At 64.9% G+C, this 114,934-nt stretch carries 97 protein-coding genes (1 of these 97 running past the window's edge); 45 read left to right on the top strand and 52 right to left on the bottom strand.

Annotated elements, in window-relative coordinates; all coding sequences use genetic code 11:
- The 3 genes from C7401_RS15700 to C7401_RS15690 all read left to right on the top strand — a co-directional run.
- Positions 1-663 carry the 3' portion of an MFS transporter gene (locus C7401_RS15700; protein ID WP_112172304.1) on the top strand. The gene continues 660 nt to the left of window position 1, outside the view, so the window shows 663 of its 1,323 coding nt (coding positions 661-1,323); its start codon lies beyond the left edge, outside the window; it ends in the stop codon at positions 661-663.
- 181 nt (positions 664-844) lie between these two features.
- Positions 845-1,864, top strand: a complete 1,020-nt coding sequence (locus tag C7401_RS15695; protein WP_112172303.1) for a Gfo/Idh/MocA family oxidoreductase — start codon at positions 845-847, stop codon at positions 1,862-1,864.
- A 106-nt stretch (positions 1,865-1,970) separates the two neighbouring features.
- Positions 1,971-3,161: a sugar transporter gene (locus C7401_RS15690; protein ID WP_112172302.1), complete on the top strand. Its 1,191-nt coding sequence runs from the start codon at positions 1,971-1,973 to the stop codon at positions 3,159-3,161.
- On the opposite strand, the gene C7401_RS15685 is transcribed toward C7401_RS15690, so the two are convergent.
- On the bottom strand, positions 3,155-4,846 hold the full coding sequence (locus tag C7401_RS15685; protein WP_112172301.1) for an ABC transporter substrate-binding protein: 1,692 nt from the start codon (positions 4,844-4,846) through the stop codon (positions 3,155-3,157). The genes C7401_RS15690 and C7401_RS15685 overlap by 7 nt on opposite strands.
- A 225-nt stretch (positions 4,847-5,071) precedes the next feature.
- Between C7401_RS15685 and C7401_RS15680 the strand changes: the two genes are divergently transcribed.
- Entirely contained in the window at positions 5,072-5,848 is a 777-nt protein-coding gene (locus C7401_RS15680; protein WP_112172300.1) for a TIM barrel protein, read from the top strand.
- Here the strand turns inward: C7401_RS15680 and C7401_RS15675 are convergent.
- On the bottom strand, positions 5,835-7,268 hold the full coding sequence (locus tag C7401_RS15675; protein ID WP_112172299.1) for a sensor histidine kinase: 1,434 nt from the start codon (positions 7,266-7,268) through the stop codon (positions 5,835-5,837). The two genes, C7401_RS15680 and C7401_RS15675, sit on opposite strands and share 14 nt — an antisense overlap.
- Positions 7,255-7,920 carry a response regulator transcription factor gene (locus C7401_RS15670; protein ID WP_112172298.1) on the bottom strand — a complete coding sequence of 222 codons (666 nt, stop codon included), beginning with the start codon at positions 7,918-7,920 and terminating at the stop codon, positions 7,255-7,257. The genes C7401_RS15675 and C7401_RS15670 overlap by 14 nt, the downstream gene beginning before the upstream one ends.
- Before the next feature lie 165 nt (positions 7,921-8,085).
- On the opposite strand from C7401_RS15670, the gene C7401_RS15665 reads away from it, so the two are divergent.
- The 5 genes from C7401_RS15665 (at position 8,086) to C7401_RS45590 (ending at position 11,517) form a co-directional block, all read left to right on the top strand.
- On the top strand, positions 8,086-9,123 hold the full coding sequence (locus C7401_RS15665; protein ID WP_112172413.1) for an ABC transporter substrate-binding protein: 1,038 nt from the start codon (positions 8,086-8,088) through the stop codon (positions 9,121-9,123).
- A 31-nt stretch (positions 9,124-9,154) separates the two neighbouring features.
- Complete coding sequence (locus C7401_RS15660; RefSeq protein ID WP_112172297.1) at positions 9,155-10,465, top strand: MFS transporter; 1,311 nt, start codon at positions 9,155-9,157, stop codon at positions 10,463-10,465.
- A 212-nt stretch (positions 10,466-10,677) separates the two neighbouring features.
- The gene (locus C7401_RS15655) at positions 10,678-11,007 is read left to right on the top strand and encodes a superinfection immunity protein (protein WP_112172296.1); all 330 of its coding nucleotides are present in this window, start codon (positions 10,678-10,680) and stop codon (positions 11,005-11,007) included.
- Complete coding sequence (locus tag C7401_RS15650) at positions 11,004-11,321, top strand: hypothetical protein (RefSeq protein ID WP_112172295.1); 318 nt, start codon at positions 11,004-11,006, stop codon at positions 11,319-11,321. Before C7401_RS15655 ends, C7401_RS15650 begins: the two co-directional genes overlap by 4 nt.
- A 70-nt stretch (positions 11,322-11,391) precedes the next feature.
- Entirely contained in the window at positions 11,392-11,517 is a 126-nt protein-coding gene (locus C7401_RS45590; RefSeq protein WP_258397080.1) for a hypothetical protein, read from the top strand.
- Positions 11,518-11,777: 260 nt separating this feature from the next.
- Here C7401_RS45590 and C7401_RS15645 read toward each other — a convergent pair whose 3' ends face one another.
- Together C7401_RS15645 and C7401_RS15640 are read right to left on the bottom strand one after the other, a co-directional pair.
- Positions 11,778-12,575, bottom strand: coding sequence for an alpha/beta fold hydrolase (locus C7401_RS15645; RefSeq protein WP_112172294.1), 798 nt, complete (start codon positions 12,573-12,575; stop codon positions 11,778-11,780).
- Between the two features lie 271 nt (positions 12,576-12,846).
- Positions 12,847-13,821: an alpha/beta fold hydrolase gene (locus C7401_RS15640; protein WP_258397079.1), complete on the bottom strand. Its 975-nt coding sequence runs from the start codon at positions 13,819-13,821 to the stop codon at positions 12,847-12,849.
- Positions 13,822-13,896: 75 nt separating this feature from the next.
- Between C7401_RS15640 and C7401_RS15635 the strand changes: the two genes are divergently transcribed.
- On the top strand, positions 13,897-14,319 hold the full coding sequence (locus tag C7401_RS15635) for an Rrf2 family transcriptional regulator (protein ID WP_112172412.1): 423 nt from the start codon (positions 13,897-13,899) through the stop codon (positions 14,317-14,319).
- Between the two features lie 68 nt (positions 14,320-14,387).
- On the opposite strand, the gene C7401_RS15630 is transcribed toward C7401_RS15635, so the two are convergent.
- The gene (locus tag C7401_RS15630) at positions 14,388-15,236 is read right to left on the bottom strand and encodes a LysR family transcriptional regulator (protein WP_181565589.1); all 849 of its coding nucleotides are present in this window, start codon (positions 15,234-15,236) and stop codon (positions 14,388-14,390) included.
- 97 nt (positions 15,237-15,333) lie between these two features.
- Here C7401_RS15630 and C7401_RS15625 point away from each other — a divergent pair, with 97 nt between their 5' ends.
- Together C7401_RS15625 and C7401_RS15620 are read left to right on the top strand one after the other, a co-directional pair.
- Positions 15,334-15,780, top strand: coding sequence for a cupin domain-containing protein (locus C7401_RS15625; protein WP_112172411.1), 447 nt, complete (start codon positions 15,334-15,336; stop codon positions 15,778-15,780).
- A 295-nt stretch (positions 15,781-16,075) separates the two neighbouring features.
- Positions 16,076-16,489 carry a hypothetical protein gene (locus tag C7401_RS15620; protein ID WP_133254504.1) on the top strand — a complete coding sequence of 138 codons (414 nt, stop codon included), beginning with the start codon at positions 16,076-16,078 and terminating at the stop codon, positions 16,487-16,489.
- Between the two features lie 82 nt (positions 16,490-16,571).
- Here C7401_RS15620 and C7401_RS15615 read toward each other — a convergent pair whose 3' ends face one another.
- Positions 16,572-17,330 carry an SDR family NAD(P)-dependent oxidoreductase gene (locus C7401_RS15615; protein WP_112172290.1) on the bottom strand — a complete coding sequence of 253 codons (759 nt, stop codon included), beginning with the start codon at positions 17,328-17,330 and terminating at the stop codon, positions 16,572-16,574.
- A gap of 48 nt (positions 17,331-17,378) precedes the next feature.
- Positions 17,379-18,128, bottom strand: a complete 750-nt coding sequence (locus C7401_RS15610) for an SDR family oxidoreductase (RefSeq protein WP_112172289.1) — start codon at positions 18,126-18,128, stop codon at positions 17,379-17,381.
- 101 nt (positions 18,129-18,229) lie between these two features.
- Here C7401_RS15610 and C7401_RS15605 point away from each other — a divergent pair, with 101 nt between their 5' ends.
- Complete coding sequence (locus C7401_RS15605) at positions 18,230-19,153, top strand: AraC family transcriptional regulator (RefSeq protein ID WP_112172288.1); 924 nt, start codon at positions 18,230-18,232, stop codon at positions 19,151-19,153.
- Positions 19,154-19,222: 69 nt separating this feature from the next.
- Here C7401_RS15605 and C7401_RS15600 read toward each other — a convergent pair whose 3' ends face one another.
- Together C7401_RS15600 and C7401_RS15595 are read right to left on the bottom strand one after the other, a co-directional pair.
- Positions 19,223-20,398, bottom strand: coding sequence for a porin (locus tag C7401_RS15600; RefSeq protein WP_112172287.1), 1,176 nt, complete (start codon positions 20,396-20,398; stop codon positions 19,223-19,225).
- A gap of 163 nt (positions 20,399-20,561) precedes the next feature.
- On the bottom strand, positions 20,562-21,899 hold the full coding sequence (locus tag C7401_RS15595) for an MFS transporter (protein ID WP_112172286.1): 1,338 nt from the start codon (positions 21,897-21,899) through the stop codon (positions 20,562-20,564).
- A 231-nt stretch (positions 21,900-22,130) separates the two neighbouring features.
- Here C7401_RS15595 and C7401_RS15590 point away from each other — a divergent pair, with 231 nt between their 5' ends.
- The 9 genes from C7401_RS15590 to C7401_RS15550 all read left to right on the top strand — a co-directional run bounded on the left by C7401_RS15590 (position 22,131) and on the right by C7401_RS15550 (position 31,952).
- On the top strand, positions 22,131-24,434 hold the full coding sequence (locus C7401_RS15590) for an acyl-CoA dehydrogenase family protein (protein WP_112172285.1): 2,304 nt from the start codon (positions 22,131-22,133) through the stop codon (positions 24,432-24,434).
- A 10-nt stretch (positions 24,435-24,444) separates the two neighbouring features.
- The gene (locus C7401_RS15585) at positions 24,445-25,668 is read left to right on the top strand and encodes a CaiB/BaiF CoA transferase family protein (RefSeq protein ID WP_112172284.1); all 1,224 of its coding nucleotides are present in this window, start codon (positions 24,445-24,447) and stop codon (positions 25,666-25,668) included.
- Between the two features lie 51 nt (positions 25,669-25,719).
- On the top strand, positions 25,720-26,907 hold the full coding sequence (locus C7401_RS15580) for a CaiB/BaiF CoA transferase family protein (protein ID WP_112172283.1): 1,188 nt from the start codon (positions 25,720-25,722) through the stop codon (positions 26,905-26,907).
- A 60-nt stretch (positions 26,908-26,967) separates the two neighbouring features.
- Positions 26,968-27,621, top strand: coding sequence for a carboxymuconolactone decarboxylase family protein (locus C7401_RS15575; RefSeq protein WP_112172282.1), 654 nt, complete (start codon positions 26,968-26,970; stop codon positions 27,619-27,621).
- A gap of 88 nt (positions 27,622-27,709) precedes the next feature.
- The gene (locus tag C7401_RS15570; RefSeq protein WP_112172281.1) at positions 27,710-28,465 is read left to right on the top strand and encodes a GntR family transcriptional regulator; all 756 of its coding nucleotides are present in this window, start codon (positions 27,710-27,712) and stop codon (positions 28,463-28,465) included.
- A gap of 160 nt (positions 28,466-28,625) precedes the next feature.
- Positions 28,626-29,243, top strand: a complete 618-nt coding sequence (locus C7401_RS15565; RefSeq protein WP_112172280.1) for a glutathione S-transferase N-terminal domain-containing protein — start codon at positions 28,626-28,628, stop codon at positions 29,241-29,243.
- Positions 29,233-30,156 carry an amidohydrolase family protein gene (locus C7401_RS15560; protein ID WP_112172279.1) on the top strand — a complete coding sequence of 308 codons (924 nt, stop codon included), beginning with the start codon at positions 29,233-29,235 and terminating at the stop codon, positions 30,154-30,156. The genes C7401_RS15565 and C7401_RS15560 overlap by 11 nt, the downstream gene beginning before the upstream one ends.
- Positions 30,157-30,211: 55 nt before the next feature.
- On the top strand, positions 30,212-30,973 hold the full coding sequence (locus C7401_RS15555) for an enoyl-CoA hydratase-related protein (RefSeq protein WP_112172278.1): 762 nt from the start codon (positions 30,212-30,214) through the stop codon (positions 30,971-30,973).
- A 178-nt stretch (positions 30,974-31,151) separates the two neighbouring features.
- Positions 31,152-31,952 carry a PhzF family phenazine biosynthesis protein gene (locus tag C7401_RS15550; RefSeq protein ID WP_112172277.1) on the top strand — a complete coding sequence of 267 codons (801 nt, stop codon included), beginning with the start codon at positions 31,152-31,154 and terminating at the stop codon, positions 31,950-31,952.
- Between the two features lie 26 nt (positions 31,953-31,978).
- Here the strand turns inward: C7401_RS15550 and C7401_RS15545 are convergent, their stop codons facing one another.
- From C7401_RS15545 to C7401_RS15535, 3 genes are all read right to left on the bottom strand, one after another.
- Entirely contained in the window at positions 31,979-32,602 is a 624-nt protein-coding gene (locus C7401_RS15545; RefSeq protein ID WP_112172276.1) for a glutathione S-transferase family protein, read from the bottom strand.
- 257 nt (positions 32,603-32,859) lie between these two features.
- Entirely contained in the window at positions 32,860-33,864 is a 1,005-nt protein-coding gene (gene dmeF, locus C7401_RS15540) for a CDF family Co(II)/Ni(II) efflux transporter DmeF (protein WP_112172275.1), read from the bottom strand.
- A gap of 7 nt (positions 33,865-33,871) precedes the next feature.
- Positions 33,872-34,144, bottom strand: coding sequence for a metal/formaldehyde-sensitive transcriptional repressor (locus C7401_RS15535; protein ID WP_112172274.1), 273 nt, complete (start codon positions 34,142-34,144; stop codon positions 33,872-33,874).
- A gap of 288 nt (positions 34,145-34,432) precedes the next feature.
- On the opposite strand from C7401_RS15535, the gene C7401_RS15530 reads away from it, so the two are divergent.
- From C7401_RS15530 to arsH, 6 genes are all read left to right on the top strand, one after another.
- On the top strand, positions 34,433-34,900 hold the full coding sequence (locus C7401_RS15530) for a ribonuclease domain-containing protein (protein ID WP_112172273.1): 468 nt from the start codon (positions 34,433-34,435) through the stop codon (positions 34,898-34,900).
- Positions 34,901-35,567: 667 nt separating this feature from the next.
- Positions 35,568-35,891, top strand: a complete 324-nt coding sequence (locus C7401_RS15520; RefSeq protein WP_112172272.1) for an ArsR/SmtB family transcription factor — start codon at positions 35,568-35,570, stop codon at positions 35,889-35,891.
- A gap of 12 nt (positions 35,892-35,903) precedes the next feature.
- Complete coding sequence (locus tag C7401_RS15515; RefSeq protein ID WP_112172271.1) at positions 35,904-36,380, top strand: ArsI/CadI family heavy metal resistance metalloenzyme; 477 nt, start codon at positions 35,904-35,906, stop codon at positions 36,378-36,380.
- Positions 36,381-36,404: 24 nt separating this feature from the next.
- Positions 36,405-36,899 (top strand): arsenate reductase ArsC, encoded by a 495-nt coding sequence (locus C7401_RS15510; RefSeq protein WP_112172270.1) that lies wholly within the window; start codon positions 36,405-36,407, stop codon positions 36,897-36,899.
- A gap of 24 nt (positions 36,900-36,923) precedes the next feature.
- On the top strand, positions 36,924-37,994 hold the full coding sequence (gene arsB, locus C7401_RS15505; RefSeq protein ID WP_112172269.1) for an ACR3 family arsenite efflux transporter: 1,071 nt from the start codon (positions 36,924-36,926) through the stop codon (positions 37,992-37,994).
- A 110-nt stretch (positions 37,995-38,104) separates the two neighbouring features.
- Positions 38,105-38,851, top strand: coding sequence for an arsenical resistance protein ArsH (arsH, locus tag C7401_RS15500; protein WP_112172268.1), 747 nt, complete (start codon positions 38,105-38,107; stop codon positions 38,849-38,851).
- Positions 38,852-38,957: 106 nt separating this feature from the next.
- Here arsH and C7401_RS15495 read toward each other — a convergent pair whose 3' ends face one another.
- The 7 genes from C7401_RS15495 to C7401_RS15465 form a co-directional block, all read right to left on the bottom strand.
- A complete protein-coding gene (locus tag C7401_RS15495) occupies positions 38,958-40,403 on the bottom strand; it encodes a DEAD/DEAH box helicase (RefSeq protein WP_112172267.1) in 1,446 nt (481 codons plus the stop codon).
- A 77-nt stretch (positions 40,404-40,480) separates the two neighbouring features.
- Positions 40,481-42,196, bottom strand: coding sequence for a tetratricopeptide repeat protein (locus C7401_RS15490; protein ID WP_112172266.1), 1,716 nt, complete (start codon positions 42,194-42,196; stop codon positions 40,481-40,483).
- Positions 42,197-42,499: 303 nt separating this feature from the next.
- The gene (locus C7401_RS15485) at positions 42,500-43,246 is read right to left on the bottom strand and encodes a glucose 1-dehydrogenase (protein WP_112172265.1); all 747 of its coding nucleotides are present in this window, start codon (positions 43,244-43,246) and stop codon (positions 42,500-42,502) included.
- 147 nt (positions 43,247-43,393) lie between these two features.
- The gene (locus C7401_RS15480) at positions 43,394-44,035 is read right to left on the bottom strand and encodes an HD domain-containing protein (protein ID WP_112172264.1); all 642 of its coding nucleotides are present in this window, start codon (positions 44,033-44,035) and stop codon (positions 43,394-43,396) included.
- 51 nt (positions 44,036-44,086) lie between these two features.
- Positions 44,087-45,556 carry a catalase gene (locus tag C7401_RS15475; RefSeq protein ID WP_112172263.1) on the bottom strand — a complete coding sequence of 490 codons (1,470 nt, stop codon included), beginning with the start codon at positions 45,554-45,556 and terminating at the stop codon, positions 44,087-44,089.
- A 324-nt stretch (positions 45,557-45,880) separates the two neighbouring features.
- Complete coding sequence (locus tag C7401_RS15470; RefSeq protein ID WP_112172262.1) at positions 45,881-46,870, bottom strand: helix-turn-helix domain-containing protein; 990 nt, start codon at positions 46,868-46,870, stop codon at positions 45,881-45,883.
- Between the two features lie 78 nt (positions 46,871-46,948).
- Entirely contained in the window at positions 46,949-48,463 is a 1,515-nt protein-coding gene (locus tag C7401_RS15465; RefSeq protein WP_112172410.1) for an efflux transporter outer membrane subunit, read from the bottom strand.
- An 87-nt stretch (positions 48,464-48,550) separates the two neighbouring features.
- Between C7401_RS15465 and C7401_RS15460 the strand changes: the two genes are divergently transcribed.
- From C7401_RS15460 to C7401_RS15445, 4 genes are all read left to right on the top strand, one after another.
- Positions 48,551-49,168, top strand: a complete 618-nt coding sequence (locus tag C7401_RS15460) for a TetR/AcrR family transcriptional regulator (RefSeq protein WP_112172261.1) — start codon at positions 48,551-48,553, stop codon at positions 49,166-49,168.
- A gap of 76 nt (positions 49,169-49,244) precedes the next feature.
- Positions 49,245-50,366 carry an efflux RND transporter periplasmic adaptor subunit gene (locus tag C7401_RS15455; RefSeq protein WP_112172260.1) on the top strand — a complete coding sequence of 374 codons (1,122 nt, stop codon included), beginning with the start codon at positions 49,245-49,247 and terminating at the stop codon, positions 50,364-50,366.
- Positions 50,363-53,461 (top strand): efflux RND transporter permease subunit, encoded by a 3,099-nt coding sequence (locus C7401_RS15450; RefSeq protein ID WP_112172259.1) that lies wholly within the window; start codon positions 50,363-50,365, stop codon positions 53,459-53,461. Before C7401_RS15455 ends, C7401_RS15450 begins: the two co-directional genes overlap by 4 nt.
- 362 nt (positions 53,462-53,823) lie before the next feature.
- Entirely contained in the window at positions 53,824-55,542 is a 1,719-nt protein-coding gene (locus C7401_RS15445) for a caspase family protein (RefSeq protein WP_112172258.1), read from the top strand.
- 35 nt (positions 55,543-55,577) lie between these two features.
- Here the strand turns inward: C7401_RS15445 and C7401_RS15440 are convergent, their stop codons facing one another.
- On the bottom strand, positions 55,578-56,609 hold the full coding sequence (locus C7401_RS15440) for an AraC family transcriptional regulator (protein WP_112172257.1): 1,032 nt from the start codon (positions 56,607-56,609) through the stop codon (positions 55,578-55,580).
- 178 nt (positions 56,610-56,787) lie between these two features.
- Here C7401_RS15440 and fabF point away from each other — a divergent pair, with 178 nt between their 5' ends.
- Complete coding sequence (gene fabF / locus C7401_RS15435) at positions 56,788-58,056, top strand: beta-ketoacyl-ACP synthase II (RefSeq protein WP_112172256.1); 1,269 nt, start codon at positions 56,788-56,790, stop codon at positions 58,054-58,056.
- 67 nt (positions 58,057-58,123) lie between these two features.
- On the opposite strand, the gene C7401_RS15430 is transcribed toward fabF, so the two are convergent.
- Positions 58,124-58,981: an oxidoreductase gene (locus tag C7401_RS15430; RefSeq protein WP_112172255.1), complete on the bottom strand. Its 858-nt coding sequence runs from the start codon at positions 58,979-58,981 to the stop codon at positions 58,124-58,126.
- Between the two features lie 118 nt (positions 58,982-59,099).
- Here C7401_RS15430 and C7401_RS15425 point away from each other — a divergent pair, with 118 nt between their 5' ends.
- The gene (locus C7401_RS15425; RefSeq protein ID WP_112172254.1) at positions 59,100-60,071 is read left to right on the top strand and encodes a LysR family transcriptional regulator; all 972 of its coding nucleotides are present in this window, start codon (positions 59,100-59,102) and stop codon (positions 60,069-60,071) included.
- Between the two features lie 26 nt (positions 60,072-60,097).
- On the opposite strand, the gene C7401_RS15420 is transcribed toward C7401_RS15425, so the two are convergent.
- The 4 genes from C7401_RS15420 to C7401_RS15405 all read right to left on the bottom strand — a co-directional run bounded on the left by C7401_RS15420 (position 60,098) and on the right by C7401_RS15405 (position 64,937).
- Positions 60,098-60,562, bottom strand: coding sequence for an SRPBCC family protein (locus C7401_RS15420; protein ID WP_112172253.1), 465 nt, complete (start codon positions 60,560-60,562; stop codon positions 60,098-60,100).
- Between the two features lie 174 nt (positions 60,563-60,736).
- The gene (locus C7401_RS15415) at positions 60,737-62,080 is read right to left on the bottom strand and encodes a DUF2252 domain-containing protein (protein WP_258397078.1); all 1,344 of its coding nucleotides are present in this window, start codon (positions 62,078-62,080) and stop codon (positions 60,737-60,739) included.
- A 137-nt stretch (positions 62,081-62,217) separates the two neighbouring features.
- A complete protein-coding gene (locus C7401_RS15410) occupies positions 62,218-63,951 on the bottom strand; it encodes a SulP family inorganic anion transporter (RefSeq protein WP_112172252.1) in 1,734 nt (577 codons plus the stop codon).
- A gap of 305 nt (positions 63,952-64,256) precedes the next feature.
- A complete protein-coding gene (locus tag C7401_RS15405) occupies positions 64,257-64,937 on the bottom strand; it encodes a VIT1/CCC1 transporter family protein (RefSeq protein WP_112172251.1) in 681 nt (226 codons plus the stop codon).
- Between the two features lie 386 nt (positions 64,938-65,323).
- Between C7401_RS15405 and C7401_RS15400 the strand changes: the two genes are divergently transcribed.
- The gene (locus C7401_RS15400) at positions 65,324-66,103 is read left to right on the top strand and encodes an IclR family transcriptional regulator (protein ID WP_165841918.1); all 780 of its coding nucleotides are present in this window, start codon (positions 65,324-65,326) and stop codon (positions 66,101-66,103) included.
- 57 nt (positions 66,104-66,160) lie between these two features.
- On the opposite strand, the gene C7401_RS15395 is transcribed toward C7401_RS15400, so the two are convergent.
- From C7401_RS15395 to C7401_RS15385, 3 genes are all read right to left on the bottom strand, one after another.
- Positions 66,161-67,474, bottom strand: coding sequence for an MFS transporter (locus C7401_RS15395; RefSeq protein WP_112172249.1), 1,314 nt, complete (start codon positions 67,472-67,474; stop codon positions 66,161-66,163).
- A 24-nt stretch (positions 67,475-67,498) separates the two neighbouring features.
- Positions 67,499-68,926: an amidase gene (locus tag C7401_RS15390; protein WP_112172408.1), complete on the bottom strand. Its 1,428-nt coding sequence runs from the start codon at positions 68,924-68,926 to the stop codon at positions 67,499-67,501.
- 244 nt (positions 68,927-69,170) lie between these two features.
- Positions 69,171-70,079 carry a LysR family transcriptional regulator gene (locus tag C7401_RS15385; RefSeq protein ID WP_181565588.1) on the bottom strand — a complete coding sequence of 303 codons (909 nt, stop codon included), beginning with the start codon at positions 70,077-70,079 and terminating at the stop codon, positions 69,171-69,173.
- 78 nt (positions 70,080-70,157) lie between these two features.
- On the opposite strand from C7401_RS15385, the gene C7401_RS15380 reads away from it, so the two are divergent.
- The gene (locus C7401_RS15380) at positions 70,158-71,459 is read left to right on the top strand and encodes an aspartate aminotransferase family protein (protein WP_112172247.1); all 1,302 of its coding nucleotides are present in this window, start codon (positions 70,158-70,160) and stop codon (positions 71,457-71,459) included.
- 18 nt (positions 71,460-71,477) lie between these two features.
- On the opposite strand, the gene C7401_RS15375 is transcribed toward C7401_RS15380, so the two are convergent.
- Positions 71,478-71,945: an Lrp/AsnC family transcriptional regulator gene (locus C7401_RS15375; protein WP_112172407.1), complete on the bottom strand. Its 468-nt coding sequence runs from the start codon at positions 71,943-71,945 to the stop codon at positions 71,478-71,480.
- Positions 71,946-72,060: 115 nt separating this feature from the next.
- Between C7401_RS15375 and C7401_RS15370 the strand changes: the two genes are divergently transcribed.
- The gene (locus tag C7401_RS15370; protein WP_112172246.1) at positions 72,061-72,702 is read left to right on the top strand and encodes a LysE family translocator; all 642 of its coding nucleotides are present in this window, start codon (positions 72,061-72,063) and stop codon (positions 72,700-72,702) included.
- A gap of 30 nt (positions 72,703-72,732) precedes the next feature.
- On the opposite strand, the gene C7401_RS15365 is transcribed toward C7401_RS15370, so the two are convergent.
- The 3 genes from C7401_RS15365 to C7401_RS15355 all read right to left on the bottom strand — a co-directional run bounded on the left by C7401_RS15365 (position 72,733) and on the right by C7401_RS15355 (position 79,816).
- Positions 72,733-73,626: a transglutaminase family protein gene (locus C7401_RS15365; RefSeq protein WP_112172245.1), complete on the bottom strand. Its 894-nt coding sequence runs from the start codon at positions 73,624-73,626 to the stop codon at positions 72,733-72,735.
- Entirely contained in the window at positions 73,623-76,274 is a 2,652-nt protein-coding gene (locus C7401_RS15360) for a circularly permuted type 2 ATP-grasp protein (RefSeq protein WP_112172244.1), read from the bottom strand. The genes C7401_RS15365 and C7401_RS15360 overlap by 4 nt, the downstream gene beginning before the upstream one ends.
- 77 nt (positions 76,275-76,351) lie before the next feature.
- Positions 76,352-79,816, bottom strand: a complete 3,465-nt coding sequence (locus tag C7401_RS15355; protein WP_112172243.1) for a transglutaminase family protein — start codon at positions 79,814-79,816, stop codon at positions 76,352-76,354.
- A 173-nt stretch (positions 79,817-79,989) separates the two neighbouring features.
- Between C7401_RS15355 and C7401_RS15350 the strand changes: the two genes are divergently transcribed.
- On the top strand, positions 79,990-81,069 hold the full coding sequence (locus C7401_RS15350) for a zinc-binding metallopeptidase family protein (protein ID WP_112172242.1): 1,080 nt from the start codon (positions 79,990-79,992) through the stop codon (positions 81,067-81,069).
- A gap of 8 nt (positions 81,070-81,077) precedes the next feature.
- Here C7401_RS15350 and C7401_RS15345 read toward each other — a convergent pair whose 3' ends face one another.
- The 14 genes from C7401_RS15345 to C7401_RS15285 all read right to left on the bottom strand — a co-directional run bounded on the left by C7401_RS15345 (position 81,078) and on the right by C7401_RS15285 (position 99,291).
- Positions 81,078-82,550, bottom strand: coding sequence for a circularly permuted type 2 ATP-grasp protein (locus C7401_RS15345; RefSeq protein ID WP_112172241.1), 1,473 nt, complete (start codon positions 82,548-82,550; stop codon positions 81,078-81,080).
- 721 nt (positions 82,551-83,271) lie between these two features.
- A complete protein-coding gene (locus tag C7401_RS44375; protein WP_146757929.1) occupies positions 83,272-83,508 on the bottom strand; it encodes a PAAR domain-containing protein in 237 nt (78 codons plus the stop codon).
- A 55-nt stretch (positions 83,509-83,563) separates the two neighbouring features.
- On the bottom strand, positions 83,564-84,274 hold the full coding sequence (locus tag C7401_RS15340; RefSeq protein WP_112172240.1) for a hypothetical protein: 711 nt from the start codon (positions 84,272-84,274) through the stop codon (positions 83,564-83,566).
- 58 nt (positions 84,275-84,332) lie between these two features.
- Complete coding sequence (locus C7401_RS15335) at positions 84,333-87,095, bottom strand: type VI secretion system Vgr family protein (protein ID WP_112172239.1); 2,763 nt, start codon at positions 87,093-87,095, stop codon at positions 84,333-84,335.
- 333 nt (positions 87,096-87,428) lie between these two features.
- Positions 87,429-87,866 (bottom strand): cupin domain-containing protein, encoded by a 438-nt coding sequence (locus tag C7401_RS15330; RefSeq protein WP_112172238.1) that lies wholly within the window; start codon positions 87,864-87,866, stop codon positions 87,429-87,431.
- Positions 87,867-87,938: 72 nt separating this feature from the next.
- Complete coding sequence (locus tag C7401_RS15325; protein WP_309251995.1) at positions 87,939-88,538, bottom strand: gamma-glutamylcyclotransferase; 600 nt, start codon at positions 88,536-88,538, stop codon at positions 87,939-87,941.
- A 229-nt stretch (positions 88,539-88,767) separates the two neighbouring features.
- Positions 88,768-89,595, bottom strand: a complete 828-nt coding sequence (locus tag C7401_RS15320) for an aldo/keto reductase (RefSeq protein WP_112172236.1) — start codon at positions 89,593-89,595, stop codon at positions 88,768-88,770.
- Between the two features lie 17 nt (positions 89,596-89,612).
- Entirely contained in the window at positions 89,613-91,391 is a 1,779-nt protein-coding gene (locus C7401_RS15315; RefSeq protein ID WP_112172235.1) for an FAD-binding protein, read from the bottom strand.
- Between the two features lie 150 nt (positions 91,392-91,541).
- Positions 91,542-92,759: a porin gene (locus C7401_RS15310; protein ID WP_112172234.1), complete on the bottom strand. Its 1,218-nt coding sequence runs from the start codon at positions 92,757-92,759 to the stop codon at positions 91,542-91,544.
- 77 nt (positions 92,760-92,836) lie between these two features.
- Positions 92,837-93,601, bottom strand: a complete 765-nt coding sequence (locus C7401_RS15305) for an SDR family oxidoreductase (RefSeq protein ID WP_112172233.1) — start codon at positions 93,599-93,601, stop codon at positions 92,837-92,839.
- Positions 93,598-94,458, bottom strand: a complete 861-nt coding sequence (locus tag C7401_RS15300) for a shikimate dehydrogenase family protein (RefSeq protein WP_112172232.1) — start codon at positions 94,456-94,458, stop codon at positions 93,598-93,600. Before C7401_RS15300 ends, C7401_RS15305 begins: the two co-directional genes overlap by 4 nt.
- Complete coding sequence (locus C7401_RS15295; protein ID WP_112172231.1) at positions 94,455-97,010, bottom strand: branched-chain amino acid ABC transporter ATP-binding protein/permease; 2,556 nt, start codon at positions 97,008-97,010, stop codon at positions 94,455-94,457. The genes C7401_RS15300 and C7401_RS15295 overlap by 4 nt, the downstream gene beginning before the upstream one ends.
- On the bottom strand, positions 97,007-97,876 hold the full coding sequence (locus C7401_RS15290) for a branched-chain amino acid ABC transporter permease (RefSeq protein ID WP_112172230.1): 870 nt from the start codon (positions 97,874-97,876) through the stop codon (positions 97,007-97,009). Before C7401_RS15290 ends, C7401_RS15295 begins: the two co-directional genes overlap by 4 nt.
- A gap of 107 nt (positions 97,877-97,983) precedes the next feature.
- Entirely contained in the window at positions 97,984-99,291 is a 1,308-nt protein-coding gene (locus C7401_RS15285; protein ID WP_112172229.1) for an ABC transporter substrate-binding protein, read from the bottom strand.
- 208 nt (positions 99,292-99,499) lie between these two features.
- Here C7401_RS15285 and C7401_RS15280 point away from each other — a divergent pair, with 208 nt between their 5' ends.
- Positions 99,500-100,549 carry a Gfo/Idh/MocA family protein gene (locus C7401_RS15280; RefSeq protein WP_112172228.1) on the top strand — a complete coding sequence of 350 codons (1,050 nt, stop codon included), beginning with the start codon at positions 99,500-99,502 and terminating at the stop codon, positions 100,547-100,549.
- Between the two features lie 4 nt (positions 100,550-100,553).
- Here C7401_RS15280 and C7401_RS15275 read toward each other — a convergent pair whose 3' ends face one another.
- Complete coding sequence (locus tag C7401_RS15275) at positions 100,554-101,468, bottom strand: NAD-dependent epimerase/dehydratase family protein (protein WP_112172227.1); 915 nt, start codon at positions 101,466-101,468, stop codon at positions 100,554-100,556.
- Positions 101,469-101,611: 143 nt separating this feature from the next.
- Here C7401_RS15275 and C7401_RS15270 point away from each other — a divergent pair, with 143 nt between their 5' ends.
- The 5 genes from C7401_RS15270 to C7401_RS15250 all read left to right on the top strand — a co-directional run bounded on the left by C7401_RS15270 (position 101,612) and on the right by C7401_RS15250 (position 107,347).
- Positions 101,612-103,384 (top strand): FAD-dependent oxidoreductase, encoded by a 1,773-nt coding sequence (locus tag C7401_RS15270; protein ID WP_112172226.1) that lies wholly within the window; start codon positions 101,612-101,614, stop codon positions 103,382-103,384.
- On the top strand, positions 103,371-103,982 hold the full coding sequence (locus C7401_RS15265) for an NIPSNAP family protein (RefSeq protein ID WP_112172225.1): 612 nt from the start codon (positions 103,371-103,373) through the stop codon (positions 103,980-103,982). Before C7401_RS15270 ends, C7401_RS15265 begins: the two co-directional genes overlap by 14 nt.
- A 13-nt stretch (positions 103,983-103,995) precedes the next feature.
- Positions 103,996-104,847, top strand: a complete 852-nt coding sequence (locus C7401_RS15260) for a sugar phosphate isomerase/epimerase family protein (protein WP_112172224.1) — start codon at positions 103,996-103,998, stop codon at positions 104,845-104,847.
- 122 nt (positions 104,848-104,969) lie between these two features.
- The gene (locus C7401_RS15255) at positions 104,970-106,370 is read left to right on the top strand and encodes an MFS transporter (RefSeq protein WP_112172223.1); all 1,401 of its coding nucleotides are present in this window, start codon (positions 104,970-104,972) and stop codon (positions 106,368-106,370) included.
- 107 nt (positions 106,371-106,477) lie between these two features.
- A complete protein-coding gene (locus C7401_RS15250) occupies positions 106,478-107,347 on the top strand; it encodes an IclR family transcriptional regulator (RefSeq protein WP_112172222.1) in 870 nt (289 codons plus the stop codon).
- A 99-nt stretch (positions 107,348-107,446) separates the two neighbouring features.
- Here C7401_RS15250 and C7401_RS15245 read toward each other — a convergent pair whose 3' ends face one another.
- The 4 genes from C7401_RS15245 to C7401_RS15230 all read right to left on the bottom strand — a co-directional run bounded on the left by C7401_RS15245 (position 107,447) and on the right by C7401_RS15230 (position 112,690).
- Positions 107,447-108,481, bottom strand: coding sequence for an SGNH/GDSL hydrolase family protein (locus C7401_RS15245; protein ID WP_112172221.1), 1,035 nt, complete (start codon positions 108,479-108,481; stop codon positions 107,447-107,449).
- 89 nt (positions 108,482-108,570) lie between these two features.
- Complete coding sequence (locus tag C7401_RS15240; protein WP_112172220.1) at positions 108,571-109,725, bottom strand: GGDEF domain-containing protein; 1,155 nt, start codon at positions 109,723-109,725, stop codon at positions 108,571-108,573.
- Between the two features lie 163 nt (positions 109,726-109,888).
- Positions 109,889-111,205 (bottom strand): flavin-dependent monooxygenase QhpG, encoded by a 1,317-nt coding sequence (gene qhpG, locus C7401_RS15235; protein ID WP_112172219.1) that lies wholly within the window; start codon positions 111,203-111,205, stop codon positions 109,889-109,891.
- Positions 111,206-111,601: 396 nt separating this feature from the next.
- The gene (locus C7401_RS15230; protein WP_373864439.1) at positions 111,602-112,690 is read right to left on the bottom strand and encodes a purine-nucleoside phosphorylase; all 1,089 of its coding nucleotides are present in this window, start codon (positions 112,688-112,690) and stop codon (positions 111,602-111,604) included.
- A gap of 312 nt (positions 112,691-113,002) precedes the next feature.
- Here C7401_RS15230 and C7401_RS15225 point away from each other — a divergent pair, with 312 nt between their 5' ends.
- On the top strand, positions 113,003-114,928 hold the full coding sequence (locus C7401_RS15225) for a potassium transporter Kup (protein ID WP_112172218.1): 1,926 nt from the start codon (positions 113,003-113,005) through the stop codon (positions 114,926-114,928).
- The last annotated feature ends 6 nt before the right edge of the window (positions 114,929-114,934 follow it).

Genomic DNA, 114,934 nt, shown 5'->3' with positions numbered 1-114,934 from the left:
CGGCAGTGGCTGAGCGACGCAATGCGGCGCGAACGCGAGGCGAAGGCCACGCAGAGCCAGTCGAGCGTTTGGGCGGCGGTGAAGGACCCGCGCGTGCTGCTGCTGGCGCTCGTCTACGCGGGCACGTCGACCGGCCTGTACGCCATCGGCATCTGGGCGCCGATGATCATTCACCGCTTCGGCTTCAGCTATTTCGAGCTGGGCCTGGTGAACGCGATTCCCAATCTGTTCGCGGTCCTCACGATGGTGCTCTGGGCCCGGCACTCGGACCGCACGAACGAGCGCCGGCTGCACGTTGCGATTGCGTGTCTCGCGGCCGGCGTCGGCATGCTGCTGTCGGGGTACGCCGCCAACGCCATCGTGTTGATCGTCGGGCTTTCGATCGCGAATTTCGGCATCAACGCGGCGAAGCCGCCGCTCTGGAGCATGCCCACGCAGTTCCTGTCGGGCTCGGCTGCGGCCGCGGGCATTGCGCTCATCAACGCGATGGGCAGCCTGATAGGCGGCACGATCGGCCCGATGGTGATCGGCCGGCTGCGCGACGTGAGCGGCGACTACTCACTGGGGCTGTACTTCGTGAGCGCGATGCTGCTGGTTTCCGCCGTGCTTGCCTATGCGTTCGGGCTGCGCGCCCGGCGCGCGGCGCTCGACGTAAGCTGCTGATTTGTATCGGGATAGCCGATCTGGATGTTTCCGGTCGCGTCTGCGGTGTTGAACAGGTCCTAAGATCGACCTGACGCCTGCTCCCCGTGGGACAGGCGGGAAGAACACAACACTGGAGACGCGCACGATGCCCCACGGCTCATCGCATGGTGCGCGAGATAAAACGTAGAGGATTCCTGATATGTCGCGTAACAAATCCGTCAATATCGGCCTGATCGGCGCGGGCCGTATCGGCTCGTTTCATGGGGAAACCGTGGCACGCCGCCTCGTGGACGCCCATCTCGTCGCGATTGCCGATCCCGCGCCCGGCGCGGCCGAGAAACTCGCTGCTGCGCTCGACGTCGACCACGCCTATACGGATGTGGCGCAACTGCTCGCGCAACCCGGCCTCGACGCCGTCATCATCGCCACGCCCGCGCGCTTTCACACGAACATCGTGGTGCAGGCCGCCGAAGCCGGCAAGGCGATCTTTTGCGAAAAGCCGATGGCGCTGACACTCGAAGAGGCCGACCGCGCGATCGCCGCCGCGCGCAGCGCCGAAGTGCCGTTGCAGGTGGGCTTCAACCGCCGCTGGGATCAAGCCTTTGCCGAAGGCCACGCGGCAATCGCGGCGGGCCGGATCGGTGCGCCGCAACTGCTGCGCTCGCTCACGCGCGACCCCGGCCCATTTGGCGGTGATCCCGCGCGCATCCCGCACTGGACCATTTTCTACGAGACCCTGATCCACGACTTCGACACGCTGCTGTGGCTCAACGCCGGTGCGCGCGCCACGGAAGTCTACGCGGCGGGCGACGCGCTCGTGCGCCCCGACGCGAAGGAAAAGGGCTTTCTGGATACGGCGGTCGTGACGATCCGGTTCGACAATGGTTCGATCGCGGTGGCGGAGGCGAACTTCTCGGCGCTGTACGGCTACGACATTCGCGGCGAGGTGTTTGGTCCGGGCGGCATGGTCACCATGGGCGATGTGCGCCGCTCCAGCATGACGCTGTTCGACCGGCACGGCGTGTCGCAAGACACATGGCGTCGCGACACGGAGCATTTCGTGGCGGGCTACACGGTTCAGCTTGCGTCCTTCGTGCAGGCCGTTCGCAAGCGCGAGCCCGTTGGCGGGCCGACCGGCGAGGACGCGCGCCGCGCGCTCGCCATTGCGCTCGCGTGCATCGAATCGGTGCGCGAGCAGGGGCCTGTTGCCGTGAGGTGAGCGGGCGCGGCCCGACGGGCGACCAGCAGGCGTTGGGCCGTTTCAGGCATGGTCGGGCGAGCAATACGCGATAATTGCGCCTTGTCGATTTTCGCATCAATCTGGTATGTCAACGCCTGAACCGGTTTCGTCCCGACATTCGTGGTGGGGAGTGCTCGTATTAGCGCTCTCGGCTTTTATTTTCAACACCACCGAATTCGTGCCCGTTGCGCTGCTCAGCGCAATTGGCGACAGTCTGCACATGAAGTCGACCGATGTGGGCATCATGCTGACGATCTACGCGTGGACCGTGGCCGTCGCTTCGCTGCCGTTGATGCTGCTGACCCGCAACGTGGAGCGCCGCAAGTTGCTGACCATCGTGTTCGCGCTCTTTATCGTGAGCCATGTCGTGACGGGCGTTGCCTGGAATTTCACGGTGCTGATGGTCGGGAGAATGGGCATTGCATTCGCGCATGCGATTTTCTGGTCGATTTCCGTCTCGCTCGTGGTGAGGCTCGCGCCGCCCGGCAACAAGAGCCGGGCGCTCGCCATGCTGGGAATGGGCACCTCGATCGCCATGGTCGCGGGCATTCCGCTCGGGCGCGTCATCAGCGAACTGCTCGGCTGGCGTCAGGCCTTTCTCGTCATCGCGGGCGCGGCTGCCGCCGCGTTGCTCATGCTGCGCATGACGCTGCCGTTGTTGCCGAGCCAGCAAGCGGGCTCGTTCAGCAGCGTGCCCGTGCTGTTCAAAAAGCCGATGCTCGTGTCGCTCTATCTGATCACGATTCTCGTCGTCTCGGCGCATTTCACGTCATACACGTATATCGAGCCGTTCATTCAAACCGTTGGGCACCAGAGCAACCACCGGATCACGTATCTGCTCATCCTGTTCGGCAGCGCGGGCATTCCCGCCGCCATCTGCTTTAACCGCATCTACCCGAAGCAGCCTGGGCAATTCCTGCAAGGCGCCGTGTTCGCGGTGTTCGTGTGTCTGCTCGTGCTGTTTCCCAGCGCGCTCAGTATCGTCACGCTCTCCGTGCATACGGTGATATGGGGCGGCGCGATCGTCTGCTTCGGTCTCGCGATGCAGGCGTGGGTGTTGAAGCTCGCGCCGGAAGCGGCGGATCTCGCCGTGTCCATCTATTCGGGGCTCTATAACGTGGGCATCGGCGCGGGCGCGCTGCTTGGCAACCATATCGCGAACGACTTCGGCGTTTCGTGGGTGGGCACGTTCGGCGGCGTGGTGGGCGGGCTCGGCGCGGCGGTGTGCTGGCTGGCGCTGCGCATGTATGGCCGGGCGCACGCGTCCGCTCATTGAGCGGCGCTTGAAGGCGAGCTTGAGGCCGCGCGATGGCCTGCGCCTGACGCGCCCACGAGGTTCGCGACGCCTGCGTCGAGGTCGGCCTCTTCGTTGAAGAGCAAGGCTTCGAGGTGCGAGCTCAGCACGTCGACCAGTTCGTGATACTGCGAAACCGCGGGCGAGGGAAACGCCTGGACGTGGTGCGCCTCGCGCGGGTGTTGCGCCCGCATGAGCCGGTCGATCTCGCCGATCACCCGATTGCGTTGCAGCACGTAGCGGTCCTCCGCCACCGAGTAGCGCGCGTTGCCCGCCGCGCCGTGCAACACGAAATACTTCATCATCTCAGGGGAGCCCAGCGTTTCGACCGCTTGCCACGCGAGGCGTATCGCGCTTTCGTTGCTGGCGGAAGGGATGGCGAGCAGCGCGCCGCCCAACGGCGACACCGGCGTCATGTCCGCATGAATCGTGGGGTGTTCGAGCAGCCCGATGCTCGCGCCGATCTCCAGCAGCTTGTGGCCGTCCAGCGTGCCGTAGCGGTTCGACCAGTGGTAGCACATGGCCGCATTGCCGCCGCCGAAGATCTGCACGCTGCGCGCCCAGTGATTGGCGCGCAGATTGCCCGGGGAGTAGGGAATGAGCGCGCGCAGATAGTCGATCACGCTCCTGCATGCGGCCATATCCAGTTCGAGCCCGTCGTCTCTCGTCAGCACGCCGCCCTGAGCGCCGAGAATTTGCAGGAACATCTCCGCGAGCGGCAGGCCAGGCGCCGCCGTCCACGTGATGCCGAAGCGCCCCCGGCTCGGGCGATGCAGCAGGCGCGCGCAGTGAATCACGTCTTCGAAGGTGCGCGGCGGTTGCAGCCCTTCGGCGTCGAACAGATCCTTGCGATACCAGAGGAAGTCCACGGTGGGCTGAACCGGAATGCCAAACAGATGGCCCCGGCTCCATCCGGCCTGCCACACGGCGTCGTAGAAGTCGGCCCCGGAAACGGCGCCGCCCGCTTGTAACGCCTGGAGATCGAGCAACTGCTCGCGGCGGCTCAAGCCGCCGAGCCACGGGAACGGTATGGCCACGACGAGCGGTGCATGGGCGTCGCGCTGCGCAGCGCTCGCAAGCGCATCGTCCAGCACCGCGCGGTACGTGTCCTGCGGATAGGTCGCGATACTCACGCGCATGCCGAGGAAGCGCTCGATATCCGTGCGGTTGTGCTTGAGGATGTCGAAAACCGGATCGGCATAGGCGAGCAGCGTGAGGTCGACATTGCCGTTGAAGCCCGCCGCCGCAGGGCGCGGCCACGCGATCTCCACCGGAGCGGCGAGACTCCTGGCGTCGAAGTGATCGACCGCGCGCGCATCGACGGCGCTGATCAGCAGATTGATCGTTTGCCCGGTGAGACTGTCCAGATGTTCGAGCAGCCGCTCGGAGGGCATGACGTGCTCGCGGTTGTGGGCCGCCGAGATCGGCTTGAACTTGAGGAGGCCTTTCGCCTTGAGCGCGAAGATGATGCGGCGCGCCGTGGTGCGCGGCAAGCCGGAGCTGTCGGCCAGCGAGGTGATCGTGGTTTGGCGTTTGCCCAGATGATTTTGCAGCACCGTGCTCAGAATCGGCCAGCTTTCGTGCGCGGTGTCGCCGAATTCGGTCCGTAATAGCTGCGAAAGCCTGTCGATGACAGCGATCGCCGCGTAGCGGTCGCGCGCATGCATGTTTCGGCACTCCTGCTCGTGGATGGGCCCGAGTCGAGTCTAGCAGAGAGCCGCCGCCGCTCGTAAGAGGGCCGGGTGCGCTTTTCATCGTCGCAAGTGGATGCTTTTAAAGCATATAACCATAATGAACGTTTTGCCCGAATGGCGGCGCTGCGGATCGGCTCTAAGATTTCCGTGCATGGCGACCTGCCCTTTCAACCTCAGCGGAATTGCTAAGGAATACACATGTTCAATCTTGCCGTATGCGCGGAAATGATTTTTCGTGACCTGCCCGTTGTCGAGCGAATCCGGCGTATCAGCGCGCTGGGATTCGATGTCGAGATCTGGGACTGGACCCGGCACGATATCGGCGCGCTCGCTCGCACGGGCGCGCGTTTTTCGTCGATGACGGGCTATGTCGAAGGCGACCTCATCACCGCGCGCGGCGCCGACGCGCTGTTGCGCACGGCGGCACAGTCCATCGAAACCGCGAAGCGCCTCGCTTGCCCGCGCCTGAATCTGCACGGCACGGGGCTCGACGCGAAGGGCTTGCCGGTCACGCCGGTGCCGGTCGTGAGCGGCGAGATGTGGCTGGCCGCGCACGCGACGCTCGCGCGCATCGCCGTGCTGGGCGCACAGCACGACGTGGTGTTTTGTCTGGAGAATCTCAATACCGAGGTGGACCATCCGGGCGTGCCGTTCGCGCGCGCCGCCGACACGCTCGCGCTCGTGAAGGCGATCGACAGCCCGCATCTGCGCCTGAATCTCGATCTCTATCACGCCCAGATCGGCGAGGGCAACCTGATCGAACTCGTGCGCCGCGCGGCGCCCTATATCGGCGAGATTCAGGTGGCCGACGTGCCGGGCCGCAAGGAGCCGGGCACCGGAGAGATCAACTACCCCGCGATCGCGCGCGCGCTTGCCGCGCTGGACTATCGCGGCACGATAGGTCTGGAAGGCTGGGCAAGCGGCGACGACGAACTCGCGCTGCGGCGCTTTCGCGAGGCATTCACGGTGTCGTAGCCCGCGCGTCCTCGCCCGTAGCGGTCGCGCGGGGAAACGTCAGCACCACGGCAAACCCGCCGCGTGCGGGAAACGCAAAACCCACGCTGCCGCCGTGCGCCTTCATCACGGCCTGCACGATCGCGAGTCCGAGGCCGGAGCCCGTGGGCCGCTCCGCGCCTTCCTGCGCGAGGCGCTCGAACGGACGCAGCGCCGCTTCCCAATGTTCACGGGGCATGCCCTGGCCGTTGTCGGTCACGGTGAGGGTGACGGTGTCGCGCGCGGCGTCGGGGGTGACGACAGTGACGACGATCTCGTCGGCCTTGCCGTGCAGCAGCGCATTGTGCAGCACGTTCGAGAGCGCTTCCTGCAAGCTCACGGGGTCGCCCGCAATCCATACTTGCGGCGCGCTGCTCTCGAACGCCACATTCACGTCGCGTTCGTCGGCAAGCGGTATCGTGCGGCCGAGCACTTCCTTAGTCAGCTTCGCGAGATCGACCGGTTGCAGCGGCACGACCTCCGTGCGATGAATCACCATGGCGTGGTTGAGCAACTGGCCCGTGAGGCGCCCGACGTCGGAGCAGGTCGTGCGCAACGCTTCGAGGCGCGCCGCGTGGCGCGTGGGATCGGACTCCGTGCTGAGCAGTTCGATCTGCGCGTCGAGGCGTGCGATCGGCGTGCGCATCTGGTGCGCGGCGTCGGCGATAAAGCGCTGCATGGCCGTCATGCGCTCCGCGAGGCGGCTGATCAGGCCGTTGATGGCGCCAATCAGCGCGTTGATCTCGCTGGGCGTGTCATGCGCCACGGGCCGCAGGTCGGCGGGGTCGCGCGCGGCGATGATCTGCTCGATCTGCGCAAGCGGGCGCAGGCCGCGCCGGATCGCCAGGCCGCTCGCGCCGATGGCGAGCACGCTCATCAGCAGAATGAGCGTCCACACCTTGAAGCTCATGTCGTTGGTCAGTTGCTGGCGCGCGTGCGTGGTTTGCGCGACCGTCACCATGGCCCAGCCGGGCGGGTGGGCGTCGGACATGTAGCGGCCGATGGTCGCCGTGCGCACGCGCTCGCCCTGGTAGCGGCCGTTCGCGAACGCAGGCCCCTGACGCGCGGCGAGGGCGTTCGAGGGACCAGGAAGGTCGCCGTAGCCCGCCACCACGACGCCGCGCGCATCGACCACGCGGTAGTAGACGAGGTCGTAGCGCGAGAGTGACGACAAGGCGGCCACGGGTGGGTTCAGCGCGAGCACGCCGCCCTGCACGTAGAGGTTTTCGGCGACCTGGATGGTTGCGCCCGCAAGGAGCTGGTCATAGGCGCGCTCGGAGGCGACGCCCGCGTAATAGCGCGCGATGCCCGCGAGCGCCGCCGCGCCCGTTGCCACGACCAGCGCGACGAACAGCAGCGTGCGGCCGAGCAACGTTTTCGGGAACCAGTCAAAGCGCGGCAATTTGATATCCCATGCCGCGCGCCGTGCGAATCTCGACGGAACTGCCTTGCAGCTTCTTGCGCACGCGCGTGACATATTGTTCGACGGCGTTCGCGCTCGGCTCGTTGCCGTAGCTGAACAACTGGTTCAGCAACTCCTCTTTCGGGAAGATGCGCTGCGGGCGGCTGGCGAGGATTTCGAGCAGCGCGAACTCCTGGCGCGAGAGCGAGAGCGGTTTGCCGTCGAGTTCGGCGAGGCGGCTGCTGCGGTCGATCGTAAGGCCGCCCAGCTTCACCACATCGTTGGCGTGCCCGCTGTTGCGGCGCAGGAGCGCCTGCACGCGCGCTTCCAGCTCGCGGTAATCGAATGGCTTGACGAGGTAGTCGTCGGCGCCCAGACCAAAGCCGCTCACGCGGTCGTCGATCGCGGAGCGCGCCGTGAGGAGCAGCACCGGGGTCGTGCTGCCCGCCGCGCGCAGGTTGCGCAGGATCGCGAAGCCGTCCATGCCCGGCAGCATCACGTCCAGCACCACGAGGTCGAAGCGCTCGACGCCCAGCAGGCTGTTGGCGGTCGCACCGCTCGCTTCGAGGTCCACGGCGTGCCCGAGGCGCGTGAGCCGCCCGCGAACCGCCGCGCCGATTTCCGCGTCGTCTTCCACCACCAGAATGCGCATGTTGCCGTTCCTGCCGAGTTCTTCATGGGTTCGATTGCGGGTTTTCCCGAGGCCCGCCAAGGGGACTTTCTCAGCATTTTCTCAGACTCGCCCGGTAATCTCGCGAACCATGGAAGATGCAGCGACGTGATTACGACACGAACGAAAGGAGACGGCAAGATGCGCATGAAGTCGTCACCGCGGCCTTCGGCGCGGCGGCGCGCGCTCGTCGCGGCCGCGGGGCTTGGCGCGGCACTGGCGATCGCGCCCGCTTTCGTGCGGTCGAATCCGCGCACCGTGCGCATTTCGAAGGGCTACGGCCTGCTGTATCTGCCGCTGCTCGTGATGGAGAAGGCGCGCCTGTTCGAGCGGCACGCGGCCCGCCAGGGGCTGAGCGGCGTGAGCGTGGAGTGGGTGATGCTCGACGGCGGCAACTCGGTCGACGACGCCATGATGGCGGGCACGCTCGACTTCGCTGCCGTTGGCGCGCCCGGCTTTATCGAACTGTGGGCGCGGGCGCGCGGCATTCCGAACGTCGAGGTGATCGGCATCAGCGGCCTTTCCACCACCTCGCTCTCGCTCAATACGAACCGGCCGCAGATCGCGACGCTGCACGATTTCACGCCCGCCGACCGCATCGCGGTGCCCGGCATTCGCACCTCGCTTTCGGCCGTCGTGTTGCAGATGGTCGCGAGCCGCCTGCTCGGCCCGCAGCATTTCGCGCAGCTCGACTCGATCACGGTGGGCATGCCGCATCCGCAGGCCATGCAAGCGCTGATGCGGCGCGAGGGCGGCATCACCGCGCATTTCGCGTCGCCGCCGTTCTCGACACTCGAATTGCAACAACCCGGCATTCATCGCGTCGTCAATTCGAGCGACGTGCTCGGGCCGCTTACGCTCGACGTGGTGTTCGCGCCCAAGCGCGTTGTCGACGCCGAACCGGCGCTGGCCAGGGCCTTTCTCGGCGCGCTGGACGAGGCGAACCGCATGATCGCGCGCGACCGCGAGGCCGCGGCGGCGATTTACGTCGCCGCGTCGGATTTCGGCGTCTCGCGCGAACACGTGGTGCAGACACTGTCCGCGCCCGAGTCGCGCTTTTCGGTCTGGCCCGAGCAGTTGATGGAGTACGTCGACTTTCTGTACATGGTCGGCACGATCAAGGCGAAGCCGCGCGCATGGAGCGACATGTTCGTGCCCATGCTCGGCGACTTCCGGCCTTCGTAAAGAACACAACAAGTAAACGCAGGAGAACGTAGTGAACACGGATTCAACGCTTGACACGCAGTCCGCCGAAGAGCGGCACATCATGTCGAAGATCGCGCGACGCCTGATGCCGATCCTCGTCGTGATGTTTCTGATCTCCTTCATCGACCGGCAGAACGTCGGCTTCGCCAAGCTTCAGATGGTGCATAGCCTGCATATGACCGAAGCCGCGTTCGGCCTCGCGTCCTCGCTGTTCTTCATCAGCTATCTGCTGTTCGAAGTGCCGAGCACGCTCGCGCTGCACCGCTTCGGCGCGCGCGTGTGGCTCGCGCGCATCATGCTCACGTGGGGCGTGATCACGGTGCTGATGGGCTTCACGACCTCGATGCAGGTGTTCTGCGGCCTGCGCCTCGCACTGGGCGTGGCCGAAGCGGGCTTCTATCCCGGCGTGATCTACTACCTCACGCTGTGGTTTCCGCAAAGCTACCGCGCGCGCGTGCTCGGCATCTTCACGCTCGGCAGCGCGCTGGCGAACATGCTGGGCTCGCTGGTGGGCGGCTGGCTGTTGAGTCTCGACGGCACATTGGGCCTGGCGGGCTGGCAGTGGGTGTTCATCGCCACCGGCCTTCCTGCTGTGCTGGTCGGCCTGATCGTGTTCCGGCTGCTGCCGGCTTCGTACCAGGAAGCGCGCTTTCTCAACGAGCGCGAAAAGCAGGTCGTCGCCGCCGCGCTGGAACGCGAAAAGCCCGAGCACGCGGAACACTCGCAACCCTGGAAGGCGCTGCTCGACCCGCGCGTGATGCTGTTCGCCGCGACCTACATGCTGATGTCCACGTCGCTCTACGGCGTAACCTACTGGCTGCCTACGCTCGTGAAGTCGTTCGGCGTGTCGAGCAGCATGAACGGGCTGCTGAGCATGTTGCCGTGGGCGCTGGCCGTGCTGCTGCTGCTCTACCTGCCCTCGAAACTGCGCCGCGCCAAGAGCATTCTTCGCGCGATGGCGATCGTGGCCGCGCTCGGCACGCTCGCTTTCCTGCTGAGCCTCACGTTGCCTTCCACGCCGCTGCGCTTTCTCGCGCTCGTGTTTGGCGGCGCGTGCATTCCGCTGCTGTATCCGTGCTTCTGGTCGATGCCGCCGCGTTACTTCACGGGCGCGCGGGCGGCGGCGAGCGTCGCGGCGATCAACTCGATCGGCAATCTCGGCGGCTTCTTCGGCCAGAATCTCATGCCGTTCGCGGGCAAGGTCACCGGCAGCGCATTCGGGCCGATGATCGTGCCGATCGTCTGCCTCGCGGTGCTGGGCTTCGGCGCGCTCGTTGCGTGGGGACGCTCCGGACGCACGATTGAGGGCGTGCCCGCCTGAGCCACCTTTGAGGGCGGCGCGCAGCATGCCGCCGCCCCGTCATGCACGGCCTGGGGTCGGATGACTTTGGCCGTCCTTCTGCACCTGCGCGGATTGTCCATATTGCGGCAACAGAGAATTCGTTCTATTGGCATAGATTTTCGATAGAACGATCCTAAACTGTGTCCTTATGCCGCTGCGATGATCGCAGCGCCCGAGCATGAGGACCTGCAATGCTGCAAATTCTCGAAGGGGCCGCGGTCATCGCCGCCTTGACCCTGTATCTGATTCCGTCAATCGAAGCCGACGCGCGCAATCACCGCGACGCGTTCGCCATCACGCTGGTCAATGTCCTGCTGGGCTGGACCGTTGTGGGCTGGTTCGCCGCGCGGGCGTGGGCGCACAGCCGCCATAACGGGTTGCTGCCGCGCACGGCGATGCGCATTCGCGGCGCGGCCGGACATGCCACCAGCGAGAAGCTCGTGCAGCACGCAACGCTGCGCACGGCGCTCAGGCGCCGCGAGAAGGCCGCACGGGGCGGCGCGGCGGAGCAGTGTTCATGAGTGCGTTGCGCTTCGTGCGGTCGCGCCCCAAGGTGCTGTTGTCGCTCGCCGCGGCGTGCGCCTTGCTGGCGGGCTGCGCGTCATCGAGCGACGTGAGCGCGACGGACAAGCAGGGCGTGTTCGTCGCCTCGGCGTCCGCTTCGGGCGGCCGTCTTGCGTGGGCGCGCGCCCACCGCCGCGCCATGACCGAGGCGACCGATTACTGCGAAAGCCGTGGCATGCAGCCGAGCATGAACTACGAGCACACGGCCGGCATCGAGGCGATGAGCGCGCACGATTCGGTGATTCGCTTTGAGTGCCATCCGAAGCTTTGACGCGATCAACGCGGCTTCAATTCGACCGGCGACTCCGCGCGCCTTCGTGGGCGCAATGCGGGCCCTCTGCATGAGCTCCGGCGATCGCCGCGTGGTGCCCCTCGTGACGAAGTATTGCGCGCAGTACCCGGCGGTGACCGGCGAATACAGTGCTTCGCAGTACGTATGGAATCTGCTGGCCGAGGCAGGGGCGTGAGCGTGTATCTCGCGCGCTGCCTGCCGGGTTCCAGCCTCGTTGCCCGAGTGGCGCGCGCCTGACGTGGGGGTTTATATGCTGATGCCGTCGAGGAAGTTTCTCGAAGCCAGGACTCGCGCTTGGGTCGAACTGTTGAAAGCGGAGTTGCCGCCCGCGCTCGAACGCGATGTGATTCGAATCGCCGCGAAGGCGGTGCGCGGACAAAGGCGGCCGCGCGCAGCGAAATCGTGACGTTGACTTCGCCGGTAGCCGGGCTCAGGTCAAGTGGTGTGGCGCTTCAGGAAACGCTCGACGACGGTTGCGAAGTATCGCGGGCACGCCTGCATCGGGTAATGGCCGCAATCAGGAATAACGTGCAGCTCGGCATTCGGATGCCATGCGAGAAACGTGCGTTGCATTGCCTTCGCATCGAGGCCCGGGTCGTTGTCGCCGACCATGACCAGGAAAGGTGTTGCAAGACCCTGTACGTCATCGACGAAATTTGCCGTGACCAGCATGTCGAGGTATGGCCTCCGGCACGCAGGTGCGACCGTCGCGCGGCTATGTTGCACCTTGCTATCGGCCCACTCGTCGGAAAGGCCGCCGGAGACAAACTTGAACAAGCGCCGCAGGGCGTTGTCGTCGTCCACCGTGCTGGCAAAGAAGGTCAGGGCCTCCGGGCTTAACCGGTTTCCGGCAGCGGAAACGGGGCACACCGCGATTGCGCTGGTGACACGAGAAGGCGCGTCCGCCGCAATGTGTTGCGTGATCATCCCGGTCATCGAGTGACCGATTACGTGGAAGCGCCCCCAGCCGAGTTGATCGGCGAGCGTGAGGCAATCGGCGGCAATTTCCTCGACGGTGAATTCACCCGTCAATGCGATGGATTGCCCGTAGCCACGCAAATCGACGAAAACGTAGGTGAACGCATGGCCATCGAGCCAGGGCACGACCGCATCGTAGCTCGCGTGGTCGCCGAGCCAGTCATGCATGACCAGGACATGGACCGGGCCATTGCCGTACTTTACATAGCCGAGGCCGGCGTCCGATCCCGGACGGATTTCAAGGGGAACTTTCATCGCATGGTTCCATCTGGATTGAGGGAACCAAAACGAAACGCCCTCCCGGCGAACCGGGAGGGCGTTTTCAAAGTGACATCATCGTATCAATCGTTTGAACGAGCGTCAACAGGCGGGCACTTCTCCCCATTCAGGTATTGGAAAAAGGGCGTGGACTTCCGAAGTGGACGCGAGTTCGGTCATTAAAGCCATACGAGTTCAGGTGACCCAAGCTGGCGGGTAGATCCTGTACGGAAGGAAGCGCGTCAGGAGTCGTGCGGTGACACAGTGCCTAAAGATCGCGCAGAAACGCGATCAAGGCGGCGTTGACGCGGTCCGGGGCTTCTTGTTGCAGCCAGTGGCCCGCTCGCGCAATGATTTGCGAGTCGCGAAGATCGGGTACAAGTTTCGGCATCGCGCGGATGATGTCGTGCATGCCTGGAATCGCCAGCCCCGTGTCGTACTCGCCCACCAGATAAAGGGCTGGAGTTTGGACGAGCAAGCCGCTAAAGGCCGACTGGAGTGCCCAGTTGCGGTCGAGATTGCGGTAATAGTTCAAGCCTCCGCGAAACCCCGACACCTCGAAGGCTTTCACAAAAACGTCGAAGTCGGAGGCATCGAGCCAGGCGGGTAGCGAAGCGGGTTCAGGCAAGGCGTCGAGGAGTCCCCCGTCCCGCGCAACGAGCCCGAAGGGATTGGGTGTTGTCGCGCTGCGTGGGCCCGCGTCCCCTGAGGCCCAGAAATAAATCTTGCGCAGGGTCGCTGCGATGTCGCGCTCGAGTTCGCCTTCGGCCTGCCCCGGCTCGGCGAAATAGTGCGTGTAAAACCATGCCTCGTCGGTCAGCGGGAATAACCGGCTCGGTGTGATCGGGGCTTGGTCCATCATGGGAACGCCGAGCGCCGCGACCGCGCGAAAGCGGTCGGGGCGCAGCAGGGCGGCTTGCCACGCAATGGTTGCCCCCCAATCGTTTCCCACCACGACGGCGTTTTGCTCGCCGAGCGCATCCACGATACCCACGAGGTCGCCGATGATGTCCAGCGTCGTGTATCGCTCCGTTTGCGCCGGACAATCGCTGCGTCCGAAACCGCGCAGATCCGGCGCAACCGCGTGAAATCCGGCATTCGATACGGCCGCGAGCTGGTGTCGCCACGCGTACGAGGTTTCGGGGAATCCATGGAGGAACAATACCAGTGGCCCTGTGCCCTGAGAGTCGACGCTCAGGCGAACGTCACGGGTTTCGATAAACGACTGAGTGAATGCGTACACGATCGCGCTCCGACGGTTGCAAAAGATCACGCGAAATCGTAACATCAAATGTCACGATTAGTTTGCTTGAACGACATGCAACGAGATACACGGCTCGCCCGGCTGCTTCACGTGCTCATTCACATGAGCCTGCGCGGCGGCACGACCAACTCCGAAACGATTGCGAAAATGCTGCACACGCAGCCATCGCTGGTGCGAAGGACCATGGCGGCGCTGCGCGAAGCCGGTTATGTGGAGTCGATTGCCGGGCCGGGGGGAGGCTGGGTTCTGTCGTGTGAAATCGGCGATCTCACCGTGCGCGACGTCTATGCGGCTATCGCGCATACGAGCGCATTCGCGATCGGAACGGCGCAGGACAACCCGGCTTGCCCGGTGGAGTCCGCTGTCAATCAATTCCTTGGCGATGCGCTGGATTCGGCCGAGGATGCGCTGCTCCGGCGTCTTGCGAAAGTGCGGCTTTCCGACATCGCTCGGAAAATCAAGGCCGCGGCTCGTTGAGTGACATTTGCCTCAGGCGTTGCAACAAGCGGTTGCGCGCGGTGCGCTTGCGACGTCAGCAGCAGACGTCAAGCGGCCGGCGCGAGCCGTTCCAGCGCGTCGCCGAGATGCTGCGCGAATGCGCGCACGCGTGCGCTCATATCGCCGCGCGACGGATAAACGAGGTAGAGGCCCTGCTGCGCGGCAGACTTCGCGGCCGCGTCGATCTCGATCAGCGTACCGGCCGCGAGCGCGTCCGTACACAAATGCGCGGGCAGCATCGCAACGCCCGCGCCGCGTATCGTCAATTCCTTTAGCAGGCCGAAACTATTGGCCGCGACGCGCGCGGAGCGATCCGCGTGCGGGGAGAAGGCGAGCGAGGCGGTGAGTGATGCGGGCTTCGCCGCCGTGCGCTCGCGCTGCGCGAGCCATGCCGGACTGGCGAACGCCGCCATGCGGAAACTCGCAATGCGCCGCGCCACCATGTCGTTGCCGCCCGGCTTGCCTCCGCGTATGGCCAGATCGAACCTGTCGCCGACGAAATCCACGACATCGTTGCTGGCGTGCACCTCAACGCGCACGCGTGCGTGCGCCGCGATGAACGTGGCGATGGCGTCGGCGAGCACGGCCTCAGGGAAGTCGAGCGGCACGCTCAGGCGAATCGTGCCGTGCAGCGCTGCGCCCTCGGCAAGGCCGCGCCGCTCGGCGTCGCGCAAGGTCACGATGGCGTCGCCGACGCTCGCGTACCACGCCTCGCCGTCGTCGGTCAGCGCGAGGCGGCGTGTCGAGCGTCGCAGCAGCCGCACGCCGAGCCGCGTCTCCAGGGCGGCCACGCGCGCGCTCACGGTCGAGCGCGGCACGCCCAGCTCGCGCGCGGCGGCGGCGAACGAGCCGCAATTCACGACGGCTACAAAGGCGAGGGAGCCGTTGATATCCATTGTCCATCTCATTGGCGGGAGCCGCCATTCTAGCGGTCTTATCGCTGGCGTCGCACGGGCACAGACTGAGGTTTCCTCAACACGCTCTGCAACGCCAATGAAAACCGCCATCTTCACGCCCTCCGCCACGCTGTGCTTCGCCAACATGCAGACTCGCGTGATAGCGGGCACGCCCGACGCCGGTTCCCCCTGCGCCGACGCGCCGTACACCGTGATGGAAATGCGCATCGGCACGCACGGCGGCGCCCCTGCGCATCGCTCGCTCGACGAGGACAAGACCTTTGTCGTGCTCGAAGGCGCGCTCGAATTCCGCACCGGCGAGACCGTGCGGACGGTGTCGGCGGGCGCGGTGGTCACGGTTGCGCGTGGCGACGTGCACGGGTTCACCAATCGCGAGGCTGCCCACGCGCGCATGCTGCTGGTCGCCGCGCCGGCGCGCCACGACGCCTTCTTTCGCGCGATGGCGGCGCTGCCCGTGCCGCACGATGTCGAGGCGGTGCGCCGTATCTGCGAGCTGTACCGGCAGGTGATCGTGGGGATGTGAACGTAGGGGGGGCGCTGCGATCGGGTTCCTTGCGCCCTTCGGCAGCCACTGTGAGACCCGGCCGCCCGGTATCACTATCTGGAACGAAAGCCGGGTAGCTCCGGGTGTGCCAAAATGCGTATGCACTTTGCCGTAGCGGGCGGCGATTCATCGGCTACTCAGCGTAATCACCGGCCCGACGTGACCACTAAGCGTCCATTGTGCGACCGTTCCGTCCCTTCTTTGCCGGGCCATGCCCGCGCGGGTCGCGGGCGGTGACGCTTGAGAGCAGGCTGCCGAACCCCAAATACCTTTCGTGAACCAGCGTATCCGTCCCCCGTTGCCGCCCGAATGGCCCTTTCCGCCGAGTCGCGATGTCCTTGGTCGCACCTTCGGCGATCTCGTCGCGCTTCAGTACCGCGGCGCGAACGTCTGGCTCTGGCAGTGCCGGTGCGGCGCCCATGTGAGCGCCGGGTTGGATGCGGTCGAGAGCGGCCAGACGCGGGACTGCGGCTGCCGCGAGCAGCGCCGCGTATGGCGGTCCCGGCCGGGGTCGCCCGCGCTGCGCGGCGGAGAGGTGTTCGGCCAGTTGACGACGCAACGCTACGCGGGCAATGGCTTGTGGATTTGCCGGTGTGAGTGCGGCAACGAGGCGACGGTGAGCGCCGGGCGCTTGCGCCTGGGGCAGGCGCGTTCGTGCGGTTGCTGCTTTGGCGCTTCGAGCGCCTGAGCGACGCGGGCCGCCCAGGTCGATCGTCAATTTCAATTACTTAGTGATCCTTTGTGAAATCGATCTTGCGCGCAAGACACCATCACCACGGGATCGTTTGATTCTCCCAGCGTGTGAACGTCCCGGTGGGCCCGTCCGGGCCGAGCATCGCGACACGCACCGCTTCGCGCGCGCCGTCCTCCACGGTCTCGATCCCCGTATAGCCATTGAGATTCGTCCGCGTAAAGCCCGGCGAAACAGCGTTGACCTTGATGCCTTCCGGCTCCAGTTCGATGGCCATGGCGAGCGTCAACGCGTTGAGCGCGGTCTTGGAGGCCGGATAAACCGGGCCGAAGATCGCCCGATACGGGAACGCCGGATCTGAATTGGCGGCGAGCGACCCCACGCCGCTCGACACGTTGACGATGCGCGCGCCGGGCGTCTCGCGCAGGATCGGCAGCATCGCCTGGTACACGGCGAGAACACCGAACACATTGGTGTCCCACACCGCACGCATTTCATCGAGCGAGACGTTGGCGGGGCGGGTCGTTTTCGCGTACTCCTCGACGGACAGGCCGGCCCGGCGGCCCGTGGTCGAAATGGCGGCGTTCTGGATGAGCACGTCTAGGCGGCCAAACTCGTTGCGCACGCGTTGCGCCGCCGCGCCAATCGAAGCCTGATCCGTCACGTCGAGCGCGAGCGCGTGGGCGTGCGGCCCGATCTCTTTGGCCGCGGCTTCGCCTCGCTCGATATTGCGCGAGCCGACCAGCACGGTGAGGCCGCGCGCCGCCAGTTCCTTCGCAATCTGAAAACCGATGCCCTGGTTTGCCCCGGTGACGAGGGCGACCGATTTGTTCTGCATGACAATCTCCTTGTTGTGTTGCGCTGTGCTGTAACGAGTGCGGGCGGCTCAGCGAGCCTCGGCCGCCCAGGCTTCGGCATCGGCGCCGGCGGGCAGGCGCATCGGGCATGACGGGTCGGTCGCCGCGCGCCATACGGCTTGCGCGACGTCCTTGGCAAAGGTCACCGGGCTCGACGTATCCGCAAACGATTCGAGAACGCTTTTGACGACATCGGCATACGCCTCATGGTCGAAGCCGTAGATGTGGGCGCGCGCGTTGTCGCCGAAGCGGGTCTCGGGCGAGCGGCCCGGCAACACCAGGCGAGCGCGCACGCCGAACGGCGCGAGCTCCAGCGCCATCGACTCGGTGAATGCATTCACGGCCGCCTTGCTCGCGCGGTACGCGGCGATCAAGGGGAGCGCCTTGAGCGTCACGCTCGATGTGACGTTCACGACCACGCCTGCCCTGCGTTTGCGGAACTGCGGCAACACCGCTTGCGTCACGGCAATCGTGCCGATGGTGTTGGTTTCGAACAGCTCGCGCACCGTGGCGATGGGAACGAGCTCTGCCGGCGACGCGGCGCCAAAGCCCGCGTTGTTGACGAGCACGTCGATCGGGCCCGCGGCCTCGACAGCGTCGTGAATGCTTTGCGCATTCGTGACGTCGAGCGCGAGCACGCGCAGGCGCTCCGAAGGCGGCAGCACGCTGGCGTCGGGCGTGCGCATCGTGGCGACGACCTGCCAGTCGCGCGGGAGGAAGAGGCGGGCGATCTCAAGACCGAATCCGGACGAACAGCCTGTGATCAGCACGGTTTGCATGGGAACTCCGGTTAAGTGGTTAGCGAGTGCCCATACGATAGATCGCCGAGACTGTACTTGCTACAATAAAAGATCCGAGTTTCATTTGCAGGAGTCCGGAGATGATCGATCCGCTCGCCGAAGTCGTGACGCTGCTGCAACCGGCTGCGCGGTATTCCAAGCTCGTGCTCGGCGCGAGTCCGTGGGGCATCAGCCGCTCCGATGCCGGTGAGCCGTTCTATTGCGTGATCCTCGAAGGCGGCTGCCGCATCGCCATTGACGGACATGAGCCGATCGAGCTCCTGTCGGGTGATTTCGTGCTGATTCCCGCGGCCTATGGCGTCGCGATGTCCAGCCTCGTGCCGCCGCCGCCGGGTGTCGTAACGCTCGCGCCCGTCGCGCTTGGCAACGGCGAATTCAGGATCGGCGCGGCGGACCGCCCGGTCGACGCGCGCATGATGGCGGGGCATTGCAGCTTCGGTTCGCCCGATGCGGCGCTGCTGGTTTCGCTGTTGCCGCAAATCGTGCATGTCCGGGGCGAACGGCGGCTGGCCACGCTCGTGGAACTGGTGCGGGACGAGTCGCGCGAGGCGCGGCCCGCGCGCGAGGTCGTGCTTTCGCGGCTGCTGGAGGTGCTGCTCATCGAAGCGTTGCGGTCCATGGCGGGAACGCATGCGTCGCCTGGGCTCATACGCGGGCTTTCCGACCGGCGCCTCGCGCTCGCGATTCGCGGCATGCACGAACACCCGACGCGCGCGTGGACGGTTGCCGAACTCGCGAGGCAGGCGGCGCTTTCGCGCTCGACCTTTTTCGAGCGCTTCAGCCGCGCCGTGGGCGTGGCGCCGATGGAATATCTGCTGACCTGGCGCATGGCGCTCGCGAAGGACCTTCTGCGCCGCAACGAAGGCCGTGTCGCCGAGATCGCGCAACGTGTCGGCTACAGTTCGGCCAGCACGTTCAGCGTGGCCTTTACGCGGCACGTGGGGCGGCCGCCCACGCAGTATGCGCGCGACGTGCAGGCGGCCTCGGGCCGCCTGGGGCGCTGAGGGCCGCTAAAGGCCGCTAACGCCCGCCAAGGGCCGCTGACGGCGGCATCGGCCGCCCGGCCCTCGCACTCAGAACTTGTGCCGCATGCCGACCCGCACGACGACCAGGCTGTTTGACGACGAAGGCGTGAGCACATTGATCGCGGCCACGGCGGGCTTGTTGGTCGAATCCGTGCCCGAGGCGTGCTGCCAGATCCCCGAAAGATAGACGTCGGTGCGCTTGGAGAGGTAGTAGTGCGTGCTCGCCTCGACCTGGTGGTACGTCGCGCCTTCGTTGACGTTGTTGGCGTGGCCCTTCGTGTAGTCATAAGCGACGCCTGCCATCCACGCGGGCGTCAGCTTGTAGCTGAAGTTGACTTCGGCGTTGTCGAAGGTCGCGTTGCCGCTGTAGCCCGAGGGGTTCGGGCCCGACGACGTGTCGCCCATGCCGCGAAAGCTGATGTTGGAATAGGTCGCGCCGAAGGTGGCCGCGCCGAGCGTGTACGACGCGCCCACGCCGATGTCCTGATACGAGTGAGCGGAAAGGAATCCGCGGTAGACCGGCGAGGACGCGTTCGCGGCCGTGGCGCTCGCCGTGGTGGACGAGTTGCCGCCAAAGAGGCTCGTGTTCGGATTGCGGGCGCTGAGCACGGCCGCGCCAATCGAAAACGGTCCGTGACTATAGCCTGCGCCGAGCGACCAGATCTGGTTGCGCGTGAAGTCGCCGGGCGTGCCGCCCAGGCTGTAGAGCGTGCCGAACGAAAATCCGCCGTAGTCCGCCGACGTGAACTTCACCGAGTTGTTGCTGCGGTAGCTGTAGTTGAAGTTGTCGAGATCGCCGGGGTGCGCGGAAATATAGCCGCCCCACTGGTTGCTCACCGAATACTGGCCCACGAAGTCGATCAATGTGTCGTACTGCCGACCCAACGTGAGCGTGCCGTAGGGGCTCGTGAGTCCCACGTACGCTTGCCGCCCGAAGAGCAGGCCGCCCTGGCCGAGCTTGCCGTTGGTGACGTCGAAGCCGTTTTCGAGGCGGAAGATCGCCTTGAGGCCGCCGCCCAGATCCTCGCTGCCGAGCAAGCCGAAGCGGCTGCCCTGATTCACGCCGCTCGTCATGGCGAAAAGGCGGCCGCCCGAGGCGTTCGACTGATAGTTAAAGCCGACGTCGATGATGCCGTAGAGCGTCACGCTGCTTTGCGCATGCGCACCCTGGCAGAACAGCCCCAATGAGGCGAGCGCGAGCAGGGTGGACGAGTTCTTTTTCATGGTGTGTCTCCGTGGTTTGAAGCAAGCTATTGGCGAGCGCGGACAAAGCCGCGCCCCTGGCGAGGCCGCTCGAAGGCGGCGCCAATGAAATAAAAAGGTGTACTAATGGAGGCGGCGCGAGCGCGCGCTTGAGCGGGCTCGCGCCAGGGCGCAGGCGCGGTGGTTAGCCGGCGTTGTTGCGGCGGACCTTGTCGTGCGGGCCGACGGCGATGACGGTGACGGCGCCCATCAGCATGAGCGCGGCGAGATAGTACTGGCCTGCGGCAAGCGTATGCGTGGTCTGATTGAGCCAGCCGACAATCGCCGGGCTCACGAGACTGCCGAGGCCCGCAAGCGTGCTGATGAGGGCGATGCCGCCCGCGGCTGCCTGCTTGCTCAAGTAGAGCGCGGGCATCGACCAGAACGGCCCCATGGCCGCGAACGTGCCGGCGGCGGTGAGCGTGAGGGCGGCCACGGAAAGCGCCGGGCTCGTCGCGACGAGCGGCAGCGTGGCCCACCCGATGGCGGCAGCGAGTCCCGAAATGGCTGCGTGCCAGCGCCGCTCGTTGCGCGCGTCAGAGCGGCGCGCGACCCAGTACTGGCAGATAAAGCCGATCACGAAGGGCAGCGCGGAGAGGGCGCCCACGGTCCACAGATCGTTCACGCCGGTTTTGTTGATGATGGTGGGCAGCCAGAAGAACACGTTTGCCGTGCCCGCGAGCAGCGCGACGCCCATGCCCGTCAGCAGATAGAAGCGCGGGGAGCGCAGCGCCGCGCCGAACGACTTGTGGGCGTCGGGCGTTTGCGCCTCGCGGTCGGCGCGCAGGTCGCGTTCGATGATGGCGACCTCGTCCGCCGTGAGCCATGAGACCTTGGCGGGACTGTCGTGCAGCCAGCGCAGCACGACGAACACCAGCAGCAGCGGCGGCACGCCTTCGATCAGGAACAGCCAGCGCCAGTTGCGCAGGCCATAGGCGCCGTCGAGCGTATGCATGATGAGCCCGGACAGCGGTGCGCCGATCGCGCCCGCAATGGGAATCGACGCCATGAACAGCGCGGTGAATCGCGCGCGCCGCGTGCTCGGAACCCAATAGGTCAGATAGAGCAGGATGCCCGGAAACAGCCCCGCTTCCGAAGCGCCGAGCAGAAAGCGCCAGAGATAGTAGCTGTTCTGGCCCGTCATCGCGGCGAGGCCGGCCGAACAGATCGCCCACAGCACCATGATGCGCACGAAGGTCTTGCGTGCGCCGATCTTCGCGAGCATGAGGTTGCTCGGGATCTCGAACAGCATGTAGCCCGCGTAAAAAATGCCGGCCCCGAGTCCGAACACGGCGTCGGAGAGGTCCAGGTCGCGCAGGAAGCTCAGCTTCGCGAAGCCCACGTTGGAGCGATCGATAAACGCCACCACGTAGAGCGCCATGAGCAGCGGCATCAGGCGCCAGAGCAACTTTCGGTAGACGGCGCCCTCGTCGGGGCGGGCGTGCGAAAGCGTGCCGGATGGCGCGGAAGTCTGGGTGGTCACCAACGTCTCCTGTTCTTCGAATGGAATTGTAACGGGCGGCTTGCGGTACGCCTTGCCGCGACAGCCGCATTAAAGGACTTTGGGTCATAAAAGTCAATAACATGACCTATAGGGTTTTTACGGGCAGTCTCGACGCGGTGAACGGTCCACAATGCGACGCGTGAATGCGGCACGCAGACAGGTTCACGTCGGCGGCCACACCGAGTGACGCACGAGGCAAGGGCAAAACGAATGGACAGTGAAACGCAGCAAGCCTTCAAGGATAGTGCGAGAGACCTGATCGGCCGGGGCGATCCCGCACGCCGTCGCGCGGCCTCGCTTGCCGGCGACGGCGCGACGCCGCGCGAGGTGTGGCGGGAAATGGCGCAAGCCGGCTGGACCGCCATCCTGATTCCCGAGCATGCCGGCGGCCTCGGTCTTGGCGTGCCGGAAGCCGTGGCCATTGCCGAGGAGGCTGGCGCGGCGGCGTTGCCGGAGCCCTTCGTCGCAAGCGCCGTGCTGGCGGGCGCGGTGCTGGGCGCGGTGAGCGAGGCACAGGCGGCGCAGCCGCTGGTCGAGGCCTTCGTGAACGGCGAGTTGATGGCGGGCGTAGCGTGGCAAGGCGAGTGCGGACAGATCGATCCGTGCGCGCAGCGTGGCGTGCGGTATCGCCGCGAAGATGGCGTGCTCGTGCTCGACGGCGCGCTGCACTTCGTCACGCCGCTCGCGGGCGCGGACGGCTGGATCGTGCTCGCCACCGGCGCCGAAGGCGCGGCGCTCGTCTGGTTGTCGGCGCTCGCGCCCAAGCTCGAGCTTGTCTGTTCGCGCGGCGTGGATGGCGTGTCGTTTGGCTCACTTCACTTGCGTGGCTGTGAGGTGGCGCAGGCGCAGGTGCTGATCGACGGGGCCGAGGCCCTCGACGCGCTCTCCTGCGCGCTCGACATCGCACGTATCGCCCAGTCGGCGGAGTTGCTGGGCATCGCGCGCGCGGCGCTCGCGACGACGATCGATTACGCTGGCACGCGTGTTCAGTTCGGGCACGCCATCGGTTCGTTTCAGGCGCTTCAGCACCGCCTCGTGGACGGTTACATCCAGACCGAACTGGCGGCCGCGGCGCTGCACGAGGCGGCGGCAACGCCGCTGCAAGCGCGCCGCGATCTGGCCGCGGCGGCGAGCCGCGTCAAGGCGCGCGCCGCTCATGCCGCGCTGCTCGTTACGCGTCTCGCGGTCCAGTTGCACGGCGCAATCGGTTACACGGAGGAAGGGCCGATCGGCCCGTGGCTCAAGCGTGCGCTCGCGCAGGCTGCCTGGCTCGGCAACGCGCGCGCGCACCGGGCCCGTTACGCCGCGCTGCTGCCGGGCGAAGCGGCGCAAGCGGTTGACGCGTATCGCGGCGGCTTCCCGCGTGACGCGGACTGGGAGGCGATGTCCGAAGCGCAATTCCGGCAGATGGTGCGGGCGTTCTTCGCTGCGCACTATCCCGAAGTATTGCGCCATTCGCCGCGCCGCCTGCACTGGCATGAAATCGCCCCGTGGTATCGCACGCTGCACGAACAGGGCTGGATTGCGCCCGCGTGGCCGAAGGCCTTCGGCGGCATGGCGCTGCCGCCGGACAAACTCATTGCATGGATCGAGGAGCAGGAGTTCTACGGCGTCGGCCGGCCGCCCGATCAGGGGCTCGTCATGCTCGGCCCGATTCTGTTCCGCTTCGGGACCGATGCGCAGCGCGCACGTTATCTGCCGAAGATCCTTTCCGGCGAGCACGTGTGGGCGCAAGGCTATTCGGAGCCCAACGCCGGGTCGGATCTTGCATCGTTGCGCACGCAAGCAAAGCTCGAAGACGGCGAGTTCGTTGTCAACGGCCAGAAAACGTGGTCCACGCTCGCGCAGGACGCCACGCACATGTTCATGCTCGTGCGTACCGACAACACCGGCAAGAAGCAGGAAGGCATCAGCTTCCTGCTGGTCGATCTGAAAAGCCCCGGCGTGACGGTGCGGCCGATCCGCACGATTGCCGGCGACGAGGAGTTCTGCGAAGTCTTCTTCGACGATGTGCGCGTGCCCGCGGAGAATCTCGTCGGCGAGCTGCATCGCGGCTGGGACATCGCCAAGCAGTTGCTCGGCTTCGAGCGGCTTTTCTCCGGGAGTCCGAAGCATTCGAAGCATGCGCTCTCCCAATTGCGCGAACTGGCCGAATCGCGCGGCTTGCTGGCGGACCGCGCCTGGGCTGACGCATTCGCGAGCGCGCAACTCGATGTCGCGGATCTCGTGTGCGCCTACGCGGGGTTCGCGGACCGGGTCAAGCGCGGCGAAACGCTGCCGGTGGAGGTCTCGTGGCTCAAGATCTGGGCCACCGAAACGCACGAGCGCGTCGCCATGCTGCTCAACGAGGCTGCCGCCGAGTCGGCCATGGGCGAGGCCGCCGTGGCCGGGGGCGCGCAGCCGGTGCATATCCATCCTCCGCTTTTCAATGCAATGGCGGCCAAGATTTTCAGCGGCAGCAACGAGATCCAGCGCAATATTCTCGCGCGCCAGGTTCTGCGTCTGCCCGTGTAACGGAGCGCACATGAATGAACTGATGTCCAGGCTGCGCGTGCTCGACATGAGCCGCGTCTTTTCGGGCCCGTGGGTGGGACAGATGTTCGCCGACTTCGGCGCGGACGTCATCAAGGTCGAACGCCCCGTGCATGGCGACGACACGCGCCACCAGGGCTTCCGCATGCGTGACGCCGAAGGCGAACCGACCTCGGAAACGTCATCGTTCGTGGCCATGAATCGCGGCAAGCGCTCGATCACCGTCGATCTCGCACAGCCCGCCGGGCAGGCGCTCGTGCGCAAGCTCGCCGCGCAGTGCGACGTGCTGATCGAAAATTTCAAGGCAGGCGATCTTGAGCGTTACGGTCTTGGCTATGAGGCCATGCGCGAAGTGAACCCGCGGCTCGTTTATTGCTCGATCAGCGGCTTCGGCCAGACCGGTCCCTATAGCAGCAGGCCGGGCTACGATCCGATCTTCCAGTCGATGAGCGGTCTGATGGCGATGACGGGCGCACCCGACGGCACGCCCGGCGCCGGGCCGCAAAAGGTGGGCTACGCGGTCTCGGACCTCACGGCCGGGTTCTATGCCATCGCGGCAACCCTGGCCGCGCTTCACCATCGCGATACGGTGTCGGGCACGGGCCAGCATATCGACATCGCGCTGCTCGACGCGCAGATCGGGGCGATCTCGCACATGGCGCAGAACTGGTTCGCCTCCGGGCGGCAGCCGCCGCGCCTCGGCACGAGTTCGGAGATCACGTGCCCTTACCAGGCATTCACATGCAGCGACGGCGATGTGATGGTCGCGGTGGGCAACGACGGGCAGTTCCGCAAGTTCTGCGCGGCGATCGGGTTGCCCGAACTCGCCGCCGATCAACGCTTCCTCACCAACCCGCTGCGCGCCGCACACCGCGCGGAACTGATCGCGCTCATTGCGGCGCGGCTTGCGCCGCAACCCGTGCGCCACTGGATCGATCTGCTCGAAGCGCACGGCATTCCGTGCGGGCCGATCAACGATTTCGCGCAGGCGTTTTCCGACCCGCAGGTCGTGCATCGCGAGATGCGGCGCACGATGGCGCACCCGGCCATCGGCGAGATGCCCTTCGTGGCCAACCCCGTGAAATTCTCCGGCACGCCCGTTCAATATCGCCGCGCGCCGCCGTTGCTCGGCGAGCACACCGACGAGATTCTCGAAGCGCTGCTGGGGCTCGACGAGCGCGAAATCGCGGCGCTGCGCGAAGCGCGGACCGTTTGACCGACTCGCCGACCCGATCATCACAACATTACGGCCACGTGCCCCAACGACATGACAGGACCCCTTTCTCACATTCGCGTACTCGACCTCAGCCGCATCATGGCGGGGCCGTGGAGCGGCCAGATTCTCGCCGACCTGGGCGCCGACGTCATCAAGATCGAGCGCCCAGGCGCGGGCGACGATACGCGCAGCTGGGGCCCGCCGTTTCTCCCGGCAAGCGACGGCGCGCCCTCGAAGGAATCGGGCTATTTTCTCGCGGTGAATCGCGGCAAGCGCTCGGTTGCCGTCGATCTCGCGACGCCCGAAGGCCAGGAGACCGTGCGCGCGATCGCCCTGCATTGCGACGTCGTGCTGGAGAATTTCAAGGCCGGCACGCTTGCGCGATATGGTCTGGGCTATGAGGACCTCAAGGCGGTCAAGCCCGATCTGGTTTATTGCTCGATCACAGGCTTTGGCCAGGATGGCCCCAAGGCGGGGCACGCGGCTTACGACTTCATGATCCAGGCAATGGGCGGCCTGATGAGCGTGACGGGCGAGCGCGACGACGCGCCCGGCGGCGGCCCGCAGAAAGTGGGCGTGCCGATCGTCGACATCATGACGGGCATGTACGCGACCATTGGCGTGCTGTCGGCGCTTGCGCGGCGTGCCGAAACGGGCGAGGGCGAGTACGTGGACATTGCGATGCTCGACGTGCAGGTCGCCTTCCTCGCCAACCAGGCGATGAACTACCTTGTCTCCGGCAACGCGCCTGGCCGCAGCGGCAACCGGCATCCGAACATCCAGCCGCAGGACGTGTTCCGATGCCGTGACGGGCATCTCGTGCTCGCGGTCGGCAACGACGGGCAATTCCGTAAGTTATGCGAAGTGATTGCGCGCGCGGAGCTGGCCGACGACGAACGCTTCGCGACCAACGCGCAGCGCGTGCGCAATCTGCCCGAACTGCTCGCCATCATTCGCGAGGCGCTGCTCGCTGACGACCTTGCGGTATGGCTCGCCAGGCTCGAAGCGGTGGCGGTGCCCTGCGGGCCGATCAACACCATTCCGATGGTGTTCGACGACGAACAGGTCAAGCATCGCGCGATGCTGCGGCATCTGCCGCATCCGGTTTCGGGCACGGTGCCGCAGGTCGTGAGTCCGATCCGGCTGCGCAATGCGCCGCTGGCGTTCGACCGCGCGCCGCCGACGCTCGGCCAGCACACGGACGAGGTGCTGCGCGAACTGGGCATTGTCGGCCTCTGAACGCCGCATGGTGAGAATTCTGCTTAACCGTTTGCAATATCGCTTCATGAAGGACTGAACGTGCCTCGCATTCCCCTCTTTACCCCCGAGTCGATGACCGCCGAGCAGGAGCGCGTCTATCGCGCCGTCGTGGACGGCCCGCGCGGCGTCGTGGTCGGCCCGCTGCGCGCGGCGCTGCACAGGCCCGAACTGGCCGATTGCTGGCAGCGCTTCGGCGCCATCCTGCGCTACGGCACGAGCCTGCCCGCGCGCCTGACCGAACTCGCCATCGTCGTCACGGCGCGTCGCTGGAACAGCCAGCTCGAATGGCATATCCACGCCGAGGCGGCGAGGCGCGCGGGCATCGACCCGGCCGCGCTCGACGCCATACTGGCCGGCGAGCCGCCCCGCTTCGCCGATCCCGAGGAGGCGGACATCTACGAGTTCGCGCGCCAGTTGCAGCAGTCGGGCAACGTGGCCGAAGCGGTCTATCAGCGCGTGATGGCGCGCTGGGGCAATGTGGGCGTGGTCGAACTGGGCGCGGTGATCGGCTACTACACGCTGGTTTCGATGACGCTCAACGTGCACGAAATCCCGCTGCCGGACGGCGTGAACGCGCCGCTGCCGCCCATCGCGCATGCGCATTCGGCGCAGGAGTCGTTGCCGACCCTCGCGCCGGCGTGGGCTGCGCAGGAGGCCTCCCCGGACGTCGCCACGGCCGGAAAAGATCGGTAAAGGTCAGTAGTCTGGTTCACTGGTTCTTTGCATTACACTAGCGGGACGCGCCGCGCATGAGCGGCAAACGACACGACCCGGAGTAGCAATGAGTCATGAGGCGGCCCTCAGGGAACCAGCCATCGATTTCAGCCTGAGCGGCGTGGCCCGCTACATTCAGCTTGCGACGCTGTTCCGGCGCCGCATCGAATCGGGCCAATGGCCGGTGGGCGAACAGATTCCCACGGTGGACGATCTGGCCGAGGAGTGCGCCGTCGCACGCGCGACGGTGCGCCAGGCGCTTGGCCTGCTCGAAGACGAAAAGCTCATCGAGCGCTTTCGCGCGAAGGGCACCTTTGTCATCCAGAAGCCGCAAAGCGCCTTGTGGTGCGAAGTGCCCACGGATCTTTCGGGACTGCTGCTGGCGGCGGAAGGCGCGACCATCGAAATCCTCAAGCACGAGAAGGGCGTCATGCCCGGCAGCGTGCTGCACACCGCGGGCCAGCTCGCGCCGTCTTACCAGCATTGGCGTCGCCGTCACTCGCGCGAAGGCCAGCCCTATTATCTGGGCGATGCCTATATCGACGAGCGGCTAACCCGGCGCATTCCGAAGTCGGCGTTCAAGCAGCACACCACCATGCGCATTTTGCGCGACATGCCAGACCTCGAATTGCGCGAGATTCACCAGACCATCACCATCGGCGCGGCTGATGTGGAACTCTCGCGCATGCTGGAGATTCCGCTCAATGCACCGGTGGCGCACGCCTGGCGGACCGCCACGGACGCGAGCGGCACGATCGTATTCGTGGGCAACGGTGTGTATCGCGGCGACGTCGTGCGGCTCGACATCAAGGTCGCGCTCTAGCCATCGCCGCGTAGCGGGCTCGCGCTCGCCAGGGTTTTCACCGAAAACCTTTTGCTACGGCTTATAGGTCAAAAGGACATATAATTGACCTAAATGACGGGCGACATGGCATGACTCCATGCGGTCATGCGCCCCGTTGCCGTAACGAAGGAATCGCTCGATGAAACTACACTGGTCACCCCGTTCGCCGTTCGTGCGCAAAGTGATGGTTTGTGCGCTGGAAACCGGCGTCGCGCCGCGTATCGAATGCGTGCGCTCGCCTGTGGCGATGGACAAGCCCAATCCCGATCTCATGCGCGACAATCCGCTGAGCAAGTTGCCGACGCTCGTGCTCGACGACGGCCTCGTGCTGTTCGATTCGTCGGTGATCTGCGAGTACCTCGACACGCTGCACGACGGTAACCGGCTTTTCCCCGTGGCAGGGCGCGAGCGCTTCGTCGCGCTTCAGCAGCAGGCCTTCGCTGACGGCCTGCTCGACGTTCTCCTGCTGTGGCGGCAGGAGCGCAACAAACCCGAAGCGCAGCAGCGCGCGCAATGGCTCGCGGGCTTTGCCGCGAAGTCGGCCGCCTCGCTCGACGCACTCGAAGCGCTCGCGCCCACGTTGCGTCTCGATGCGATCCAGATTGGCGATATCGCCATTGCGTGCGTGCTCGCCTACTACGATTTCCGTTTGCCCGATTTGCAGTGGCGCGAAGGACGCCCGGCGCTTGCTGCCTGGCATGCGCAATTCGCGCAACGCGACTCGATGCGCAGCACGGAGCCAGGCGATGGCGAATAACTCCCGGAGCGCGACAGCCGACCCGCTGCGCCCGAGCGAAACAGTGCCCGCGCAAATGCCGCGCGCACCGCGCGAGCCTTTGCCGGCATTCGCGTGCGACACGCATTCGCATGTATTCGGCCCGTACGACACATTTGCGTTTGCGACGCCATCGAGCTATCCGCCGCCGCTTGCGCCGGCCGCCACGTATCAGGAGATGCTCGCGACGATCGGCGCGCAGCGCGGCGTGCTGGTTCAACCCGCGCCGTACGGCACCGACAATACGGCGCTCGTGGCGGCACTGCGTGCCGGAGGCGGCCGCATACGCGGCGTAGCCGTGACGGACGCGAACGTGAGCGACGCGGCACTGGAATCGCTCCACGCGAGCGGCGTGCGTGCGCTGCGCTTCAACGAAATGCCGAGCCCGCAAACCGGCAAGCCCTTCGCCGGTAGCGTGGGTGTCGATACGGCGCTCGCGCTGGCAAGCCGAATGAAGATGCTGGGCTGGCACGCGCAGGTATGGGCGCGCTGCGCCGATGTGCCGGCTATCGCCGAGCGTCTCGGGAAAGCGGGGCTGCCCGTGGTGTTCGAGCATATGACATGCTTCGACCCCACGCTGGGCGTTGCGCACCGTGACTTCGCCAACGTGCTCGCGCTGTTGCGCGAAGGGCGCATTGCAGTGAAGCTCGCACTGTGCCGCGTCTCGAAACAGCCGCCGGATTACGAGGATCTGCGGCCGTTTCACGATCGTCTCGTCGAAGCGAATGCGAAGCAACTGGTGTGGAGTTCCGACTGGCCGTTCGTGCGCATGGGCGACGCCGCACCAGACGTCGGCGCGCTGCTCGACACGTTCCAGCACTGGGTGGACGACTCCGCTTTGCGGCAAGCCATACTCGTCGATAACCCCGCGCGGATTTACCGGTTCGAGAACTGAACGGATCGTATGTACGTCGTCACAGGCGTACTCAATTTAAAAAGGATGACTAAACATGTCGCTCAAGCTTGAGAAACGCGACGGCGTGGCGATCGTCACGATCGACCGTCCGCCCGTCAACGCACTGACTATCGCACTCTATGGCGAAATTGCCGACCTGTTCGAGCAACTCGGCAAGGAACTCGATGTGCATTGCGTCGTATTCACGGGGGCGGGCGAACGCGCGTTTTGCGCGGGGCTCGACCTCAATGAGTTTCTCGCTGCGACGCCCGAGCAGGACCCGGAGCGCGCCGCGATCGTGCGCCGGACGTTCTCGGCCGTCTATCGCTGCGCCATTCCGGTGATTGCGGCGATCAACGGACCGGCGCTCGGCGCGGGCTCCGTGCTGGCCACGGTTTGCGACATCCGTATCGCGGCAAGCCACGCGCGCTTTGGCACACCGGAAATCAACGTGGGCCGGTGCGGCGGCGCTGCGCATCACGGCCGTTTGATTCCGCAGGGCGCGCTGCGGCGCATGTATTTCACGGGGGAGCCGATCAGTGCGCAAGAGGCGCTGCGCCTGGGCCTCGTGGATCAAGTGGTCGCACCGGGCGAACTCATGCCGACGGCGCTGGAGCTTGCCGCGAAAATCGCGGCGAAAAGCCCACTTGGTTTGCGCTATGCGAAAGAGGCGCTCAACGACATCGAGTCGATGGCGCTCGAAGCCGCCTATCAACACGAGCAGAGTTTCAGCACGAAGCTGATGTATACGGAAGACGCCCGCGAAGCCACGCGCGCTTCCGTGGAAAAACGCGCGCCGGTTTTCAAGGGGCGCTGAGTGTAGCGAGGGTGACAAGGCGTGGCGGCTCGTGAGTCGTCGAAATGGATGACGCGCATTCACGCCTGTCAATTTTTGCCGACCAACGCCATATTGTGTCCATGTTTGAGGTGAATGGCGGGCGCTAGCATGGGGGCTTCTATCGGAAGAACCAACGGGTTCAGGACAAGAAGGCGCCATGAAGCTTCCAATCTATCAAATCGATGCGTTCACAAGCGAAATCTTCAAGGGCAACTATGCGGCGGTGGTCTTGCTTGAAGCCTGGCTTGCGTCGTCTCTCATGCAAGCGATCGCGACGGAGAATAACCTGTCCGAAACCGCTTTCCTTGTGCCGAGGTCGAACGGGGGATTTGATATCCGCTGGTTCTCGCCGATCACGGAGATTGCATTCTGCGGACATGCAACGCTGGCGGGCGCCTTCGTGTTGTTCAAGCGGTTTCCCGAGCGCGACCTGATCGAATTCCATGCTGACGCGGTAGGCGCGTTCACCGTTCGGCGCGGACGCGACCACATGGTCGAGATGGATTTTCCGCAACGTGACATCGAGCCGCTCGACGCCATGCCGGACGAACTCGCACGCGGACTCTCCATTCGCCCGAAGGAAGTGTTCGTCGGGCAGCAGGCCTTCATTGCGATTTACGAGCACGAGGATCAGGTGCGCGCTGTCGTTCCCGATCTGGACTTGATCGCCCGGCTCGGACCACGCGACGTCGTGGTGAGCGCGCCGGGCGAGCGCTACGATTTTGTCTCGCGATATTTCTGGCCGGCAAACGGTGGCGACGAAGACCCGGTCACGGGCTCGATTCATACGGCGCTCACGCCGTACTGGGCGAAGCGGCTTGGCAAGACAAAGCTGCTGGCAATGCAGGCGTCGCGGCGCAGCGGCGTGCTGCATTGTGAGCTTGATGCAGGCCGCGTTCGCATTTCGGGGCATGCGGTTCAGTATCTGGAGGGCACGATCGACGTGCCCGATTTGTGATGGCCCGGCGTGGTGTCAGCCTGCGCTTAGGGCAAACCGTTTGCGCAGTGGACTGAAAATCCGGATCGCTCGCGCAATCGATGAAAATAGTCGGTCACCGCCGGGAAATCCGCGTGTTCGAAAGGCGTGCGGAGCCAGCGGTTGACCGACAGCCCCACAGGAATATCGGCCAGTGAGAACGATTTGCCGGCAACAAACGCACCTGTGGCATGCAACTGTGCGTTCAGGATGCGCATATTGCCGGTCCAGTTCGCTATCGAACGCGCTGTCTCGTCCGCCGACTGATGAGCCGGCGATTGCCGCACCAGACCCAGAAATGCGTAGCTCCATGATCGATTGAGCTCGGTTGCCTGCCAGTCCATCCATTGATCGACCCGCGCACGTTCGGTGGGATCGGCGGGATAAAGGTGCGCTCCGCCGTAGCGCGAAGCCAGGTAGCGGATGATGGTGTTCGATTCCCAGAGGACAAGATCGCCGTCCCTCAAAACGGGCACCAGGCCGTTGGGATTCAGCGAAAGGAATTCCGGCGTCTGGGTGGATCTGAATCCTGTTCCCCAATCTTCCTGCTCGAATGGAAGATCGAGTTCGGCACAGGTCCACAGCACCTTGCGAACGTTGATGGACGAAGCCTTTCCCAGGATCTTGAGCATAGCGGAGTCTTGAAGATGCCGATCTCACGAGTGTAGGCTTCGTCGGGAATCCGGCTCAATATACAGTTTGTCTGATCGACGCCATTCCAGTTCTCCAGACCTTGCGAGACAAGGCGAGGGCGCCGCGCGTGCTCGCCACGTCGAAGATCAGGACCGCAAGGGCGTGAAGCCGTCGGGGCTCCAGTCTTCGCTGCCGACTCCGTGATGGACGAAAAAGAAGTCTCCGGGATCGCGCAGGTCCATTTGACCGCCATCGCTCAGGCGGTTGCGCGGGCCGGATTCACTTCGACCGTGACATGCGACAGGCCCTTGAACCGCTTGAGCGCCGCGTGGTAGAAGCGCGGGTTGCGCTGCGCCTCGCCGGTGGCAACGGACACGACGGCGCTCATGTGCCCTGGGCCGACGCGCCAGACGTGGAGGTCGAGCACGGTGTCGCCGTTGTCTTCGATGGCATGGCGGACGTTCTCGGCCATGCGCTTGTCCAGATTCATGTCGAGCAGAATGCCGCCCGTATCGCGCATCAAGCCCCACGACCAGTTCGCGATCACCAGCGCGCCGATCACGCCCGCGAGCGGGTCCATCCAGACCCAGCCAAACGCCCGCGCCAGCAGCAGGCCGACGATTGCCAACACGGAAACCGCAGCATCGGCTATGACGTGGATGTAGGCCGAGCGAATGTTGTGGTCACGGTTCGCGGCAACTTCCGCGACGTCGTGGTCGTGTCCTTCGCATTCCTGTGCATGGCCGTGCGCGTCCTCATTTTCGTGCTCATGCCCATGCCCATGGCTGTGCCCGTGATGGTTGCCGCTCAGCAGCCATACGCTCGCAAGATTGACCAGCAGGCCAAGCACCGCGATGGGGATCGCCTGGCCGAAGTGGATCGGCACGGGCGAGAGAAAGCGCGAGACGGCTTCGTACCCGATCAGCAGCGCAATCATGGCAAGGACAATGGCGCTGGTGAAGCCCGCGAGGTCTCCCAGCTTGCCCGTGCCGAATACGAAGCGCGGGTCGGTGGCGTGCCTGCGCGCGTACGTATAGGCCAATGCGGCGATCAGCATTGCGCCGGCATGCGTCGACATGTGGAGGCCATCGGCCACGAGTGCGAGCGAGCCAAAAAGACTCCCGCCGACGATCTCGGTCACCATCATCGCGCTGCACAGCGCAATCACCATCCAGGTTCTGCGCTCGTTCTCTTCGTGGGCCGCGCCAAGAAAGATGTGGTCATGCCCTGCGCCGAAAGCGGCGTTCTCGAATTCGCTCATGCCTGTCTCACTTGAAGTAGCTGTGGACGACTTCGATTAGCTGTTCCTTGCCGCTGCCATGATCGTCCTCGGACTCCACGTCGACGAGATGGGTGCGGATATGGTCCTCCAGCACGACGGCCAGCAATCCGTTCATCGCGCCACGGCTGCTCGTGATGAGTTGCAGCACGTCCATGCAGCCGCGCTCCTCCTCGAGCGCGCGTTCGATGGCCTCGACCTGTCCCTTGATGCGGCGCACCCGGTTGAGCAGTTTCTGTTTTTCTCGAATCGTATGGCTCATATTGAGCGTCCAGTTATACCGTAGGGGGGTATACTAGCATCATAGGGTGGGGGGGTATACTAAAATGTCAAAGGCCGCGTGGGCTAGCGCCGGTTGGCAGATGAAGGCCAGTGCGAACACAACGACCGCTATCAACGTGCTGTCGCGGCTCGTGCGAGCGCGAAGACGAAGCGAACTCAAACGATAACTAACATCGAAATGGCGCGAGCATTGCTTCGCTTCGCCATTAGCGATACCTTTATCGCTATTCCGGTCGTCGATTTCGGGTCAACGAGGGAGAACCGTTTCATGAAGAGCGCGTGGACTTTCTCCTGCGTCATCGCCTTGAGCGCGATCCTCGCTGGATGCGGCAAGGAAGGTTCGAAAAACGCCACTGAAGCGTCGGGCGCATCTGCGAGCCAGGCGCCGGTTCAGCCAGCGCAAGCCGCAAGCGGTACGCCCGCGTCAGGCGCGCAAGCATCGGGTCTGCTGGGCACCGTGACTAAATCCCAGCTACCGGCCGAAGCTGCCGAGACACTCGGGTTGATCAAAACGGGCGGCCCTTTCCCTTATGCCGACGACGGCGTGTTGTTCCGCAATACCGCGCAGTTGCTGCCCAAGCACCCGCGCGGCTACTACCACACCTACACCGTGCGCACCCCTGGCGCGGCCGATCGCGGGCTGCGCAGGATCGTATGCGGCGGCCCTCACAAGAAGACCGACGACTGCTATTACACCGACGATTACTACGTCAGTTTCAAGCGAATCGCGCCATAACAAGGCGCGCTGATCCGCTGTCCCAACGCTCTGTTCTGCTCAGGAAATCGCGCCAATTTCCTCTGTTCCATTCACCGGGACGATGAATCGCGCTCAACAGTGGCCATGGCAAAAATGCGCCACATGTTGTTTCCTGGAGCAGCGAAAGCATCGAATACGACAGTCGAAACATTAACGATTCCGGGCATTGGACCTCCCGTATCGCGCGCCGTGCTCGGGACCTGGGCGATGGGCGGCGCTCGAACGCGGCATCAACTTCATCGGCACCGCGCCGCTCTACGGCTTTGGCCGTTCGGAAGATGTCAGCGCCGCCTGGATCACAGCTTCCGTTTTGTTGAGCGGCGTGCGACCCGTGACCGCAATCCGGCATGTCTTCTCGCCGCGCCCGAACTGCCAGCGTTAGATCCTTCGTTGCCAGGGCGCATGCCGATGCAGGCGTGATCGCGCAAGTAGTAGGGCGTGCATGGCGCGCCTGCAAATGACGGAGAACGAATGAAGTGCGGCGCGTCGATTGTAGCGAGTCGAATCGTGCGGGAACAATGGCTCGTCTTTTGCCCGAAGCAGGTCCCGCGCGAGGAGCCAGGTGAAGATATTTGCCGGACTAACGGCGTTGAAGGCTGACATACATCTTCTTGCATCGGCCCAACATTTCGAATATATTGGAAATATGGAAGAGAAAGACATCATCCGCGCCCTGGCGGCGCTCGCTCACGAGTTGCGGTTGCGCGTGTTCCGCATGCTGGTTGTTGCCGGTCCGGGCGGCCTCACGCCCGGCGCGATCGCCACCGAGCTCGACGTGCCGAATGCGACGCTCTCCTTTCACCTGAAGGAGTTGATGCACGCTGGCCTGGTCACCCAGGAGCGCGACGGGCGCAGCCTGATCTATCGGGCCGCCTATGCGCAAATGAATGCCGTTCTCGGCTTCCTGACCGAGAACTGCTGCCAGGGGCAGCCATGCCTCGTACCTGGCGCGGATTCCTGCCAATGCTGACGGAGAACCTCCATGAAGCGGTTTCACATCCACGTCCACGTTGACGATATCGCTACCAATGTCGCGTTTTATTCGAAGCTGTTCGGCGCAGAGCCGGCGCGCATCGAAGCGGATTACGCCAAGTGGATGCTGGACGACCCTCGTGTGAACTTCGCGATCTCGACGCGCGGCACGAAAGCCGGTGTGGATCACCTGGGTTTTCAGGTGGATGACGCGGCCGAGCTGGCCGAACTCGCGCAGCGCGCGCAAGCCGCGGACATGACCCTGCTCGACCAGGGCGAGACCACCTGCTGCTACGCGCGCAGCGACAAGCACTGGATCGTCGATCCCCAGGGCATCGCCTGGGAGTCCTTCCATACCCTCGACAGCGCCCCGGTCTACGGCGAAAGCCGCCAAACGGTGCCGCCGGCGCAAGCCGCGGCGTGCTGCGAACCGCGCGGCAAGTCCGTTGGCATTCCTGTGAAACCGGCGGGTTCGGCCTGCTGCTGATTGCGTGACGCATCTGATCACACCATGACCACCAACGTCCTCATTCTCTGTACGCACAATTCCGCGCGCAGCGTGCTTTCCGAAGCCATGCTGAACCACTGGGCGAGCAAGCTCGGCAAGGACGTGCGCGCGTTCAGCGCCGGCAGCGCCCCGAGCGGCCGCGTCAATCCGTTCGCCCTCGAAGCGCTGACGAACGCGGGCATCGACACGGGCGGCTATCGCAGCAAGAGCTGGGACGAGTTCGCGCAGGACGGCGCGCCGCCTATGCACATCGTCATTACGGTGTGCGACAGCGCGGCCGCCGAACCGTGCCCGTTCTGGCCCGGCAGCCCCGTCCAGGTCCACTGGGGCTACGCCGATCCGTCGAATGCGGCGGGCGGCGATGAAGGCAAGCGTCAGGCGTTCGAGCTCACACGCCAGGCCATCGGCTATCGCATGCTGCAACTGCTTGAACTCCCCCTTGACCGTCTGGGCAATGCCGAGCTTCAGCAGGCGCTCAACGACATCCTGCAAAGCTGAAGCCGTTTCTTGTCGAGCCGTTCCATGAATAGCCCCAACGTCGCCGCTTCGCGCACGAGCGTCGCGAAGCCTGCCATCAGCTTTTTCGAGCGATACCTGAGTGTCTGGGTCGCGCTGTGCATTGTCGCGGGCATCCTGCTCGGCCAGATGCTGCCCGCCCTTTTTCAGGCGATTGGACGGATGGAGTATGCCCAGGTCAACTTGCCGGTCGGCCTGCTGATCTGGGTGATGATCATCCCGATGCTGGTCAAGGTCGATTTCGGGGCGCTGCACGAAGTGCGTCAGCACATCCGGGGCATTGGCGTCACGCTGGTCGTGAACTGGCTCGTCAAGCCGTTCACGATGGCGTTGCTCGCCTGGCTCTTCATCAAGCATCTGTTCGCGCCGCTGCTGCCCGCGGCGCAGCTCGACAGCTATGTGGCCGGGCTGATCCTGCTGGCCGCCGCGCCCTGCACGGCAATGGTGTTCGTCTGGAGCCGCCTGACGGGCGGCGACCCGCTGTTCACGCTCTCGCAGGTCGCGCTCAACGACAGCATCATGGTGGTCGCGTTTGCCCCGCTCGTCGGCCTGCTGCTCGGCATTTCGGCGATCACGGTGCCGTGGGCGACGCTGCTCACTTCGGTCGTGCTCTACATCGTCATTCCGGTGATCCTCGCGCAGATCCTGCGCAAGCTGCTGCTCGCGAGCGGCGAGGCGGCGTTCGAGGCGGTCATGGCGAAGATCGGCCCGTGGTCGATCACGGCGCTGCTCGCGACGCTGGTGCTGCTGTTCGCTTTCCAGGGCGAAGCCATCCTGAAGCAGCCGCTCGTGATCGTGTTGCTCGCCGTGCCGATCCTGATCCAGGTGTTCTTCAATTCGGCGCTGGCGTACTGGCTCAATCGCGCGGTCGGTGAGAAGCACAACATTGCCTGCCCGTCCGCCTTGATCGGGGCGTCGAACTTTTTCGAACTGGCCGTGGCCACGGCTATCGGCCTGTTCGGTTTTCACTCCGGTGCGGCGCTCGCGACGGTCGTGGGCGTGTTGATCGAGGTGCCGGTCATGCTGCTCGTGGTGCGCATCGTCAACCGTTCGAAGCACTGGTACGAGTGTGCGTGAAGGTTAGGGAATGAATCACATGAACGAAGTGCTCCTCTATCACAGCCCGGACTGCGGGGCCTCGCGCAACGCGGGTGTGGAAATCACCGCCATCGATACGGAGGCCGGGCGTGTCTGATCCGAAGACCGAACTCGCAGCCGAACTCGCAGCCGAACTACCGCAGGTTGACCCGGCGCTGTTCCGCGTTCCCGATATCGAGCGCCTTCAGGCCACGAAAGCCTCGCCCCATCCTCCGCGCATCCTGGTGCTCTATGGTTCGCTGCGCGAGCGCTCGTTCAGCCGCCTGCTGAGCGAGGAAGCGGCCCGCCTGCTCACGGCGATGGGCGCTGACGTTCGCACGTTCAACCCGAGCGGCCTGCCGCTGCCGGACGACGCGCCCGACACTCACCCCAAGGTGGCCGAATTGCGGGACCTGGTGCTGTGGTCGGAAGGCATGGTCTGGTGCTCGCCGGAGCGCCACGGCGCGATGACCGGCATCATGAAATCGCAGATCGACTGGATTCCGCTTTCGGTCGGCGCGATCCGGCCGACGCAGGGCAAGACGCTGGCGGTCATGCAGGTCAGCGGCGGCTCGCAGTCGTTCAACGCCGTCAACCAGATGCGCGTGCTGGGCCGCTGGATGCGCATGTTGACCATCCCCAACCAGTCGTCGGTGGCGAAGGCCTTCATGGAGTTCGATGAGGCCGGCCGCATGAAGCCTTCGGCCTACTTCGATCGCGTCGTGGACGTCATGGAAGAGCTGGTGAAATTCACGCTGCTCACTCGCGATATCGGTCCCTATCTGGTCGACCGTTATAGCGAACGCAAGGAGAGCGCCGAAGAACTGATGAAGCGCGTGAACCAGTCCGGCATCTGATGTTTGGCGTCAGGCAACGCCGAACATCAGCAGGCGCGTTGCTGCCCTGACATGACAGTCACGTTTCCGGTGGATCGAGTGAAACCGCCCGGCATCGTGTTGCGGATCAGGGTTGACGTTTGCCGCGGCCACCAGCGGGTTTGCCAGCGGGCTTGCGCGCACCCGCTGCCGGTTTGCTGGCGGGTTTGCCGCGCGGCTTTTGCACGCTGAACGGGCTGCCGCTGACGAAGCTTGCGGCGTTATCCGAGGCCACAGTGTGCTGCGCAGCAGGTTTGCTTTTGTTTGCGCCGCCTTTCGGGTGCGGCTTTTTCTGGGGCGCTTGCGTGACGCCTGGCGCGGCTTGCGGCACCTTGGGCTTCTTGGGCTTTTTCGGCTTCTTGATGATCTGGCCCGTCGCGCTGGTTTCCGGCACGCGGTGTTCGGCTTCGAAACCCGGCTCTTCTTCACGACGCAGCGTTTGCCGGATCAGCGCTTCGATCGCGGCCAGTTGTGGCGCTTCGTCGGCGCACACAAGGGACACCGCCACGCCGCTGGCACCCGCGCGGCCGGTACGGCCAATACGGTGCACATAGTCTTGCGCGACGATCGGCAGATCGACGTTGATCACGAGCGGCAGGTCGTCGATATCCAGTCCGCGCGCCGCCACGTCGGTGGCGACCAGCATGTTGACTTCGCCCGTCTTGAAGCGCTCCAGCGCACGCAGGCGCGCAGGTTGCGGCTTGTCGCCGTGGATGGTGTCGACCGCATAGCCCGCGTCATCGAGCATGGCCGCCAGATAATCCACGCCAACGCGGGTTTTGACGAACACCAGCGCATGCTCCCATTTGTTCTCAGCCACCAGGTGCATGAAGAGTTCAGGCTTGTTGCGCTTATCGACCGTCACCACCCACTGCTTGATCTTGCTGGCCGTGACATTGGGCGGGCTGACGCTGATATTGACCGGGCTGCGCAGAATGCCCGCCGCCATGGTGCGGATATCGTCGGTGAACGTCGCGGAGAACAGCAGGGTCTGCCGCTGCACCGGCAAGGCGGCAAAGACGGCGTTGAGCTCGCGTGCAAAGCCCAGATCGAGCATGCGGTCGGCTTCGTCCAGCACCAGCGTCTGCACTTGATCGAACTGCACGGCGTTCTGGCGATTGAGGTCCAGCAAGCGGCCCGGCGTGGCAACGAGCACATCCACGCCTTTGCGCAACTTCATCATTTGCGGGTTGATGCTCACACCGCCGTAGGCGGCCAGAAATCGTAAGTCGAGGCCTTTGCCGTACTCGACAAAGCTTTGCAGCACCTGTTCAGCCAGTTCGCGCGTGGGCACCAGCACCAGAACGCGTGCGCGATTGCTGGACACCGCCGGGCCGTGTTGCACCAGCCGTTGCAACAGCGGCAGCGCGAAACCCGCCGTCTTGCCCGTGCCGGTTTGTGCCGCGGCCATGACGTCCTTGCCGCTGAGCACAGCGGGAATCGCCTTGACCTGCACCGGCGTAGGGGTCTGGTAATTGAGGCCCTGCACGTTACGCAGCAAGGGATCGATCAGGCCGAGCGAGGCAAAAGACATGGGCGTAATCCGGGCTAAAACCGCAATTCTAGCGGTTAGCGCGCTAAAGAACGGCGCGGGTCCTGCACAACCGACGCTCAATCGAGCGGGCCACCGTGGCAAAAGCGACGCAATGACTGGGCAACCTCAAGGAGGGTGGGGGCCCAGTCATCCAGGTGGCGCTGACGAAAAAGACGCATCGCCCCCGGATACCACGGGGAATCCGTGCGTTCGTCCAGCCAGCGCCAGCCCGCATTGACGGACGGCAGCAGGACCCAGCAAGGAGTCCCGAGTGCGCCGGCAAGGTGGGCGATGGCGGTGTCGACGCAGATCACCAGATCCAGTTGGGCGACGATTGCCGCGCTGTCTGCGAAGTCCTCGATGTCTCCCCCGAGATGCGTGAGCGACTGCCCGGATTGCGGCGCTACCGCCTCTTCTTCCCGTTGGCCCTTTTGCAGGCTGACGAAGTGAACGCCTGGCACGTCCCAAAGCGGCGCCAATGTCGCGAGACCCGGCAGCGAGCGGTTTGCGTCGTTGTTTTGCGCCGCGTTGCCCGCCCAGACCAGACCGATGCGCCGCTGCGCAGCCGGCAGCCGTGGACTCCAGGCGCTGAGGCGATCCGGAGCCGCCCTTAGATACGGAATCCCGGCGGGGATGGAATCGAGCGTCGTGGCGAGGCGCAGCGGCAGGCTGAGCAGGAAGGTCCAGTAATCATGGGAGGGGGCCTTCGCAACCTCATCGGTCGTGAGCACGACATCGGCGCCGGCGATGCCTTCAAAAAGCGGTTGCAGGGCAGGCGAGCAGATCAGGGTGACGCGACTGGCGCCCAGCTCCTTGAGCCTGGCAAGGTAGCGGACGAACTGGATCTGATCGCCGAAACCCTGCTCGCCGTGGACCAGGATAGACCGGTTCTCCAGGGATTCGCCCTGCCACTGCGGACAGGCAAGGGAGGGCTTGACGATACGCTCCGGCATGGCCTCATGGTAGCGGGCTTCATGTAGGGGCCAGCCCTCGGACAAGCGGCCCGTGTGGAGCAGGAGCGCCCCCAGGTTGTAGCAGGCCTCAGCATGGTCCGGTCGAATCTCAAGGGCTTGGCGGAAGACCGCCTCGGCCTCGGAAAAGCGCCTGAGCTGCTTGAGCAGATTGCCCAGGTTGTTGCGCGCGTCGGCATGGTCCGGCTGGATCGCCAGGGCATGGAGGTAGGCCGCTTCGGCTTCGGAGAAGCGCTTCGCCTGTTTGAGCAGATTGCCCAGGTTGTTGTGGGCATTGGCATGGTCCGGGCGGATCGCCAGGGCTCGGCGCCAGGCCGCTTCGGCCTCGGGAAAGCGCTTGGTCTCGTAGAGCAGATTGCCCAGGTTGTTGTGGGCATCGGCATGGTCGGGCCGGATTTCCAGGGCTCGCCGCCAGGCCGCCTCGGCCTCGGGCAAGCGCTGGGTCTGTTTGAGCAGATTGCCCAGGTTGTTGTGGGCATCGGCATGGTCGGGCCGGATCTTCAGGGCTCGCCGCCAGGCCGCCTCGGCCTCGGAAAGGCGTTTGCTCTGGACGAACAGATTGCCCAGGTTGTTGTGAGCATCGGCATAGTCCGGATCTTCCTTCAATGCCCGCCGCCAATAAGCTTCCGCATCTTTCAGTTTTCCGAGTCGCTGGGAGCAGGCCCCGGCGATATTGAGCGCCGCCACATTGCCCGGCTGCAATTTGAGTGCCTTCGTCACTTTCGCCAACGCCTCCCGAGGTTGTCCGTGGGAGAAGTGCGAAATCGCGTCGTTAAGCAATGTGTCGAGCGGCGAGGCTCGATGGGTGAGCAGCGTTTTCAAGGAGTGGTCGGGCCAGGAAGGAAGAATCTCGCAGACACTTCAAACCGGACGGGCGTCGCGAGGGGCAATGGCTTGTGCCGCGATTTTCTCACAATGCCCGATCGCAATTTGCCGTTGCTTGCCCGTGCCAACCCGGGCAAGCAACGCTATTCACCCCTTTTCAGGCAAAGCAGCGAGATTTACCGGCGGGGCGGCGAACGTTTCATGCGGCAAGCCACTTCAACCGATGATTCCAATGTTCACCGTCGCCGAACGTGCCTGTCCGTCTCGACGCCGGTCGATCGCCCGTCCAGATCGCGGTGCTTACCGCATGCCCCCACTGGTGATGATATGTTCCCCCGTCAACCACTTTGCGTCGTCCGACGCAAGGAAGGCGACAACCGACGCGACGTCGTCCGGTGTGCCCAGGCGTCCGAGCGGCGTTTGGCTGACCGCTGATGTCTCGAAGTCCGAGCCGATGACCCCCGCGCTTTGTGCGCCCTCGGTCAATATCACGCCGGGGTTGACCGAGTTCACACGAATCTTCTGCGGCCCCAGTTCGCGCGCGAGCGCGCCGGTGATCGCATCGACCGCCCCCTTGGTGCCGCTATAGACGGCAGTCGTGGGAGGCGTAACGGTGGAGACGACCGAACTGACATTGACGATGCTTGCGCCCTCGCCAAGATGTCTCACGGCCGCCTGCGTGGTGAGCAGCACGCCGAGCACGTTGGTGTCGAACTGCCTGCGGTATTGCGTTTCCGTGAACTCCGCGATGGGCGCGAACTCATACACGCCCGAGTTGTTGACGAGGATGTCGAGGCGGCCATACGTTTCGATTGCCGCGTCGACGATACCTTTTGCGTCGGCAGCCTTCGACACGTCGCCGCCTACGGAAACGGCCTGCCCTCCGGCAGTGGTGATCGCGGATACGACTGCATCCGCGCCGGCCTTGCTGCTGGCGTAGTTCACGACGACCGAAGCCCCTTCGGCCGCGAGCGCCTTCGCGATGGCGGCGCCGATGCCTTTCGACGCGCCCGTTACAACGGCGACCTTTCCTGATAGTCTGCCCATGATGTTTTCCTCAGTGTGAGTGGCTTGATTGATTGAAGCCGATGCAACGCCTTGCACGATGCGACGGCCGGTGCTCTGTGAATTGGAGGTTCGCGTCGCCGTTATCAAGGTATGCGAAACAATAGCGTGGATACAGGGGATTCATCTTTACCCCGGCCAAGGCGAATTCCGGATCACGGCGCAAAAGTTACCCGGATGGAAATGCGGTTCCTTGTCGGCGATGACGTCGGCCTTTACGTTGCCGAAGGTTGTATCGGGTTTGCGTTTGATGCCGTCGTAGAAGGCCTGAATGATGTCTTCCTTGAAGTGTGGCGAGCGCGGATGGGCTTGCGTCACCGCTTCGCGCTCCTGCTGGGAAAACTCGTGATAGGAGAGTCCGAGCACATCCATCTCGACGCCGGCTGTCACAAGGGCGACGATCGGATGCATATGGCGCGGGATACCCGGCGTGGTATGCAACGCGATCGCTGTCCAGACGAGATCGACATCGGCCGCCGCGATGCCGCGGGTCGAGAGAAAGTCGCGGGCGGCGTTGGCCCCGTCAACTTCGAACCGTTCGGTCGCGCTGCTGTAGGCGCCGAGGAGACCCAGGTCGTGAAACATGGCGCCGGCGTACAGCAGTTCCGCATCGAACCTCAGCCCAAGGCGGCTCCCCTCCATAGCGCCAAATAGATATACCCGGCTCGAATGGTGAAAGAGCAGCGGGCTGGAGGTATCGCGCACGAACTCGGTAATTTCCCGCGCAAGCTGGCTGTCGGGCACGGCTACATCCTGAATGAACTGGGACATGACGCTTCTCCTTCGAGAGTGGAACGGGTCTGGCGCTGCGCGAGCGGCGTGCTATTTCGTTGCCGCTGTCGTCCCGAGTCTTGCCAGAGCCTCGCGAACTCCCGCACCGTAATCCGGGTCTGCCTTTGAACAGTTGATTATGTGGCGGTCCTGAATATGCGCCTGAACCGAGGCCATCTGGCGAGCGGTATTATCGAACAGCATCTGCTGCTGGGACTTGCTCATCAGGCGAAACAGATTGCCGGGTTGCGCGAAGTGGTCCACGTCCACGCGGTGGTCCCAATGGGCGGCGTTGCCCTCGATGGGCAGCGCCGGTTCATGAAGCCCGGGCTCAACGTCCCATTCGCCGGCACTGTTCGGGAAGTAAGACGGGGTGCCGCCAAGGTTGTCGTCGGTGCGCATGGCGCCGTCGCGGTGGTAGCTGTGGACGGGGCACTTCGGTGCGTTAACGGGAATATGGTTGAAGTTCACGCCGAGCCGATATCGTTGGGTATCGCCGTAGGAAAAGAGCCGCGCCTGAAGCATCTTGTCGGGCGAAAAGCCAATCCCGGGGACCACGTTCGCAGGCGAGAAGGCCGCCTGTTCGACCTCCGCGAAGTAGTTGCCGGGGTTGCGGTTCAGTTCGAGAACGCCCACCTCGATCAACGGGAAATCGCCTTTCGGCCAGACTTTGGTGAGATCGAACGGGTTGAACGGCAAAGACCCGGCCTGTTCGTCGTTCATCACCTGAATAAAGAGCGTCCAGCGGGGAAACTCACCGCGCTCGATGCTCTCGAAAAGATCGCGGCCATGCGTCTCCCGGTCCTTGCCCACCAGGCTCTCGGCTTCGTCGTCAGTCAGGTTCGCAATGCCTTGCTGCGTGCGGAGATGAAACTTCACCCACATCCGGCGATTGGCGGCATCGATGAGGCTGAACGTGTGGCTGCCGAAGCCGTGCATGTGGCGATAGCTGCGCGGAATGCCCCGATCGCTCATGACGATCGTGACCTGGTGAAGCGCCTCGGGCAACAGCGTCCAGAAGTCCCAGTTGCTGTTTGCACTGCGCAGCCCCGTGCGAGGGTCGCGCTTGATCGCGTGGTTCAGGTCGGGAAAGCGCAGCGGATCGCGGAAAAAGAACACGGGCGTGTTGTTGCCCACAATGTCCCAGTTCCCTTCTTCCGTATAGAACTTCACCGCGAAGCCGCGGATGTCACGCTCGGCGTCGGCGGCGCCGCGCTCTCCAGCCACGGTGGAGAAGCGCAGGAATACCGGGGTCGTCTTGCCGATTTCCGAGAAAAGCTTCGCCTTCGTGTAGCGCGTGATGTCATGCGTGACCGTGAACACGCCATGCGCTCCCGATCCTTTGGCGTGCATGCGCCGTTCAGGAATGACCTCGCGGTCGAAATGCGCAAGCTTTTCGATCAGCCAGATGTCTTGCAGCAGCGCGGGACCGCGCGGACCGGCTGTTTCGATGTTCAGATTGTCGACAACGGGGGCGCCCGTTGCGTGATCCAGACGCGTTGACGTATCGCGATTTGCCATGCCACGACTCCAGGAGGGTTGTGCGATGCCGGCGGAGCGCCGTTACGTTCCGGGCGCGGCGGTCGCGCGAAGCGTTACGGACGATCGGCGTTTGACTTCTGCAAGCGTTACGGGGCGAGCGCGTCCCGTAGCGTCGGCCACTCGATCAACGAGGGTGAGAGGGCAGAGACATCGACTTGTCGATGTGGAGAAAGCGTACCGGATCGGTACCGGACCGATCTTGGACAAAACAACGATTCGATGGACAAAACACGGGCGGTCGTCGTGGACCGACGGCAACGGCGTGTATGGCAGGGCGTTGTCGTGACCCGCAGTGTGGGACTGCTAGTCGAACAGTACCGACGCCGAAACGTCGATAGCGATGCTTGCGCAAACGTGGCGTGAGCGGTTGCGCTGGCGCCAATCCTTCGGCCCGCACCCTTCGAAGCGCGAAAACACGCGTGAAAAATGGCTCTGATCAAAAAAGCCGCAATCCGACGCGATGCTGGCAAGGCTCGCATCGGACTCGCGTAATTGGGATTTGGCTCGTTCGATTCGACGTTTTAGCAGCCACTGATGCGGCGTGCTCCCGGTCGTCTGCTTGAAGGCTTCGGTGAAGTGGCTCGTGGAAAGATCGCATTGGCGCGCGAGGTCGAGAATGGTCGGATTACCGTGCAGGTGGGCCTCGAAAAAATCCTCGATTCGTCGCATCTGCCAAGGGGCGAGTGCGGCGCGGCGCGGACGATTCAATGTGTCGGCCCTGCCATACCGTGTCACGACGTGCTCGCAAAAAGCGAGGGCGAGGTAGTCGACAAACAGCGAACTCGTCTGATCGGGCTGTTGCAGAACGGTCTGCATGGTGTGCGAAAGGCGAAACAGGACAGGGTCGCTTGCCCCGAGACTGCGCTGCACCAGCCCCCCGATGCGCCGGCGTCCCTTTTGATCGGTGAACGCTTCGATCGTGCTCTGGGCGATATAGAGCCGCATGGTATCGAACGGCATGTCGAGCCGCCGCGTCGGACTCGAGCGCAGGTCGAGCAGATAACAGCAGCCCGGTCGGCAGGATGTCGAACCATCGAGGGTTCCGCTCGAATAACGGATGCCCGGATCAGGGCTCGAAACAAGCGGCATTTGAAAGACGAATGCTTCCTCGGGGTGCGGCGTCAGCGAGCGCCCGGGTTGCGGGCGCGCGTTCGTCAGCCGCGAGAACGCGATCGGCGGTCCCTGAGTCAATACGCCTGCCCGGACGGTGGGCGCTTCCCGCAGGAGAAAGCGCCTCGCGAGCGTGTCGTCTGGAGAGGGCTGCCCCAGAGCAGCAGGACTCTTTTTGTTCATTCATCGCGCCCGTGAGTGCCGCCGTGACGGAGTCTGTGCCGTTGCCTGGCGGCTGGTTCAAATGAAAGAAAACCCAATTTATCCCAGTTTGGTGACTGCCGCGCTGCCGGTGACGGGAGGTGATGGCGTGTGACTGGTCGCGGGTGGCGCCTGGAGAGATTCCGGGTCCCAGCCGCCGCCGAGTGCCTTGAACGTCGAGATTGCCGCGCGAGCAGATTCCGTTTGCGCTTGGGCGCGCGCGTCGGCAGCCTGCAACAGCGTCTCGTTGGCGTGCAACACGTCGATAAAGCTTGCCGCGCCGCTCCGATACGCTGCCATCGAGGAGTCTCGCGCTTTGGACAATGACGATTCCGCGTGCGACAGTGTGGCCGCCTGTGCCTCGCGGTTCACCAACGACGAGAGCGAGGTTTCAACGTCCTCGGTGGCGCGGAGTACGGCCTGGCGATAACCGGCGAGCGCTTGCGCGTCGGCGCCTTTCGCCTGGTTGACGTCGGCGTTGATCCGCGCGAAGTCGAACAGGCGCCAGCGCAATCCCACGAGGCCGGCCGCCTGGCTGGCACCGCCTGTGAATAACGTGCCGGCTGCGGCTGAGGTCGCACTGCCGAGGAATGCGTTCAGCGACACCGTTGGATAGTATTCGCTGATTGCGGCCCCAATGCGCGCGTTGGCGGCTGCGAGGTGGCGTTCGGCTGCGATCAGGTCGGGCCGCCTTTGCAGCAGATCGGCCGGCGTGCCCATATCCGCGAGCGAAGGCGCAACGGGGATCAAAGACGCAGGGGCGAGCTCTTCCCGGTGGGTCCCCGGCGGCGCGCCCAACATCACGTCGAGGGAGTTTGACGCCGCATCCAGCGCCGCGTTCAGGATGGGCACGCTCGCCTGAACCTGGTCGAGCGTGCCTTGCGCCTGCTGAACCTGATAGTCGGCGGCGGCGCCCTTCGAATACAGGAGTTTCACGTCTGTGAGCAGTGCTTCCTGCGTCTGCACCTGGTGGTTTGCAATCTCCAGGCGAGCCTGAAGGCCTCGTATCGTCACGTAGATATCCGCTGTCTGGGCCGCGACGGCGAGCCGGGTGGCAGCGGCCGCCGCTTCGGTCGCTGAATAATCTGCGAGCGCGGCTTCGCGCTGCCTTCGAAGGCCGCCAAAAATGTCGATCTCCCAACCGGCCTCCAGATTGGCTTCGTACTCGGTGCCCCAGCGCTCGTAACCCGGTGTCGCATTGAGCAACTGGCCGAACGGCGTGTTGACCGATTGGTAGGCTCTGGCCGCCGAGGCCGAAACCGTGGCCGAGGGCAGGAGCGCCGCGTCAGCGGTGCCGAGGCGCGCACGCGCCTGGTCGATTTGCGCGACAGCCTGGGCAAGGTCCAGGTTCTGGGCAAGCGCCATGGCAACGTAGCGCGTGAGCAGGGGATCGTCGAAGCCTTCCCACCACGCAGACAGATTTGCCGACGGAGCCGCCGCCGCGGTGACGGACGACGGCCGCGTCACATAGCTTTGCGCGAGCGGCACATCCGGCCGCCGGTAGTCGGGGCCCACGGTGCAGGCAGAAAGGGCGGCGGCGCTAATCAGGAAAGCAAGTGGGCGACGCGAAAACATGGTCATCTCGGCGAGTGTCGATATAGTGACCAATATACAATATGGTCACTTGTTGTCAACCATTCGGTGAGGGACTAAGCTTGGGACATGAACAAGCCCATTCCATCCGCCGCGCCATCCCGTGGCCCCTCGGACCACGAAGTTCGTGCACAGATCGTCGAAGCCGCGACGGAATACTTCAGTCGCTACGGCTACGAAAAGACAACGGTCTCCGACCTCGCAAAAGAAATCGGCTTTTCGAAAGCCTACATTTACAAATTTTTCGACTCGAAACAGGCAATCGGCGAAGTTATCTGCGCGAACCGCCTCGCCGCGATGATCGCGGCCGTGAGCGAAAGCGTCGCAGACGCCTCCAGCGCCACGGAGAAATTTCGCCGTATGTTCAAGACGTTACTGGCGTCGGGGTGCCAGCTTTTTTTCCAGGATCGCAAGCTTTACGATATCGCCGCCGTTGCGGCTGCGTCGCCCTGGCCGTCCGTCCACGGGTACGAAGAACAGATCCGTTGCATGCTGGCCGACATCCTGCGACTCGGGCGGGAAACGGGCGAATTCGAGCGTAAAACGCCCTTGGACGAGGCCGTGAATGCGATCTTTCTGGTGATGAAACCGTACTTCAATCCCTTGTTGCTCCAGCACAACCTCGACGCTGCCGAGGAGGCGACGGTCCAGCTCGCGAACCTCGTGCTTAGAAGTCTCTCGCCATAAACGCATTTGTGACTATTGACTGAAATGGTCACAAGAATCAGAATGAGGTCTCCTGTTCATTGGAAAGGGCGACCTCATGTTCCGGCATCATCATCTTCTTTGCACACTGAGCCTGGTCTCGCTCGCCCTCGCCGCGTGCGGCGAGAAGCAGGCCAACGATCCGCGCACTGAGGCTCCGCTCGTGCGTACGAGCGCTGTTCGTAGCGCGCCAGGGGCGAGTCGCTCGTTTTCGGGGGTAGTGGGCGCGCGCGTTCAGAGCGACCTCGGTTTCCGGGTTCAGGGAAAGGTCATCGAGCGCCTGGTCGACGCGGGGCAAACGGTCAAACGCGGCCAGCCCCTGATGCGCATCGACCCCGTCGATCTGGGTTTGCAGGCGCGTTCGCAGCAGGAACTCGTGGATGCCGCGCAGGCGCGTGCCACGCAGACGGCCGCCGACGAGGCCCGCTATCGGGATCTCGTTGCGGCAGGTGCGGTTTCGGCATCGACCTATGAGCAACTCAAAGCGGCCGCCGATTCCGCCAGGGCACAACTCGTCGCGGCCAGGGCGCAGGCGGTGCTTGCCAGCAACGCTTCGGGCTACGCGGTGCTCATGGCGGATGCGGACGGCGTGGTGGTGGAGACACTGGCCGAACCGGGCCAGGTGGTCGCGCCGGGTCAGATAGTCGTGCGGCTTGCGCATGCCGGACCCCGCGAGGCGGTCGTGCAGCTTCCCGAAACGCTGCGTCCCGTTCCGGGCTCGATCGCGCAGGCAACCCTCTACGGTGCGGACAAGAGGCCGGTTCCCGCCGCGTTGCGTCAGCTCTCCGACTCGGCCGATCGCCTGACACGCACTTACGAGGCGAGGTACGTTCTTGAGGGCGCACTGTCCAACGCCCCGCTTGGCGCGACCGTGACCATCGACCTACCGGGTGAAGCCGGGCAGAGACAAGGCGCTCTGGAGGTGCCGATTGGCGCCGTGTTCGATCCGGGAACGGGCGCCGGCGTCTGGACCGTTGACCGATCGCAGGCGCGTGCGACGTGGCACAAGGTTCACGTCACCGCCTTGAGCGACGACACGGCGACGGTCTCCGGCGATCTTCACGAAGGCGACCAGGTCGTTGCGCTCGGCGCTCAATTGCTTCACGACGGAGAAAGGGTGCGTCTTGCCCGCGACGCGATGGCTACGGCGTCGGTCTCCCGGGAAGGAGCGGAGCAATGAGCGGTTTCAATCTTTCAGCCCTCGCGGTGCGAGAGCGCTCAGTCACGCTGTTTCTGATCATCCTGATCTCCGTTGCCGGCCTGCTCGCCTTCTTCAAACTGGGGCGGGCCGAAGACCCGCCGTTCACCGTCAAGTCGATGACGGTCATTACGGCGTGGCCGGGCGCCACTGCGCAGGAGATGCAGGATCAGGTGGCCGAACCCCTGGAGAAGCGCATGCAGGAGCTGCGCTGGTACGACCGGACCGAGACCTATACGCGTCCGGGGCTGGCCTTCACCACAGTGACCTTGCTGGACAGCACGCCGCCTGCCGACGTGCCCGAGGAGTTTTACCAGGCTCGCAAAAAACTCTCCGACGAAGCGGGCAGTCTGCCGCCGGGCGTGATCGGACCGCTCGTCAATGATGAGTATTCCGATGTAACGTTCGCGCTGTTCGCGCTCAAGGCCAGAGGTGAACCGCAACGATTGCTGGTGCGCGACGCCGAGGCGTTTCGCCAGCGACTCCTTCACGTGGCGGGCGTCAAGAAGGTGAACATCATCGGCGAGCAAGCCGAGCGCATTTATGTTTCGTTCTCGCATGACCGGCTCGCGACCCTTGGCGTGACGCCTCAGGACATCTTTGCCGCCCTCAACAACCAGAACGTTCTGACGCCTGCCGGTTCGATCGATACGGCTGGCGCGCAGGTTTTCATCCGCATTGAAGGCGCTTTAGACAAGCTTCAGAAAATCCGCGACACCCCCATCGTTGTTCAGGGCCGAACACTGAAGCTCTCGGACGTGGCAACCGTCGAGCGCGGTTACGAAGACCCGGCCACCTTCCAGATTCGCAATAACGGCGAACCGGCGCTGCTCCTTGGCGTGGTGATGCGCGACGGCTGGAACGGGCTGAACCTGGGGCAGGCGCTCGACAAGGAGGTGGCGTCGATCAACGCTGCGCTTCCGCTGGGCATGAGTCTCACGAAGGTGACCGACCAGGCCGTCAATATCCATTCGGCCATCGACGAGTTCATGGTCAAGTTCTTCGTCGCGCTGCTCGTGGTGATGATCGTGAGCTTCGCCAGCATGGGATGGCGCGTGGGCATCGTGGTGTCGGCCGCGGTGCCGCTGACACTCGCGGGCGTGTTCGTCGTCATGGCTGCGACCGGCAAGAGTTTCGACCGCATCACACTGGGCTCGCTGATCCTCGCGCTGGGCTTGCTCGTCGACGACGCGATCATCGCCATCGAAATGATGGTCGTGAAAATGGAGGAGGGCTATAGCCGCGTTCAGGCGTCCGCTTACGCCTGGAGCCACACTGCGGCCCCGATGCTCTCCGGTACGCTGGTCACGGCCGTCGGCTTCATGCCGAATGGCTTCGCCCGTTCGACGGCGGGCGAATATACGAGCAACATGTTCTGGATTGTCGGCATCGCACTGATCACCTCGTGGATCGTTGCCGTTGTCTTTACACCCTATCTCGGCGTCAAGCTGTTGCCCGACATTCCGGCGATCGAAGGTGGACACGGGGCGATCTACAACACGCCGAATTACCAGCGCTTTCGCCGCTTCCTCGCGCGCGTGATACAGCGAAAGTGGATAGTCGCCGGGGTCGTGGTGGCGTTGTTCGTCGTCGCCGTGATGGGAATGAGCGTGGTGAAAAAGCAGTTCTTCCCGACCTCCGATCGCCCGGAAGTGCTCGTGGAGGTGCAGATGCCCTATGGGACGTCGATCGAGCAAACGTCCGCGGCGACGGAAAAAGTCGAGGCATGGCTGGCAAAGCAGCCGGAAGCGAAGATCGTCACCGCCTACATTGGACAGGGGGCGCCTCGCTTCTATCTGGCAATGTCGCCGGAGCTTCCGGATTCGTCGTTCGCGAAAATCGTCATACGCACGAGTGACGAGACGCAGCGGGAGGCACTCAAATTCCGTCTGCGCAAAGCCATTGCCGAGGGTTTGGTACCGGGGGCCCAGGTTCGCGTCACCCAGTTGGTGTTCGGCCCTTACTCGCCTTATCCCGTTGCGTTCAGGGTCATGGGTCCGGACGCTCACACGTTGCGCGCAATCGCCGCGCAGGTCGAACGGATCATGAACGCCAGTCCGATGATGCGGACGGTGAATACCGACTGGGGGCCACGTGTTCCAGCCGTCCACTTCACATTGAATCAAGACCGGCTCGGGACTTTCGGATTGACGTCCAGTTCGGTCGCACAGCAGCTGCAATTTCTGTTGACCGGCATAGCGGTCACGAACGTACGCGAGGACATTCGCTCTGTTGAGCTCGTCGCACGATCGGCCGGCGACATCCGGCTTGATCCGAACCGGATCGGTGGATTCACCCTGATCGGCGCTGCGGGTCAGCGCGTACCGCTGTCACAGGTGGGGACGGTCGAAATCCGGATGGAAGACCCGATCCTTCGCCGTCGCGATCGAACGCCAACGATTACCGTGCGCGGCGACATTGCGGAAGGACTGCAACCGCCCGATGTCTCGACCGCGATGCTGGCGCAGCTTCAGCCGGTGATCGCAACGCTTCCGGACGGCTATCGGATCGAGGAGGCAGGATCCATCGAAGAAGCCGACAAAGCGACGAAAGCGTTGGCTCCGCTGTTTCCGATCATGATTGCGCTCACCTTGCTCATCATTGTCTTTCAGACGCGCTCGATGGCCGCGACCATGATGGTGTTCGCGACGAGTCCGCTGGGCTTGATCGGCGTTGTCCCGACATTGCTGCTGTTCAATCAGCCGTTCGGGATCAATGCCCTGGTGGGGCTCATTGCGCTCTCCGGCATCTTGATGCGCAATACGCTGATCCTGATCGGCCAGATCGAGCAGAATGCGCGGGAGGGAATGACGCCTTTCGATGCCGTGGTGGAAGCCACCATTCAACGGTCCCGGCCGGTCATCCTGACCGCGCTTGCGGCGATGCTCGCTTTCATTCCGTTGACCCATTCCGTCTTCTGGGGCACGTTGGCTTATACGTTGATTGGGGGAACCTTTGCCGGAACGATTCTGACGCTGGTGTTCCTGCCGGCGATGTATTCGATCTGGTTCAGGATTCGGCCCGGCGCGGGGGAGGACCACGCCGCGCTTGAGCCGAGTGCAAGCACGATCACGTAGACATGTCCGCACGCAGGCGCTGGATATTCCCGGCGCTTGTCCACGCGCCTGAAGGTGCGCATCGTCTCGGCCGAAGCCGTTACCCGAGCGTTGTCCGTGTGCGGACGAGAGCACGTCCAACCGGAACTTGTGTGTTGGCGGGACCGCTTCTATCGTGTAATCAATTCCCGTGTTTGCAGTGCGATCGCCGGTTACGTCGTCAAGCGCTTTGAACGTTGCGAAACGATATACCTCTGACCAATACGCCCGGCGCGAAGCGGTACAAAGCGGTACGAAGCGCCACTAAGCGGGACGAAGCGCGATGCATGTCGTGACGAGCGCACACCATGCCCGCGAGCTTGTAAAAACAAGGAGTGTCGGCCATGTTCACTCGCCGGGACTTTGTGAGAACCCTGCCCGGGCTGCCGGCCGCCCTCTGCTGCGGTGCGAGCGGCGCCGCAACGGTGAACGACGCATCGAAGGTCTGCCTGGTCGTTGGCAACAGTGCCTATGCCCGTATGGCACTGCGCAATCCGGTCAACGATGCGCGCGCGATGAGCGAACTCTTCGCGGCCGCCAATTTCAGCGTGGATTTCCAGCAGGACGTGAAACTCGATGCATTCAGGGAAGCGGTCGACCGGTTTGGCGAGACAGTCCAGCACGCAAGCACCAGGCTCGCGGTGTTCTACTACGCGGGTCACGGCGTCCAGCTCGATTGGCGCAATTACCTGTTGCCTGTCGATGCCCAGGTGGGCACTGCGGATCAACTGAAGGCCAGATGCCTGGATCTGGGTCTCCTGCTCGGCAAGTTCGCCGACACGAAAGACAAGACCCATATCGTCTTTCTCGATGCGTGCCGCAACGATCCATTCGGTGGCACCTACCAACCCGCGCAAGCGGGTCTCAGTCAGGTCGACGCGCCGGTTGGAAGCCTGCTTGCCTACTCGACCGCGCCGGGGAAGGTGGCCTTCGACGGCCGGGGGGCGAACGGCCCTTACGTGCAGAATCTGGTCCGCGAACTGTCACGCCGCGACGCGCAGCTCGAGGATGCCTTGAAGCGTGTGCGTCTCAACGTGAGGCTGGAATCCAGCGGCATGCAGATTCCCTGGGAGTCGACCTCGCTTGAACGAGCGGTCTATCTCTTCGACGACGGACGCAAGCCGCTCAGCGACGCGGACCTCGAGAATGCCGTCAAGGAGGATCTGGACTACTGGGAGCGCATCAAGTCGTCGCGCAACCCGCAGGACTGGATCGCCTATTTGCGCACTTTTCCCAATGGCCGCTTTGCCGAGATCGCGCAGGACCGGCTCACCCGCCTGCTCGCCACGCAGGCAAGCCCGCCCGTAGCGGGGCGCACAAGCGTTGCAAGCGCACCGGCTGCGGCGCAAACCGGCGTGCCGGTAGCGATCGTTGCGTCTGCACCGGTCGCCTCGCAGCCGCCGGCGCAGGCGCGGGTCGAACCGCCCGCGATCGTGGTGGCGCCGGGCGCTCCGCCTCCGCAACTCGCGCGACCGTCGGATAATCCATACTCGGCCGGCGTTTATCCTTTGGGACGCGTGTTTTCGGTCGGCGACGAAGCCACGTTCAGGGTGATCGATATCATTGGTGGGCGGGAAAAGACCCGCTACAGCATCCGGATCACCAAAGTCGATCTGGACGCCGATCGAATTGAGGCCAACGGAGGCAAGTGGGTGTACGACGCCATGGGCAATCCGCGAGCGACGCCCCGTGGGGCGAGCACTGTCCCGAAACAACTGGTTCCAGCGGAATTCCAGATTGGCAAGAAGTGGCAAGCGGCCTTTGCGGACGTCAACGGCCAATGGGCCACCGAACTCGATCTGAAGGTCGTGGCGCGCGAGATCGTCCGTGCCGGCGACGTAGACTTTCTGGCGTTTCGTGTCGAAGGCCGGGGAATCCGCACGCGTTTGCACCGAACCTTTGTTCGCCTGGAGTGGCGCTTCTGGTATGTGCCGGGCCTTAATTTCAGCGTCGTCAGCGAATATATCGAACGGGCGGCGAATGCGGTATTTTTATTCTCGAGCAATCGGGACGAACTGATCATGCTCAGGCAGCAGAGAACGGGACTTTCCACGACTGCATAGGATGGTGAAGCCCATCCGACGCGGACATCGTCTCGTCACTCACCCTGACGGCTGCCCTTGCGATAGTCAGTAGGACTACTGCCGGTCCAGTGCTTGAATGCGCGGCAAAAGCCGGTGGCATCGGAAAAGCCGAGATCAAACGCCAGCACGGCCACGCTCGTGTTCGAATTGGTCAGCCGATGGATGGCGATATCCCTTCGCAGTCCGTCTTTCACTAGCTGAAAATGCGTTCCTTCCTCTGCGTATCTGCGATTGAGCGTGCGCACCGACGTATGTAACGCCTGCGCGAGATCCTGAATGGTTACCGGCTGCGTCATATTCTGTTCAAGATACTCGCGCGTTTTCGCCACGATGGAACCGTGATGCAACGCGGTGAATGTCCAGTCTCCAGGCGCGCGCTTCAGGAATTCCCATAGCTCGTGCTTCTCGCGGTTGAACAGTTCCGCACAATCCTGGTACAGGAAATAAATGCTCGTCATTCCTGAATCGAAATGCACGGCGCCTGGGTACAGGAACGCATAGTCCCCCGCGTGTCTCGGTTTGGCGAAGTCGAACTCGACCCGGTGCAGGACGAGCTCCCTGCCAAGCAGCCAGGATGCGATGCCGTGAACCAGCTTCATCATCAACTCATGTCCAAGTGGCGTGACCTGCGTGCCGGACGTTCTTTCCACTAGCGCGAGCCGCACCAGATCATGCTTCGTTGAAATCTGTAGCCGGTAGTCATCCAGCAGCAAATTCCAGAAGCGCACGAAACGATTGAACGCCACCAGCACGGTGGGCGCGTCGAGCAGGCTGAGCATGAGGTACTTTAATGTGCCACCCCGGATCGGCCGGGACCATAGACCCAGCATCTCGTCATCGAGTGTCGCCGCGACCGTCCTGTACAGCGCGACATATTGCTCGCGTGTCATGCGCGCGTCGGGCTGATGGAGCAGGGACTGGGGGATGGCGGCGCTTGCGAGCGCCTGCGCCGCCGCGTCCTCCCCGTGACGGCTGCGAATGACGCGCAACATCCCGTGCAGGAAGTGAGCGGAAAGCGTGAGAGGGCTTTGCGAGGTCCGGTTCATGGTGCGTTCATTATGGCGCACTTTGCACATTGATTGGCGCGATGTGTCAATTTCCCACGGCCCACCTGCCTATACTGGCCAGTAATTTCCGCGGTGCTTGAAGCTTGTGATCGTTGCCACTTGGCGCGTTGTGCCAATTCGTGGCGGCATATGTTCGTCAATCGGAAGGGAGCATGGTTTGAGTACGAGACGCATTGTCGTGACTGGCATGGGGATAGTGTCGCCGTTGGGTTGTGAGGTCGAATCCGTATGGAGCCGGCTCTTGAACGGTTATTCAGGCCTGGCGGGTTTGCCTGACGAGGTCACGGAAGGGATTGCATCGAAGGTCGGCGGCGTCGTGCCCATCTTGACGCCGGACTGCCCGTGGGGATTCGATCCCGCTCTCGCGGTCGAGCCCAAGGACCAGAAGAAGATGGACCGCTTCAGTCTGTTTGCGCTGAGCGCGGCGCAAGACGCTTTGAATCAATCCGGCTGGCACCCTGAAACGGAAAGCGCTCGTCAAAGAACGGCAACGATCGTGGCTTCCGGCGTAGGCGGATTCGGTGCGATCGTCGAAGCCGTAAGGACCACTGATAATCGCGGACCTCGGCGGCTTTCTCCATTCACCGTTCCCAGTTTCCTGGCCAATATGGCAGCCGGCCACGTATCCATTCGCCACGGCTTTCGTGGTCCCCTGGGTGCGCCGGTCACCGCCTGTGCCGCCAGCGCTCAGGCCATTGGCGACGCCGCGCGCCTGATCCGCGCCGGCGAAGCCGATATTGCCGTGTGCGGCGGAGCCGAAGCCTGCATCGATCGAGTGAGCTTTGGGGCGTTTGCCGCCGCAAGAACCCTGTCCACAGGCTTCAACGACCATCCCGCACAAGCGTCCCGCCCGTTCGATAGCGGACGCGACGGCTTTGTGATGGGAGAGGGCGCCGGCATGCTCGTCATCGAAGACCTGGAGCACGCATTGCGGCGAGGCGCCACGCCGATTGCGGAAGTGCTCGGTTATGGCACGAGCGCCGATGCACACCATATGACATCCCCGCCCGAAGACGGTGCCGGCGGAAGGCGCGCGATGGAACTGGCGATCCGGCAGGCGAATCTCGAACCCGGCCTGATCGGGCATTTGAACGCTCATGCAACGTCCACGCCCGTAGGCGACATCAGTGAGCTGGCGGCCATCAAGGCGGTATTTGGAACAGGTCGAGGCCCCGCCGTATCCGCCACCAAGTCATCGACTGGCCATTTGCTTGGCGCGGCTGGCGGCGTGGAGGCCATTTTCACCGTGCTTGCGTTGCGAGACCAGCTTGCGCCGCCCACGCTCAATTTGACGCAGCCTGACCCGGCAGCGGAAGGCATCGACATTGTCGGTGCAACGGCACGAAACATATCGACGGAATACGCGATCTCCAATGGCTTCGGCTTTGGGGGCGTCAATGCCAGTCTGGTATTCCGTCGACTTTGATCGTGAATGCGTGTTGAAGGGGCGCTTGAGGGCGTGCCTTGGCGCCCTCAGGCACCATCAGGTAACCTCAAGCGGCGAAGTCGGTCGATGCCGACAGCGCCTTCCACGTTTGCATTTCCTGCGTCACATAAGCGTTTTTCGCTTCGATGGCAGCTAGCGTGTCCGTGCCAAGCGGGAGGCGCAGCGGCGGGTTCGGCGCGTCGACGAGCGTGATCAGCGCGGCCGCAAGCTTCGTCGGGTCGCCGGGCTGGTTGTGATTCATTTGCACGGCCTTGCGGCGCACCGCACCCGAGGTTTCGTCGTAGTCGGCAATCACGTCGGGCGCAACGACGAGCGAGGAAGCATCCAGAAAGTCCGTGCGAAAATACCCCGGCTCGACAACGGTCGCGTGAACGCCCAGCGGTTTCAATTCGGCGTGCAACGCTTCCGTAATGCCTTCGACCGCGAACTTCGTCGACGAGTACGCGCCGAAACCCGCCGCGGCCCGATAACCGCCAACCGACGAAATATTGATCACGTGGCCCGAGCGGTTCGCACGCATCGTCGGCAGCACGGCACGCGTGACGTTAAGCAGACCGAATACATTCGTGTCGTACATGCGGCGGACGTCCTTGTCGGCGGATTCTTCCACGGCGCCCAGCAGACCAAAGCCGGCGTTGTTGACCAGCACGTCGACGCGGCCGAATTTTTCAACCGCCAGTTGCACGGCCGCCTTCGCCTGGGCTTCGTTTGTCACGTCCAGCGCGACCGGCAGCAACGCCGCCGACTCTCCGAGCCGCTCGACGATAGCGGGGACATTGCGTCCGGCGGCCACGACCGCGTTGCCGTCCGCAAGCGCCGCTTCGGCAATCAATGCGCCAATCCCCCGCGATGCGCCAGTGATGAACCATACGCGCTTGAAGCCACCTTGTTGAACGTTAGCCATCATGTCTCTCCTACGTGTGTGATGAGGTGAAGTCATGGTAGTCGCGGCGATTGACACAAACTAGCCGTATATTACTGGAGGGATAATCAACCTCCGTTTGCGAATCGGGGCCCTGGAGATGAACGGAATTCGTGCGATCACCATTTTCGTCCGTGCCGCGGCGCTCGGCAGCCTGCGTGGGGCGGCAATCGATCAGGGCATCTCGCCCCAGGCCGCGAGCCACGCGGTGATGCAACTGGAGAAGGAACTGGGCGTGCGGCTCTTTCACCGGACCACGCGCAAGCTGAGCCTGACCGAGGAGGGCCAGCGGCTGCTCGACAACGTGGAGCCGGCGCTCGCCACCCTCTCTTCCGCGCTCGACGAGGCCCGGCGCTCGAAAGAGGACGTGGCCGGCATGTTGCGCGTGAGTGCGCCGCGGGCATTCGGGCTCCCGGTCCTCTGGCCGTACTTCGAGGAATTCCAGAAGCGCTATCAGAACGTGCAGCTCGAAGTGCAATTCGACGATCAATTCACGGATCTCGTGACAGACCGCTCCGACGTGGGATTTCGCGGCGGACCGCCGCCTTCGGGTGGCTCGATCGCCCGCAGGCTGGTGCCGATTCAACTGATCGTGTGCGCCTCGCCGGACTATATCGAGCGCAACGGCGCGCCGCGGACCATCGAAGAACTCGCGCAGCATCGCTGCACCGGGTACCGCCGCGCCAACACGGGCAAGCTCGCGCAGTGGCAGTTCCGCATCGGCGATGAGATCGTTTATCGCGACGTGCCTCCCGCCATCTGCGTGAACGATACGGAACTCGAAACGCAGGCCGTGCTTTCGGGCCTCGGCATCGGGCAACTGGGGAGCTTCAATGCCACGGCGCATATCCGAAGCGGGCGACTCATTCCGCTTTTGACGGAGCACATCACCGAATACGGCACGATTTATATCTACTACAAGCATCGAACCGAACAATCGCTGCGCGTGAAGACGTTCATCGACTTCATGGTCGAGCGCATGGCCGGCAACCGGAATTTCTTTCTCGATCCGTCCGAGCTTCGCGCGGCGCAGCCGCCGCTGCGCAAACGTGCAGCGAAGCGACGTGGCTAGTGGCTTCTTTGTGGCCGACTGCGCAGTCAGCGGATTGAAGCTGCCAGCAGCATTTCGCGCCGCGCCGCGATCGTGTTCGCCCAGTCGTCGATCATCGCCGCGAAGCGCTCACCCTCGAAATCTTCGAGCGCCCGTTCGCCCACGGCGTTCAGCGCGGTGAGCGTGTAGCTCACCTCAACCGCGGTGCGCGCTGCGTCGAGTGCGGCGCAGCGCACCTCGACAACGCTGGTGCGTGAGGCCGGGGTCGAACGCACATAGCGCGATCGGTGCGCGTGGCGCTCGAAGTCGATCAGCGTCCAGACAGTCAGCTCGTCGCCCTGACCCGTGAGAAACACCATTCCCGCCTCGGTGCGGCCATCGCCTGGGTGGACGTAGGTCGGCTTCCAGCCGTCGACCCATAACTCTTCGCCTGCTGGCGTGAAAAACATGAAGGCCTGGTCGACCGGGGCGTCGACGACGATCCGGTGGCTTACGTGCAGTCGGCGCGGCATGCGTGCATCCTCCGTTCGTCAAAATTCGCAGAGCAAGCGAGCGAGCAAGCGAGCAATGGCGAGCGCTCGTTAAGCCACGCGTTGAAAACCACATTCGGGTTGCGGGTGTATCACTCTGAATCTCGTTTAGCCGTGTTCGAATGCATTTGGCGTCATGACCTGTGCGCTCCCGCCTCATTCACGAATGACCTGAACCCGTCCCGATTTGACCGCTGCCTTTAAAACCGTCCAGTCCGCTTCATTCTGTTCGGCATAGGCGAGCGCGAATTGCACGATTGCCTCGTCGAATGCGCTCGATTTTCCCATATATCCGAAGATCAATGCGGGGTCGCCCGCTTTTGCCATCGCGTGGGCGAGCGCGTGCGCGCAGGAAACCGCATATTCACCGAGATCTTCCACGTCGAATGTGGAGAAGTCGAACGCGCCTTTCATGTCGCGCAGTTGGCGAACGTAAAAGTCGCTGCCCGTGTGCCGCATCTTCGACCAGCCGAGAAAAATATCGCTGGCGGATTGCAGCAGACGCTGCCCGTTCACCACACGCTGGCCGTGATTGGGGAAACGGCTCGGCGGCACGTAACCCTCCAGCACGGAGGCTCGCGCCTCCTTCAACTGAAGGAACAACGGGCAGTCGCCGTCGGCCATGAACAGCGCCTGGTAGCAGCGCGTGCCCACCGATCCCACGCCGACAACACGAATGGCGACATCCACCAGTTCATAGCGATCGAACAGGGCACGCCTGTCGTCGGGCAACGTCAGGCGGTAGTCGGCGAAGAAGCGCCGGACCATCGCGTCGTACTGCTTATGATCGTGCGGGCTCTCCAGAGGGATGTGATACACGAGCGGTGGCATATCCTTGATACGCAGCTTGCCGTTGACGACTTCGGTTGCGTGGCTCATCACCGACCGGGAAGACTGCTGGCTCGCCTTCGCGATGACCGCCATTTCTTTTTTCTTTTCCACCTGCGAACCGGCAATCGCCAGCATGCTCGCTGCGCTGAACTGGTAATACCAGACGTCAAGCGTATCCATCCGGCTGAATTCGGAGATGCGTTGCCGAAACGTCTCGCACAACCGGCGTACGACGGCGCGCTGCTCGCGCGTGGCGAATCCGCGTTCGCGCGCTTCGATCACGAACGACGCGGCCAGCCTGCGCACGTCCCAGTCAAACGGGCCGGGAAGCGTTTCGTCGAAGTCATTGGGTCCAAAAAGCATACGCCGCTCGGGGCTCGCGAACAGGCCGAAATTCGCGAGGTGGGCATCGCCGCCCAGTTGCACGGTAACGCCGGAATGCGGCAGCTTCGACAGGTCATAGGCCATGAGCGGCGCCGCGCCGCGATAGAACGCGAAGGGACTCGCAACCATGCGACCGTAGCGTATGGGTATCAGCTCGGCCACCCGTCCCACGTTGGACGCGTCGAGCAACGCGAGGGGATCGCGGCCGTCGGTCCTGAATTCGGCCAGCTTCGCTCGTGGCACTTTTGCGCGTGCCGCCTTGCCGCGCTCGATGCGCGCCGCCACCGACCCACGCCCCGCAAACAGCATGGACGGGTCTTCCGGATCGGCGGGCCCCGGTGCATTGTCATTGCGCTTCGCAGCAGCGATCTCGGACACGTGTGCCTCCCTTTCCCGGTTGATTGTCTACAGGCCTGGCTTCGTCATGCTTTGGTGTCGTCCGGTGCAGGCGGCGCAGCCGTTGGCGATAGATTGCCGAGCGCGTCGATCGCCTCATCGACCGTCGAGAAGATCTGTCGATGGATATCGGGCGCGCGCAGCGCCTTGTATCGTTCGAGTTCATGCCGCACACCCGAAGGAAGAGCGACGATGGCGATACCCACCCCGCGCCTGTCGAGTTCGCCGCCAAGCTGAAGCAAGGCTTTGCACGCCGTGTAATCGACGTTGTTGATTTCCGATGCATCGAGGACCACCCAGCGCAACGGCGGGCTGGCCTCGTTGACGAGTTTCAGCACTTCCTCCGAGAAGCGGCCGGTGTTTGCATAGAACAGGTCCGCTTCGAACCGGTAGACGACGATGCCGGGAGCCGCGAGCACATTCGGCTCGACACGATGCGCGACCCAGTGACCCGCAGGGCTGCGGGTGAGCACGCGGGTGCGCAGGTGGTAGCTGTTTCGGGCATGCGCGATCAATGACATCACAATGGCGGCGAGAATGCCGTGCATCACATCGACGAACACGACCACGCACACCGTCAGCAGCGCGACGACGAATTCGTCCTTCTGCATGCGAAAGAGCTCGATCATGCCCTTCACGTCGATCAGCTTCACCCCGATCATGAACACAATGGCCGACAAGACGGCGGCAGGCAAAAGACTCAGCGGTCTCGTGAGGAACAGCAGCACCAGCAGCACGATGACCGCGGTCGTGAGATGGGCGACCTGCGTGCGGCCCCCCGCATCGTCGACCATCTCGGTCTTGGTCGGACTGCCGTTCACGACGAAGGTGCCGGTGAACGCCGCTGCGGCGTTCGCAGCCGCGAGCCCGATAATGTCGGCGTTGTCGTCGCCTTTTTCGTTGTAGCGGTTGGCGTACGCGCGCGCCGTCGCCGCGCTCTGGGCGATGATGACGATGAAACACGAGGCGGCCGTTGCCAGCACCTGATTGACCTCGCCCATATGCAACGGCGGAAGGAACAGCGAAGGAAGCCCGCCCGGCACTTCGCCGGTGACGGTAATGCCATGCCCGGCGAAATCGAACACGCCACTTGCCACGATGGACCCGATCACCGCGATCAACGCGCCCGGCGCACGAGGCACGAAGCGCTTGCAACCGATGATCACGGCGAGGACGGCAATCGAAAGCAGCGTGGTCGGATAGTTCGCCCCGGCGCCGCGCTCGACGACGGACACGATCTGCATCACCGGGCCATGCCCCTGCTTTGCGAGTCCGAACAGACCCGCAAGCTCGCCTGCCGCAACCTGCACCCCCACGCCTGTGAGGAAGCCGATCAACGCGCTGCGCGAAAGAAAGTCGGCAAGGAAGCCCAGGCGAAAGATCCGCGCAAAGACCAGCATCACGGCCACCGCCAGGGCCACGGTACTCGTCAGCCCGACATATTCCTTGCTGCCCAATGCGGCGACCGCGGTGAGCGTACCGGCGAGAATGGCTGCGGTGGCGGAATCTGCCGCGACGACCAGTTGACGCGACGCACCAAAGACCGCGAACGCCAGCAGCGGCAGCAAGATGGTGTAAAGACCCGTGACGGTGGGTGTACCAGCTATCTTCGTATAGCCCATCACCTCGGGAATGCCGAGTGCCGCGAGCGTGATTCCCGCGATGATGTCGTGCGGGAGTTGCGCGGGGCTGAGCGGCAAAAGCCCCTGTAGAAAGGGCAGGCGATGCGGATGCGGTTGTGCGGAAGCCGCTGGTTTCATGGCGTCACCTCCAGTTCGCACTGAACGCGGTGGAGTCACCGGGTGGCGTAACGAGATTCATACGCAGTCCAAAATGAATGTAAGCACTTTGTCGGGAAAGAGCGTGCAGCACGAGCGGGCGTGCGCAATGGCGCGCGCGACGACGCCATTCGCGAATGCAGAGAACGCGCAAACGAGCCTCATCGAGACGGAAGATCCCCATGCCTGATCCGGATAAACGGCTTGATCGAGACAACAGCGAACCAGGTTCCAGACGCACACCGTCGCCCTTTTCAGGGTAACAGTCAAGAAGCGAGACGCGTTGTTTACCCGCCCACTGCGATGATTGCCATCGTCAGCAACACGCCGAGCGCGGTCATGGCGATGCCTGCTTTCATTGCGCCCGCACCGGTGTAGCGTCCCAGTGCACAGCCCGCGATGAAGAGCATCGCGAGTGTCAGCACGCGTGAGCAGACGAGCGCCGCCCTGTGATCATCGATCAGGAGAAACGGCAGGGCAACGGGGAAGGTGCCGAGGACGACGAGCAGAAAGATGCCCACTGCGCCGACGAAGTCGTCACGTACGAAATTCGCTCTGGGCGGCAGCGTCGATGTGGCCGCGAGACGCGCCCGAATCCGCTCGAGTTCGCCGTCTTCGACAAGCGAGTCCAGCGTCTCGGGCAATGCGTCACGCAATGTACGCACGGCAACTGCACGGTCCGTCTCTTGCCGCGCGGTCAACGCGAGCTTCAGGCGTTGTCCTCGATCGACAAGCGTGCGCACGAGATACATCACGGCGTCGGCCAGGCCCCACGCGAGATTGCATCCGAGCGCGGCATGAAACATTTTGGTCCCGGCGTCGCCGCCGACGCTCACTGCCTTGACAGCCCCGACGAAGGTCAGTGCCATGAACAGGCCAAAGCATATCTCGCACACGCGGTCGACGGTATTGAGAATCGGCTTGCGCCGCTCGGGTTCGGTGTGTGCGGCCGGTGTGATGGTGCTCATTTCGCCTCGACTCCAGATGGACAGCGCGACGTTGCGCTCATGCTTGGGAGGACGGCACGTATGAGCAGTATATGAAAGCGACGACCGATCGGAGCCCTTATTTTTTGGGCGGAGGGCGGTGCCGTCACGCATGGTTCGCACCTTCGAACCGGCCGATGTCACGCGTCGCATTGGAGCGTTTACATGCCGCTGCCTTGCGTTCGCCGGGCAAGGCCGGGACTTCGTCCGCAGCGTCGTATGTCAAACGTTGAGCGGCGCGGTGGTGGTCATTGCCCGTTTGATATTTGCCGACAGGGAGAACTTCGCAATCCGACAGCCCGCAACACTTTGTATTGCAATTCGATACAATGAGCCTTTGCCAATTATCGTGTATCGGGAGCTACCAGGTGAGCAGCAACGAGCAGGCTACGGAGGTCGACAACCTCTTCGTGCAATCCCTTGCCAAAGGGCTAAAAGTGCTTGAGGCGTTCAGCTCGCTCCAGGATTCAATCAGTCTCACGGAGCTTGTCGCCGCGACCGGAATGACCAAGAGTGGCGTTCAGCGTCTCACGCACACGCTGGAGCAGACCGGCTATATCAGGAAGGATGCGTTGTCGAAGCGCTATAGCCTCACGCCTCGCGTGCTGGAGCTAGGCTATTTTTTTCTGCGGACCAACCCGCTCGTCGCGAAGGTCACGCCCACGCTCGTCGCAGCCCGTGAGCGCCTCGGCCTCGCCATGCATGTGAGCGTGCTCGAAGACGATGACCTGCTGTATCTTTTCCGCCTTCCCAGCCGGGAACTGAAAGTGGTCGAGATGTTGCCCGGCCGCCGGACGTCGGCGTTTTCGACAAGCTCGGGGCGTGTCCTGCTTTCCGCTTACCCCGATGACAAGGTGCGCGACATCCTGAAGCGCAAGCCGGTGCCGGCCATGACGCCGCAAACGGTCACCGACCCGGACGAACTGATGGCGCTCGTTGCCGAATGCCGGAGCCAGGGCTATTCGATTTCGCAGGACCAGCTCATCACCGGCCAGATTGGCGTTGCGGGGCCCATCTTCAACGCGGCAAGGAAGATGGTCGCCGCGGTCAACATCGTCGCGAGAACCAGCGACTGGCCGCTGGCCCGGGTCGAAGCCGAACTTTTGCCGCAGTTGCTCGCGCTGGTTCAGGAACTCTCGACTTACTGACCGTGATTTCGACGGTCGCGCCGTTGCAGACGCGACCGTTGCGACAGCCGCGGGGGGTTACATCGCCGCGAAAGACGTCTTTCTTCGCGCGATGATTGCCACGCAGATCAGCGAGGCCGCGCTCAGCGCCGAGTAAAAGACGGCAAGCGGAATCCAGCTACCGTGGAAACGCTCGGCGAGTATCGAACCGACGAAAGGCGTGAAGCCCGCGATAATGGCGCCGCACAGCTGGTAGGCCAGGGAGATGGCCGAATAGCGGATATGTGCCGGGAAAATCTCGGTCATATACCCGGCGATAATCGAATAGAAACTCGACTTCGTGGCGATCGCCAGCATGACGCCAATAAGCATGAGCCAGGTGTTCTGCGTGCTGACCAGCATGAACATCGGATAGGGAATCAACACACTGCCGGCGGCCGACAACAGCAGGCAGCGCACCGTACCGAAGCGTTCGGCGATTTTTGCCGCAACCGGCTGCCACAGAAACTGGATGACGGCGGCCAGCGTCAGCACATTGATGATCTTCGACGCGGACATCCCCAGATAATGCGTGGTGTAACTCAGCATGAACGTGTTGGTGAAGTAAGCGCCGGCCACGCCAATGCTGTTTGCACCCATGGCGAGCAGCACCACCACCCAGTGATGGCGCAGGACTTCGACCAGCGGCATCTTGACGAGCTTGCGTTCTTTCTTCGAAGCGTGGAACTCGGGAGACTCCTTGACGCCTGCTCGAACGAAGAACCCCACGGCGAAAAGCACCACGCTCCCGAGGAACGGCAGGCGCCAGCCCCAATCGAGGAGGGTCGCGTGGTCGAAGCGGCTCACTGCGCCGAATACCAGCATGGCGAGCAGCAATCCCGCAGGACTGCCAAGTTGCGCGAAGGAGGCGAAGAAGGTCCGGCGGTGCTTCGGGGCGTGTTCGCCCGCGATCAGGACCGCGCCCCCCCATTCGCCACCCACCGCGATACCCTGCAAAACCCGCATGAGCAGCAGCAGGCACACGGAGAGGGCGCCCGCCTGTTCATAGGTCGGCAGCAAGCCAACGCCAACGGTCGACGCCGCCATCAACATGAGCGTGGCCATGAGCGACTTTTTACGGCCGAGCTTGTCACCGAGGTGTCCAAACACAATGCCGCCGATTGGCCGCGCGAGAAAGCCGACCGCGAACGTCGCGAACGACGCCAGCGTGCCGACGTAGGAACTCACTTGCGGGAAGAACAGTTTGTCGAAGACGAGTGCGGCCGCATTCCCGTAAATGTAGAAGTCGTACCATTCGACGGTCGTGCCGAGAAAGGCTGCAATGGACGCGCGAACAGGCTGGTTTTCCGAACGATGCGCTGCGATGTCCGAACGCTCAGTGGATGTGCTCATGATTGACCTGGTCAGTCGTGCGAATTAAGAAAGGGTCGAGCGAACAGGCCGACGGCGATGGTGCTGGGTGAGTTGCTCGAATGCATGAGCCAACTGGAGTACGCCGAGCTCGTCGCGGTACCGGCCGATAATCTGGACGCCCACGGGCGTGCCGTCCTTGCTGAAACCACAGGGAACGGAGATGGCCGGGTTCCCGGCGACCGAGAACACATAGGCGGATTGCTGCCAGTCGATGTAAGTCGCCTGGGGCACGCCTGCAATTTCGGCGGGATATTCCTGTTCAACGGGGAACGGCAGCACCTGCGAAACCGGCGCCACGATGAATTCATACGTGTCGGTGAATTCCCGCAGGCGCTCGAACAGGCGGGTGCGCTGGGCTTGCGCGTCGAGAATGTCGTCGACCGTCAGCCGCAAGCCCTTTTCGATATTCCAGATGACCGTGTCTTTGAGCTTGTCGCGCTTCGACTTGAGGGTCTCCCGATACGCGTTCGCAAACGACATGGCGCGCAAGGTGTGGAAGGCCTCGTGGGCGCCTTCCAGCGGAGGCGTTGCGGCTTCCACGCGGCAACCCAGGTCGGCGAATACGCCCAGACTCGCACGCGTGATTTCCATCACCTCGGGCTCGAACGGCAGGCCGCCCAGGTCGCCGCCCCACGCAATTCGAACGTTGCTGAAATCGCGCTGAAGCTGCTTGCTGTACGCGATCTCCGGCGACGGGAAGGAAAGCGGGTCCCGCGCGTCGAAGCCTGCCAGCGTTTCCAGGAACAGCGCGACATCCTCGACCGTCCTGCCCATGGGCCCGGCGACCGAAAGCGGATTGAAGCGGCCCGCGTTCGGCGCATACGGCACGCGGCCGAAGGAAGGGCGCAGGCCGACGATATTGCAAAAGCTGGCCGGATTGCGCAGCGATCCACCCATGTCCGAACCGTCGGCGAGCGCAACCATGCCGCTGGCCAGCGCCGCGGCGGCACCGCCGCTGCTGCCGCCCGCCGAGCGGTCCGGCGCGTAGGGATTGCGCGTCATGCCGTACACGGAATTGAAGGTGTGCGAGCCGGCGCCGAATTCGGGCGTGTTCGTCTTGCCGATGGCGATTGCGCCCGCGAGACGCTGGCGCTCCACGAGCGTGACGTCGGCTTCGGGCACGTAGTCCTCGAAGGCGAGCGAGCCGAATGTCGTCCGTGTGCCCTTCGTGCTGAAGAGGTCCTTGTGTGCGACGGGCAAGCCATGCAGTGCGCCGAGTGGTTCGCCTCGGGCCTGGGCGGCGTCGGCGGCGCGTGCGCCTGCCATAGCGCGGTCGAAATCCGCCGCTACGACCGCGTTGATTTGCGGATTCCATTGCTGAACGCGCTCCAGATGAGCGGCCATGACCTCCGTCGCGCTCACTTCGCCGGTACGGATGAGCCTGGCGAGGTGGGTAGCGGTCAAATCGGGGAGTTCACTTGAGACTGACATCATTTCCTTTAAAGTATCGAATGGCAATACAATGTATTGGGAAATATTGAAGTGTCAAAAACGCATCGTCAATGAAAACCTGATGGTGTACGGGTAAACCCTTTGAAAGATTCGCGCGCAACCGTTTGCCCCGGCTGGGGCGCTATGCGCGTGGACGAAGGGAGACGTCGCGGCGTCGCGACCGATGAAGTCGGGCGGGGGGGACTGTGCAGCGAGGGGCGGGGACGCCCGGCGCGCCCGGCGATTACAGCAGTGGCAGCGTGAACCGGATGTGATCCGCGAACGCCGCCGTGAGATGCGAGGGGCGCTTGCGTTCGAACTTCAGCGTGATGCCGACGCTCGGCAAAGGCGGCAACGCGGGGTCGCCGTTGAGGATGGCCAGATCGGATGGCACGGCCGTCTGCGTCATCACCGCGAAGGCTTGCCCCGAGCGCACGAGCGCCGTGAGTCCGGCGAGACTGCTGCTCGCATACGCGACGCGGTAGGCCCGGCCCGCGCGATCGAGCGCTTCGCACGCGGCGATGTGGTCGAGCGTGTCCGGGTCGGAAAGCGCGAGCGGCAGCGGATCGAAATGCGCGGATTCGAGCTCCGGCGAGCCGATCCACACCAGTTGCTCGCGGCGGATGATGTCGTCGCCCGCGCCGCTCGCTGCGCCGCCTGCCGTCCGGTCATCGGGCAACGACACCATCGCGAGATCCACGGCGCGTTTGTCCAGTTGCTCCAGCAGTCGCGGCGTGGGGCCGCAAACGACCTCCACGAGCGCATGCGGGTGCTGGCTCGCGAACTGGCGCAGCAAGGTGGGAAGGAACACGGCCGCATAGTCGTCGGGGCAGCCGAAGCGGATAGTCCCCGACAAGCCCTTGCCGCCAAGGTCGGCGAGCGCCTCGTCATGCAGCCGCAAAATGCGCTGGGCGTGTATCAGCAAGCGCTCGCCCGGGTTGGTGAGCACCACGCCCCGCCCGGTGCGCTGAAAGAGCGGCTGATCGACGATTTCCTCCAGCCGCTTCATCTGCTGGCTCAGCGCCGACTGGGTGCGGCCCACGCGCTCGGCCGCCCGGCTGAGCGAGCGCACTTCGGCAATCACGGCGAACGAACGCAGCAAATCGATTTCGAGCGTACGGCTCAAGATATTAGCCTCTCTTCTATCTCGCATAAGAACTATTCGATTCTATAAAACCAGAGCGCCGACTAGACTGCAAGGAAAACTTGCTACGCGAAGAGGAGAAGCACGGTGACCCGCAACGACGATGAACTTTTCTGGCGCAACGCCAGGCAGCACCTCATCCGCTACGGCGGCACGTTCGAGCCGATGATCATCGAGCGCGCCCAGGGCAGCTTCGTCTACGACGCCGACGACCGCCCGATTCTCGACTTCACCTCGGGCCAGATGAGCGCGGTGCTGGGCCATAGCCACCCCGAGATCGTTTCGGTCATCAACGAATACGCGGGCAAGCTCGATCACCTCTTCAGCGGCATGCTCTCGCGTCCCGTGGTCGATCTGGCAACGCGCCTGGCCGAGATCACCCCCGAGGGGCTGGACCGCGCGCTTTTGCTCAGCACGGGCGCGGAGTCGAACGAGGCGGCCATCCGCATGGCGAAGCTCGTCACCGGCAAATACGAAATCGTGGGCTTCGCGCAGTCGTGGCACGGCATGACGGGCGGCGCGGCTTCGGCCACGTATAGCGCGGGGCGCAAGGGCGTGGGCCCGGCCGCCGTCGGCTCGTTCGCGATTCCCGCGCCGTTCCCGTACCGGCCGCGCTTCGAGCGCAACGGCCAGTACGATTACCTGGCAGAACTGGATTATGCGTTCGATCTGATCGATCGCCAGTCGAGCGGCAATCTCGCGGCCTTCATCGCCGAGCCGATTCTCAGCTCCGGCGGCATCATCGAACTGCCCGAAGGCTACATGGCGGCGCTCAAGCGCAAATGCGAAGAACGCGGCATGCTGCTGATTCTCGACGAGGCGCAAACCGGCGTGGGGCGCACGGGCACGATGTTCGCGTGCCAGCGCGACGGCGTCACGCCCGACATTCTCACGCTCTCCAAGACGTTGGGCGCGGGCCTGCCGCTGGCGGCCGTGGTCACGTCCGCGCAGATCGAGGAGGAGGCGCACGCGCGCGGCTTCCTGTTCTATACGACCCACGTGTCCGATCCGCTGCCCGCCGCGGTCGGCTTGCGCGTGCTGGACGTGGTCGAGCGCGATGGCCTCGTGGCGCGTGCGAACGTGATGGGCGAGCGGCTCAGGCGCGGCTTGCTGGACCTGATGGAGCGCTTTGACTGCATTGGCGATATTCGCGGGCGCGGGCTGCTGCTCGGCATGGAGGTCGTCAAGGACCGCCGCACGAAGGAGCCCGCCGACGGCCTCGGTGCGAAGATCACGCGCGAGTGCATGAAACTCGGCCTGAGCATGAATATCGTGCAGTTGCCGGGCATGGGCGGGGTGTTCCGCATCGCGCCGCCGCTCACGGTTAGCGAGGCCGAGATCGACCTCGGCATCGACCTGCTGGGTCAGGCCATCGCGCGTTCGTTGTGAACAGGCGGGCCGCCGAGGCTAGGCCCTGCTGTTCGAGCCCGGCGACCTGGCAGTCGGCCGCTGCACCGCGCGAGCGGGCAGCGGCGTGGACATGACGATGGACGTGCGCGTTTCGCCGTAAAGATTGATGCGCTGGATCAGCCGCTCCAGGTCGGCCACGCTCGCCGCGACGAGGCGGATTACATAGGAATCCGCACCAGTGACGTGATGGCATTCGAGCACCTCGTCGATCGTGCCGAGCAGCTTGAGAAACTTCGTTTTGGCGGATTGCTGCACGGTAATGCCGATCAGCGCCATGATCGGATAACCGGCCGCCACCGGATTCACGCGCGCCGAGTAGCCTTCTATCACGCCCGACTCTTCGAGGCGTCTCACCCGTTCCGTCACCGCCGGCACCGACAAACCCACCTGCCGCGCCAGTTCGGTATAGGTCACGCGGCCGTTTTCCTGTAGCAGCGAAAGTACCTTCCAGTCCAGATCGTCCATCATGATGAAGTTTTTAAGGTAAAACGCCAATTCTCCATTAAAAACCTACTTTTGCGGCGCACTCGCGGCGTTTACGATATTTCCCTGAACAACACGAATTGCGGGGAGAGGGGAAATGCTGTTCGTCAAAGCCGTTGCGATGGGGTTTTGCATCGCCGCACCCGTCGGGGCCATCGGCATGCTGTGCATCCAGCGCAGCCTGAGCCGCGGGTTTTGCTCGGGCTTTGCCACGGGTATCGGTGCGGCGTGCGCCGACGCTGTTTATGGCCTGCTCGGCGCCCTGGGCGTTGCGGGCATCGTGACGGCGCTGCCCATGCTGACCGTTGCCCTCAAATGCGCGGGCGGGGCCTTTCTGGTCTGGATGGCATGGTCGATCGCGCGCGATGCGCCCACCGCGCAGGCCGCCGAGCGGGAGACCGCGCGCACGCCGGTTACGCGCGACTTCGTGACGACGTTCGCGCTCACGCTCTCGAACCCGTTGACCATTTTTTCGTTCATCGCCGCGTTCGCGGCGCTCGGGCCGCTTTCCGCCCCGCAGGGCGAGCATGGCGCGATGGGGTGGGCCACCGTGGCTCCCATGGTGCTGGGCGTGTTCGCCGGGTCGGCGGTGTGGTGGCTGTGCCTGAGCGGCGTGACGGCCGCGCTGCGCACGAGGCTGCCTTTGGCATTTACGCGCGGCGTTTCCCTGTTCTCGGCGCTCGCCATCGCGGCGTTCGGTGTCGTTCAGGTGGTGACGGGGCTGGGGCGGCTGGTGTAGGCGCGCCAATTTCGGGCTCTAACGATTGCTTCAATCGGCTCTCACATCCACGGCAACTTCCACCCGATGCGCGCCGCCGCCCAGGATCACGCCGCGCAGCAGCGAGACATCGCTGTAGTCGCGGCCGATGGCGAGCGTCACGTGGCCCTGATCGGCGAGCACGTCATTGGTCGGATCGAGGTCGATCCACCCGGCCGAATCCACGCCCGGCACATAGAGCGACACCCATGCGTGCGAGGCGTCCGCGCCGATCATCGCGGGTGCGCCGGCGGGCGGGTCGTTGCGCAGATAGCCGCTCACGTAGCGCGCCGCAAGGCCGATCGAGCGCAGGCAGCCGATCATCACCTGGGCGAAGTCCTGGCACACGCCGTGGCGCAGCGCGAAGGCGCGCGCGGCGGGGGTGTCGAACGCCGTTGTCGAGGGACGGTACGCGAAATCCGCGTGGATGCGATGCATCAAGTCGATTGCCCCGGCCAGCACAGGCGCGCCCGGTGCGAAGCTTTCCAGCGCATAGGCGCGCAGTTCGGGCAGCAGGGCGATATTCGGCGAAGCGAAGCAAAATTCGGACTCCGCATGGAATGCGCCGCCCGCCGTGTAACGCAGCTTGTGAGCGACCGTTTCCCAGGCCGGCGTGGCGGCGATGTCGAGCGTCGCATAACGCGGCGCGAGCATCACGGTCGTCTCGCTCGTCATCAGCAGGTAATCGTGCGGGGCTTCGAACGAGAAGTAGAGCACTTCGTTGCCGAAGGCGTCGAGGCGGCTGCGTTGATACGAGGGCGCGGGCTCGATGCAATCGCGGTGCGCCAGCACGCGCTGCCACGGCAGTTCGAGCGGGCGGATCGTCGCGAGATGCTGCGCGGTTTCGACGAGCGTCGAATACCGATACGTCGTGCGGTGCGAAACCGTGAGGCGCGTGTCGCTCATGACCACACCTGCGCGGCGAGCGGCACGGCGTGGCTGAACCAGCGTGCGCTGATTTCGTTCGACGCCGCGGCCATGCGTTCGGCGAGCGAGTCGCACAGCGCCGTGAGCGCGGGATAGCGGCCGTCCTCGCCGGGATCGCACAGCGCTTCGAGCGTGGGAAGCGCTTCGATGGGCGCGAGTTGCGAGGCGAACGGCTCGCGCTTCGGTCCGCCCGCCGCCTGGGCGATCTCGTCGAGGCGCGTGCGCAGGCGCGCATAAACGCCATAAAGGCCACGCGGATTGGTCGGGTCGGTCACGATCGTGTCGAGCAGGGCGGGCACTTCGAGGCGTCCCGGATAAAGCGAGCGATAGGTGAGCGTGCTGTCGAACAACTGCAACAGCATGTCGAAGCCCGCCGGTGTGGCGAGCGTGCGTTCGTGCGCGGCGACGCGCAACATCGTTGCGAGCGCAGCGACCCGTTCGATGTGACGCCCCGCGAACAGCAGCCGCCACGCTTCGTCGCGCGTCATGCGGTCGCCCTGGCAGCCGCTGATGGCGCTCAGTTGCGTGGCGAGCGCATCGAGCGCGCCCATGAGCGCCATGCGGTCGTATGGCGTGGGACGTCGGAACTCGATGGCGGCGCCGTGACGCGGCGGCGCGGGAATGAGCGACAGCGCCTGGAGCGCGTCGCGAAAGTCGTTGCGCGAGGCGAGCACGGTGCGCCAGTGGTCGCTCGACAGCCGGCCGCGAATCTCGCCGCACGCATAGGCCTGGCTCGCGAGCGTGCGGCCGATGCCTGTCGCGCCCGCGTTCTCGTGCAGATTGGCCACGAGCGCGCGCTCGAACTCATCGAGCGCGAGTCGCGTTTCGTCGCCGGGAGCGGGCACGAGCCCATTCGCAGCGGCGAGTTCGACGAACGTGCCGGACAGTTCCTCGGCGTCGCTGCCTTCGAGCGAGCCGAGAATCAGCCTGCACAAGCGCACGCCGTTTTCGGCGCGCTCGCCGTATCGGCCTGCCCAGAAGAGGTTTTCGGCGGCGCGGCTCGGCACGCGGCGGCGTTCGCGGCGCAGGTCGCCCGGCTTCATCGGGCTTGGCAGGAGCGTGAAGTTCGAGCCGGGCTGGCTCGACAGCACCCAGGTGTCCACGCTGCTGCCGCCCACCTGCATCGATACGGATTCCTGATGTTCCGCCGCTAGCCGCGTGAAGCCGCCGGGCAAGACGCGCCAGCCTTGCTCCTGGTCGGCGATCGCATACACGCGCAGCACGGCCGGACGCGCGCCGAGCATGCCCGCGCCGGTTTCGTAGCGGGGCGTGTAGCTGTAGCGCAGTGGCTGCTGGATCGTGAACGCGTCGGGCAACTGCTCGATGCGCTCGCGCCAGTCGGCGAGCGTTTGCACGCCTGCGGCAAGCCCCGGCGGCGTTGGTGACGCCGCCGATGCCGCCGCGCCGCGCGAACCGCCTGGCCACGTCGGCACGATCAGCGCCTGCGGCACCTGCGCGAGCGCGTCTTGCCAGGCGGCCGCTTCGCCGCACCACCAGGTGGGGACGCCCGGCAGCGCGAGTTCTTCACCGAGCAGCGCCTGCGCAATGCCGGGCATGAAGCCATGCAGCGCGGGCGACTCGACGAAGCCGGCGCCCGGCACGTTCGAGACCATCACGTTGCCCGCGCGCATGACCTGCAAGAGCCCCGGCACGCCGATGGTCGAGTCGGCGCGCAGTTCGACCGGGTCGCAGAAGGTGTCGTCGAGGCGGCGCAGCACCGCGTGCACGCGCTCGAGACCACCCAGTGTTTTCAGGTAGAGCATGTCGTCGCGCACCGTGAGGTCCTTGCCCTCCACCAGCGTGAGGCCCAGGTAGCGCGCGAGGAACACGTGCTCGAAATAGGTTTCGCTGTACGGCCCAGGCGTAAGCAGCACGATATGCGGCGAGGCGCCGCTCGCGCCGCGCTCGTCGGCGTTCATGATCGCGCGCGCGGCCGCGGCGAGCGTGGCGATGAGCTGCGAATACGAGGGCGCGAGGCGATGCACCCGCATGGTGCGAAACGGCTCGGCGAAGAGGCTCGATACGATGAGCCGGTTTTCCAGCAGATAGCCCAGGCCCGAGGGCGCTTCCGTGCGATGCGAAACGACGGTCCACTGGCCGTCGGGCGCGCGCGCGAGGTCGAGCGCGACGATCTGGAGATACTGGCGCTCGGGCGGCACGAAGCCCTTCACGGCGCGCAGATAACCGGGGTGGCCGAACACCAGCGCGGGCGGCAGGAGGCCGCTTGCGAGCAGCGTCTGCGGCCCGTAGATGTCGGCGACGATTTCGTTGAGCAACCGCGCGCGCTGTGCCACGCCTTGCTCGATCTGCGCCCATTCGCTTTCGTCGATGATGAGCGGCAGCGCGTCGAGCGCCCACGGGCGGGGGCCGCCGGGGTCCGCGTAGACGTTGTAGCTGATGTCGTTCTCTCGCACCTGGCGAGCGACCGAAGCGGCGGCGCTGTCGAAGTCCGCTACGCCAGGCTTGCCGAGCAGCGCGAAAAACTGCCGCCACGGCTCGCGCAACTCGCCCTGCGGCGCGCGCAGTTCGTCCCAGTGGCCGGTGTGCACCGGTAAGGTGCGCAACGGCGCGATCGCCAGCGTGTCGCTGGCGGAGGAATCGAACGGCAGGGTGGATTGAGTCGGCAAGATCGTGGGTCGTCGCGGCGCGCCCGGTGTGCCGGGCGCGCTTTCGGTTGAGTCTATCGACGTGTTATCGGCCGCGATCAGCCGCGGCGCAGGTCCAGTGTGAACGGAAATTCGAGGCTGCGCTCGGGCGCGGCCACGTCGACCGCCCCAGGCGTATGCCCGATCGTGAAGAAGCGCGCGCGCCGCCGGCTTTCGGCCTCATAGGCGTTGACCGGAAAGGTCTGATAATTGCGGCCGCCCGGATGCGCAACATGATACTGGCATCCGCCGATCGCGCGGGCGTTCCACGTATCGACGATATCGATCGTGAGCGGCGCGTGCACGCCGATGGTGGGGTGCAGTGCCGCCGCCTGCTGCCAGGCGCGAAAGCGCACACCCGCCACGCTCTCGCTCACGCGCCCGGTGGGTTGCAGCGGCAGCGCGCGGCCGTTCACGGCGACGATATGACGACTCTCGTTGATGCCGAGCACGCGCACTTCGAGCCGCTCCACCGACGAATCGACATAGCGCACCGTGCCGCCGGGCGAACCTTCCTCGCCCATCACGTGCCACGGTTCGAGCGCGTGGCGCACGGCGAGCGCGATGCCGCCCGTGTGGACTTCGCCCACCAGCGGGAAGCGGAATTCGAAGTGCGGCGCGAACCATGTGGAGTCGAGCGCGAAGCCAGCCGCGGCCGTTTCGGCCAGCACGTCGTCGAAGTCCATCTCCACGAAGGTAGACAGCATGAAGCGGTCGTGCAGTTCGGTGCCCCAGCGCGTGAGGCGCTGCGTGTACGGCGTTTTCCAGAAGCGCGCGACGAGCGCGCGCAGCAACAGTTGCTGCGCGAGGCTCATGCGCGCATGCGGCGGCATTTCGAAGCCGCGCAGTTCGAGCAGGCCGAGGCGGCCGGTCGGGCCGTCGGGCGAGTAGAGCTTGTCGATACAGAATTCGGCGCGGTGCGTGTTGCCGGTCACGTCGATCAGAATGTTGCGCAGCGCGCGGTCGATGAGCCAGGGCGGCAGGCGCTCGCCGCCGCTCGGGAACTCGCTGTATCCATGGAGCAGATCGACCTGACGCTGGATCTCCGCGAACGCGATCTCCAGTTCGTACACCTGATCATTGCGCGCTTCGTCCACGCGCGGCGCCTGGCTCGTCGGCCCGATGAAAAGCCCTGAAAACAGGTACGAAAGCGACGGATGGTTGTGCCAGTAGGCCACGAGGCTCGCGAGCAGGTCCGGGCGGCGCAGGAACGGGCTGTCGGCGGGCGTGGCGCCGCCGAGCACGAGGTGATTGCCGCCGCCCGTGCCGGTGTGGCGGCCGTCGAGCATGAACTTCTCGGTGGAGAGCGCCGTTTCGTGCGCGGCCTGATAGAGAAATTCGGTGCGCTCCACGAGTTCGTCCCAGTTCGACGACGGGTGGATGTTCACCTCGATCACGCCGGGGTCGGGCGTGACCTGGAGCATTTTGAGGCGCGGGTCGCGCGGCGGCGGATAGCCCTCGATCACGACGGGCAGCGCGAGGTCGGCGGCGGTGGCTTCGACGGCGGCGAGCAGGTCGAGATAGTCGTCAAGTTCGGCGAGCGGCGGCATGAAGACATGCAACTGGCCTTGCGCGCTGCCGAACGAGGCGGCCTCGGCTTTCGGGCCCGCGGCGCGCGCGGGGTCGCGGACTTCCACGCAGAGCGCCGTGCGGTGGAGCCACGCGGCGGATTCGCCATGCGCGGGGTAGCGGTTCGCATCGGCCTCGCTGGAGCCAGCGTGACCGTAACGCGCGCCTGCCGCCAGGCCCGGGCTTGCGCCGGACGCGGATTGCCCGCGTGCATCGATGCCGCGTTCATATTGCATACGCAGTTCGGCTGCGCTGCGCAGTGGCGCGGGCACGGCGAACGGATCGCGCGCGTGTTGCCAGGGGTAGTCGCCGGCCGCGACCCAAGGCAGCGAATCGAGCGGCAAGCGATAGCCCATCGGCGAGTCGCCGGGCATGAGGTACATGCGCTCATCGCGGAAGAACCACGGGCCGCTCACCCAGCGCGGGCCCTGCAAGGCGGGCGCGGCCGGCGCGGCGGCGAGCGGCAGCACATAGCCGGTCACGGTGTCGAGGCGCGCGTCGAACACGCGGCGCAGCCGCATGCGCTCCAGTTCGTCGTCGAGGCGCGAGTCGAACGGATCGACGTTCACGGGCAGGCGACGCTCGCGCCACAAGTAGTACCAGGTGTCTTCGTAGCCGGGCTGCACATGCTGGGGATCGACCGCGAGCTTCGCGGCGAGGTGCGCGATGAAGCGCTGCGCGTCGGCGGCCGTGTGGTGCGCGGGCGAGCGCTCGTCGGCAAAAAGCGCGGGGTCGCGCCAGCACGGCTCGCCGTCGGCGCGCCAGTAGAGCGAGAGCGCCCAGCGCGGCAACTGCTCGCCCGGATACCACTTGCCCTGGCCGATATGCAAAAAGCCTTGCGCGCCGTATTGCGCGCGCAGCTTGTCCATCAGCGCGATGGCGTAGCGGCGCTTGGTCGGGCCGAGCGCGTCGGTATTCCATTCGGCCGCGTCGCGGTCGCCGGCGGCGACGAAGGTCGGTTCGCCGCCCATCGTCAGGCGCACGTCCTGTTCGCCGAGGGCGGCATCCACCTGCGCGCCCATGGCGAGCATGCCGGCCCATTGCGCGTCCGTGTACGGCTTCGTCACGCGCGGCGTTTCCAGCACGCGCGAGATGGACATCGTATGCGAGAACTCGACCTCGCATTCGTCGAGCGCGCCCGAGATGGGCGCGGCGCTGCCCGGCTCGGGCGTGCAGGCCACCGGAATATGGCCTTCGCCCGCCAGCAGCCCCGAGGTCGGATCGAGCCCGATCCAGCCCGCGCCCGGCAGATAGACTTCGCACCACGCGTGCAGGTCCGTGAAGTCGGCTTCGGCGCCGCGCGGGCCGTCGATGGCCTTGACGTCGGGCGTGAGCTGCAACAGATAGCCCGAGACGAAGCGCGCGGCGAGCCCAAGCTGGCGCAACGTCTGTACGAGCAGCCAGCCCGTGTCGCGGCACGAACCCGAGCCTTTTTCGAGCGTTTCCTCGGGCGTCTGCACGCCCGGCTCCATGCGGATCAGGTAGCCGATATCGCTTTGCAGGCGCTGGTTCAGTTCCACGAGGAAATCGATCGTCACGCGCGGCGTGCGGTCGATCGTCTCGACGAACGCGGCGAAGCGCGGCGTCGGCTCGCCGGGCACGAGATACGGCGCAAGCTCGGCGGCCAGTTCGGGCGAGTAGGCGAACGGAAACTGCTCGGCGCTCGGTTCGAGAAAGAAGTCGAACGGATTGTAGACCGCCATTTCCGCGACCAGATCGATGGTGACGCGGAACTCGCGCGTGGGCTCCGGAAAGGCAAGCCGCGCCTGATAGTTGGCGAACGGGTCCTGCTGCCAGTTGACGAAATGATCGGCGGGCTCCACGCGCATCGAGTACGAAAGAATGGGCGTGCGGCAGTGCGGCGCGGGGCGCAGGCGCACCACGTGGGGCGCGAGGCGCACGAGCCGGTCATAGCGATACTGCGTGACATGGTTTAACGCGACACGAATGGACACACGCAACTCCTCGATCGACCTGGATGGAATGGACGCAAAAGCGCTTGGCGCGTGCGTATGATGCAGATGCCGCGAGTGCCGGATGTGACAACCGCTGCGGCGAACGGTGCGCGCGGCACGCGACGTGCTGCGCACGCTGGCGCGCCCCACGGGGCTATCACAGGAATGCGGCAATGAAGACGTTTCACTGCGATCAGTGCAATCAACTGGTGTTCTTCGAAAACGAGCGCTGCGAGCGTTGCGAAGCGCGCCTTGGCTACGTGCCGCAAACGGGCGAGATGCACGCCTTCGGGGACGCGGGCGAAGGCCGCTGGCGCAGCCTCGACGCGCGCTCGCGCGGCGCGCTCTTTCGCCAGTGCCACAACTACGCGGCGCAGAACGTCTGCAACGGCATGATCGCAGCCGATTGCGCGGACACGCTCTGCCGCGCCTGCCAGTTCACGCGCACGATACCGGACCTCTCGCGGCCCGAGAATCGCCTTTACTGGTATCGGCTCGAAACGGCCAAGCGCCGTCTGCTGTACACGCTGAACGCGCTCGGCCTGCCGCTCGCCACGCGCGCCGAAGACCCTGAACACGGCCTGGAATTCGCGTTTCTCGAAGATACGGACGACGGCCCACGCATCGTGACGGGCCACGATCACGGGCGCGTCACGATGAACATCGCCGAGGCCGACGACGCCCATCGCGAGCGCACGCGCGTTTCGCTGCACGAGCCGTATCGCACCTTGTTGGGGCATTTTCGCCACGAAGTCGGCCATTACTATTTCGATCGGCTCGTGGCGCCCGACCCGCAAGCGCGCTGGATCGAGCCGTTTCGCGAGCGCTTCGGCGACGAGCGCGCCGACTACGCCGCGGCGCTCGCCAGGCACTACGCCGAAGGCCCCGCGCCGGACTGGGCGCAGCGCCACGTGAGCGCGTATGCGTCGGCGCACCCGTGGGAGGACTGGGCCGAAACGTGGGCGCATTACCTGCACATCGTCGATACGCTCGACACGGCAACGGCCTGCGGCCTCGCGCTCGTGCCCGACAGCCCCGACGAGCCGGTGCTCGTCGACCAGACACCCGTTGACGAAGCGTGCTTCGAGAGCCTGATGGCGCGCTGGTACCCGCTCACCTATGCGCTCAACAGCCTGAACCGCAGCCTCGGCATGTCCGATGGCTACCCGTTCGCGCTGGCCGCGCCTGTCATCGAGAAGTTGCGCTTCGTTCATCGCGTGATCTCGGCGTCATCCGTTCGTTCGTCATCCTGATCGAATGGCTATCGTTCCAGAACCCAGGTGTCCTTGGTGCCGCCGCCCTGCGAGGAATTGACGACGAGCGAGCCTTCGCGCAGCGCCACGCGAGTGAGGCCGCCCGGCACCATGCGCACCTCCTTGCCGGAGAGCACGAACGGACGCAGGTCGATATGGCGCGGCGCGATGCCCGATTCGACCCAGGTGGGGCAGGTGGAGAGCGAAAGCGTGGGCTGCGCAATGTACTTGTCGGGGTTGGCGACGAGCGCCGCGCGGAACGCCTCGATCTCGGCGCGCGTGGAAGCCGGGCCGATCAGCATGCCGTAGCCGCCCGCGCCATGCGTTTCCTTCACGACCAGATCGGGCAAATGGTCGAGCACGTATTGCAGGTCGTCGGGCTTGCGGCACATCCACGTGGGCACATTGTTGAGCAGCGGCTCCTCGCCCAGATAGAAGCGCACCATGTCGGGCACGTACGGGTAAATCGACTTGTCGTCGGCCACGCCCGTGCCCACCGCGTTGCACAGCGTGACGTTGCCCTTGCGGTAGACATTCATGAGGCCCGCCGCGCCGAGCGTGGAGTCGGGGCGGAAGGAGAGCGGATCGAGAAAGTCGTCGTCCACGCGCCGGTAGATCACATCCACGCGCTGCGGACCCTGCGTCGTGCGCATGTAGAGGTAATCCTTGTCGACGAACAGATCCTGACCTTCCACGAGTTCGATGCCCATTTGCTGAGCGAGGAACGCGTGCTCGAAATAAGCCGAGTTGTACATGCCGGGCGTGAGCAGCACGACCGTCGGGTTGTCGGCGCCCGCGGGCGCGGCGGCGCGCAGCGTGTCGAGCAGCAGGTCGGGATAGTGCGCGACGGGCGCGATGCGGTTGCGCACGAACAGATCGGGAAAGAGCCGCATCATCATCTTGCGGTTCTCCAGCATGTACGAGACGCCGGAGGGCACGCGCAAATTGTCTTCCAGCACGTAGAACTCGCCCTCGTCGGCGCGCACGATGTCGATGCCCGCGATATGCGCGTAGATGTCGCGCGCGACGTTGACGCCCTGCATCTCGGGGCGGTATTGCGCGTTGTTCAGGATCTGGTCGGCGGGCACGATGCCGCGCTTCACGATCTCCTGCTCGTGATAGATATCGTGGATAAAGCGATTGAGCGCGTTGACACGCTGGCGCAGTCCGCGTTCGAGCTTGTTCCACTCCTGTCGCTGGAAGATACGCGGGATCACGTCGAACGGAATCGTGCGCTCGGTGCCCGCGCCCGTCACGTCCTTTTCGCCATAGACGGCAAACGTGATGCCCACGCGCCGGAATATCGCATCGGCCTCCGCGCGTTTCTTGTGCATTTGCGGCTCGTTCTGGCCGCGCATCCATGCGAGGAACTCGCGGTAATGGGCGCGTGGCTCACCGGCCTGCGCGAACGCCGTGGGGGCCACGCCCCGGACGTCGAATTCCCCGTGCTCGAACATCTCGTTGAAGAATGTTTGCGTCATATCCGTTCTTCCGTCCGCTGCTTTTGTCCGCTATGCCTGGCAGAACCTGCCCCGACTGCCCTGACCGGCGGCTGCTTCAAGCGCCGCGCGCGCTGCTTTCGATCGGTGACGCGTGATGACCGCCGGCGCGCGAACTTGTTGCGATGCGCGTCGCGCCAGCGGATTCGCCTGATCGGAAAGCATGTGCTCGTGCGTGCCTCAAGAAGGCGCACGCCGGCACGCACGCCGCGCGGCGGTTGCCGCAGCGCCGGGTGATCGGGCTGTTGGGGTCAATGCAACTTTCGTGCCGATTTGATGCCAGGGGGAGGCTGGGGGCGGGGTGTGGGGGCAGGGTGTGGCCGGGAGAGGCTCGGCGCACGGGGGCGGGCACAAAAACGATGCATGGCGCGTCAGCCGGGCGGACTGGCGCGGTTTGCTTGATGCTGGTGCGTACGGCTGGACGGGGCTTTCTTTTCGCCGGATTTCAAGCGCTGGTGACGCTTCGACATGACGGTGGTGTGAACAGGCGCTTTATCGTGGTGCCAGCGCATGCACGGTTCCGGAGCAGGAAGTGCGCTGAGAAGTTGCATGGGCGGGGTGGTCTGGGGGAGCTGTTGCCCGGGTGGAGGCTATTCGGTCGTGCGCGTGAACTGCCGAGACAGCGTTTTTGACGCTCGAATGAAAGCCTCCGCGGAAAGAGCGGCGGTGTGAGCCGGCGAATCCGCTCCAGCGGTCATGTCGATTACACCCAAGCGGTCATGCCATGGTCGGACGCAAGAAGGAGCGGAGGCGGATCGCATTGGCATTTGCAAATGTCGAACTCCAGCGCCGGACGCTTGCCACCACCAAGGTTGTCGTCGGGACGATTTCCAGACGGCGCGATAAAGCCGTCTGTCCCGCAGACGTAGCAGCGGACTTTGGCAAACAGGTAACTCAGCGGCTTGCCAAGGCCATTTGTATCCTTGATGCCATCGAGCACGTACCCGCCGTTAGTCGTGTGATCGCCTTGTCGAATATATGCGCGCCTTTGCATGTCATGCCCCGAACCATTTCCAGTGAGCGTAGGGAACCTCACTGTCTCCGTCACCCAGGACGGGCGGCATGGTCTCACCCGCCTGAAATCGACGATTCCCGTACAGATAGTATTCGTCAGCGGTCCACGATCTGTGGGCGAACTTTATCCCGACCCATCGTCCTTCGCGAGGACAAGGCTCGCCGGGGCTGCACAGCGTTTTGCGTGCAAGATCGGCTTCCCATTGCCATACAGGTCGACCGAGAAACGCCTCGCCTTTTGAATCGTAGATGAGTTCTTTTTTGTAGCTGGGCGCACCTTTCTTGAACTCGTATACCCAACGGCTTCGCTGGCCGGTGTCCGATATCAGGCGGTAATAGCCATCTTCGGCCACAGCGTGCCCCGATGGAGTGACGTGCTCGGACAACTTGGCGCGCTGGCGCTCCTCGTAGTCCTTCCACTCCTGAGGCGTTGAGGGAAAGTCGGTGTCGAAGGTGAAGGGTGTCGATCTTGTGTCACTGACGAAATTGACAGTGCCGCCGGCCCCGTTCACACCAGAAACGTAAATACTCGTATATACCAGCGCACCAAATTCGTAGTCACCCTTCGGTATTTTTTCCGCCGGGACGGAAAGGAACTTGTACGTTACGGTTTCGCCAGCCGGTATCGTTACTAGCGTTCTTGATTCGCCCATCGTTGTAATCGTCTCAACCGGATAGTCATCTTTATTCATCACCGTGACGCCTGCAAGGTCTGCTCTCCATGCACCTCCGCCTCCAACGCGAAAGCCACTAATATCGAGCCGTTTTGCCACTCAGTTGTTGGACGCCCAGAGCGCCAGTGACTGTCGGATAGGGATTCCTATCCTTATCAAGGCCGTAATACATGCCCGTCTCCGTCGTGCTCTTGCACTCCACCGTAAACGCCGGCGTCAGCCAATTACAGTACTCCGCCTTTTCAAGCTTGATCGGTACGCTCGCCTCATTCACAACGGGACTCTTCGGTTCCTGCTCGGAATCGTGGTCCGCATTGGCCGAATCCGGCAAGCCCTGTGGCCCTTGTGGCGCGCTCACGGGCGACTTTGCCGAGGGTGCCGTTTGCGGTGCGTTTGCGAGCGGCGCGGGAGCCGCCACAACGCTATTCGCTTCTCGCGCCTCATCCGGCAGATGCGAAACAGGCAAGACCCCCGAACTCCCATCCCACGCACGACAACTCACGATGAGAGGCACCAACTGCGGCGAAAACTCCGGCCCTGCCAAATGCATCTGCGAGGCGGGATACCGATTCCACGGCCCCAACGTTTCGATGCCGTGAACCGCGCCAATAGAAATCTGGCCGTCCTTGAACCGGATATACGCTCCGCCGCATTCGAACGTCATTTCCCTGTTGGCTCGCAAGAACAGCGCGCCGTTCACGCTCGATATCGTGACATCATCCCTGGCTGCGACTTGCGCGTTGCTGGCCTGTGCCTGGATGAGCACGGGTCCGTAGCTGAAAACCTTGACGCCAAGTTTGCCCGCGTACAGGGTGATGTTCTCGTATGCGTGCAGCAGAATGCGCTTGAGTGCACGGATGCTAAAAGCGGCCGCCGTTGCAAAGCTCGTATCCTTGCCCGTCGATACCATCATGCGGTCGGGGGTTGCCATGCCGATACCATCGGGCGCGGACAGCGCAATAACGGAGCGCTTCAGATCGGCGAATGCATCCTTGAGCCATTGATTCTCGGCCCGCAGATCGCTCACTTCCGCATTCGACGCGCGTGCCGATTCAGCCAGCGCTTCGAGGTTCGCCCGCATCGAATCGAATTGCGCAACCGCCTGGGTCGTATCGTTTGTCTTGCCGCCCGCCTTGGGTTGCACATACGTGGTGAGCAGCAAACCCGCACTGCGGATGGCACCCTGGTAATCGGTACGAATTTCAAACCCGACGCCTCGCTGTTCGTTTTGACGGTTGACGATGTAACCAAGATTGAGTTGCGACTTGCCGTAATCCGTCGATGTCTTGATGTGCTCCTTCCCGGTGCGGTCGTCCATCTGGAAGGTATTGTTGGAGCGCGTGCGGATCGTGTGACGCGAGGCCCACGGGTAGCCCATGACAATGGGATCAGTGTGCTTCGCGGTGTGCAGGACGCCACTGATATACGGAAGGTCGGGGTTGCTCCACAAGAAGGCGACGGTCACGACCGTCCCCGGCTCGAGACCGAAGTGAAAGCCGGTTTGCCCCGGCCCCGCGAACGGCTTGGCGAGTCGCATGGGGCAGCTTTCCAGTCCCGCTGCGCGCTCGTCGCGGTCCGTGTGGAGGTGGACAATGTAGCGCCCCTGGTTATCCAGATACGGGCCCACATAGTCCTTTGTCGACGCCACGGTTCCCGTCACCACGCCGGGAAGGCGGGGCCACGTCTCCTCCATCAGCGGCATGCGGTACTGCCGGTCCGCCGGTATCGCGGTGAACGCCACCTTGTAGCCTTCCTTGCGGGAGGCGCTGCATGACATCTCCGTGATCAGGATTCCGTGCTCCGCGTCGGGTAATGTCCTGTTCGTCAGTTCCAGCACGCACGCGGGTCCGATATCCAGCATGTCGCACGTGCCTGAGTAAATGACCTGTGCCGCGCGCGCCGCTTCGTGGCGGAGTGTGACCTCTTCCCTGGCGGCCTGCGCATCGACGTACGGCATTCCCCATGCATAGGCTTCGCCGTAGGTCGTCATGTCTGCAATCCAGTCCTTGTCCTTGCGGACCAACTCGCTCTGGCGCGCCTCCTCGACAGGCGCGCCAGAGAACTGCTCGGGACTGTAACTACGGACAACCTGGCTTGCGGGCATCGTCGCGCTGCGCGTGACAAGCGACTTCACGGACTCCTGACCATTCGTGAGCAGGCCGCCCGGTTCGTGATACGGAACCTCGAACCTTGCGCGGTCGCGCGTGTATTTGGAGAAGTCATCGCCAAAGCGCACGCGCTCGCAGAATTCGCCTTCCTCGCAGACAAACCAGATTCCACTTCGACGGCATAAACGCGTGATGAACGTCAGATCGTCTTCGCCCCACTGCATGACGATCGGCCGGCTTCGGTATGGGCGGTAAAGATCGAACTCGAAATCGGCGAATATCTGGTTGAAGTCGTGTTTCTTCAGAATCTGCTGGATAATTTCGGGGTCTTTCTTTTCCAGAAAGTGACGGTATCGGGGCGTGTTGCGCAGCAGCGCGAGGCGCGATTCGAGTGTGAGTTCATAGACCGTTTGATCCGGCGTGCCGGGAAACTGCGCAAACGCGGTAATGACACCCTGGACGCGGCGTGCTGGCTCCGGGGTCGGGCTGTAAATGCTGCTGGCCGGCGGCTGGATGACGAACGCCGCCATATGGTTGAGGAAGTCCGAGCGCGAGAGATTCGGGTTCGGGTGCGTGAACAAGATCGTGTATTTCGTCGGTTCGCCCATTGCGCGGCGACCGTTGAAGGAAAAGATATCGGCCCTGGTGGCTTCGGCCACGTGCGGCATGTCGAGGCGGTAATACTGGTGAACGTCGATACCGGGACGCACCAGCGGATCGCGGGAATTCACGGACTCTCCTCCTAATCGAAGACGATCGGGCCTGCACCGGGGGCGGATAGCGTAAGCAGGCTAAATATCACCTAGGAGAGCGATGCTCGCGCGATGCCGAAGCGCGCGATATGGGATTCGTCCGAAAATGGGGGGTGTTCCGAAGTGCGCGATTCACCGCGCATCGCGGCGAACCGTCTGGACGATCTGGGAGAGCCGCAAAGAAATAGCGCCAAGCCTTGCGCAGCCAGCAAGACATCGCGCGCGGGTTCCGCGCGCGTTCGCGCTATCGGGAAGAGGAAATCAGCAACCGCCGCACAGAACGTAGCGCCGTGCTCCTGCACGGCGCACGCATCACGTCGAACTCACATCGGCCCACGCCGCAGGCGCCGGAACGCTGCACGGGGCGTCCACGTCGATCGATTTGAAATCGGCCGGGCTCACGATTTCCAGGTACTCCATATCGGGCGAGTAATCGAACAGATAGTGCGCGATGCCCGGCGCCTGGTGCACGCAGTCGCCGGCTTCGACGAGCGTTTCCTTGTCGCCATACATGAAGCGGGCCCAGCCCTTGAGCATGATGACAATATGGAAGTCCGCCTCATGCCGGTGCCAGCCCGTGCCCTGTTCCGGCGCAAGATTTGCCCTGACAAGTTGCGCGACGACCTTGCCGTGGGTCGCGTCCGCGATGCCGAGGTCGCGGTAAATGAAGAAGTCGCGCAGTCCGCCGCCTTTGAACGGCGTGTCCTGCGGCTTGATATGAGAAAACCCCGTGGCGAACTCTGTTTGCATGGCGGCGCTCCCGGATGTAGTGGAGGCCCGATTCGCAAGCACGAGTTGTTCCATCGTACGCGTGGCGCGTCCTCAGAGGGGCTTCGTTTCCAAACCTGCCAGCGCGTGCGCCACGTCTTCGATGTACGGATCGCTCAGTGCGCAATCGGCCAGCGCCTGCCGCAGCCGGAACACATATTCGGCGTTGGTGCCAAGCGGGCCTTGCGCATGGGCGATCAGGCGCGCGATCTTCGCGGGATGCGAGTCGGCTTCGTACTGGCGCTCGCAGTTGCTGGCCACGAAGGCGAGGGCGTGTTGCGTCTCGCCCGTTGCGAGCGTCACCGTGGTCCACGTTGGGGTGTAAGCGCCCGTGAGCATTTCGCGCGTCCAGAGAATGCGCAGTTCCTCATCGAGCGTGGTGGTGGCGAGGCGCAGCGCCACACCTTGGGTGCACCCGCCGGGCTCCAGCGCGAGCATGCGGCCGGGGCGTTGCGGCGTGCCGCGCCCCGCGAGCAGCCGGATGCAGAAGCTGCGATGCCAGCCTTGCAGCGTCGCGATCTCGCGGCGGTCGTAGCAGGAGAGCGGATTCCACATCAGCGACCCGTAGGCGAAGATCCAGACGTCTTCGCCCGCGGGGCGTCTGGCCATCGTCTGCGCGAGCGACTGGTCGATCTGTGACTGCGTCCAGAGCATTCCTGGCGGGAGGAAGTTGAAGCTCTCGAGAAACGCTCCGGAGCGTATGGCGTCTCGGTTTAACATGGGCTAGGCGGCGTCGTGAAATCTACGCCGCCAGTATGCGGTCTCGTTCTGCGCCGATAAAGCGGCTCAAACGCGAATCTGCGTTCACCTCAGGACGACAATCGTCTCGGCAGAGCGCCTCAGTTCCTCCGCCGGAGTCGTGGGTTCAGCGGTCCGGCGCGTGTCAGGCCTCGTCCCAGCAGGGCGCGAACGCCGGGCTCACAAGGCGCTGATTCTTCGGCATGCCCGCGATGAGCGCGCGATCCTCGTCATCCAGCCGCAATTCGAGCGATGCCAGATTCGCGAGTTGATTGGCCCGTGAACTCGCTTTCGGCACGGCGGCAACGCCCGCCTGGTCGATCAGCCACTTCAGCGCGACCTGGGTGGGTGGCACGTCGTGCCTCGCGGCGATGCGCTGGATCGCCGGCATCTCCGAGACCTTGTTGCGCGCAAGCGGGCTGTACGCAATGAGCGCCATATCGTGCCGGCGGGCAAAGTCGAGCAGATTCGCCTGGCTCAGCGCGACGTGATACTCCACTTGCATCGCGGCCAGCGGGGCCTGCATGACTTCCACGACTTCGCACACGAGCGCCAGCGGAAAGTTCGCGACGCCGATCGCTCGCGCACGGCCCGCTTCCTTGAGCGCAACGAGCGTGTCGATCGTGCGCGCGAGATCCCAGTCCTGCGCGGGCCAGTGAATCAGGAACAGATCGACGTAGTCGGAACGTAGCGCGCGCAACGAGTTGTCGAACGAGGCCCGCATGTCTTCGGGGTTGAGTCGATCCCACCACACCTTGCTCGTCACGTGAATCTGCTCGCGCGGCACCTGCGATTGCGCCATGGCGGCGCCAACGGCTTCTTCATTGTTGTACGCGGCGGCCGTATCGATATGGCGATAACCCAGGTCGAGCGCCTGGGTGACCGCGCGCGTGCATTCGTCGCCGAGCATGGGCCAGGTGCCGAGACCCAGCTTGGGCATGTCGAGCCCGTGGCGATTGACGATCCGTTGCATGACTGCGTTTCTCCGTTTCAGGCGCAGGCTCTCGCCGCGCGCACGTTCTGTGTTGCGTTTGCGTTGCCGCCGTTCGCGACGTACTTCGCGATGCGCCAGCCGAACACGATGGCCGGGCCGAGCGTCGTGCCGGGGCCGGGATATGTGCCGCGAAAGATCGACGCGAGGTCGTTGCCGCACGCGAACAGGCCCGCGATCACGTGGCCCGCGTGGTCGAGCACTTCGCCGTTCGCATTGCCGCTCAGTCCGGCGCTGCACGCGAGATCGGCGGGCCACACGGTCACGGCGTAGTAGGGGCCCGCGCCGATGGGGCGCACGCACGGGTTGGGCTGCTGGCTGGCGTCGCCATTGAAGCGGTTCATGGGGCTGCTGCCGCGCTCGAAGGCGGGGTCCTTGCCTTCCGTGGCGGCGCGGTTATAGATGTCGACCGTGCGCGCGAGACCCGCAGCATCGACTTGCAGTTTCGCGGCCAGTTCGGCAAGCGTCGCGCCTTTCACCAGATAGCCCGAGCGCTCGAACGCGGCGATGCGCGCCGCGCTGCGGCCCGGCATCAGCAGGCCAAGGCCGTATTCGTGGATGAACGCCGCATCGACGATCAGATGCGCGGCCACGCGCGGTCCTTGCTCGCCGCGCTGCTGCGCGTCGCGCAGCATGCCCATCACGAAGTCGTGATAGGAGTCCGATTCGTTCACGAAGCGCTCGCCCCGGCTGTTGACGGCAATGAGACCGGGTTTCGCGCGATCGAGAATGATATGCGGCCAGACGCTGTCCGCGTCCGCCTGGCTGTTGCGCGCGCGGCGGATCGAGCAGGGCATCCAGAGGCCCGGGCTGTCGCCGCCGTTCTCGACATTGGCGCCGACCTGGCGGGCGCGGTCCACGCCGTCGCCCGTGTGGGTTTGCGGTGCGAGCGACAGGCCGCGCGCACCGGCGGGAAAGAGCTGGTTGCGCAGCGTCGGGTGACGCGTGATGCCGCCCGTGGCGAGCACCACGCCGCGCCGCGCGCCGATGCGCCGACGGCCGCCGCCGGGCGTCGCGACGACTGCGCCCGTCACGCGGCCGTCCTCGCGCACGAGTTCGACGAGCGGGCTCTCGAAGCGGACTTCGATATCGCGCTTGCAAAGGCTGTAATAGAGGCGCGCGGCAAGCGCGTTGCCCATGACGAGCTGCGTGCCGCGCGGGTGGCGCAGCCGGTCCATCGCATAGCGGCCCACCACCGCGATCGTGCGCCGGAAGTTGGCAAACGTGGCGAAGGGCGCGAGCAGCGCATTCAGATCGGCGCGCGCGACCATCATGCCGCCGAGCCCCATGAACTCCTTGCGCGGCGGACGCACGCGCGCGAAGGCCTTGCCGAGCACGCGCGCGTCGAACGGCGCGGGCACGAGCGCGCGGCCGCCGAAGGCCGCACCGGGGCCGCTCACGTAATCGGGGTGGGCGGTGGCGGCGACGAACTTCACGTCGCTGATGCGCGCCAGTTCGTCGATCACCTGCGGCCCGCTTTGCAGGAAGGCCTCGCGCGCTTCGTCGCCGCCGCGCGCGCCGACCACCGACGCGAGAAAGCGCCGTGCGTCGTCCACGCTGTCGGGCACGCCTGCCTGTGCGCTCAGCGTCGTGCCCGGCACCCATGTGGTGCCGCCCGAGGTGGAGGTGATGCCACCCACCATGCCGGTCTTTTCGCAAAGCAGGACCTTCAACTTCTCGTGGTCGGCCACGAGCGCGGCCGTCATGCCCGCCGCGCCCGCGCCGAATATCAGCAGATCGACTTCCTCGTCCCAACCTTGTTGCGTGGCCGCGCCCATGTCCGTGCCTCCTCCATGCTGGTTCGCCCGTGCGCCCGGCGAAGAGCGCGTAAGGCGAACGGTGTCTTTGATAATTGTGGAATCTTATTCCAGTTACGAAAAAAGTGGAATGGCGTTCAACAAATTGGAGGTGGCGTGTTCATGCGACCCTTAAAACCGGTGCACGATCCCCACGCCAACCGCCACCTGGTTGCGCGTGGAGGAGGGGGTGGAATTGAAGCCGTCGCCAAGCGTGGCCGTCGCGTCGATGATCTGGCCCGCGCCCGCCGTGCCGAGCGTCGAGCCGTTGGCGTGCTGATACGCCTCCAGCATGTAGAAGCCGGTGCGTACCGACAATGCATAGTACTGCGAGAGATTGAACTGCTGATACTGTGCGGCGTTCGTGATGCCGTTGGCTTTCGTCGCGCGCGTATAGCTGTAGCCCGCGCCCAGATCCCACGCCACCGCGGGCTTCCAGTGCAGCACCAGGCCGCCCGTGTTGAAGATGGCGGTATCGGTGAACTTCGAGCCCGAGCCGGGAATGTACTGCACGTTCGAGTAGGTCGCGGACACGTCCCAGGCGCTGTTGAAGCGGTAACTCGCGCCCACCGCGAAGCGCTGCTGCGCCTGTGCGCTCTGGTAGCCATTGGTGAGCGCCGAGACGCCTGCCTGCGCGCCGTTGTTCGAGGTGGTGGAGTCCGCGCCGAACGCACCGCCGCCAGACGTGGAGTTGTTGATGCGCGAGAAGCCCACGCCCACGCCGACCGGACCCTCCAGGTACTGGAGCGCGACCGTCCACGTCGATCCCGCGTTGAAACTGCCTGGCACGCCGCCCAGCGAATACGATCCGCCGAACGAGAAGCCGTGGAATTTCGGCGAGAGGTACTGGATGGTGTTGTTAGCGCGATAGATGGTGTCGAAGCCGTCGATGTCGCCGGGATGCGCGCCGTAGAACCCGGTGAGCGAGTTGGTCGGGCTGAAGGGCGAGAGCAACTGGTAATACGAGGCGTACTGGCGGCCGAAGGTCAGCGTGCCGTAGGCCGGGTTGGTCAGGCCGACCCACGACTGGCGGCCGAACATCGCGTTGGTGTATTGCTGCGCGCCGGTGGCCGAGTTGATGCCCGATTCGAGCGTGAAGATGGCTTTCGTGCCGGCGCCCAGGTCTTCCGAGCCCTTCACGCCGAAGCGGCTGCCCGCCCACACGCCGTTGATCATCTTCACGGCCGAATGGCCGCCGCTGGTGGAGCCGAGCGTGGTCTGGTTGTTGACCCAGCCGATGCCGGTATCGACCACGCCATAAAGCGTCACGCTCGACTGCGCGAAGGCGGGGGAAAGGGCGAGCATGGCGGCGCTCGCCGCAACGGTTTTGAGTCCGGTGCTGCGGTTCATCGATTGTCTCCTGCTTGTTGTAATGAGAGAGATGAGGTGACGGCGGCGGGTTGCGCCGCCGTCGTGCGAGAAGTGATTCAGTACGTGGCGCGGCCCCCGGAGAGGTCGAAGGTCGCGCCGCTCGAAAACGAGCATTGGTCGCCTGCGAGCCAGGCAACGAGATTGGCCGCTTCTTCGGCCGTGCCCGCACGTTGCATCGGGATTTTCGCGAGGCTGGCGGCCAGCGCGTCGCGTGTCATTTGCGCGAGCAGGGGCGTTTCGATCACGGCGGGCGCGATGCAGTTCACGCGCACGGGCGTGAGCGCAAGCTCCTTGCCCATCGACTTGGTGAAGGCAATGACCCCCGCCTTGGCCGCCGAGTACGCGGACATCTGCGGATTGCCTTCCTTGCCCGCGATGGAGGCGAGGTTCACGATGCGGCCAAAGCCGGCTTCGAGCATCGGTTGCACCGCCGCGCGCGAGCAGAGAAACACGCTGCGCAGGTTCACGTCGATGCAGCGTTGCCAGGCCGCGAGATCGCAGTCGGCTACGTTCGCAACCGGTCCCGTTGCGCCCGCGCTGTTCACCAGCACGTGCAGCGCGCCGAAGTGCGCCAGTGTTGCGCGCAGGGCGCTTGCGACGGACGCTTCGTCGGTCACGTCCACGCGCACGCCCAGGCTCGTGCCCTCGCTTGTGCCCGCGCTTATGCTTCTGGGTAGCGCGGCGGCGGCCTGCGCGGCCGCGTCGCCGTCGAGATCCCACAGCGCGACGCGGTGGCCGTCGTGTTGCAGGCGCGCCGCGATGGCCCGGCCGATGCCGCCCGCGCCGCCCGTCACGATCGCCACCCGCGACTGCGCATTCATGCTTCGGATTCCAGAAGGAAAGTCACCATGCGGTCGCACACGCGCGCGAACATCTGCGTGCCCGTCACCGTCTTGCAGCCGCGTGCGCGCGCCGCCTCGATAAAGGGCGTGAGCGGCGGCTTCGTCACGACGTCGCCCACGAAGGTGCTGGCGGGCAGGCGCGAAACGTCGACAGGCAACGGGTCTTCGGGGCGCATGCCCATGGGCGAGGCGTTCACGACCACGTCGAACGATTCGGCCGCGACGTCGCTTGCCGCCACACGCACCGCGCCGCGGCCGAGCCCCGCGAGTCGATCGACGAGGGCGCCCACGCGCGCGGCGTCGTTGTCGCGCACGTCGAGCGAGGCGACACCGGCGTTGACCAGCGCCTGGGCGATGGCCGAGCCCGCGCCGCCCGCGCCCACGAGCAGCGCGCGCTTGCCGCGCAGGTCGCAGCCTTCGTCGGCCAGCGCCGCGACGAAGCCGGTGCCGTCGAACATGCCGCCATGCCAGCCGCCATCCGGCGTGCGGCGCAAGGTGTTCGCCGCGCCGAGAAAGGCCGCTTCTTCCGAGAGGCTCGTGCAGAAGCCGGCGGCGCTGAACTTGTGCGGCACGGTGATGATGACGCCGTCGACATTGCGCATGGGCGTGACGCCTGCGAAGAACGCCGCGAGATCGTCGGGCGCGACGTGCGCGGGCACCACGAGCGCGTCGCGGCCCGCTTCGCGCAGCGCCGCTGTCACGCCTTTGGGCGAGCGCACCTGCGCGATCGGATCGCCTACGATGAAGTAGACGCGCGTGGCGCCACTCAATCCCTCATCGAGCGAAACGGGTGTGGGCGCAACGGTATTGCAGGGGGTGGAAGTGGCGGAAGTCATGCTGATTTCATCTCCTGGGTTGTGTCGGCGTCGTCGTGCATGATGCCGAGCAGTCTTGCCTGCGTGAGCGCGTCCTGTTCCAGGGCGCTCGCGCTGTTTTCATAAGCCACGCGGCCGTTCACGAGCACGTAGGCGCGATCGGCGATCGGCAGCACCATGTCGGCCTGGTGTTCGACGATCACGATGCTCGCGCGCTCGCGCAGCTTCACCACGGCGTCGAGCACCTCCTGCACGACGGCGGGCGCGAGGCCTTCGAACGGCTCGTCGAGCAGGATCGCCTTCGCGGGCGCCATGAGTGCGCGCGCAATGGCCACCATCTGCCGCTCGCCGCCGGAAAGATGCTCGGCGCGTGCGTCGCGGCGCGTGGCGAGGCGCGGGAAGAGCGCGAACATCTCCTCGACGCTCGCGCCGCCCTTGCGCGCGGCGAGGCGCAGGTTCTCGCTCACCGTGAGGTTGGGGAACAGGCGGCGGCCTTCCGGCACCATCGCGAGTCCGAGGCGGTTGATCTCGTGCGCGGGGCGGCCGGTGATGTCGTGGCCGTCGAAGGTGATGCGGCCCGCCGTGACCTGTGCGACGCCGGTTGCGGCGCGCAGGGTTGTCGTCTTGCCCACGCCGTTGCGGCCGAGAATCGCAATGACCTCGCCAGCGTTGAGCGTCAGATCGACGCCGTCGAGTATCGTGTTGCCCGCGTAGCCCGCCTTCACGCCTTCGAGACGCAGCAGCGCGCGTGGAGCTGCCGCCGCGCCAGGCTGTTGCTCGTCGCCGCGCGCGGCGAGCCGTGCATCGACGGGGCGCGCGCCTTTGGCATGCCCCATGTACGCTTCAATCACTTCGGAGTGCTTCGCAACATCGGCGGGCGAGCCGTCGGCGATCAGGCGGCCGCGATGCAGCACACTCACGCGGTCGGAAATCGTGAGCACGCGGTCGATGTCGTGCTCGATCAGCAGCACGGCGTGATGATTCGCCAGTTCGCGCACGATGCTCGCCACGCGCGCGCGGTCGGCTTCGGCGAGACCCGCGAGCGGTTCGTCGAGCAGCAGCAGGCGGGCTTCGGTCGCAAGCGACAGCGCGATTTCCAGCAGGCGCTGCTCGCCGTGCGAGAGACTTTCGCAGGCGTGCGCCGCGCGATCGGCGAGGCCGACCGCCGCGAGCAGCGACCACGTACGCGCGTTCTGCTTGTCGAGCGTATGGGCGTCGCGCCAGAGGCCCAGGCGCTCGCGCTGCGCGGCCTGCACCGCCACGCGCACGTTCTCGAACACCGTGAGGTTGCGGAACACACTGAGGATCTGGAACGAGCGGCTCATGCCAAGGCGCACGCGGCGGAACATGGCGAGCTTCGTCACGTCCTGGCCGTCGAAGGTGATCGTGCCCGCGCTCGGCCACAGCACGCCCGTGAGCATGTTGAAGAAGGTGGTCTTGCCCGCGCCGTTGGGGCCGATGAAGCTGTGCAGGCGGTACGGATACACGTCGAGATCGATCTGCTCGGCGGTCACGAGCGAACCGAAGCGCTTGGAAAGGCCGCGCACGCTCAGCACGGGCCTGGCGGGATCGGCGTCCACGCGGCTTGCGCGGTACGGCGCGATGATCTCGGGGCGCGCGGGAATCGTGTTGCGCACGAGCGTCCAGCCGGGCCGGCGCAACAGGCGCTGCACGAGTCCCTGAATGCCTTCGGGCGAGAAGAACGCGAACGCGATGACGATGGGCGCGAAGATCAGCCACCAGTGCTCGGTGAGGCCGCTGAGCTTGTCTTCGAGCAGGATGAACGCAATCGCGCCCCACAGCGGCCCGAGGAACTGGTGCACGCCGCCCAGCACCGTCATCAGCAGGCTGTCGCCCGCATGCTCCCAACTCAGGTTGTTCGCGTACGCGCCTTGCAGCATCAGGCAGAGCAGGCCGCCCGCATAGCCGATCACGGCCGCCGAGATCACGAACGCCTGGAGCTTGAGGCGGTACGTGTCGTAGCCGAGGCTCGCGGCGCGCTGCTCGTTGTCGCGCAGCGCTTGCAGCGCGCGGCCGAACGGCGCGTGCACGAGACGCCAGAGCGCCCAGGCCACGGCGATCACCGTCACGCACGCAAACACGTGAAAGCCCGTTGTCGTCGCGAAGGTGGGGCGCGGCACGTTCTGCAAGCCGTTTTCGCCGCCCGTCACGTCGGTCCACTTGAACGCGATCTCGAAGGCGATCTGCGAGCACGCGAGCGTGAGCAGCGAGAAGTAGAGGCCGCGGCGGCGCAGCACCACGGCGCCGATCAGCGCGGCCATGAGGGCCGTGACGATCACGCTGGCGGCGAGCGCGAGCATTTCGTTGCCGATGAAGCGCAGCAGCGAAACCGCGACGAGATACGTGGAAGTGCCGAAAAATACCGAGGCGCCGAACGGCACCAGGCCCGTGTACGCGACCAGCAGGTTCACGCCCATGCCATAGAGCGTGTAGATGGCGATCTGCGTGGCCCGTTCGAGTGGGGTGCCGCTCGCGGTGAGCGCGAGCGAGACGACGATCAGGCAGAGGGTCAGCACCGCAACGGGGTGCCGGGTCAGAGAACCGAGTTTCATTCGAAGCGCTCCCAGCGTTCACCGAAAAGCCCGCGAGGGCGCACGAGCAGGACGAGGGCCATCAGCACATACATCGCGACCGACGAGCCTTCGGGAAAGAACTGCACGGCCAGCGCCGTCACCACGCCCACCAGCAGCCCCGCGACCACGGCGCCCGCGAACGAGCCGAGCCCGCCGATGGTCACGATCACGAAGGCCGGCATGACCGCGGCGGTCGCCATGCCCGGCGTGACGGTCAGGAGCGGCGCGGCGAGCAGGCCGGCCGCGCCCGCGAGCAGCGCGCCGAGTGCAAAGGCACCGGTCAGCACGCGCGGCAGATTGATGCCGAGGAGTCCTACCATTTCCGGGTCGCGGCTGCCCGCGCGCAGAATGCGGCCATAAGGCGTGTACCTCATGAACGCCCAGAGCGCGACGAGAATCGCCACGGTCGCGGCCAGCACGAAAAGGCGGTACTTCGTAATGAGCAGCGGTCCGTACACGAGAAAGCCGCTAAGCGCTTCGGGCGGGCTGAACGGCAGGCCGCCCGCACCCCAGATGAGGCGTGTGAGCGCCGTGATGAGCAGCGACAGCGCGAACGTCACGATGAGGCTCAAGAGCGGCTCCTTGCCATAGAGCCTGCGGATGAAAACGACTTCGATCAGCACGCCCACCGCCGCCACGAGCACGGGCGCGAGCACAACGGCGCCCCAGCCGAACTGCGTGGAAAGCGCGATGGCGAAGTACGCGCCGAGTGCGAACAGCGCGCCGTGCGCGAAATTGACGATGCCGAGCAGCCCGCAGATGATCGACAGACCGATCGCGAGCAGCACGTAGAGGAAGCCCAGCACCAGTCCGTTGGCGACCTGGGACAACACCATTTCTGCCATGCCCATACTCCAGATTGCGGCGCGCGATGCACCGCGCGCGCGGGATTTGCCAGCTTTGTGTGCCTGGAAAGCGAATGGCCTTGATGACCTTGGTGGCCTCAGTGACCTCAGCGGGCAGCCATCGTGCAGCCGATTTCCTGGCGCGTGCCGTAAAGCCGGTCGAGGTCCGACGGGTTTTGCGGCACGACCGAGACTTGGTTGAGCCAGTCCCACTTGTCGGTGATGTGGTCCTTCACCTTGAACACGGTCCAGCGCCGCAGCAACTGGTGGTCCCACGGGCGGAAATACGCGGGGCCGCTGCTGTCGCCTACCTGCACCGTTTCGAGGCTCTGCACGATGTCCGCGCCCGAGGTGCTCTTCGCGTCGTTCACGGCCTTGAGCAGCGCACGCGTGGTGAACCAGCCGATCCAGGCCTTGTCGGCGGGCGGCTTGCCGTACTTCGCCGTGTATTGCTTGATGAAGGCGAGTTCCTCGGGCGAGTGGCCCGGCGAGCTGAAATGCCAGGGCTTGCCGTAATAGCCGGTCGCGGCGTCGACGTTGATCGACCAGAGATCCGAGTCGCCGATGATCGGGCAGGCCACCGGAATCTGGCCTTTCATGCCCATTTCCGCGTACTGCTTGAGGAAGGTGGAGAGGTCGCCGCCGGGCAGCCCGAGCAGCACGACATCGGGCTTCGACTGGCGGATCTTGAGGATGAACGAACTGAAGTCGGTGGTGTTCAGCGGCGTGACGTCGGCGCCCACGATCGTGCCGCCCGACTGCTTGAGCAACTCCGACATCGAGCGCTGGATGTCCTGCCCGTAGGCGTAATTCGCCACGAGGAAGTGCCACTTCTTGCCGATGGCGAGCAGCGACGGCGCCAGCGCGCGGCAGGTCACGGGCGTCGGGCTCAGCACGCGGAAGGTGTACGGGTTGCAACTGCTGCCGGTCAATTCGCGCGCGGCGGCGTTGGGCGCGATATAAGGCGTTTTCGTGCGCATGGCGACCGACGACATCGCGAGCGACGTGCCGCTGTTCGTGCCGCCGATCACCGCAATCGCCTTGTCCTGCTCCACCAGTTTTTGCATGTTCTGCTGCGCAGACTGCGGGTTGGGCTCGTCGTACCAGACGAGATCGAGGCGGCGGCCGCGCGCCTGGTTGCCCGCCTGGTCGAGCGCGAGCTTCACGCCGTTGGCGATCACTTCGCCTTGCTCGGTCCACACGCCCTGCTTGGCCATCAGCAGGCCGAGTTTGAGCGGCTGCTCGCCTTGCGCGCGCACGAAGGCGGGCGCCGCGAGCACCGCCGCGCCGCCCGCGAGCGCCTTGCCTGCCGTGGCAAGCCAAGCGCGCCGCGTGAGTCCGCAGGCGCCCGGTGTATCCGCCGACGATGTTTCGGGGGCCGAAAGGTGGCTGTCCTGGTTGTGCTTTTCCGTCATGTGTCTCCGCTCCTGTCCCGTGTGAATGGCTGGGTTTGCTTGTGTCCGGCGCGCCGTGCAAAACCGGTGCGCCATAAAAGTTTTGGTGAACTCTAGTTCAAATTGGAATAGTATTCAACAATCAAAGCAAATTTCAGGGTATCGGGGTAATCACCGTGACGGCGCCCTGGAGCCAATCTGTTCAACCGGGAAAAGGAGGAGAAACGCAATGGCAAGGAGACGTCTGGCGGTAATCGGCGCGGGTGCGATCGGCAGGATGCACGTGGAGCGCGCGCGGCTGCACCCGCACGCGCAAGTGGTGGCGATCGCGGACCCGTCGCCCGCCGCGCAGCAGTTCGCGCACGCCGAAGGGCTGCGCTGGTTCGCCGACTACGCAGCGATGCTCGACGAAGTGCGCCCCGAAGGCGCGATCGTCGCGACGCCGAACGCGACCCATGTCGACGTGGGCCTCGCATGCGTGGCGCGCGGCGTGCCGGCGCTGATCGAAAAGCCGGTTGCCGATCATGTGGAGGACGCGTTGCGGCTCGATCGCGCCGCACGCGAAGCAAACGTGCCGCTGCTCGTCGGCCACCATCGCCGCCACAATCCGATCCTGCGCCGCGCGCGCGAGATCGTGCGCTCGGGGCGCCTCGGCAAGCCCGTGGCGGCCAATGCGCTCGCCACGTTCTACAAGCCCGACGCGTACTTCGACATGCAGTGGCGCCGCGAGGCGGGCGGCGGCCCCGTGCTCATCAACCTGATTCACGACATCGACATCATGCGGTTCCTGCTCGGCGAGATCGTGGAGGAGCAGGCGCAGACGTCGAACGGCGTGCGCGGCTTCGCGGTGGAGGACACGGCCGCCGTGCTGCTGCGCTTCGCGAGCGGCGCGCTGGGCACGATCGTGGTTTCCGACACGGCGGCCGCGCCCTGGAACTGGGACCTCGCGGCGGGCGAGGCCGCGCACTACCCGCGCCAGCAGGAGAACACGCACTTCCTGATCGGCACGGACGCGTCGCTGACGCTGCCGCAGCTCGATGTGTGGGAGTACCGCAGCGGCAAAGGCTGGCACGAGCCGCTCACGGTGGAGCGCAGCACGCCGCATGCGGGAGATCCTTACCACGAGCAGTTGCGTCATTTCGCTGCGGTGATCGCGCGCGAAGAAGCGCCGCTGTGCACGGCCGACGACGGTGCGCGCACGCTCGCGGCGACGCTTGCGGTGCATCGCGCGGCCGCGTCGCGAGCGCCGGCTGTGCCAGCCGACGCCATGCAACGATAAACGATCAGGAAGCCTGAGTGATTTTGAGGCCGTGGCGATAGAACGCCACGGTCTCGCGCAGGCCGTTTTCGAGCGAGGTTTGCGGCAGGCCGGGCAGCAGGCGCGCCAGCGCGGGATCGTGCAGGAACGCGGTGGCGATGGGCAGCGGCGGGCTGCTCGCGTCGATGCGCGCGCCGGGCGCGATGGCTTCGATCCGCTCGATCAGCGTGGCGACCGGCGTCATTTCGCCAGCCAGCGTGAACGCATGTGCGCCTTCGAAGTCGCGCAGCAGTGCCGCTTCGTAGGCCGCGGCGACATCGTCGGCGAATACGAGGCCCGTCGATCCGCTGAAGGGGATGGTATAGCGCTCGCCGCGCGCGGCCGCGCGGCACGCGAGGCTCGGCCCCGCGCTGGAGCCCGATTCGCGCCCCGCGCCATAGACCACGAGCGGGCGAAAGCCGATGCTGGCCATGCCGTGGTCGTGCCAGTACGCGCGCGCGGAGCCCTCGCAGGCAAGCTTGAACGCGCCGTAGTGCGTTTGCGGCAGGGGCGCGGCGCCGTCGTCGGGGCCGAACACGCCGGCGCTGCTCGCGTAGAGCACGCGGCGCAGGCCCGCGGCGCGCGCGGCTTCGAACACGTTCAGCGTGCCGATCAGGTTGATCTGCGCGCCGCGCACGGGGTTCGCCGCGCAGTCGGGCGTGAGGATGCCCGCGAGATGAATGACGGCGTCGCAGCCTTCCAGCGCGCGCGCGGTGTCCTCCGCGCTGGCGATGTCGCCGGTGCGCCATTGCACCGCCGCCGCGTGTTCGGGCGCGAGCGCTTCGACGAGCCGCGCGTTCGCGCGCAGGTCGAAGGCTACGCAGTCCATGCCGCGCGCGAGCAGCCGCTTCATGATCCATGCGCCCAGAAAACCGCTGCCGCCCGTGATCAGTACCTTCATTGTCATGCCTCCATGGTGTTCGTCAGGTCACAAAGTCTTTGCCAAACCGAATTTAGTGGAATAGTATTCCACAACGAAAAGTAATTCTACAAAGACAGCACAATACTGTCTCTGGAGACACAGGAAGAAAGGCGATACCGAACATGAAGGATGAACCGAAACTCGATTGCGACGTGCTGGTGCTGGGTTCGGGCGCGGCCGGGCTGTCGGCGGCGGTGACGGCGGCGGCGCAGGGCTTGCGCGTGATCGTCGCGGAAAAGGAGGACGTGTTCGGCGGCACGACCGCCTGGTCGGGCGGCTGGCTGTGGATTCCGCGCAACCCGCTGGCCACGCGCGCGGGCATACGCGAGGACATCGAGGCGCCGCGCACTTACCTGAAGAGCGAACTGGGCGCGCAATACGACGCGGCCAAGGCCGACGCGCTGCTCGAACGCGGCCCGGAAATGGTCGAGTTCTTCGAGCGCCACACCGCGGTGCGTTTCATCGACGGCAACCGCATTCCCGATTTCCACACCACGCCGGGCGCGGGCACGGGCGGCCGCTCGGTGTGCGCGATGCCGTTCGACGGCCGCGAGCTCGGGCCGCTGATCGACAAACTGCGCAAGCCGCTTTCGGTCACGACGATCAACGGCATGGCGCTCGGCTCGGGCCAGGATCTCGCGCACTTCTATCGCGCCACGCGCTCGCTGCGCTCGGCGCTCTACGCGAGCCGCCGCCTCGCCGCCTTTGGCTGGCACAAGCTGCGCTACGGGCGCTCGATGCATCTCGTGAACGGCAACGCGCTCACCGCGCGCCTCTTGAAGTCGGCGGCCGATCGCGGGGTGGACCTGCGCACGCGTGCGAAAGCGATTGGCCTCTTGCGCGATGCGTCGCGCGTCACGGGCGCGCGTGTCGAGATCGACGGCGTGGTGCATCAGGTGCACGCCGCGCGCGGGGTGGTGCTTGCCTGTGGTGGTTTTCCGCATGACGTTGCGCGCCGCGCGCGAACCTTCGCTTATACGCCTTCGGGCCGCGAGCACTGGTCGGCGGCGCCGCGCAGCAACACCGGCGACGGCATTCGTCTGGGCGAGTCGATCGGCGCGCATTTCGACGGCGCGCTCGAAGCGCCCGCCGCGTGGGCGCCCGTCTCGATCGTGCCCATGCACGACGGCGTGAAAGACGTGGTCTTTCCGCACTTGATCGAGCGCGCCAAACCCGGCGTGATCGCGGTCACGCGCGCGGGCAAGCGTTTCGTGAACGAGGCTTCGTCGTATCACGACTTCGTCGGCGCGCTGCTCGACACGACGCCGCCCGGCGAGGAAGTATGCGCCTGGCTCGTCTGCGATCACCGCTTTCAGCGCCGCTACGGGCTGGGCTTCTCGAAGCCGTTTCCGTTTCCGCTCGGGCCGTATCGCCGCTCGGGCTATCTCAAGCACGGTGCGACGCTCGCGGCGCTGGCGGCGCAATGCGGCATCGACGCGCACGCGCTGGCCGAAACCGTTTCGACCTACAACCAGTACGCGAAGCAGGGCTTCGATCCGCAGTTCCACAAAGGCTCGACGCCGTACAACCGCGTGCAGGGCGATGCCGGGCACGCGCCGAATCCGTGCCTCGCGCCGGTGGAAAACGGCCCGTATTACGCGGTGAAGCTGCTGCCTGGCAGCCTCGGCACGTTCTCGGGTCTCGCCACCGACGCGCAGGCGCGTGCGCTCGACCGCAGCGGCCGCGCGATCGACGGCCTCTACGCCGTCGGCAACGACAGCGCGAGCATGATGGGCGGTTGCTACCCGAGCGGCGGTATCACGCTCGGCCCGGCGATGACCTTCGGCTATCTCGCCGGGCTCTCGCTTGCCGGTGCACAGCCTGCTACGGCATGCACATCGGACTCCGAACAAAAATGTTTTTATCCTCAAGGACAATGCAATGACACTGTATGACGTAGTGACGCTCACGGTGAAGATCGGCGCGAACGCGCAGGTTTTCGAAGGCATCAAGGCAAGCGGCGATCCGCAGGGCGGCAAGCTGCTCGGCTGCTGGTACTCGGACATCGGCGCGCTCGGCAAGGTGCTGGTGCTGCGCGGCTACGCGTCGGAGGCGGCGCTGGTGAGCGAGCGCAAGCGCCTGCTGCTGGAAGGCAATCCGTTCGGCGTGGGCGAGTTTATCGACGACGTGAAGACGGAAAGCTACGCGCTCTTTCCGTTCCTGCCGCCCATCGAGCCCGCGGTGCATGGCGGCATCTACGAGATGCGCGTGTACGGCACGAAACTCGGCAGCCTTCAGCATACGATCAACGTATGGGAGCAGGCCGTGCCCGAGCGCACGAAGCGCTCGCCGCTGGTGGGCGCGATGTACTCGCTCGACGGCGACGTGCCGCGCTTTCTCAACATCTGGCCGTATGCCAGCGTGGACGAGCGCTCGCGCATTCGCGCCGAAGCGGTGAAGGACGGCGTGTGGCCGCCCAAGGGCGGGCCCGCGCATCTCACGACGATGGAATCGACGATCTGCGTGCCGGCCCCGTTCTCGCCGCTGCGCTAACCAGGGAGACATCATGACCCAGCCTCAATCGCGCGCGCTCTCGCTTTCGGCGTTGACCGTGCTCGAACTGAGCCCGCCGCAGATGGTGCAGTGCGCCGTCGATGCGGGTTACGACTACGTGGGCCTGCGCCTGTTGCCCGCGACGGATCACGAAGTGCGTCACGACATCGTCGGCGAAACGGGCAATACGCGCAATACGCCGCTCAAGCGTGAAACCCTGGCAATCCTGAAGGATACGGGCATGCGCGTGCTCGACGTCGAGATCCTGCGCCTGAAGCCCGACACCGATGTGAACGCCTATCGGCCCATGCTCGAAACGGCGGCGGAACTCGGCGCGCGCTACGTGCTCGTGGCGGGCAACGACCCGGACGAAGCGCGCACCGTCGACCGGCTGGGTCAGCTTTGCGACATCGCGGCGCCGCTCGGTCTCACGCCCTCGCTCGAACCCATGCCGTGGACCGACGTGAAGGACATCACGGCGGGCGCGCGCATCGTGAAGGCGAGCGGGCGGCGCAATACCGGCCTCATCATCGACCCGATTCACTTCGACCGCGCGCGCTCGTCGCTCGACGACTTGCGCGCGCTGCCGCGCGAATACTTTGGCTATGTGCAGTTCTGCGACGCGCCGGCCGAGCGGCCCACCGACCTCGACACGCTGCTTTTCCAGGCGCGCTGCGAACGGATGATTCCGGGCGAGGGCGGCCTCGACCTCGTGGGCATCCTGCGCGCGTTGCCCGAGCAGTTGCCGGTGAGCGTCGAAGTGCCGACCGGGCAGTGGGCAAAGACCACGCGCGCCGTGGATCGCGCGCGCCGGTTGCGCGAAGCGACGCTTGCCGTGCTCGAGCGGGCGCGCGAAGCGCGCTGACCACAGGCAGCGCACCGCGTGCGCCGAAGCATCGAGCGGTCCGGCCAGGCGGCCAGTCGAAGCGCCGTCCGGGCCCGCGTTCTGAATCGACAGAACAAGAAGAACATGACACGGAGACAACCATGGCTTTTTCACACACGGCCCAGCGGGCCGCGCAATCCCGGAGTGCGAGCGAGAGCGCGCGTGCGCTGGACGTTCAGCAGTTTCTCGATGACCAGCCGATCGGGCGCTTTCAGGTGCTCGTGCTGCTGCTGTGCATGATGATCGTGATGCTCGACGGCCTCGACACCGTCATGATCGGCTTCATCGCCCCGTCTCTCTCCAGCGCATGGGCGATTCCGCGCGACGCGCTCGGGCCGGTGATGAGCGGCGGGCTGCTCGGTCTCGCGTTCGGTGCGCTGACCGCCGGGCCGCTCTCGGACCGCCTGGGCCGCAAGACGGTGATGACCGTGGCCGTGCTGTTCTTCGGCGTCTGGAGCCTCGCTTCGGCGTTCGCGTGGAACGTGCCGTCACTTACTGTGCTGCGCTTTCTCACCGGCATCGGCCTCGGCGCCTCGATGCCGAACGCGGCGACCCTCATGGCCGAATACGCGCCGCCGCGCCGCCGTGCGTTGATGGTGACGGCCGTGTTCTGCGGCTTCACGTTCGGCGCGGCGGGCGGCGGCTTCGTGAGCGCGTGGCTCATTTCGCAGTGGGGCTGGCAGTCGGTGCTGCTGCTCGGCGGCGTGCTGCCCGTGCTGTTCGTGCCGGTGCTCATCAAGTGGCTGCCCGAGTCGGCGCGCTATCTCGCGCTCAAGGAAAGCCGCCGCGCGCGCCTCGTGAGCGTGCTCAATCGCCTGAAGCCCGGGTCGGCCGGCGAGTCAACGCGCTTCGTCTCGCACGAACCCGCGCAAGCGCCGCGCAGCCCCGTGCGCGCGATTCTTTCACGCGAGCACGCGTTCGGCACGGTGATGCTGTGGATCTGCTATTTCGCGGGCCTGCTCACGGTCTACCTGCTCGGCAACTGGCTGCCCACGCTGATTCGCGGTCTGGGTTTCTCGCTTGGCGAAGCAGCGGTGGTGGGCGCGCTGTTCCAGGCGGGCGGCACGGTCGGGTCGGTGCTGATCGGCTGGCAGATGGACCGCTTCAATCCGCATCGCGCGCTGGGCGCAACCGTGCTGGCGGGCGGCGTGCTGGCCTGGTACATGGGCGCTTCGGCGCACCCGTTCAGCATTATCTGCGTGTTGGCGTTCGGCATGGGCTACTGCATGAACGGCTCCAACACGGGGTTTTGCGCGCTCGCGGCCGGTTCCTATCCGACCGAAATGCGTGCGACCGGCACGAGCTGGATGCTCGGCGTGGGCCGCTTCGGCGGCATCGCGGGGGCGATGGTGGGCGCCGCCATGCTGCACGCGAACTGGAGCTTCGGCGCGGTTTTCACGGCGCTGGCCGCGCCGGCTGCTGTGGGCGGGCTGGCGGTGCTGCTCAAGGGGGCGCGCCATCGAGGCACGTTTGCGGCCGTGAGCGTGAGCGCGGGGCACTAAAACCCGTGCGTGGAGGCATGCGCCTGGGAGTTTGGCGCGAATTCGCTTGAATTCCAGTGTGGAATTGTGTTCTCATTTGACTACCACGATACGGATGAGAAAACGCTATGGCAGGGAATCTTGAGCGTGCGCTTGGCGTGCTTGAACTGTTGGCGAAGAATGGCGGGCGCATGCCGCTCGCCACGATTGCGGACACACTGGACATTCCGCGCAGCGGCACCCACCGGCTCCTTTCGATGCTGATCGACGAGGGCTTCGTGCGCCAGGACGAGGAGCACGGCGAGTACATGCTCGCCATGAAGCTCGTTTCGCTGGCGCTGATCTATCTCTCGACGAGCGGGGTGTTCGACATCTCGCAGCCGGTGCTCGATCGCCTCGCCGAAGCCTCGGGCGAACTCGCCCGGCTCGGCGTGGTGGAGGGCGATCACCTCACCTTCGTCGGCAAGGCGCAGGGTGCGAAGTCGGGCCTGCGCTACGACCCGGACATGGGCAGCAATCCGCCGCTGCACTGCACGGCGAGCGGCCAGGCGTGGCTCGCCACGCTGCCGGACGAACGCGCGATCGAACTGGTGTCGCGGCAGGGCGGCCTCGGGCCGAAGGCGCAGAACGCACCGCGCGCGCCCAGGACGATCCAGCAGTTCCTGAAGGACCTCAACGGCGCGCGCCAGCGCGGCTACGGTGTGGCCATCGAGACCTACGAGCGCGGCATGACGTCGATCGCGGCGCCCGTGCGCAATCCCGTGACGGATGAGGTGGTCGGCATCGTCAGTCTGGCGGGGCCGAGCAGCCGCTTGCCCGAGGAGCGCCTCCTGGAACTGGCGCCGCATTTGCTGGAGGCGGCGTCGGACATGGGCGCGGCCACGCTGAGCTCGCGCTACTTCAAGCAGCGCGCGGCGGCCGCGGCAAGTGTTGAGCCGCCGCAAGCACAAGCGCAAGCCCCGGCCAGCAAGACGCGGGCCCGGGCGGCGGCGAAGTAAGGCTCGCCGCCTCCATCGAACGATGGAGGCGGTGGGGCGCGCTCCACAATCAACGGTACGGACGACTGATTAAATGAAGCGTGTGGCGGGCTTGCATGCTCAGTGTCCGAGCCCGCTCGCGGCGATCTGCTGCTCGACGTACTGGGCGAACAGCGCATGCGTACGCGTGGTGGGGTGCAGGTCGTCGGCAAAGATGTAGGTCTGGTCCGCGTTGGGCGCGACGTAGGTGGCCGGCGAGCAGAACAGCGAGGTATTGTCAGGCGTTTTCGATGCATCGCAGGCCTGGGCCGTGTTGGACACGGTAAAGCCGTTCGCCTGGAAGTTCGCGATGAGCTGGGTCACCCAGGCATAGGAATCGATCTCGATGACCTTGCCTTGCAGGCCGTTCGCCTGCAACGCGCCGTTCAGGGTGGCGTTGAAGAGTTGCGACAACTGGGTCAGGTTCGCGCCGCCGTCCGAGGCGGCACGACCCTTGGGCGAGAGGCCGGCATTCGGCACGTTGACTACCACCACGTGCGTGGCGCCGCTCTGCACGATCTGCCCGACCACCTGCGCGAGCGTGCTTGCCGCCGTTTGCACGGTTGCCGTGGCGGCCGGCGGGGTGCCCGCCCGAAGCACGTCGTTGGCGCCCGCCCAGACGAGCACAAGCTGGCCGGAGTTGAACGTGCCGTGAGCGGAAAGGTAGCTCGATACCTGCTGGTTGACAGGCATTTCGATGTTGCCGATCACGTCGGAAAGAAAGTCGTACTGGTTGGCCGGGGTGGCGACCGTCGAGCCGCCCTCGGCGTAACCCAGCCCGCTTTGCGCGCTCAACTTGTGATCGAAGCCGATGGTGTAGGCGGCGTTCAGCGTGTCCCCATAATACTGAGCGACGTCCTGGGCCCACACCTGGCCGGGGTTGGTCGTGAAACGGCCGCCGCCCACGGCGCTCGCGATCGGCGCGTATGTCCCCACATCCGAAAGGCTGTCGCCGAACGAGACGACCTGCAACTGAACGCCGCCCGGCGGCGTGTTCGTGGCGCCGCCCGAACCGCCGGAGCCACCGCCGCCGCCGCCGCATGCCGCGAGCAGCGCAACGAGCGTGACCAGCAAGGCAGAAATTGCACAACGAACCCGGTATTCGATCGCCAACATCGCGCCTCCCTTACCGCTCAAGGCGGTTGCGCCCGCGCGGCGGGCCTGCTTCAGGGGAGTAGCAAAAAGAGTGCGCGCTGCGGGCGCGCTCAAAGCGACAGCGATTCGAGCCGGTTGCCGCCCAGCGACTTCGCGTTGTAGAGCGCCGCGTCGGCGGCGGCCAGCAGATCGGCCAGCGTGGACGCTTCGTGCCCATGCTGCGCGAGGCCAATGCTGACCGTGGCCTGGATGGCGACGCCGTTGCTGCGGTGAGAGGCGCTTTGCGCGAAGCGCCGCGCGATCGCCTCGCCCACCGCTCGCGCGCGCGAGCGGTCGTGGCCGGGCAGCAGGGCGGCGAATTCCTCCCCGCCAATGCGGGCGAGCACCGCGTCGGCGCCCACCGCGCTGCGCACGATATCCGCGAATGACTTGAGGACTTCGTCACCCGTTTGATGGCCGTAACGGTCGTTGATCGTCTTGAAGTGGTCGAGGTCGAAGGCGAGGAGCGAAACGGGCCGGTGTGCCGTGTCGCGGCCGATCACGCGCTCGCCTTCCTCGAAGAACCATCTGCGGTTGCCAAGGCGCGTGAGGTAGTCGGTTTGCGATTCGAGCACGAGTTGCCCGTGAGTTTCCTCGCGCATGAGCCGCAGGATGGCCATGGGCAGCACGACCGAATAGAGCACGCCTTCATACATGGTGATCTTGCCGACGGCCGCGACGACGTCTTGCCCGTAGCGGTTTGCGAGCCAGGGCAGGATGAGCGCGCGGAACGCGTAAAAGAGCGCGTGAATGCCCGTCACGATCGCCGCGACGTAGCGCGATTGCACCCCTTTCATGCCGTCGCCGCGAAGCAGTTCGCGGGACGTCATGGCGCTGGCGAGCGCGATGGGCAGCGCGCTCACGTAGAACCACATGGTTTCGGTGTGCCGCGCGCCCCATGTGGCCCATGTCAGCGCGATCACGGCGAGCAGGGCGATCGAGCCCGCGCGGTATTGCCGTCCGTTGAGCGTCGCAACCCCATGCAGGACCCGCAGATAGCCGGTCATGATGACGAGGTTGCTCAGGGCCGCGCCCGCCGCGCCGGGCAGGCGGGTGCGCACGAGCACGAGGGCGCAGCCGAGCGCCAGCGTGGCGTAGCCCGAGGCCAGGATCCGCAATGCCTTGCTGCGCCGGGGATGCGTGCGATGCTCCCAGAGCGTCATGCCGGCGCTGGCGAGAAGGGTTCCGATCAGAAGGAGATAAATGGTCAGTAAATCGACGTGCATCGCGAGCGTGGGGCTTCTACGCCGGTACTTCGCGGCGAACGGCGCATTTTACGCCGAAACGCTACGGCGCGATGAAGGCTCCCGCGGCGGCGCACGCGGCGTTGCATTTCGCGCCGCACGGGCAAGCTCATCAGCACTGCCATGCAATATGCGCCAAAGGGCATCAAACGTAGCGCTCGGGAAAGTCCTGCATCGCGAGCCAGTGGCGGAGCAGCCGTGCCTGGTCCGCATCGAGCGACTTGAGCACCTGCTCGGCGGGCTCGCGGCGCAGCGCCTCGACAACGGGCGCGAGCGCCGCATCGCAGAGGTGCCAGATGCCGAGCGGCTGGTCCGGGCTCGCGACCACATCGGCTTCGGCAATCAGGCCGCCTTCGATCACCGGTGCGCGTTCGACATTCAGTTCGTTGAAGTCGGCGCTCACGTGCGCGGGCCGGTCGTCGGGCCACACACCGCGCGTGAGCCAGAACGGCTGTGTGGTCCAGCGTTGTTCGAGCGCGTAGACGTCGCGGCCCGTGCGTGCGAAGCGCATGAACAACTGCTCGATACGCTGCTGATGAAAGCGCAAGGCGAGCGGGGCGCGCTCGGGCCGCTCGAGCAGCGTGTGGATCACGGCGGGCGCCTGCAAGGCGGAGGTGAGCGACTGGAACACGCCGTTGCCCGCGAGCGGATCGACGGCCATGGCGGCGTCGCCCACGCGCAGCCAGTTGTGGCCGCCTGTGCGCCCGCATAGCGTGGCGGTGCTGCTGCGCGCATACAGACGCGCGTCGTTGGCCGCGTCGCCCGCGAAGAAGTCGCTCGCCAGCGGCGAATGGCGCATGCGTTCGCAATAGGCGAGCAGTTCATCGCGCTGCGGCAATTCGGGGTTCGCGACATCGAGCGTCAATTGCCAGTAGCAGCGGCCGTCGCGCAGGCGGGCCATCCATGCCCAGCCGGCGGGCAGGCTTTCGACGGCCGTTGCCGCGGTGCCGGGTCGGCCCCGCCATACATTCAGCAGGCTCAAAGTTTGCGGACCACGCGTCGCGTCGCGCAAGAGCGGCGCGAAGCGGCCGCGCGCCTCGACCAGAAAGTCGGCGCGCAGCGTGAGCGGACCATCGGCGGTTTCGATCATGAGATCGTGGCCCGCCGCCGACGACTGCAACGATCGAACGTTCGCTTCGATCACGTCCACGCCCGCGTTGTACAGGTCCTCTCGCAAGGCCGTGTCGAACAGGCGCCGGTCGACGAGGAATTCGGCGTCTAGCGTGCGCAATGCGCCGTTCCAGAGCGTGGTGCGCACGCACGGGCCTTCGCCGCAGCTTGCCGCGTGATGCAGGCTCGCGCGGCGCAATGCTTCGATCGCGCGTGCGGAGAGGGCTTCGGCGGCGTCGAAGCGCCGCCAGTCGCTCACCACCTGCACGCGATGGCCGAGCCCGGTGAGCGCGCGCGCGACCGCGGCGCCCGCGGGCCCCGCGCCGAGCACCACGATGCTGGCGGCGTTCATGATGCGCTCGCGCGCCGTCGCGCGAGCGTGCAGACGTTGTGCGTGAGCGCCTGAGGGGGAGGAAACGAATGGTGCAACCCGTCCTCCTTGCAATGTTGGCGCAACGCTTTGTGTTCCTCGCGCTGCGCTTGCGATGAGCGAAACCTAATCTGGCATAGATGCCGCGAGAAAGCTATCCGGTCAAAGGCGAATATCTACGGCACAGGTGCCGCGTTTCCATGCGCCATGCGTATGAACGATCGTGCACGTTAACTGCTTTGCGAATTGTCGATGCATGGCGCCTGACCGCGCGAGGCGTGGCATCGGTCGTCGCGCATATGATCCGTATTCCTCACAAGGATGCCCGCAGCGACGCAAGGGGACGCCAGGCGGCGCCAGTGCACGCGATATCGGCATTCAGGGGCGCGAAGGCACGCCCTCTTGCCATTCGCTCCATTGCGCGACGATGGTCTGCACGAGCGGATAGCCCGCGCGAAAGAGATTCTCCAGCGCGGGCGCGAAGCCGCCCTGGCTCGCATAGTTCAGCAGATTCGCGGCGCTCGATTCGCCTGCATGGGGGCGATCGAAATCGGACCCGGCACGCAGCACGGCCACGCGCTGGAGATCCACCCGCTGGGCGGCGGCCGCACGCTTGAGCGCTTCATAGGTCGCGTTATCCTCCTGCTGCGTCATGCAATACACGCCCTGGCCGCCGGTCAGCTCGCGCGTGAATTCGCTCGCTCGCGCGCCGAGCGCGGTGCCCGACCACCACGTATCGTCCGCGACCGAGTCGCAGCGAATGACCGTGGGCGGACGGTTGGCCGGCGCATCAGCATATTTCGCGCGGGCGGCCTGGGCCTGCGCGCTGTCCGCGAGCGCAACGTGTTGCGAGAGCGCCCACGCCGCGTCGGTGAGCCTCGGGTTCAGGCGGAACACTTCGGTGCGATAGTCGAGCGGCGGCTTTTCTGCGGGGCTTTTCGTGTTGATGCCGAGATAACCGGTGTGCCAGTCGCGTGGCCGCCCGTCGCCGTCCACTTCCCATTGCAGACCGAAGTCGACGAGCCAGTCCGACCATGCCGCCGAGCCCAGCGTGCCGCGCTCGGGATTCACGCCCGCAATGCCCGCGATCAGGAAGTAGGTGCGGCGCAGGTCGAACTGCGGCGCGAAGGCGAGCGCCATGGTCGAGGCGGCCGCGTTCGCATGGCCCATGCCCGTCGTCATGACGCAAACGTCATTGGCATTGCATTGCACGGCGGGGTAGTCCGGCGAGAGGCCCGCGATCGTCACGGACTGCCAGGGACCGAGGCGATCGAGCCACGTTTTGGCCTCGGGCGCGAACATCGTGACGATCATGACCTTCACCGGGCGCGCGTGCGCGCTTGCCGGCTCCTGCGCGAAGGCGGACGTGGCGGGCGGCGTGGCCGCCGTGCAGGCGGCGAGCGCCAGCGCGGCGCACAGAGAGGCCAGGCAGGCCAGGGAGGTCAGCCGGTTGAGGCGGGCACGCATTGTGTGGCTCCGTTTTGTCGTTCGTGTGGGGCGTATCGGGTTAGCGGACCGATTGTCCAGGATTGTCCGGGATCGTGTTGAATTGATCGGGCGAATGCGCCCGACTATGACAGTTTCGCGACGGTTTCGCGCGTTGCGCGCCGCCGCATTGTGCGGAGCGCATTTCCAGAGGAAGTACCTATACTTCGTGAGAGACCGGCCCATGCGCCGCCAAGGTGTCCACGCAGAACACGCGCGCAACCTGGCCCACGAAGCGAAGCGAGAAAGCCGCGCAGCCCATGCGGGCGCGCGCGAGACAATCAGGAGGCAGACATGGGACATCCCGCATCCGCGGCGCCCTCGCACGGTCATCTCGGCGACACGGGCCCGCATCGTCCGGCGCTTCCCGCGCTCGCACTGGCCGCGCTAGGCGTGGTCTACGGCGACATCGGCACGAGCCCGCTCTATACGCTCGCCACCGTGTTCGATCCCGGCAACGGTCTCGCGCTCAATGCGTTCAATATCGTCGGCATCGTCTCGCTGATCTTCTGGTCGCTGATGATCGTCGTGTCGCTCAAGTATGTCGCGCTGATCCTGCGCGCGAACAATCACGGTGAAGGCGGCATCATGGCGTTGCTTGCGCTCGCGGCCTCTTCGGTCGCATCGCGCCCGCATCTGCATCGCACGCTGCTCGTGGTCGGCGTGATGGGCGCGGCGCTGTTCTTCGGTGACAGCGTGATCACGCCCGCCATCTCGGTGCTCAGCGCCGTGGAGGGGCTGGAAGTCGCCGAGCCCGCGCTCAAGACCTACGTGATTCCGGTCACACTCGCCGCGCTCATCGTGCTGTTCCTCACGCAGAAGCGCGGCACGGGCGGCATCGGCGCCGTGTTCGGGCCGGTGATGGTGCTCTGGTTCGCCGTGATCGGCGTGGCGGGCGTCGTCAACATCGCGGCCGCACCGGTCGTGCTGGTCGCGCTCGACCCGCTGCAAGGGCTCGCGTTCTGCCTGCATCACCGCTGGCTCGCCTTCGTCGCGCTCGGCGCGGTCGTGCTCTCGCTCACGGGCGCGGAGGCGCTGTACGCCGACATGGGTCACTTCGGCAAGCAACCCATACGCCTCACGTGGTTCGGCGTGGTGTTCCCGGCGCTCGCGCTCAACTACCTGGGCCAGGGGGCGCTGCTGCTCGCGAACCCGGGCGCGGTGCAAAGCCCGTTCTACCGGCTCTTTCCGCAATGGGCCATCGTGCCGATGATCGTGCTTGCGACGGTCGCGACCGTGATCGCCTCGCAGGCCGTTATTTCGGGTACCTATTCGATGACCATGCAGGCCATGCAGCTTTCCTTCCTGCCGCGCATGAACATCGTGCATACGTCCGAGCGCGAGATCGGCCAGATCTACGTGCCCGGCATCAACTGGATCCTGCTTGCCGCAGTCGTGGCGGCGGTGCTGGGCTTTCGCTCCTCCACGGCGCTCGGCTCCGCATATGGCATTGCGGTGACCGGCACGATGCTCATCACCACTTTCCTCACGTTCTTCGTCGTGCGCTACGCGTGGCACTACAACTGGGCGCTTTGTCTGTTCGCCACGGCGTTCTTCTTCGTGATCGACGCGATGTTCTTCTCGGCCAACCTGCTCAAGATCGTGGATGGCGGCTGGTTCCCGCTCGTGATCGGCGGGATCGTCTTCACGGTCATGGCGACCTGGGGCCGGGGTTGGGAAATGATGGCGGCGGAGGCGCGCGTGCGCGCGGGCAAGAAGCCGCTCAAACCTTATCTCGCGGCGCTGCTCGAAAGCGCGCCTGTGCGGGTGGGCGGCACGGCCATCTTCCTCACGCCGAACGCCGACGCGGTGCCGCACGCGCTCGTGAACAACCTGCGCCACAACCGCGTGTTGCACGAACGCGTAGTATTCCTGAGTGTCGTGACAAAAGATGTGCCGTGGGTGGCGGAGAGCGCGCGCGTGCAGGTCGAGCCGCTATGCCCCGGCTGCTATCACGTGACGGTCAACTACGGGTTCAAGGACGAGGTGGACTTGCCGTGCACGCTGGCGGCGTACAAATCGGCGGATTTCACGTTCGATCTCGACGAGACCTCGTGGTTCCTGAGCCGCGCGGTCGTGGTGCCCAAACGCGGGCACGGCATGGCGTTGTGGCGCGAACGTCTCTTTGCCGTGATGCTGCACAACGTCGGCAATATTGCCGCGTTCTTCAAGCTGCCGGCCAATCGCGTGATCGAGGTGGGCGCGCGCGTCGAGATCTAGCGAAGC

Origin of the sequence: Paraburkholderia unamae (assembly GCF_003268775.1) — a bacterium.
Lineage (GTDB): Bacteria > Pseudomonadota > Gammaproteobacteria > Burkholderiales > Burkholderiaceae > Paraburkholderia > Paraburkholderia unamae.
Note: the sequence above shows the minus strand (reverse complement) of the source record. Positions and strands in the feature narration are given on the sequence as shown.

What these genes read in the sequence shown, in the direction of transcription:
- C7401_RS15300 (WP_112172232.1), bottom strand. Translation starts at nt 94,458, where the DNA reads ATGACTTCCGCCACTTCCACCCCCTGCAATACCGTTGCGCCCACACCC.
- C7401_RS15395 (WP_112172249.1), bottom strand. Translation starts at nt 67,474, where the DNA reads ATGAGCACATCCACTGAGCGTTCGGACATCGCAGCGCATCGTTCGGAA.
- C7401_RS15480 (WP_112172264.1), bottom strand. Translation starts at nt 44,035, where the DNA reads ATGTCCCAGTTCATTCAGGATGTAGCCGTGCCCGACAGCCAGCTTGCG.
- C7401_RS15315 (WP_112172235.1), bottom strand. Translation starts at nt 91,391, where the DNA reads ATGGGCGCGGCCACGCAACAAGGTTGGGACGAGGAAGTCGATCTGCTG.
- C7401_RS15515 (WP_112172271.1), top strand. Translation starts at nt 35,904, where the DNA reads ATGAAGCGGTTTCACATCCACGTCCACGTTGACGATATCGCTACCAAT.
- C7401_RS15645 (WP_112172294.1), bottom strand. Translation starts at nt 12,575, where the DNA reads ATGAAAGTTCCCCTTGAAATCCGTCCGGGATCGGACGCCGGCCTCGGC.
- C7401_RS15690 (WP_112172302.1), top strand. Translation starts at nt 1,971, where the DNA reads ATGTCAACGCCTGAACCGGTTTCGTCCCGACATTCGTGGTGGGGAGTG.
- C7401_RS15560 (WP_112172279.1), top strand. Translation starts at nt 29,233, where the DNA reads ATGGCGAATAACTCCCGGAGCGCGACAGCCGACCCGCTGCGCCCGAGC.
- C7401_RS15255 (WP_112172223.1), top strand. Translation starts at nt 104,970, where the DNA reads ATGGCTTTTTCACACACGGCCCAGCGGGCCGCGCAATCCCGGAGTGCG.
- C7401_RS15545 (WP_112172276.1), bottom strand. Translation starts at nt 32,602, where the DNA reads ATGCTCAAGATCCTGGGAAAGGCTTCGTCCATCAACGTTCGCAAGGTG.
- C7401_RS15655 (WP_112172296.1), top strand. Translation starts at nt 10,678, where the DNA reads ATGCTGCAAATTCTCGAAGGGGCCGCGGTCATCGCCGCCTTGACCCTG.
- C7401_RS15410 (WP_112172252.1), bottom strand. Translation starts at nt 63,951, where the DNA reads ATGAAACCAGCGGCTTCCGCACAACCGCATCCGCATCGCCTGCCCTTT.
- C7401_RS15385 (WP_181565588.1), bottom strand. Translation starts at nt 70,079, where the DNA reads ATGCGAGATAGAAGAGAGGCTAATATCTTGAGCCGTACGCTCGAAATC.
- C7401_RS15310 (WP_112172234.1), bottom strand. Translation starts at nt 92,759, where the DNA reads ATGAACCGCAGCACCGGACTCAAAACCGTTGCGGCGAGCGCCGCCATG.
- C7401_RS15325 (WP_309251995.1), bottom strand. Translation starts at nt 88,538, where the DNA reads ATGCTCTGGACGCAGTCACAGATCGACCAGTCGCTCGCGCAGACGATG.
- C7401_RS15665 (WP_112172413.1), top strand. Translation starts at nt 8,086, where the DNA reads ATGAAGTCGTCACCGCGGCCTTCGGCGCGGCGGCGCGCGCTCGTCGCG.
- C7401_RS15625 (WP_112172411.1), top strand. Translation starts at nt 15,334, where the DNA reads ATGAAAACCGCCATCTTCACGCCCTCCGCCACGCTGTGCTTCGCCAAC.
- C7401_RS15250 (WP_112172222.1), top strand. Translation starts at nt 106,478, where the DNA reads ATGGCAGGGAATCTTGAGCGTGCGCTTGGCGTGCTTGAACTGTTGGCG.
- C7401_RS15260 (WP_112172224.1), top strand. Translation starts at nt 103,996, where the DNA reads ATGACCCAGCCTCAATCGCGCGCGCTCTCGCTTTCGGCGTTGACCGTG.
- dmeF (WP_112172275.1), bottom strand. Translation starts at nt 33,864, where the DNA reads ATGAGCGAATTCGAGAACGCCGCTTTCGGCGCAGGGCATGACCACATC.
- C7401_RS15555 (WP_112172278.1), top strand. Translation starts at nt 30,212, where the DNA reads ATGTCGCTCAAGCTTGAGAAACGCGACGGCGTGGCGATCGTCACGATC.
- C7401_RS15495 (WP_112172267.1), bottom strand. Translation starts at nt 40,403, where the DNA reads ATGTCTTTTGCCTCGCTCGGCCTGATCGATCCCTTGCTGCGTAACGTG.
- C7401_RS15600 (WP_112172287.1), bottom strand. Translation starts at nt 20,398, where the DNA reads ATGAAAAAGAACTCGTCCACCCTGCTCGCGCTCGCCTCATTGGGGCTG.
- C7401_RS15510 (WP_112172270.1), top strand. Translation starts at nt 36,405, where the DNA reads ATGACCACCAACGTCCTCATTCTCTGTACGCACAATTCCGCGCGCAGC.
- C7401_RS15305 (WP_112172233.1), bottom strand. Translation starts at nt 93,601, where the DNA reads ATGAATGCGCAGTCGCGGGTGGCGATCGTGACGGGCGGCGCGGGCGGC.
- C7401_RS15330 (WP_112172238.1), bottom strand. Translation starts at nt 87,866, where the DNA reads ATGCAAACAGAGTTCGCCACGGGGTTTTCTCATATCAAGCCGCAGGAC.
- C7401_RS15475 (WP_112172263.1), bottom strand. Translation starts at nt 45,556, where the DNA reads ATGGCAAATCGCGATACGTCAACGCGTCTGGATCACGCAACGGGCGCC.
- arsB (WP_112172269.1), top strand. Translation starts at nt 36,924, where the DNA reads ATGAATAGCCCCAACGTCGCCGCTTCGCGCACGAGCGTCGCGAAGCCT.
- C7401_RS15390 (WP_112172408.1), bottom strand. Translation starts at nt 68,926, where the DNA reads ATGTCAGTCTCAAGTGAACTCCCCGATTTGACCGCTACCCACCTCGCC.
- C7401_RS15680 (WP_112172300.1), top strand. Translation starts at nt 5,072, where the DNA reads ATGTTCAATCTTGCCGTATGCGCGGAAATGATTTTTCGTGACCTGCCC.
- C7401_RS15585 (WP_112172284.1), top strand. Translation starts at nt 24,445, where the DNA reads ATGAATGAACTGATGTCCAGGCTGCGCGTGCTCGACATGAGCCGCGTC.
- C7401_RS15245 (WP_112172221.1), bottom strand. Translation starts at nt 108,481, where the DNA reads ATGTTGGCGATCGAATACCGGGTTCGTTGTGCAATTTCTGCCTTGCTG.
- C7401_RS15405 (WP_112172251.1), bottom strand. Translation starts at nt 64,937, where the DNA reads ATGAGCACCATCACACCGGCCGCACACACCGAACCCGAGCGGCGCAAG.
- C7401_RS15570 (WP_112172281.1), top strand. Translation starts at nt 27,710, where the DNA reads ATGAGTCATGAGGCGGCCCTCAGGGAACCAGCCATCGATTTCAGCCTG.
- C7401_RS15610 (WP_112172289.1), bottom strand. Translation starts at nt 18,128, where the DNA reads ATGCAAACCGTGCTGATCACAGGCTGTTCGTCCGGATTCGGTCTTGAG.
- C7401_RS15375 (WP_112172407.1), bottom strand. Translation starts at nt 71,945, where the DNA reads ATGGACGATCTGGACTGGAAGGTACTTTCGCTGCTACAGGAAAACGGC.
- C7401_RS15285 (WP_112172229.1), bottom strand. Translation starts at nt 99,291, where the DNA reads ATGACGGAAAAGCACAACCAGGACAGCCACCTTTCGGCCCCCGAAACA.
- C7401_RS15590 (WP_112172285.1), top strand. Translation starts at nt 22,131, where the DNA reads ATGGACAGTGAAACGCAGCAAGCCTTCAAGGATAGTGCGAGAGACCTG.
- C7401_RS15290 (WP_112172230.1), bottom strand. Translation starts at nt 97,876, where the DNA reads ATGGCAGAAATGGTGTTGTCCCAGGTCGCCAACGGACTGGTGCTGGGC.
- C7401_RS15455 (WP_112172260.1), top strand. Translation starts at nt 49,245, where the DNA reads ATGTTCCGGCATCATCATCTTCTTTGCACACTGAGCCTGGTCTCGCTC.
- C7401_RS15565 (WP_112172280.1), top strand. Translation starts at nt 28,626, where the DNA reads ATGAAACTACACTGGTCACCCCGTTCGCCGTTCGTGCGCAAAGTGATG.
- C7401_RS15530 (WP_112172273.1), top strand. Translation starts at nt 34,433, where the DNA reads ATGAAGAGCGCGTGGACTTTCTCCTGCGTCATCGCCTTGAGCGCGATC.
- C7401_RS15520 (WP_112172272.1), top strand. Translation starts at nt 35,568, where the DNA reads ATGGAAGAGAAAGACATCATCCGCGCCCTGGCGGCGCTCGCTCACGAG.
- C7401_RS15635 (WP_112172412.1), top strand. Translation starts at nt 13,897, where the DNA reads ATGCAACGAGATACACGGCTCGCCCGGCTGCTTCACGTGCTCATTCAC.
- C7401_RS15275 (WP_112172227.1), bottom strand. Translation starts at nt 101,468, where the DNA reads ATGAAGGTACTGATCACGGGCGGCAGCGGTTTTCTGGGCGCATGGATC.
- C7401_RS15695 (WP_112172303.1), top strand. Translation starts at nt 845, where the DNA reads ATGTCGCGTAACAAATCCGTCAATATCGGCCTGATCGGCGCGGGCCGT.
- C7401_RS15270 (WP_112172226.1), top strand. Translation starts at nt 101,612, where the DNA reads ATGAAGGATGAACCGAAACTCGATTGCGACGTGCTGGTGCTGGGTTCG.
- C7401_RS15295 (WP_112172231.1), bottom strand. Translation starts at nt 97,010, where the DNA reads ATGAAACTCGGTTCTCTGACCCGGCACCCCGTTGCGGTGCTGACCCTC.
- C7401_RS15445 (WP_112172258.1), top strand. Translation starts at nt 53,824, where the DNA reads ATGTTCACTCGCCGGGACTTTGTGAGAACCCTGCCCGGGCTGCCGGCC.
- qhpG (WP_112172219.1), bottom strand. Translation starts at nt 111,205, where the DNA reads ATGAACGCCGCCAGCATCGTGGTGCTCGGCGCGGGGCCCGCGGGCGCC.
- C7401_RS15280 (WP_112172228.1), top strand. Translation starts at nt 99,500, where the DNA reads ATGGCAAGGAGACGTCTGGCGGTAATCGGCGCGGGTGCGATCGGCAGG.
- C7401_RS15460 (WP_112172261.1), top strand. Translation starts at nt 48,551, where the DNA reads ATGAACAAGCCCATTCCATCCGCCGCGCCATCCCGTGGCCCCTCGGAC.
- C7401_RS15345 (WP_112172241.1), bottom strand. Translation starts at nt 82,550, where the DNA reads ATGACGCAAACATTCTTCAACGAGATGTTCGAGCACGGGGAATTCGAC.
- C7401_RS15440 (WP_112172257.1), bottom strand. Translation starts at nt 56,609, where the DNA reads ATGAACCGGACCTCGCAAAGCCCTCTCACGCTTTCCGCTCACTTCCTG.
- C7401_RS15420 (WP_112172253.1), bottom strand. Translation starts at nt 60,562, where the DNA reads ATGCCGCGCCGACTGCACGTAAGCCACCGGATCGTCGTCGACGCCCCG.
- C7401_RS15580 (WP_112172283.1), top strand. Translation starts at nt 25,720, where the DNA reads ATGACAGGACCCCTTTCTCACATTCGCGTACTCGACCTCAGCCGCATC.
- C7401_RS15615 (WP_112172290.1), bottom strand. Translation starts at nt 17,330, where the DNA reads ATGCAGAACAAATCGGTCGCCCTCGTCACCGGGGCAAACCAGGGCATC.
- C7401_RS15350 (WP_112172242.1), top strand. Translation starts at nt 79,990, where the DNA reads ATGAAGACGTTTCACTGCGATCAGTGCAATCAACTGGTGTTCTTCGAA.
- C7401_RS15685 (WP_112172301.1), bottom strand. Translation starts at nt 4,846, where the DNA reads ATGCATGCGCGCGACCGCTACGCGGCGATCGCTGTCATCGACAGGCTT.
- C7401_RS15630 (WP_181565589.1), bottom strand. Translation starts at nt 15,236, where the DNA reads ATGGATATCAACGGCTCCCTCGCCTTTGTAGCCGTCGTGAATTGCGGC.
- C7401_RS15365 (WP_112172245.1), bottom strand. Translation starts at nt 73,626, where the DNA reads ATGAGCGACACGCGCCTCACGGTTTCGCACCGCACGACGTATCGGTAT.
- C7401_RS15370 (WP_112172246.1), top strand. Translation starts at nt 72,061, where the DNA reads ATGCTGTTCGTCAAAGCCGTTGCGATGGGGTTTTGCATCGCCGCACCC.
- C7401_RS15650 (WP_112172295.1), top strand. Translation starts at nt 11,004, where the DNA reads ATGAGTGCGTTGCGCTTCGTGCGGTCGCGCCCCAAGGTGCTGTTGTCG.
- C7401_RS15470 (WP_112172262.1), bottom strand. Translation starts at nt 46,870, where the DNA reads ATGAACAAAAAGAGTCCTGCTGCTCTGGGGCAGCCCTCTCCAGACGAC.
- C7401_RS15535 (WP_112172274.1), bottom strand. Translation starts at nt 34,144, where the DNA reads ATGAGCCATACGATTCGAGAAAAACAGAAACTGCTCAACCGGGTGCGC.
- C7401_RS15240 (WP_112172220.1), bottom strand. Translation starts at nt 109,725, where the DNA reads ATGCACGTCGATTTACTGACCATTTATCTCCTTCTGATCGGAACCCTT.
- C7401_RS15485 (WP_112172265.1), bottom strand. Translation starts at nt 43,246, where the DNA reads ATGGGCAGACTATCAGGAAAGGTCGCCGTTGTAACGGGCGCGTCGAAA.
- C7401_RS15670 (WP_112172298.1), bottom strand. Translation starts at nt 7,920, where the DNA reads ATGCGCATTCTGGTGGTGGAAGACGACGCGGAAATCGGCGCGGCGGTT.
- C7401_RS15340 (WP_112172240.1), bottom strand. Translation starts at nt 84,274, where the DNA reads ATGAATAAAGATGACTATCCGGTTGAGACGATTACAACGATGGGCGAA.
- C7401_RS15230 (WP_373864439.1), bottom strand. Translation starts at nt 112,690, where the DNA reads ATGCGTGCCCGCCTCAACCGGCTGACCTCCCTGGCCTGCCTGGCCTCT.
- C7401_RS45590 (WP_258397080.1), top strand. Translation starts at nt 11,392, where the DNA reads ATGAGCTCCGGCGATCGCCGCGTGGTGCCCCTCGTGACGAAGTATTGC.
- C7401_RS15265 (WP_112172225.1), top strand. Translation starts at nt 103,371, where the DNA reads ATGACACTGTATGACGTAGTGACGCTCACGGTGAAGATCGGCGCGAAC.
- C7401_RS15605 (WP_112172288.1), top strand. Translation starts at nt 18,230, where the DNA reads ATGATCGATCCGCTCGCCGAAGTCGTGACGCTGCTGCAACCGGCTGCG.
- C7401_RS15425 (WP_112172254.1), top strand. Translation starts at nt 59,100, where the DNA reads ATGAACGGAATTCGTGCGATCACCATTTTCGTCCGTGCCGCGGCGCTC.
- C7401_RS15225 (WP_112172218.1), top strand. Translation starts at nt 113,003, where the DNA reads ATGGGACATCCCGCATCCGCGGCGCCCTCGCACGGTCATCTCGGCGAC.
- C7401_RS15450 (WP_112172259.1), top strand. Translation starts at nt 50,363, where the DNA reads ATGAGCGGTTTCAATCTTTCAGCCCTCGCGGTGCGAGAGCGCTCAGTC.
- C7401_RS15465 (WP_112172410.1), bottom strand. Translation starts at nt 48,463, where the DNA reads ATGTTTTCGCGTCGCCCACTTGCTTTCCTGATTAGCGCCGCCGCCCTT.
- C7401_RS15430 (WP_112172255.1), bottom strand. Translation starts at nt 58,981, where the DNA reads ATGGCTAACGTTCAACAAGGTGGCTTCAAGCGCGTATGGTTCATCACT.
- C7401_RS15320 (WP_112172236.1), bottom strand. Translation starts at nt 89,595, where the DNA reads ATGCAACGGATCGTCAATCGCCACGGGCTCGACATGCCCAAGCTGGGT.
- C7401_RS15550 (WP_112172277.1), top strand. Translation starts at nt 31,152, where the DNA reads ATGAAGCTTCCAATCTATCAAATCGATGCGTTCACAAGCGAAATCTTC.